Consider the following 113,192-nt stretch of genomic DNA (forward strand, 5'->3'; position numbering starts at 1 on the left):
GCCGATCTGGCTGGCGAGGCGGATGCGCTGGCTCTCGCCGCCCGAGAGCGTGCCGCTGGTGCGGTCCAGATTGAGATAATCGAGGCCGACATTGTTGAGGAAGCCGAGCCGCTCGATAATCTCCTTGAGGATGGCCTTGGCGATCTGGTTCTGCTGGTCGGTCAGCTGCTGGGGCAGGGCAGTGAACCAGGCCAGCGCATCCACCACGCTCATGCGGGTGGGGGTGGCGATGTCCTGCATCGCGACCTTCACGGCCAGCGCCTCGGGCTTTAGGCGCGCGCCGCCGCAGGTCTCGCAGGGCTGCGCGGTCTGGAACTTGCCCAGCTCCTCGCGCATCCAGGCGCTGTCCGTCTGCAGCATCCGGCGGTTCAGATTGCCGATGACGCCCTCGAACGGCTTGGAGACGCTGTAGCTCTTGCGCCCATCCTGGAAGGTGAGGGTGACCGGCTTGCCGCCCGTGCCGTGCAGGATGATGAGGCGCACCTCGCCCGGCAGCTCGCTCCACGGCGTCTCCAGGCTGAAGCCGAAGGCCTTGGCGAGGGAGGCGAGCACCTGCATGTAATAAGGGCTCGGCGGATTGGACTTGGCCCAGGGCACGATCGCGCCCTTTTTGAGCGTCAGCGCCTCATTGGGGACAACGAGCTGCTCGTCGAACTCCAGCTTCTCGCCCAGACCATCGCAGGCCGGGCAGGCGCCCTGCGGCGCGTTGAACGAGAACAGGCGCGGCTCGATCTCCTGAATGGTGAAGCCGCTGACCGGGCAGGCGAATTTTTCGCTGAAGATGATGCGGTTGGCCGGGATGCCGGCGTTTTTCATGCCTTTTTTCAGCCCCTCCCCTTCAGGGGAGGGGTTGGGGTGGGGCTGCTGCGTCGCGCCCGTGACTTCCGATGACGGCATTGAGCCGCCATCTCCAGCACCCACCCCTTGCCCCTCCCTTGAAAGGGAGGGGTTAAGGAGAGACGCCACCGTCCCCTCAGCCAGATCCACATAAGCCAGCCCCTCGGCCAGCTTGAGCGCGGTCTCGAAGCTCTCCGCCAGCCGCTGCGCCATATCTTCGCGGACCACCACGCGGTCCACCACCACCTCGATGTCGTGCTTGTACTTCTTGTCGAGCGCGGGGGCTTCCTCGATGGGGTAGAATTCGCCATCGATGCGCACGCGGGTGAAGCCGGCCCGCTGCCACTCGGCCAGCTCCTTGCGATACTCGCCCTTGCGGCCGCGCACGACCGGGGCGAGCAGATAGACCCGCGTCCCTTCCGGCAGCGCCAGCACGCGGTCGACCATCTGGCTGACCGTCTGCGCGCTGATCGGCAGGCCGGTGGCGGGGGAGTAAGGCACGCCCACGCGCGCCCACAGCAGGCGCATATAGTCGTAGATCTCGGTCACGGTCGCGACCGTGGAGCGCGGGTTGCGGCTTGTGGTCTTCTGCTCGATGGAGATGGCCGGCGAGAGGCCGTCGATATGCTCGACATCCGGCTTCTGCATCATCTCCAGGAACTGGCGCGCATAAGCAGAGAGGGACTCCACATAGCGCCGCTGGCCCTCGGCATAGATGGTGTCGAAGGCGAGGCTCGACTTGCCGCTGCCGGAGAGGCCCGTGATGACGACCAGCGCATCGCGCGGCAGATCCACGTCAATGCCCTTGAGATTGTGCTCGCGCGCGCCGCGCACCGAAATATGGGTAAGGCTCATGGGCGGTGTTCTATCTCTGTTCCTGAAGGGAATCCAGCGGCAAGGTTCAGCCAGAGGCACAGATAGGATCGCCCGAGGCCAGATGCGAGATGGCCCGACGGACATTCGAGCGATTGCACGTGCATCGAGTCTTGATCTTAATCATTGTACCAGCAGGCCGTGGCGTGGAATGCCCGGCCCGACAGACGACGGAGAACGACATGACCCTGGCACGTTACGCACGACTGGCGACCCTTGCAGGCACCATGATGGTTTCAGCCACCGTCGCGCTGGCGCAGGACACGCCGCAGGAGCAGGAAGAGCGGCGTGTGCTCCATGCCGAGCAGGCAAAGCTGGCAGCGCAGCAGATGAGCGATTTCGAAGCGCAGAAGAAGGCCATTGCCGACGAGCAGGCCGCGCGTGAACAGACCTATCGCGACGCGCTGGCGGCACGGGATGCGAAGATCGCCGCCGAACAGGCGCAGGCCGCCGAGGCGCGGGCGAAGTGGGAGGCGGATGTCGCGGCCTGTCTGGCTGGCGACAAGACCAAATGCGCGCCGCTTCCGCCGAAGACCAGAAAGTAGGAGGCCATCTCCCGCGCGACGGCTCCTGGCAAACGCTAGGGGCTGACGTCGTGGACCAGATGCTCAAGCTCGGCGGGGTCCGGATAGACGCCCGCCAGCACGTGATCGAAATGGGTGCGCACCATGTCGTTGCATGAACAGGCGCGCTGACGCAGCCGATCCGCATCCAGCACGACGAGCGAGCCGCGCCGGGTCTGGACGAGCCCGTCGGTCTTGAAGCTCTTGATCAGGCGGCTGGCATAGCTGCGCGCAATGCCGAGAAGGGACCCGAATTCCTCCTGCGTCATCATCACCTGATTGTTGCCGGTGCGATCGACAGCGGCCGTCAGCCATTTGGCCGCCCGCATCTCCAGGCTGTGGACGGCGTTACACGCGACCGACTGGAAAATCTGGGCGAGCAGACAGTCCGCATAGCGGCTGAGCAGATCGCGAATGGCGGGAGAACTCGCTTTCAGCGTCTCCAGCGTCGCAGAATCGAACCGGGCGAAATAGCCGCCATGCATCACGCATGACCGGGAGTAAGCCGCCAGCCGCCCGCTGCTGACGATGCCGCCCACAGCGCCCTCACGGCCGACCATCGCGATCTCGACCGACGAGCCGTCGTCCATCAGCACGTGGAAAGTCGCGACCGCATCGCCAAGGGGGAAATAAGCGGCCACCACGGTATCGCCGGGGTCGTAAAGGGTCGTGCCCGTGGGTAGGCGCACGACGCGCGCCACTTTGGCCATAAGGGCCAGATCGGCAGGGTTCAGCGCTGCCACCAGATTGTTATGATCGATGCCGGGCGAGACGATGTCGTGCATGCGATGCATAACGATCAGCCCCCGCCGCAGTTCCCGTCTATGTTCAAAAGTGAACAGACATCCATCAACTCACCGCGCATAGAGGCACCGCAGAGCCGCGTTCATGATAGTAAACGGGCCGCAAAGGGTCAGTAACAGGGGCAGGCCGGCGCCTCTCGTTGAATGTTCGAGGAACCGGGGATGCTGAATGTTCTTTTGCTTGAAGATGAAATGCTTATCGCGCTCGACCTTGAGTTGACGTTGCGCGAATTGGGGGCGGATGAGGTCTATCCCGTCGCCACAGTGAGCCAGGCGATTACAGCTCTGGAAAGCGGCAATATCACCGGTGCGATCGTCGATTATAATCTGGGCGGCGAAACCTCGGAGCCAGTTCTGATGGAACTGGAGGCGCGCAAAATCCCGTTCGTGGTGATGAGCGGCTATCCGGACAGCAGCTATCTGGGCGATGGCACCAGGGATTGGCCGATGCTTCCCAAGCCGGCGGGGCTGAGCGCCCTGCGCGAGGTTCTTGCCAGCATGAAAGCCTCGAAAAGCTAGGCGTAACGCGCTATCGCCGTGACGGGAGGCTGGCGAAGCAGGGCGCATTCCAAGCGTGGCGAATACTTGACCATGCTAATGATTGTGCTACTATCGGCCTCCTCAGGAGCAGGATAGACTGATGACGATCACGGCCACACCCATCACCCCTCGTTTCGGCGCCGAGATTTCTGGCGTGGACATCAGCAAGCCGCTGGATGCGGATACGGTCGCCGAGCTGATCGCTCAGCAGGATCGCTGGGGCGTGACCGTCTACCGGAACACCGGGCTGGACGATGAGGGGCAGATCGCCTTCGCCCGCAATTTCGGCCATCTGGAGAGCCTGCCGCCCCGCGAGGGCCGCCCGCGCATCTTCCTGTTCAACGCCGGCAATCTGAATGCGCAGGGCGAGATCAATTGGGATCCCGGCGCCACCACCTATCGCAAGGGTGACCAGATCTGGCACACGGACAGCAGCTTCATGGACCTGCGCACATCTTATTCCATGCTCCGCGCCGTCGAAGTGCCGCCGTCGGGCGGGCCGACCTGGTTTGCCGATGCACGCTCGGCTTATGACGACCTGCCGCAGGACGTGAAGGACAAGATCGAAAATCTGGAATGCGAGCACAGCCTCTGGTGGTCGCGCAAGCAGGGCGGCGCCGAAATCAGCCGCGAGGATATCGAGGCGCGTCACCGGCCAGTCCACAAGCTGGTGCATGTTCACAAGGGTTCGGGTCGCAAGATGATCTACGCCGGCGCGCATTGCTATCGCGTCGTCGGCTGGGGCTGGGAAGAGAGCCGCGAGCTGATCGATTATCTCAACAATTTCGCGACGCAGGACCAATATGCCATCAGCGTCGATTATGCCGTCGGCGACATGGTGATCTGGGACAATCTGGCCGTGTTCCACAAGGGCGGCCAGTTCGACTGGAACGAGCGCCGCGACATGCGCCGCGCCACCGTGCGTGAAGCGCCGGCACCGGAGGTCGAGGACGATCCGTTCGGCGAGCTGTTCCGGACTGCACCCCCGATTTCGCCGAAGGGTGCCGCAGCGGCCTGATCTCCATTTGCAAGCTTTCCCGCAGCCGTGGGCATTCGTCGCACGCATCGGTCTGCTTGCCTTGTGGCGCCAAGCGGCTACTATCGGGGGAACGAGGGCAAAGAAACACAGGCCGGTGGCTGGCGGGTGCCGCGACCGGACTCGGTATTCTTCGTGAAATGTTGCGCTGCAACATCATTTGTTCCGCTGACGCTTCGCGAAATAGATACAGAATTACAACGGCTTTCAGAATTTTTCGGTAAACTGAATGCCGCTCCGGAAAATTCCTGTTGCGTCGCACAAGATAATCTGATTCCATGTGAACGTTGCGCAACGGAGGCTTAAGCTGCCGGTAACCAGGCAGGGCATAGTCTCCAAGGCGTAAATGATGGAGGCAGCATTGGGTCAGCATTCCAAGCCGACTGACGGGGTCGTAACCCTCGCGGAACTGCGCGAGTTCGCCTCCTTCCCGGCTGCAACGCAGCGTTACATCCGCCGCTCTCTCGATGTCGCCTTCCATCGCGGTGCGCCCATGGAAACCTGGGGGCGCGACGTGGTCGAGGCGGCGAGCATCAAGGCGCAGAGCCGCCTCTATGGCCGGCTGGACGAAATCAAGGCGCGGGTGCCCGATGATAGCGGGCTGGATCAGGTCGAGCCGTTCATGGCACCGCTGGTCACCGTCTCCGCCTTTGACCTTGGCCAGAACCGGTTGAACAGCTTCTCGGCCTATCGCTTCCTCTACGAGCGTCTCATCGGCGCAGGGTCGCGCCCCTGGCTGCCCGGCGCCTTCTGCGCCGCCGCCAGCCTGCCGCACCTCCACCCCGAACGTCGGCGGGCCCTGCTCCAGTCGATCAGCGAAGCCGCCGCCACGGCTGCGGGCTGGTCGAGCCGCGAGCCGAGCTTCTACCCGGAATGGGTGGAAAAGGTGGATGTGAGCAAGGAGCCGCATTGAGGGCGAGGGTGCCCTAAGGGCGCTCACGGTTCATTACCCGTCACCCCGGACTTGATCCGGGGTCCCGCTACCTTCTGGACTTAGGGGCGCAAACGCGTTCTGACAGTCCCCAATCCAACGCATCACAAGAAGCTGGACCCCGGATCAAGTCCGGGGTGACGAAGTGGGATAGGGCGGCCCTATTCTTGTGCGGCCATCGGCGTCGCTCACTCCGCCGCCAGCAAATCCTCAGCCGCCTGCAAGTCCACCGACACCAGCCGGCTCACACCCTGCTCGATCATCGTCACCCCGAACAGCCGGTGCATCCGGCTCATGGTGACGGCGTTGTGCGTCACGATCAGATAGCGGGTCGCGGTATCCTGCACCATCCGCTCCAACAGTCCGCAGAAGCGCTCGATATTGGCGTCATCCAACGGCGCATCGACCTCGTCCAACACGCAGATCGGTGCCGGATTGGTTAGAAAGAGTCCGAAAATAAGCGCGACTGCGGTGAGAGCCTGCTCACCACCCGAAAGCAGCGTCAGCGTCGTCAGCCGCTTGCCGGGCGGCTGGGCGAGGATTTCAAGGCCGGCTTCCAGCGGGTCATCGCTCTCGATCAGTTCCAGATGCGCGCTGCCGCCCTGGAAGAGCGTGCTGAACAGGCGCTGGAAATGGCCATTCACAGCCTCGAAGGCCGCGAGCAGCCGTTGCCGCCCCTCGCGATTGAGATGGCCGATGGAGCCGCGCAGCTGGTTGATCGCGGTGGTGAGTTCCTCGCTTTCGGCGCGGCTCCTGGTCTGCGTCTCCTCCAGCTCGGACAGTTCCGAGGCGGCGACGAGATTGACCGGGCCGATCCGCTCGCGGTCCAGCACCAGCTTGTCATAGCGGGCCTGCTCTTCGGATGCGGCGACGACCTCCTCGCTCGCGAAGCCGAGCTTGCTCGGGAGCACGGGCGGCGGGCAGGAGAAGCGCTCGCCGCAGGTCTGGCCGATTTCCCGGCGGCGCGCGACGGCATGTTCGGCGCGCGCCTGCGCTCCGGCCCGTGCCTCGCGGGCGGTGGAGAGAGCCTCATTGGCATTGGCGAGCGCCTTCTCGGCGGCGGTCAATGTCGCCTCGGCGGCGGCTTCCTCGCTACGGCTGCGCTCGACAGCGGCGTGATGGTCGCGAGCGGCCTGCGTCAAGGCATCGAGTTCCGTCGCCAGCCCTGCGGGCCGATCGCGCAGCCCGTCCAGTTCGCTGGCCTGCGCTTCGGCGCGGGTCTTCATCTCGGCCACGCGACGCACGGCATCGCCGGCGCGCGCCTTCCAGCCCGCCACGTCGCTGCGGATGGCCTTCACGCGCTCCTCATCGGCAGCCAGGGCCCGCTCGGCCATGGCACGCTCAGCCTGCACCTGGCCGATCGCGGCCCGGCACCGTTCCGCGCCGGACTTGAGCAGATCGACACGCGCGGCGGTGTCGTCGCCAGCAGGGAGCGCATCATGGGCGGCCTGCGCGCTCTCCAGCTCGCGCTCGGCGGTGGTGAGATCGGCAGAGGCTTCCTGGTGGCGCCGGTCGAGGTCCGCCCGCTGTCCGGCAAGGCGTTCCAGTGCGGTCGCCACTTCGCCGAGCGTGCGCTCCGCCCCGCGCAGGGCCGTGTCGGCAGCGCTCATCGCCTCGCGGGCAGCGCGCTCGTCGGTGCCGGCCGCGCGCAGCGATGCCTCGGCGGCCCCCAAGGCCTGCTCGGCCGCGCTGACGGTTGCGGCGACGGCAGGCCGCTCCCGCTCGATCGCGGCAAGGCGGTTGATGCGGATCAGCCGCTCGGCCGCCGCGCCGCCGCCCTCCTGCGCCACGAACCCATCCCAGCGCCGCAATTGCCCGTCGCGTGTCACAAGGCGCTGCCCCACCGCAAGCGGCTGGCCGTCATCCTGCTCGACCACGGCGATCTGGGCGAGACGGCGCGCCAGCGCCTCGGGCGCGCGGACATGGGCAGCGAGCGGCGCGCATCCATCCGGCAAAGCGGGGTCGCGCGCATCGATAGCGGCGCCGCTCCAGCGGGCCAGACCTTGCGCCCCGAGCGCGGCCTGCAGATCATCGCCCAGCGCGGCGGCGAGCGCGTGCTCATAGCCGGGGTCGACGCGCAGCGCATCGATGGCGCGATCGCTGCTGCCCTGCGTCTCCAGCCCGCGGGCCAGTGCCTTGGCTTCGCTATCCAGCGCGGCGACGGTGGCGCGGGCGGCGGCGAGCGCGCGCTGTTGCTCGGCGACCGCCTGCGTATGCGTCTCGCGCGCCTGCGCGGCGGCAGCGATGCGCGCCTCGGCATCGGTGCGGGCGGTGAGAGCATCGGCCTTGGCCTGCTCGGCGGCGCGTTGGCGCTCGGCCAGTGGGGCCGCATCGGGCAGGGCGGTGAGGGTGGCGGTTATCCGCTCGGCCTCGCTGCGGGCACGGGCGAGCTTCTGCCGCGCGGCGTTGAGCCCAGCCTCGGCGACACGTCGCTCGGCCTGTTCTTCGGCAAGTCGCGCCATCGCCTGCGCCAGCGCGACTTCGGCATCGCGGCTCGCGGTTTCGGCCTCCGCGAGGCGCGTGACGAAGGCCGGGAGGGCTGCCTTGCCACCCTTGATTCGCTCGGCGAGTGTCGCATCCTCGGCCTGCAGCGCCTCGATGGCATTGGCGGCATCGGCGGCAAGCGCGCCCTCGCGCTGCTGGTCCTCGCTCACACGCGCGAGCTGGCCTTCCAGCTCGGCGATCCGGCGCAGCAGGGTATCGCGTTCGCCTGTCAGCCGCTCCAGCGCGAAACGGGCCTCGGTCGCGGCCTCCCGGGCCTCGTTGGCGGCCGTGCGCGCGCGTGCCAGTGTCTCGATGGCGGCCTGCTGATGAGCGGCGGCGCCCAGCTGCGCGTCCTGCGCCACCCGCACCAGCGCCTCGGCCTTCTCGGCATCCTGCGCGGCGCGGTCGGCTTCGGTCGCGGCCTCGCGATGGCGGGCGAAGAACACGCGTCCCTCGGCCAGCACGATCTTTTCGCTCAATTCCGTGTAGCGCTCGGCGGCTCGCGCTTGTCGACGGAGCGCATTGGCGCGCACGTCCATCTCGGCAAGGATTTCATCCAGCCGGGCGAGATTGGCCGCGCTCGCGCGCAATTTCTGCTCGGCATCCTTGCGGCGCACGTGCAGGCCGGCGATGCCCGCCGCTTCTTCCAGCATCGCGCGGCGTTCGGCTGGCTTGGCGGCGATGACCGCGGCGATCTTGCCCTGGCTGACCAGTGCCGGGCTGTGCGGACCGGTCGCAGCATCGGCGAAGAGCAATGCGACATCCTTGGCGCGCACGTCCCGCCCGTTGGCGCGATAGGCGCTGCCCGCGCCCCGCTCGATGCGCCGCATGACTTCCAGCTCGCCATCGCTGCCCATGTCGATCGCCGGCAGCACGGTGCCCGGCGGCACGCTGGCGAACAGGCCGACTTCGGCAAAATCGCGGGCCGGGCGAGTGGCGGTGCCGGCGAAGATCACATCGTCCATGCCGCCGCCGCGCATGGATTTGGGGCTGGATTCGCCCATCACCCAGCGGATCGCCTCCAGCAGATTGGATTTGCCGCAGCCATTCGGCCCGACGATGCCGGTCAGCCCCGGCTCGATCCGCAACTCGGTCGGCTCGACGAAGCTCTTGAAACCGGTCAGCTTGAGGCGGCGAATCTGCATGGTTTAGCGGGCAGGGCGGCCCAGCCGGACTGACCCAGCCTGCGAGGCGGTGCGCCGTCCGACGCCCGCTCCGATGCTATGGCCCCCCAGCCTCGCCAATCAGGCGCCTGCGTTCTTCAGCTGCTCGACGAGCTGCGGCCAGGTCGACACATTGTCAAGCTTGCTGCCGTTCATGATGAAGCTCGGCGTGCCGGTGATGGAATATTGCGCCGTGTCGCGTTCCACGTTGGCGGCGAGCGTTTCGGCCGTCTTGGGGTCGGCCAGGCACTGGCGGGCCTTCGCCTCGGGCACGCCGCGCTCCATGGCGAACTCGATCAGCCCGGCGGCCTCGGCCATGCGCTGGAAGCGCTGATCCGGCGCGGCCGACATCGCGTTCTTATACGCATCCTCGCCGGCGGACTGCAGCTTCTCGATGATCGCCTGCTGATTGGCGAAGAACTGGTGGGTCAGCGGGAAGAAGGCTTCCGGGCCGGTGCAGCGGGCCAGCATCGCCATGCTGATGTCCAGCGGGTTCATCACGAAGTTGCGAAACTCGAAGCTGACCTTGCCCGTGTTCACATAATCGCGCTCGAGCACATCCTTGGATTCCTCGGAGAAGTGCGCGCAGTGCGGGCAGGTGTTGGATGCGAACTCGATGATCTTGATCGGCGCATCCGGGTTGCCCATGCGGATGCCGCCCTCGGGCGTGGCGACGACCTGCTGCGCCCATGTCGTGCCCGCCGGGGCGGCCTTGCCTTCCACCTTGCCGATGGGCGCGCTCGAATTGCCATCTTGAGAGCCGCAGGCAGCGAGAGCCAGCAGGGCGAGGGCGAGCGGGGCGGTAGCAAGGCGTTTCATGGGACGGATGGGCCTCATCGATCGGGGGACGGAAAGTGGCTGTGCGGGCCGGTCTAGCTCACTTGCCGGACGCGGGCAATGGCGGCAGCAGGGGGCGCAGCGCGCCCCACGTATGCACATTCTCCAGCGGTTTGCCGTTGAGCAGGAAGAAGGGCGTGCCGGTGAATTCCTTGAAGGTGCCGGCGCTGGAGGTCAGCCCGAGTACGGTCTTGAGCATAGCCTCGTCGGCCAGGCACTTGCCCTGCGCCGCTGGCGTCAGGCCGCGCTTGGCGAGGAGCGGGCCAAGGCCGGTGCCCCCGGCAATGGCGGTCAGCTGCGCGGCGCGATTGGCAGCCGGCGGCTTGCCTTCCTGCGCCTGGGCAAAGCTCTGCGCGCGGGTCATCCAGGCCTGATAATCAGCGAACATTGCCTCATGATTGCCAACGAACCGCGTCGCGCCGCCGCAGCGCGCGAGCAGCGCCGCCGTCAGGTCGAAGGGATCGCGCACGAAATTGCGCAGCTCCAGCGAGACCAGACCGCGCCGGATCCACTGGGCCTTGAGCGCGGGCGTTCCGGTCGCCTGAAAATCCGCGCAATGCGAGCAGGTGTAGCTCAGATATTCGACCAGCTTGGTGGGCGCCGCCGGATTGCCGACCACGAAGGCGCCGTTCGCACCCAGCGTTACGATCTGGCTCCAGTCGCGCGCCGCGCTGCGCTGCGCACTGGCCGGGGCCGGCAGCAGCAGGGCGAGGGCAAGCGTCAGCGCCGCAAGGCACAGGGCACCCAGTGCGGCGATCTGTCGGGAGACGGACGAAGCGGACGAGATGACGGTCATGGGCATGGTCCCGTGGTGGAGATTTGGCTTAGCTGATCTTGGGTGGGCGCACAGGGTTGGAGAAGCTGCGCGCCATCGATTCGAGCACGGTGCGCAGTTCCGGGTCGCTCACTTCGCGCAGGCCCTCGCCCAGCTCCTGGGGGATCGGGCGCAGCATGGTGGGCGGCGGGCGATGCACCGGCTCGCGCGGGATGACCTGGCCCTGCTTGATGGCGACGCGGGAGACGGCCTCATAGCCGAAGAAGCGGTTCACCCGCTCGATGATCTCCGGCACGATATGTTGGACCATCGGCGCATGGCCGCTGGCGACCGTCAGCTGCAGCGTCCCGCCCGAGCGCTTGCCGGTGGGGAAGCGGATCGAGTCGGGGCTGGTCAGCTCCGCATAGCGCTTGCCGACAATCTCGGCCCAGCGCGTGACGATGCTCGACTGGATGAAGCCAAATTTGCGGAAGGCGGCCCGGCCAATGTCCGGCATGAGATCGGAAATCGCGCGGGGCGCGTTGATTCGCGGCCGTTCGTGTGGCGGCGCCTCGGCCTTGCCGGCCCCATTGGCCTTGCGCGCGGCCGGGCGTTTGGCCCGGCTGGCCTTTGTGGGCGCCTGCGCATCTGGGGTGGCTTCTGTCATGGCTGCGTCCATGCCATAGGCACGCCATGGCCGTCGATGGATTAATCGCAACGCGGGGGATGGAAGAGGCGGTCGCTCCGGCGTTGCTGGCGCATTATCGCCGCCATGCCCGCTCGCTGCCCTGGCGCAGCCCGCCCGGCGCGCCCCCGCCGGACCCCTACCGCGTCTGGCTCTCGGAAATCATGCTCCAGCAGACGACGGTGGCGGCCGTCGCGCCTTATTATGAGCGATTTCTGGCGCGCTGGCCCACGGTCGAGGCGCTGGCGGCTGCCGAGGATGGCGATCTGATGGCCGCCTGGGCAGGTCTTGGCTATTATGCCCGCGCCCGCAATCTGCTGGCCTGCGCGCGCTATGTCGCAGGCGCGCTGGGCGGGCGTTTCCCCTTCGACGAACCGGGCTTGCGCGCTCTGCCTGGTGTCGGCGCCTATACGGCGGCGGCCGTCGCCGCCATCGCCTTCGAGCAGCGCGCCGTGGTGGTGGATGGCAATGTCGAGCGGGTGGTGAGCCGGCTGTTCGCGGTGGAGACGGCTCTGCCGGCCGCAAAGCCGATCCTGCGCGCGCTGGCCGACCGCATCACGCCACAGGATCATGCCGGCGATTTCGCGCAGGGCATGATGGATCTGGGCGCGACGGTTTGCACCCCGCGCAATCCCGCCTGCCTCGCCTGTCCGCTCTCGGAGCTTTGTGCCGCGCGGGCGACGGGCGATCCGGCGCGCTATCCGCTCAAGGCCGCGAAGAAGGCGCGCCCGACGCGCAGCGGCACCGCCTGGTGGGTGGAGGCCGGCGATGCGGTGTGGCTGGTCCGGCGGCCGGACAAGGGCCTGCTCGGCGGAATGCTGGCGCTGCCGACCAGCGAGTGGAGCGAGGCGCCGGAAGCTCTGCCGCATGCGCCGCTGGCGGGCGGCTGGCGCGTGCTCAACCAGCCGGTGCGCCATGTGTTCACCCATTTCGCGCTCGATCTGCGCGTGGCCATGCTGCGGATCGAGAATGGGGCCGATCCCGCCGTGCTTGCCAGCGCCCTGGGGCCGGGCCAATTGTGGCCCATCGACACGCTGGCCGATGCGGGGCTGCCCACCGTCTTTGCCCGGGCGGCGCAAGCGGCACTGGACGCCAGAGAGCAGGAGAATGCGCATCATGACCCGGCCTGATCTGCCCGCGCGGCAGGCAATCACCTTCACCGGCGGCACGCTCGACCGCGCTGACCAGTTGCGCGTCCACCCCGACCGGCTGGCCGGCGCCTGGGCCGATCCGCGCGCGCGCATCGTGCACCTCGATGGGCTGGACCCGGTGATCGAGGCAGACGGCACGCTCGCGAGCGAGCCGGTGACGCCCGGCGCGGTGCTGGCCGACCACGCCCTGCTCGGGCTGCGCGAGGATGGCACGCCGGTCTTTGTGTCGCTGCTCGTCGAGCACAGCGTCGAGCCCCCGAGCTTTCCCGCCAAGGTGTGGGACATCATCCCGCAGCTCACCATGGCCGAAGCCGCGCATTATGCGGCCGCACGCAGCCTGGTGGACTGGCATGATCGCCACCGTTTCTGCGCACGCTGCGGCGGCGATACCCATCCGATCAAGGCCGGCTGGGCGCGCCAGTGCAGCCGGTGCAGCGCGGAGCATTTTCCGCGCACCGATCCGGTGGTCATCATGCTGGCGGAATATCGCGGCAAGGTGCTGATCGGGCGCAATCCGCGCTTTCCTGCCGGCCGCTTTTCCGCACTGGCCGGCTTTGTTGAGCCGGGCGAGACCATCGAGGAAGCCGTGCGGCGGGAGCTGTGGGAAGAATGCGGCGTGCGCACCGGGCAGGTCGACTATCTGTTCAGCCAGCCCTGGCCGTTCCCCTCCCAGCTCATGGTCGCCTGCATCGCGCAGGCCAATGATGACGCGTTGACGCTGGATGAGGAGGAAATCGCCGAAGCCATCTGGGTGAGCACTGATGATGTCCGCGCGGCGCTGGCCGGGGAAGAGGGCGCCAGGTTCCTGCCGCCATCCTCTATCGCGGTTGCCCATCACATGCTGCGCTACTGGTTGGAGAGCAAGCAGACGGACCAGCCGCCCGCCGCCTAATCGCGGTGCCGAAGCATCCAGTCGCCCGATTGCTCGCTCTGCGCCTGCCGCAAGGCCGCATCTCGGCCCAATCCGCCAAAGCGCGGCAAAATGATGCCGAGGCGGGTGCGCTCGGCATCATTGCGGTGCGGCACCGGCGCGGCGGCGTCCTTATCGGAAGGTTCGAACAATGAAAACGCCGCCGACATGCCGTTTCGTCCGGGTCAGACGGCCGAAACGCTGAGCGTGCGCGGCTCTGCCGGGGGCAGGCCTCCGCTCTTCGCCTGCGCCAGCAGCTCTTTCTTGCGCACGAGCATCCGGTCGCGCAGCTCGACGAGGTCGACGTCGGTCTTGCGGCACTGGGCAAACATGCCCTTCGAGGGCTGTTCCTCCTCCTTGACGTGATGCTCGATCTCTTCCGAGAGCACCTTCACCTTGGCATCGTAGAAATCTTCCTGCGGAGAGCCGGCCTCGATCTCGTTGATCAGCACCTTGGCGCCGTCATGCTCGACATAGGCCTCATCCATGAGATCATCTTCGATCTTGCCGCGAAAGGCCGGATAGAAGATCTCTTCTTCCAGCATGGTGTGGATCTTGAGCTCAGTGCAGATTTCCCGGGCCAGCGATTCCTTGCGGCCGGCCGCATTGGCCTTTTCGAACTTCTCGAACAGATCCTCGACCGTGCGATGATCCGCTTTGAGCAGGGCAATCGCGTCGGTGAATGTTTCAGTCGCCATGAGATGCTCCTGTGGGTTGATGTTATCAACAAAAGGATCGGCGAGGCCTGGTGGTTCCCTATAAAAAATGTTGCTGTCCTCGGTTCGTCGCAAAGCGGAGCGACTGGTCGGAAGGCACCTGACGCAGCCGCATTGCGTCGCCTCGCCGCGGGAGCTAAAGCGCGGCCTTTCATCAGACATCATTCGGACCGCGTCTTTCATGCTCAGCCTTAACGAAGCTCTCGATCGCGCCAGGTCGCTGGTCACCGCGGCCCGCAAGGCGGGCGCGGATGCGGCCGACGCCGTCTATGGCTGCGATGCCTCGTCCGGCGTGACGGTGCGGCTGGGCGCGCTGGAGGATGTCGAGCAATCCGAATCCGAGCATTTCGGCCTGCGCGTGTTTGTCGGCCAACGCTCGGCCAGCGTCTCTTCATCGGACCTGACGCCCCGCACGCTCGAAACGCTGGTCGAACGCGCCGTGGCCATGGCCCGCGAGGCGCCGGAAGATGCCTATGCGGGTCTCGCGCCCGAGCAGATGCTGATGCGGCGCCGGCTACCATCGCTCGATATCGAGGATGATGAGGAGCCGACGCCGGCCCAACTGCGCGAGAGGGCGCTGGCGGCGGAGGATTCGGCGCGCAGCGTGCTTGGCGTCACCAACAGCGAAGGCGCCGGCGCAGGCTTCTCCCGCGCGCAGGCGGCTCTGGCCACCAGCCACGGTTTTTCGGGTGCTTATGCCGGGACCAGCCATTCGCTTTACGCCAGCGTGCTGGCGGGTGAGGGCGCCGCGATGCAGCGGGACTTTGCCAGCCACAGTGCCCGGCATCTCGATGATCTGGAAGGGCCGGACAGCATCGGCCAGCGCGCCGGCGCGCGCGCGGTGTCGCGGCTCAATGCGCGCCGGGTGCCGAGCGGTACGATGCCGGTGATCTTCGATCCGCGCGTGGGCAACAGCCTGATCGGGCATCTGCTCGGCGCCATCGCCGGGCCATCGGTCACCCGCAAGGCGACCTTCCTGCTCGACAGCCTCGGCCAGCGCATTCTGCCCGAGGGGCTGAGCGTGATCGACGATCCGCTGCGCGAGCGGGGCCTGCGCTCGCGCCCGTTTGATGGCGAAGGACTGCCAACTGGGCGGCGGCGCCTCATTGATGACGGCGTGCTGACCGGCTGGATGCTCGACAGCGCCTCGGCCCGCCAACTCGGGCTCGATCCCACCGGCCATGCCACGCGGGGCGGTGGCTCGCCGGGCGTCGGCGCGAGCAATGTGCATCTGGAAGGCGGCACGGCCAGCGTGCGCGATCTATTTGCGGACGTGAAGCGCGGCGTGTTCATCACCGAACTGATCGGCCAGGGCGTCAACGGCGTCACCGGCGATTACAGCCGGGGCGCCTCCGGCTTCCTGATCGAGAATGGCACGGTGAGCCACGCCGTGTCTGAAATCACCATCGCGGGCAATCTCAAGGAGATGTTCGGGCGGATCATCGCTGCGAACGATCTCACCTTCCGCCGCGCCATCAACGTGCCCACCCTGCGCATCGACGGGATGACCGTTGCCGGGGAGTGAGCCCCCCTCTCTGGATCTTCTGGCCGATATTCTGGCCATAGCCGACGCTGCCGGCCTGCTGGCCATGCGTTTCTGGGAAGCCGGCGCGCCCATGCACGGCCATTGGGAAAAGCGGCCCGGCGAGCCGGTGAGCGAAGCCGATCTCGCGGCCGATGCGCTGCTGCGCGAACAGCTTGGCGCGCTTTTGCCTGATGCCGCCTGGCTCTCCGAGGAAAGCGCGGAGACGCCCGGACGCGCTGAGGCTCGGCGGGCGTGGATCATCGACCCCATCGACGGCACGCGCGATTTCGTGCGGGGCCGGGCGGGCTGGGCGGTCTCGGTCGCATTGGTGGAGGATGGCGTCCCGACCATCGCGGTGCTCACCGCGCCGGCGCGTAACGAGCGCTGGTGGGCGGTGCGCGGCGCTGGTGCGTGGCGGGAGCGCATGGGGGCACAGCCGGAGCGGCTCGCCGTGGGTGATCATGCCACGCTCTCGGGCGCGCGCGTGCCGCTCGATCATCTGGGCGGCATCGATATCGATTACCGAATGGTCGCCAAGCCCAACAGCATCGCGCTGCGCATGGCGATGGTGGCGGCCAATGAAGCCGATCTGGTGGCAGGCTTGCGACGCGGGGCCGAATGGGATCTGTCGGCCGCGACCCTTATCGCGCAGGAAGCCGGCGCCCGCGTCACCGATGCGCTGGGCGAACCCATCGTCTTCAACAAGCCCGACCCCTATGTGACGGGGATGCTCTGCGCCGTTCCCGCCTTGCACGATGCGGGCCTTGGGCGGCTGCGCGCGCGGGCGCTCAGGCTGCTCAAGCAGGGATGATGGGATTGTCTGGGCGCGGCTGCGCTCAGGCCTTGAGCCGCACGACCTGCCTCAGCCGCGATTCGCGCGCGAGGCTGAGATAGGCCTCGACCAGACGATCGTGCATCAGGCGTTGTGCGGGCTCCGCGGCGACTTGCGCCAGACGGCGATGTTCGTTGGCGCGATTGCGGTAATAAGCGTGACGTGACGGAATCATGCATGTCCTCCCGCCTGCCTCTTCAGCAGATCGCACCCATGCAGAAATTGATCGGGATCAAGCCTGTGAAACGGGCGCGCCTTGGCGTGGTCGGTTCCAGAGCGATGGATCACGCGGCGCGGGCGGGTAGAGGCTGGTGCGCCGACCGGCCTGCGTACCGGCGCGGAGCAGCCAACCCAGCTTCTCCGCCTTGCTGGTGAACAGGCGCCGACGCAGCGCCTCCTGCGGGTCGGCGGCGACCTTCCGGGCAATGCCGCCATAGATGCCCGCGGCAGCCAGCACCGCCCATGCCGAGCGGAACGGCAGCTTTGGGGTGCCATGCCGGGCGCTGTCTTCATAGCGCGCCGCCATCGCCGCCACGCGCCCCGTGACCGCCGCGAGGGCTGGGCGCTGCTCCGCCGCCATAGGGTCGGCCGGGTCGATGCCAGCCTCGATGAGCCAGTCCGCGGGTAGATAGCAGCGCCCGCCTGCCGCATCCTCGGCGACATCGCGGGAGATATTGGCGAGCTGGAAGGCCAGCCCCAGATCGCAGGCGCGGTCCAGCGTCGCCTCGTCATCGGGCGCGATACCCATCACAATGGCCATCATGCAGCCGACCGCACCGGCGACATGGTAGCAATAGCGCAGCAGATCGTCCTCGGTCTGCGGTCGCCAGCCCTGCGCATCGAGCGCGAAGCCTTCGATGAGATCGTCCATATAGCGGCGCGGAATGGCACATTCGGCCGCGACCAGCGCCCCGCCGGCAAAGGCAGGATCGTCCAGCCCGGCCCGCCCCGCGAGAGCGCGCTCGGTTCGCGCGCGAATGTCCGCCAGCCGGGCCATGGGGTCGCCGGTCGCCTGCATGGTCCCGCCATGATCCTGCCCGTCGGCTATGTCGTCGCAGGCGCGACACCAGCCATAGAGCAACCACGCCCGCTCGCGCGTCTCCCGGTCGAACAGCCGCGAGGCCGTGCGAAAACTCTTCGACCCGCGCGCAATGCTCTCCTGCGCAAGACCGACAAGGGCAGGGCGTTGCTCCAGCATCTAGCCCCTCCCCTTCAGGGGAGGGGATGGGGTGGGGGACGGCGCTGCCCAACGGGCTGGTGCTGAATTCAAACGCGTCAGTATTGCCTCCAGAACCTCGGTCAGATTGGTGCGTACATCTTCGTTAGTGAACCGCAGAACGCGATGACCTTCCGCGGTTAACGCAGCATCCCTGCGCGCATCTTCTTCCGGATCGTGCGTATCGCCATCCACCTCGACGATCAGCTTTTTGGCGGGGCAAAAGAAATCCACAATGAACGGCCCCAGCACATGCTGCCGACGAAATTTGTGCCCGCCAAGCTGGGACCGACTCAGATGTCGCCAGAGAATGATCTCGCATGGCGTCGCCTCGTGCCGCATCGCTTTTGCGTGGATCAGAAGGCGTGCATCTTGCGTCACGGGCGCTCCCCACCCCAACCCCTCCCCTGAAGGGGAGGGGCTCATGTTTCCCCTCAAAGCCGGTCGACCTTCATCGCGAAGATCGTTTCATGGGGCGTATAGGCGGCCATCGCGTCGAGCAGGTCGTCCAGCGTCTCGCGGGCGATGAGGATGTTGGCGTGGGGCGGGCGGATGAAGCCGGTTTCGATCATCTGGCGATTGAACCCGATCAGCTGATCGTAAAAGCCGCCGGTATTGAGCAGCCCGACCGGCTTGTCATGATAACCAAGCTGCGCCCAGCTCACGGCTTCCCACAGCTCGTCCATCGTGCCGACGCCGCCCGGCAGGGTCACGAACCCATCGGAAAGCGTGGTGAACAGCGCCTTGCGGCTGTGCATATCCGGCACGACGTGCAGTTCGGTGAGGCCGCGATGGGCGACCTCGGCATTCACCAGCGCCTCGGGGATCACGCCGATCACCTCGCCGCCGGCCGCCAGCGCGGAATCCGCGATGGCGCCCATCAGCCCGACCTTGCCGCCGCCATAGACGACGCCGATGCCACGCCGCGCCAGCCCGGCGCCGACCGCGCGCGCGGTCTCCATGTAGATCGGGTCGGGTGGGGTGGCGGAGCCGCAATAGACGGCCAGCCGGTTGAACGATGTCATGCCAGATCCTCGAGCATCAGGGCCGCCGTCGCGCGGGCCGAGCCGACGACGCCGGGAATGCCAGCGCCCGGATGTGTGCCGGCGCCGACAAAATAGAGATTGTTGATCACATCATCGCGATTGTGGGTGCGGAACCAGGCGCTCTGGGTGAGCAGCGGTTCAAGACTGAAGGCGCTGCCCAGATGCGCGTTGAGATCATGGGTGAAGTCGCTCGGCGCATAGGAGAACTGCACCTTGATGCGCGAGCGGATGTCCGGGATCAGCCGGCGCTCGATCTCGTCGAGAATGCGCCCGGTGAGGATCGGCCCCACCTCGTTCCAGTCCACTGGCAGCTTGCCCTGATGCGGCACCGGCGCCAGCGCATAGAAGGTCGAGTGGCCCGGCGGCGCCAGATCGGGGTCGGTGACGGTCGGGTGATGCAGGTAGAGCGAGAAATCCTGCGAGAGCACGCCATGGTCGAAGATGTCGGTCAGCAGTTCCTTGTAGCGCGGGCCGAACAGGATCATGTGGTGCGGGATGCCCGGCCAGGTCCCCTCAATGCCGAAGTGGACGACGAACAGGCTGGGGCTCCAGCGCTTGCGGAACAGTTTGGCGCCCTGCCGCTGGCCGCGCGGATGGTCGGCCAGCAGGTCGGCATAGCTGTGCATGATGTCGGCATTGCTCGCCACCGCATCGGCCTCGATCCGCAGGCCAGAGCGGGTCACCACGCCCGTCGCGCGGTCGCCCACCGTCTCGATCTTCGCGACCGGATCGCCGAGGATCAGCGTGCCGCCCAGTCGCTCGAAATGCGTGACCATGCCGCGCACCAGCGCATGGGTGCCGCCCTTGGCGAACCAGACGCCGCCCTGCTTCTCCAGCTTGTGAATCAGCGCGTAGATGGCGCTGGTCGTCATCGGGTTGCCGCCGACCAGCAGCGTGTGGAAGCTCAGCGCCTGCCGCAGCTTCTCGTTCTTCACGAAGCTCGAAACCATGGAATAGACCGAGCGCCACGCCTGATGCTGGGCGAGGTCCGGCGCGGCCTTGAGCATCGACTTGAAGTCGAGGAAGGCGACATGCCCCAGCTTCTCATAGCCCTCGCGATAGACCTCGGCGCTATAGGCGAGGAAGCGCTGGTAGCCGGCGATGTCGGCGGGATCGAGCTTGGCGATCTCGCGGTTGAGCGCGGCATCGTCATTGCCATAATCGAAGGTCGTGCCGTCCTGCCAGTGCAGGCGGTAGAAGGGGCTGACCGGCAGCAGCGTCACGTCTTGCGCCATGTCGTGGCCGGTCAGGCGCCACAGCTGGGCGAGGCAATCCGGGTCGGTGATGACGGTCGGCCCGGCATCGAAGGTGAAGCCCTCCTTCTGCCACATATAGGCGCGGCCGCCGGGCAGTTCGCGCCCTTCGACGATGGTGGTGGCGATGCCCGCCGATTGCAGGCGCAGGCCGAGGGCAAGGCCCGCAAAACCGGCGCCGATGACGATGGCTGTCTTCATCCGCGTGTCGCTCCAAGGGCTGAAATGGCTCGGCTGACGGGTACAGGAGGCTTCCCGGTCAGAACGCGCAGCTTGTCGAAAAGGGTGCTCTGCCCGGCATAAAAGCGGGCGATGAGGGATGGGTCAAGCCGGTAGAAGCGCGCCAGCACCCGCCAGCGCTCCTGCGGCTCGGCGGCGCGGAAGAGCAGCCGTGAGAGCATCCGGTAATAAGCCTGCCCGCGCCAGTGCGCTGCGCCGCGCGCGCGCATCGCCTGATGCAGGGCCGGCCCGGAGAGATCGTCCATCGCCGCGATGGCGAGCGCGTTGCGCACTGCATCCGGCAGCGAATAGCCGGTGAGCGCGTGGAAAAAGCCGCCGCGCAGTCCGGCCTTGGCGACGCCGGGGGACTCGGCCTCCCACAGCCGCGCGAAATCGCCGCCCATGCACACCGGGAGCACGCCGGTCTCGCTATGGCCGCGCGCCGCGCCCTCCCAGCCCTGCGTCTGGGCATAGGCCGCAATTCTCGCCGCGAGCAGGGGCTCATCCAGTGCCGGACCATCGGCATAATAAGTGTCTTCGATGAACAGCTCGGTCGGGGAGAGGGGCAGGGTGTAGACGAAGCGATAGCCGTCCTGCTGATCGACGGTCGCGTCCATGATGATCGGTTCGGCAAGGCCGTGGGGGGTATGACACAGCCAGCTCGCCCCGACGAATTTCTGATAGCCCAGCTCCAGCGCGCTCATGTCGCCCGGCCCGCGCGCATCGATGACGCCGCGCGCCTCGATTACGCGGCCATCGGCCAAAGTGACGCTGTTCGGCGTGAGTGCGGTCGCTGCCCGATCGAACAGCAGGTCGCCCTCCGGCATAGCGCGGTGCAGGCGCATCCCCAGTCGCTCGCTGGTCAGCGTCGCATAGCTGCTCGGCAGGCGCCTCACCTGACCCGGAAAGCGCACGTCATAGCCGCCCCAGCCATGCACGATCAGCGGCTCGATCAGCCAGCGATCGGCGGGCGCGACATCCTCGGCGAAACAGGACCAGAGCTGATTGCCGCCAGCGCGCGCGGCTTCCTCGATCACCACGACGCGCAGCTCAGGTCGCCGCGCACGCAGGGCCAGCGCGATCAGGCTGCCGGCAAGGCCGCCGCCGACAATGGCCAGATCGATAGGTCGTGCGCCTGTCATCCGCGCAGCCCTAGCCGAGGGGGAGGCGCTTGGCTATCGGCCAGTGATGGGTGAACGATGCCCGAAGGGGCGGGGGAACTTATCTCTGCGCTTGGCGAGCGACCGGCGTAAACGCTTTACCGATTATCGTTTCCCTCTCAGGCGGGGCTCCCTATAGCATCGCCATGCAGCCCGCGATGCTGATCCTTGCGTCCATTCTGGCGATGTCCGGCATCATCGCGGTGCGTTACCTGCTTTCCAGCGGCGGGTTCGCGCTGGCGACCCGGATGACGCGCCCCGGCCATTATGCCGGGCTGCGCCGGCAGATCGGCGCGGAAATCCGCTGGTCGCTCCTTTCGGCGCTGATCTTTGGCCTGCCCGCGGGGATCGTCGCCTGGGGCTGGCAGAGCCACGGCTGGACGCTGATCTACACCGATGTCGATGCCTACCCGCTCTGGTATCTGCCGATCTCCGTGCTGCTCTATCTCGCCGCGCACGATACGTGGTTCTACTGGACGCACCGGCTGCTCCACCGCCCGGCCTGGTTTCGCGTCGCCCATGCGGTGCATCACGCCAGCCGGCCGCCCACGGCCTGGGCGGCGATGAGCTTCCACCCGTGGGAAGCGGTAACCGGCGCGGTCGTCATTCCGTTCCTCGTCTTCGTCATTCCCATTCATGTTGCGGCACTGGGGGTGGTGCTAACGGTGATGACTGTCATGGGCGTCACCAATCATATGGGCTGGGAGATGTTCCCGCGCTGGCTGGTGAACGGCCCCGCCGGGCGCTGGCTGATCACCGCGTCTCACCATGAGAAGCATCATGAGCAATATCGCTGCAATTACGGCCTCTATTTCCGCGTGTGGGACCGGCTGTGCGGCACGGATCGCGGCCTGTCTCCCCGGTTCGCGCCGGCGCCGGCGGGAGGCTCCGCCGCCATGCCGCACAATGATGACCCCGCGCCGGCAAGGGATAATGCTGCATGATGTTCTTTGACGGTGCCGACCATCTGGCGCGTCGTGTCGCACGGCCGCTGATGCTGACCGGCCTGCTGCTCTCGCTCGGCGCGCCGACCCTGGCGCTGGGCGAGGAGGGCGCGGCTACTGTCCGCACCGCCGATGCGGTCGTTCCGGCAGCGGCGGGCCTTGCACCGGCCACGGGCCAGATCGACGTGCGGTTCGAGGGCTTGCGCTCCACTCGCGGCATGTTGCGCGCCTGCCTGACCAAGGACCGCTCCCATTTCCCCAAATGCGAGAAAGACCCGCTCGCCCTCACGGCCAGCGTTGCGGCGGGCGACCATGCCGAACTTCTCTTCGCGCGCGTGCCGCCCGGCGACTATGCGCTGCTCGTCTTTCACGATGAGAACAGCAACAGCCGGCTGGACACGATGCTGGGCATCCCGCGAGAGGGGGTCGGCTTTTCGCGCAACCCCCGCCTGCGCTTCGGCGCGCCGGGCTTTGAGTCCGTCGTCCTCACCGTCACCCCTGGCGCGGCGAAGAAGACGGCGGTGAAGCTGCAATATTTCCTGTAGCGCGTCGCGCGATCAGGGCGTGACGGTCGGACCCTGCTGCTGGGCCTCGCGCTGCGCCTTGAGGCGCGCGGCTTCCTCATCGGCCTTGGCCTGCGCTTCGATCTGTGCGGATTCCGCATCGAGATTGCCGAGCCGCTCCTCGCGCGCCTTGGCGACGGCATCGGCCCAGGTGCCGGACCCGAGCATCTTCTGGCGCTCCTCGCGCGCCGCGCGCGCGATCTGTGTGAAGCAGCCGGTGAAGCCAGCCGAGCCGGTGGGCGAGCAACTGTCGGTCCCGGACGCGCCGACATATTCAATCGAGCGGGCGCGGTTCGCCCAGCTTTGCACGGCCGGGCTGTTGGGATCGGTGCGCAGTTCCTTGGGGATGCGATAGCGATCATTGTCTGGCATCCGCGCACAGACGACGATCTCGTCGCCCTCGCTCGCCGGGCAAGGGTCTTCGCCATAGACGAACACCTGCTTCACCTTCGCGACATCCTCCGGCCCGGCGGCGGCAGCTGGAGCGGCCGGGGCCGCCTGCGCCAAAGCAGGGACCGCAAGAGCGAGGCTGAGGGGGAGTGCAAGGACGAGGGCACGCATCGACAGGTTCCTTCTTAAATCCGCTTCGAGAGGGCAATGGCAGCGCGGCAGCCAAGCCGGATCGCCCCGAAAAGCAAGGGATAGGCAGGCGCGGATTCTGCGCCATGGGCAATCGCGGCATCGCGATGCTCGACTTCTTCGGCCTGGAAGTCCGTGATCGCTTCGGTCAGCGCCGGGTCGTCCTCGCCGATCTCCTTGAGCTGATGCCCGTAATGATCGTCGATCTCGGTCTCGATGGCGGCGGTGCAGGCCATGGCAGCGCGCGGGCCGATGAGCGCGGTCGCGGCGCCGAGCGCAAAGCCGGCGACATGCCAGAAGGGCTGCATCAGCGTGGGGCGCACGCCGCGCTCTACCATCATCGCGTCGAAATGCGCGCGGTGCCGCTCTTCCTGCGCCGCCATGCCGGCAATCTCGCGGCTGATCGGGTGACGGTCGCCCAGCACGGCGAGCTGGCCGGCATAAATCCGCACCGCGCCATATTCGCCGGCCTGATCGACCCGCAACATCGAGGCGCGGTCCGCACGGCGCTGGCCGGGACGGGGCGAGACGCGCGCGATGTCGGTCATGACCGGCTCCATTTGAGGACCAGAACAAGGATCAGCAGTGCGCCGCCGAGCGAGAGGATCGCATTGTAGCCAGCGAGCGAAATGCCAAACATCGACCAAGGCGCGACATCGCAGCGCACCAGCGTGGCCGACATGATCGAATCCAGCATCGACTGCCCCGAGGATGTGTCCATGGTCGCGGTGCAGCTGGTCAGGCCCTGCCACCAGCCATATTCGACACCGGCGTGAAATGCGCCGATGGCGCCGCTGGTCGCGATGGCCAGCGCCGCGAGCATGGTGAACATCGCGCTCATCGGCGCGGTACGGCGCAGGGCAATCGCGGCAAGGGCAGCGATAATCGCGCCCAGATGCGGCCAGCGCTGCCACATGCACATTTCGCATGGGAACAGCCCGCCGACATGCTGTGAGAGCAGCGCGCCGCCCAGCAACAGGGTCGGCAGCATCACCGCTATGAACCGGGCGAGCGACAGGGAGGCGTCACGCGACATCGGTCTGCTTACCGCCGTGCCTTCGTCGCCGGGGCTGCCGCCATTTGCGGCGTCCCGTTCAGGCGGCCGAGAGTCTGCAGCGCGTAATGGAGCTGGAAGTCCTCAACGCCCTGCTTCTTGAGATCCTCCGCCGTCGCGGTGAAGCGCGGATCGGGGTTGCTGTCCGCCTCCAGCTCCGAGCGATCCAGCTTCGCCTCGTTGATGAGGTGACGGCGAAGGTCGCTTTCGCGATATTTCGGCCGCTTGGCATAATCGGGGTCGGAGAGCTGCGGCACCAGAATATCCGGCTCGATGCCGCCTTCCTGCACCGAGCGGCCCGATGGCGTGTAATAGCGCGCCGTGGTGAGGCGCAGCGCGGTATCCTGCGAGAGCGGCAGCAGCGTCTGCACGCTGCCCTTGCCGAAGCTGCGCTCGCCCATGATGAGCGCGCGCTTCTGGTCCTGCAGGGCGCCGGCCACGATCTCGGAGGCGGAAGCCGAACCCGCATCGATCAGCACGACGACGGGCAGGCCCTGCGCATCATCGCCGGGCCGGGCATAATAAGGCCGGGTGTCGCCGCGCTGGCGGCCGCGCTGCGAGACGATCTCGCCGCGCTCGAGGAAGGCGTCGGAGACGCGCACCGCTTCATCCAGCAGGCCGCCGGGGTTGGAGCGCAGGTCCAGCACATAGCCGATCGGCTTGTGGCCGAGCGACTTGTCGATGCCGCGAATGGCGCTCTGCACGTCAGCGCCGGTGTCGGCGGAGAAGCTGACGATCTTGATGACGCCGACATCGCCCTTCACCTGCCATTTGACCGGCTTGATATCGATGATCGCGCGCGTCAACTCCACGTCGAACGGCTCGGTGCGGCCCTCGCGGGCGATGGTGAGCTTCACCTTGGTATTCGGCGCGCCGCGCATCTTCTCGACTGCTTCATCGAGCGTGCCGCCATAAATCAGCTTGCCGTCGATGTGCGTGATATAGTCGCCCGCCTTGATGCCCGCGCGCGCGGCGGGGGTGTCGTCGGTCGGCGCGATCACCTTCACCACGCCTTCGTCCATCGTGACGGAGAGGCCGAGGCCGCCATAGCTGCCCTCGGTCTGGGTGCGCAAATTCTCGAAGGAGCGGACGTCCAGATAGGCGCTATGCGGATCGAGACTGGAGAGCATCCCCTCGATGGCGCCCTTGATCAGCGTCGCATCATCGACCTGCTCGACATAATTGGCGCGCACCCGCTGGAACACGTCCATGAACAGATCGAGCTGTTTGTAAGTCTCGCCCTCGGTCTCCGTGACGGCAGAGGTCGACGCGGGAATGAGCGCGATGGCGCCCAGGATCGCGGCGGAACGGAGAAACAGGGTGCGGCGGGCATTGGCCATGGAGACGCTTTCGACAAAAATGCTGTCCTGACCTATAGCAGGAACAACGGTTCTGCCTAGGTCGCACGCCAGCGTAGCGAAGATAGCGTTACGCGCTGCTGAACGGCGCTAGCGGACAAGGGAAGCAATATCGACAGCGCGGTCCTGCTGGCGCAGCTCGATGATGAGGCGGGCCGGGTCGCTGCCGGTCGCGCCGACCGGATCGCCCTGACGCAATGAGTCTCCCGGCGCCACGCTCAGCCGGTCGAGCCCGGCCAGCAGGCTCGTCCAGCCGCCGCGATGCTCCAGGATGACGATCTTGCCATAGCCGCGAAACGGCCCGGCAAAGGCGACTCGCCCTGCCGCCGGCGCGATGACCGCGGCCCCGGCTGCGGTCGCCATGGTGATGCCCCGCGCGCGCACGCCGCCTGCGCTCAATTCCCCGAAGCCGGTGACGATGTCGCCGATGGCGGGCAGGCGGTAGGGTGGCGCCGGGGTCTGGCCTGCGGCGACGCTCGGCCGCTCGGGTGCCGGAGCGGCGCTGTTTTGCGGACGGGCCGGCCGGGGCATCGGGCCGGGCAGGCGCAGCAACGCCTCCTGCACCTGCGCCGCATCGCCGATCCGGTCCATCAGATCGCTGATATCGCGGGCCTGCTCGCCCATGGCGAGGGCGCGCTCGGTCTGCAGGCTGGCCTCCGCGCGCAATTGCCGGGAAGTGCCGCGCTGGCGCTGTTCAAGCGTGCTGAGCGCGGCCTGCTGCGTCTTCAGCCCGGCGCGGGTGCGGACGAGGGATTGCGCCGCCGCCTGCGCGCTGCGCTGCAGATCGGCACTGCGCGCAATGGCACCCCGCAGATCCTGCGTGGAGGCGGTGATGGTCGGCAATATCTGCGCGAGCGCGATGCGCCGATGCACCGCCTCGCTGATCGTGCCGGGCGCGACCAGTGCGAGCACAGGCGAGCGCCGGGCCAGTTGCTGCAGGGCGGCGGTCAGTCGCACGATCGGCTGCTGGCGGGTGGCGAGTTGGCGCCGCTGCTCGCGCTGGCGCGTGATGATGATCGCCATGCGCGCCTCGCCCGCGCGCAGATCGGCCTCGCTCTGCTGGATGCGGGCGGCGAGCGCGGCGATCTCGTTGCGGGTCTTGTCGGCTGCGGCGGAGGAGGCGCGGGCACGGGCTTCCAGGGCTTCGCCACGCTTGCGCGCTTCCTCGCCCTGCGCGCGGGCACGGGCGAGGGCAGCCTGCTGCCGGGCGATCTCCGCCTGCGCGGCCTGCGGTGCCGGATTGCGCTGGGCAGAGAGAGCCAGCGGTGCCGCGATGGCGGTGATGAGCAGGGTAGCGGTGGCCAGCATGACGGGCAGGGACGGTCGCAGTGCCAGTGGCCGGGGCAGTCGTGTCCAGCTCGCCGCCACCACGCCTCATCCCTCCCGGTGATAGGGGTGGTTGGCGAGGATGCTGGTGGCGCGCCAGAGCTGTTCGGCCAGCATCGCCCGCGCCATCATGTGCGGCCAGGTCATTGCCCCGAAGGCGATCAGAAGGTCAGCGCTGGCCCGGTCTGCGGTCTCAAACCCGTCCGCCGCGCCGATCATGAAGCGGCATTCGCGCACGCCGTCGTCCCGCCAGCGGCCGATTTGCTCTGCAAAGGCCATCGACGTCAGCTGCTTGCCGGTTTCATCGAGCATCACCATGACCGACTGCGCGGGCAGCGGTGGCGGCGCCTTGCCGCCGCGATCCGGAAGTTCGGTAACCTTGGTGGGCAGCGTCACACGCTTGAGATAGCGCTCGACCAGATCGGCCTCTGGCGAGCGGCCGATGCGTCCCCGCGCGACGATGTGCAGCAGCATTCGGCCCCCGGGGTACGCTTGAAGGAGATCAGGCCTCGCCGGCGGCCAGCGGTGCGTCCGAGAAGCCCCACATGCGCTCGAGATTGTAGAAGCTGCGGACCTCCGGGCGGAAGACATGGACGACCACGTCGCCCGCGTCGATCAGCACCCAGTCGGCGACGGGCAGGCCTTCGATGCGGACATTGCGGCCCATCGTCTGCTTGATCCGCTCGGCCAGCTTCTGGGCAATGGCTGCCACCTGCCGGGACGAACGACCCGACGCGATCACGATGTGATCGGCAATGCTGCTCTTGCCGGCAAGCGGAATGCTCACGACTTCCTGCGCCTGATCATCGTCCAGCGATTCCAGCACGATCGCCAGGAGGCGATCCGAGGATGCATCGATGCCGGGTTGGGACAGTCCTCCAGCGGGGGCAGGACGGGCGGGCATGGGTAACGGGTCGGGCAATGTCACTCCTGTGGGATGCGGCGACCGGTCACGCCGTCGATCGGCGCAACATCAGCAAAGCTACGGTGCCAAAGAGGCGCCTTCTGCCGAAGCAGCGTGGCTGATCTGGGATCGGGGCGAAAGCGCAAAAGCACGAGCGCCGGCAGTCTCCATGTCGTCCAGCTTTTGCTCTGACTGGCGGGTCGGACGAAACGCCGCAACCAGGCCATGGCCGGTGAGCCTACAGCCGCCCGACTATAGCCGGGTCGGGCGATAACAGCAATGGCCGTTGTTCGCGCAATATCGCGCCAGCCTTTCCACTGGTGGAACTGGGCCAGATTGTCCTCGCCCATCAGCCAAATGAACCGGCGATGCGGGTAGCGGCGCGTCAGCCGGCGCAGCGTGTCGAGCGTGTAGCGGGTGTGCATCTCCCGCTCGATGGCGGTGACGCGGATGGGCGCGCGGCGGGCGGCCGCTTTGCCGCTGGCGACGCGCGCGTTCAGCGGTGCCATGCCGGCGCGCGGCTTGAGCGGATTGCCCGGCGAGACCAGCCACCAGACCTCATCCAGCCCCAGCGCGCCTTGCGCGAACAAGGAGATGGCGCGATGGCCCCCATGGGCGGGGTTGAACGATCCGCCGAGCAAGCCGACCGGCATGCGCTTGCCCCGCGTCACGCGGCCTGGCTCCCGCAAATCTGGGGCTGGTCGGGTGCGGGCGCGCAACAGCTCATGGCCTGTCGCTAGAGGCCGGGTGCGATCAGGTCAAACCGGCAATGGTCAGGATGCACCTCGGAAACGTTAACGCCGCGAAAAGCATCATTGCTCCAGGTTCCTCATTATGCTCAATAAATCGCTCGGCAGCGCAGGGGGAACGCGGTGTCGACTCGGGGGGGAAGATGGGTGGGACACTCGCTTTGAGCGAGCTGCTGTGCAGCGAGCTTCTCTTGTTTGCCGCTTTGGGGCTTATCATCGGTGGGCTGGATGATCTGGCCATCGACCTCATCTATCTGGCGCGGCGCGGCTGGCGGTCACTGACCGTCTACAGCCGGGTGGCGCGGATGACGTCACGCGATTTGCCGCCGGCTGGCTCTGCCGGGCCGATCGCGGTGTTCATTCCCGCGTGGGACGAGTCGGACGTGATCCGTCCCATGCTCACCGGCTGCCTCGACAAATGGGCCGGCGAGGATGTGCAGATTTTCGTCGGCGCCTATCCCAATGATCCGGCGACCTTGTGGGCAGTCTGCACGCTGATCACCGAGCGGGGCGGCGGGCGCGTGACCTTGGTGGTCAATGATCGGCCCGGTCCGACCACCAAGGCGGATTGCCTGAACCAGCTGTGGGTCGCCATGCAGCGCTGGGAAGCCGAGCAGGGGCGTCGGGTGCTCACCGTCGTGCTGCACGATGCCGAGGATGTCGTGCATCCCGATGCGCTGCGGGTGATCGGCTATCTCGCGCCACGCTTCGCGCTCGTCCAGCTCCCGGTCCTGCCGCTCAAATCGGCGCGCTCGCAATGGGTTGCGGGGCATTATCTCGATGAGTTCGCGGTCGCGCACGGCGCCTCGCTGACCGTGCGGGAAGCGCTGGGTGCAGCCATGCCATCGGCCGGCGTCGGCTGCGGCTTCAGCCGCGAGGCGCTCGCCGCCGTGGCGGTGGAGCGGGGCGGGCGCCCATTCGACGAAGCCAGTCTCACCGAGGATTATGAGCTCGGCCTGCGCATCGGCGATGCCGGCGGGCGCGGCATCTTGGTGCGGATGCGCGACGCCAGGGGCGAGCTCATCGCCACGCGCGAATATTTCCCGGATAGCTGGGGCGCCGCCGTTCGGCAAAAGGCGCGCTGGACGGTGGGTATCGCCTTGGCCGGCTGGGATCGGCTCGGCTGGTCCGGCCCCTGGCGCGAGCGCTGGATGCGTCTGCGCGATCGACGCGCGGCGCTGGCAGCGATCGTCCTGGTCGCGGCTTATGCCGGGCTGGGGTTGGCCCTGTTCATCCACATCACGCGCAGCCTGATGGGCTTGCCGCCGATGACCTGGCCCGAGCCCTTGCCCTGGCTGATGCGCGCGACAGCCGTGCTGCTCGCCTGGCGGCTTATCATGCGCATGATATTCGTCTGGCGAGCCTATGGCTGGGGGCAAGCGCTCCTCTCCGTGCCGCGCACGATCACTGGCAATATCGTTGCCATTCTTGCCGCAGGGCGCGCCATTTCGATCTATGTGCGGCATCTGCGCGGGCGGGCGCTGGTGTGGGACAAGACGCGCCATCGCTTCCCTGACGCGGCCACGGGAGCCTCGGCATGAGCGCCGGTGGCGGGCGGCCGCTGCGGTTCCTGGGCGCGGTCCTGGGCTGCTGGGTCTGCGTGCGCGGCGTGATGCTGGGCTGGCCCGTGATGGCGGGAGGCGAGCGCGGGGCGACGGACGTTGCGGCCTTGCCTGCGGCGGAGGCGCCGAGTGGCGGGGTGCGGGCTGACGATAGCGACGGGCAGCGCAGCGCGGGATTGTCGGGCGATACCCTCGCTGTCGCCGGCCGACCGGCAGGCAGTGCGGCGCGGCCTCACCATGCCGTGCCCTCATACCGGACGCCCGTCGCGCTTTGGGCGCAGGCCCCTCAAACGGACATGCCACAGCCAAGGTCGGATGCTCCGCGCAATGCGCCGGCTTCGGCAGCGGCGCTTTCGCAAGGGACCGTGTTCGGCGAGCCGTCGATGAGCACGCTGCGGGAAGCGCGCAAGAGCGGCCGCTTTTCCGGCCAGGCATGGCTATTCTGGCGCCCCGATGCCGGCGGCTCGCGCGCCTTTGCGCCGCTGCTCGGCGGATCGCAAATGGGCGTCCGGCTCGATTATCGCGTCAGCAGCAGCGAGATGGGCGTGTTCAGCCTCTACGGACGGGCCAGCCGCGCAATTGAACGGCCATTCGCGGAGGAAGGGGCCTTCGGCCTCGCCTGGCGCCCGGCCGGGCTGCCCGCTGCCTTGCCAGTCTCGCTGATGGTGGAGCGCCGCCAGCGTCTCGGGACAGGCGGTCGCAACGGGTTCGCCCTGCTGGCGGCCGGCGGCCTCAACACCACCGAGATCCTGCCGCGCGTCGAGGCGGACGGCTATGCGCAGGCCGGATTTGTCGGCTTGCCCGGCAGCGATGGCTTTGCGGACGGCAAGGCCGCCCTCTCTTACCGGCTGTTTCCGCCCGGACGGGGGCTCGCGCTGGCGGTCGGCGGCGCGCTCTCCGGCAGCGTCCAGCCCGGTGCGCGGCGTCTGGACATCGGGCCGCAACTCCGCGCTCGGCTGCCATGGGCCCGGCCGGGGCTGAGCCTCTCGGCGGAATGGCGCTTCCGCATCGCCGGCAATGCGCGCCCGGCAAGCGGCCCTGCGATCACCCTCGCGACGGATTTTTGAGCATCGGGCGGCAAGCCCCTTTTTGATCGGGCGCTTTGCGACTACCGAGGGCGACATGGACATCTATCTGCCGATCGCCAACCTGTCGGTGAACGCCCTGGTCATCATCGGCCTGGGCGGCCTTGTCGGCCTGCTCTCGGGCATGTTCGGCGTGGGCGGCGGATTTCTCACCACGCCCTTGCTGATCTTCTACGGCATTCCGCCGACCGTTTCCGCCGCATCCTCGGCCACGCAGGTGATGGGCGCGAGCGTCTCCAGCGTGTTCAGCCATCTCGGCCGCAAGACGGTCGATCTCAAGATGAGCGCCGTGCTCGTCGTTGGCGGTGCCATCGGCGCGGCGCTGGGCGCGGTGATCTATCGCGTGCTGGAGCGCATGGGCCAGATCGATACGACCATCGCCGTGCTCTACGTGCTGATGCTCGGCTCGATCGGCATGCTGATGGCGCGGGAATCGATCCACGCGCTGGTGATGGCGCGGCGCGGGCAGCGGCAAGCTGCGCGCAAGCGGCGGCACCACCCGCTGGTGGCCGCACTGCCGCTGCGCTGGCGCTTCTATGCCTCGGGCCTTTACATTTCGCCGCTGGCGCCGCTGCTGCTTGGCATCTTCTCCGGCATCATGACCATGTTGATGGGCGTGGGCGGCGGATTCATCCTCGTCCCTGCCATGCTCTACATTCTCGGCATGTCGACGCAGATCGTCATCGGCACGTCGCTGTTCCAGATCCTGTTCGTGACGATGTTCACGACGATGGTCCACGCCACCACCACCCATGCGGTGGACCTCGTCCTCGCTTTCCTGTTGCTCATCGGCAGCGTAACCGGCGCGCAGATCGGCAGCCGCATCTCGATGCGGGCTCGGCCGGAATATCTGCGCGTCGCGCTGGCCTTCATCGCTTTGGTCATCGCCATCCGCATGGCGCTGGGCCTCGGCTGGCGGCCGGACGAGATTTACTCGGTGGTCGTCCAGTGATCGCCCGCATCGCCCCGTGGCTGGCGGCGGTGGCGCTGCTCGCCCCCGCCCCGGCGAGCGCGCAGCGTGCTGCGCCGCAACTGGTGCCGGACGTCTCGCAACGCACGGTCGAGATCCAATTCAGCTTCACCGGCGCGGAACTGCTGCTGTTCGGCGCGATCCTCTATCCCGGCGGGCGCGTACCGGAGGAGCCGGTCGACATCATCGTTGTGCTCAAGGGACCAAGCCAGGCGATCACCGTGCGCGAGAAGCGCAAGCTCGCCGGCATGTGGGTAAATGCCGACAGCATCGCCTTCCGCTCGGCGCCGAGCTTCTACGCCGTGGCGTCCTCGCGCCCCATCGACCAGATCGTCGATGAACGCACCGCCGCGATCTACGAGCTGGGGCTGAGCAAGCTCCAGCTTTCGCCCGCGTCCTTCAGCGATACCGAGGAGATCGGCCGGTTCGCCAGCGGCCTCAATGATCTGCGCGCGCGCAGCGGGCTGTATCTGGAGGCGCCCAAGGCCGTCGAGATCACCGATGGCGTGCTGTACCGCGCGCGCCTGCCGCTCTCCGCACGGGTGGTCACCGGCACCTACACCGCCGAGACGTTTCTAGTGCAGAATGGCCGCGTGCTCGCCGCCGCAGTGCGCGAGATCGAGGTGCACAAGACCGGCTTTGAGCGCGACATCGGCGTCTTCGCGCAGGAACATGGCGTGGCTTATGGCCTTGTCGCCGTCTTCTCGGCGCTCGCCATGGGCATGTTCGCCGGCTTCGTCGCAGGTCGCGTGAAGATGCGCTGAGCCCAAGCCGCGCCCACGGCGCAGGCATTTGTTTACGCATATTCGATACGCCCTGCATCCTGGCCACAGGTGGGAGCGACGCGGTGAACTATTTTTCTGGCAGGGATCTGGATGGCCAGCCGGTGCCGGTCGATGCCGTGGCGCCGGCCGGCGTGCGGCCGCATTTCTCGGATATCGAGATCGGCGTCGTCTCCGCGATATCCGGCGGCTCGGCCAAAATCCTGCTCGACATTGCCGCCATGGAACAGCTGGCGGGGGAGAGCGACCCCAGCATCGCCATGGGCGGGCAGGTCGGCAGCCAGCTCAAGATGCGGGTCGGCGCCTGCTGGATCGTCGCAACCGTGCGCACGCTGGCGCTCGATTCCCGCTCCGCGACGCACATCCTCGCGGATATCGACTTTGTGGGGGAGGGCGATCAAGAGCAGCTGACCGGGCGCATCTTCCGTTTCCGCCGTGGCGTCACCCGCTTCCCGGTGCCCGGGACGCCCATCTATCCCGTCTCCAGCCCGGATATGCTGGAGATCTATTCCGCCCATGATCAGGCGCGCATCGAGATCGGCACGGTGTACCCCACCGCCAATACCCGCGCCTCGTTGCTGGTCGATGCGCTGCTCGGCAAGCATTTCGCGCTGCTCGGCTCCACCGGCACGGGCAAGTCCACCTCCGCCGCGCTCATCCTGCACCGCATCTGCGACATGGCGCCGCAGGGCCATATCGTGATGATCGATCCGCACGGCGAATATGGCGCCGCCTTTGCCGGCAATGGTGCGGTGTACGATACCAGCAATCTCGAGCTGCCCTACTGGCTGATGAACTTCGAGGAGCATTGCGAAGTGCTCGTCACCTCAAAGGGCCCTGAGCGCGCGCAGGATTGCGACATTCTCGCCAAGTGCCTGCTCGCCGCGCGCGGCCGCAGCCGGTTGGCGGAGGGCATCGGGCGCCTGACGGTCGATTCGCCCGTGCCCTATCTGCTCTCCGATCTCGCGGCGATCCTCGCCAATGAGATGGGCAAGCTCGACAAGAGCACCAATTCGCTGCCCTATCTGCGTCTGCGCACCCGGCTGGACGAGATCAAGGCGGACCCGCGCTTCAGCTTCATGTTCTCAGGCATGCTGGTGGCGGATTCCATGCAGAATTTCCTCGCCAAGCTGTTCCGTCTGCCGGCGATGGGCAAGCCGATCTCGATTGTCGATACCTCGGCCATGCCGTCCGAGATCACCCATGTCGTCGTCTCGGTGCTGGCGCGGCTGATCTTCGATTTCGCCATCTGGGCGCGCGACGAGGAGCAGAAGCCGATCCTGCTCGTCTGCGAGGAAGCGCATCGCTACATCCCCTCCAGCAACATCGAGGCCGGGCAGAGCGTCCGCAAGATCCTCGAACGGATCGCCAAGGAAGGGCGCAAATATGGCGTGTCGCTGGGGCTGATCACACAGCGACCGTCCGATCTTGCCGAGGGCGTGCTCTCGCAATGCGGCACGCTGATCGCCATGCGCCTCAACAACGAGCGCGATCAGCAATTCGTAAAGGCAGCGATGCCGGAGGGCTCGCGCGGCTTTCTCGATTCGATCCCGGCCCTTCGCAACCGCGAGTGCATCGTCTGCGGCGAGGGCGTCACCGTGCCGATCCGCGTCGCCTTCGATGATCTCGAAGCCGCCCGCCGTCCCGCTTCGGCGGACCCGGTCTTCTCCGACCTGTGGCGCCAGACCGGCGGCGAGGAAGAAATCCTCGAACGGACGATCAACCGCTGGCGCAATCAGGGCCGCTGAGCGGGCGGCTGCTAACCCCAAAGCAAACCAGTGCTCCTGCGAAGGCAGGAGCCCAGGGCGGCGATGGCCGTCCGTTGGGCCCTGGGTTCCTGCCTTCGCAGGAACACAAAAGGGGGTGTCTTAGCTCCCCAACCCCTCCTCAATCGCGTGCATATCCTCGTCGGAAAAGCCGAAATGGTGGCCCACCTCATGGACGATGACATGGGCGATCAGCGCATCCAGCGCGACGCCGCTATCCACCCATTCCTCCAGCAGCGGGCGGCGGTAGAGGCGGATGATCGGCGGCAGATCGCCGGATGACCAGATGCTCTGCTCGGTCAGGGCATGGCCCTGATAAAGCCCGGTCAGCTCCCAGGGGTCTTCGATGCCCAGCTCATCGAGCACCTCCTGCTCGGCGAACTCCTCGATCTGGATCGCAATGCCATCGAGATGCTGCCGGAACAGCGCCGGCATTGCCGCAATGGCCTGACGTGCCAGGCGCTCCAGCACGGCGGCGTCCGGCGCATGGCGCAGGGGTTCAGTCACGCGCGAGCGGGTCCAGCGCCGAGCGCCCGCGACGGACGGCTGCCGGGCGCGGACTGCTGCCCGGCCCCATGGCCTGCAGCGCGGCGATGCGCTTCTCGGTCTTGGGGTGGGTCGAGAACAGCTCCGAGACGCTGGTCGGCACGATGTAGAGCTGCGCGGCCGCAGGGTTCTGCGCCACCGCCTGTGTCGGGCGGCGCTGCGCAGCGCCGGCGATCTTGGCGAGGGCAGACGCCAGCGCATGGGGGTTGCCGCTGATCTCCGCACCGGCCTTGTCCGCGCCATATTCGCGCGTGCGGCTGATCGCCATCTGCACGATCATCGCCGCAAAGGGCGCGACCAGCACGGCGAGGATCGCCGCGAGCGGATTGCCGCCATTGCCATTGCCGCCCCGGAAGAACAGCGCGAAATTGGCGATCATCGAAATGGCGCCGGCAATGGTCGCGACCATGGTCATGACGAGCGTGTCGCGGTTACGGACGTGGCCGAGCTCATGGGCCATCACCGCCGCGACTTCATCGCGGTCCAGCATGTGCAGCAGGCCGGTGGTGGCGGCAACGGCGGCATTCTGCGGGTTGCGGCCGGTCGCGAAGGCATTGGGGCTGGCGTCTTCCACGATGTAAACGCGGGGCATGGGCAAGCCGGCATTGCGGGCGAGATCGCGCACCATGCCGTAGAAATCCGGCGCGGAGGCCATGTCGACCTCGCGCGCATTGTGCATCCGCAGGACGATCTTGTCGGCATTCCAGTATGTGAACAGGTTCATGCCCGCCGCGACCAGCAGCGCGATCATCGCGCCGCCCGCGCCGCCAAACATATACCCCAGAGCCATGAACAGCGCGGTGAGCGCTGCCAGCAGCATGGCCGTCTTCATCATATTCAACGTCTTCAACTCCCTGAGGACAAACCCGGAAAAGACCTTGCCAATATGTAGGTGGACCGGTGTTTGCCCGCAATGGGAGCCGAGGTGGATTTGGCGCTCAGCCGTGCTGGAGATCGCAGTCGATCGGCAGCGCCGCGCCGGAAATGGAGCGCCCGGCCGGTGTCGTGAGGAACAGCGCCAGATCGGCGACATGTTCGGGCGGCACGATGCGCTTGAGCGATTGCGAGGCAAGGCCGAGCGCGGTTTCCTCCGCCACGCTGCGCCCGCTCACGGTCGCGCGACCCGCAATCACCCGGTCGAACCGCTCGCCGCCGACCGCGCCGGGCAGGATCGCGTTGGCGGTCACGTCGAACGGTCCGAGCTCCATCGCGAGTGTCTTGGTGAAGCCGATGAGGCCCCATTTGCTCGTCGCATAGGCAATGCGGTTGGGATAGCCATAGCGCCCGGCGGCGGACGACAGGGTGATGATCGTCCCGGCGCTGGCCTTGAGCAACGGGATCGCCCGCTGGGTGGCCTCGAACGTGCCGGTGAGGTTGATGTCCATCACCGCGCGCCAGTGAGCGCTGGGCAACTCGTCCGCTGGTGCGGTCGGTCCGCCGATGCCGACATTGTTCACCAGCACGTCCAGCCCGCCCAGATGTGCGGAGACGAATTCAAACAGAGCGTCGATCTCGGCGACCTGTGACACATCGCACCGCGCGCCGGCCATGCCGGGGTGCGCGGCAAGGGCCTTGTCGATGGCGTCCCGGTCCACATCGCCGATCAGCACGCGATGCCCCTCGGCATGGAAGCGCCGGGCGATGGCGAGGCCGATGCCGCCTGCGCCGCCGGTGACCAGAACGCGCATCATATCCTTGCCCTCACCCTGCGCTATGAACCGGCGCGCTGCCGGGCATCCCCAGGGTCGCCTCCCGCCAACGCGCCCAGCGATAATAGGCCCAGCCAAGCATCAAGGAGACGGCCGCGGAGGCGTTGAAGCTCCACCACAGCCCATCCGCGCCCAGATAGGGATAGCTGGCAAAGTAGAAGCCGATCCGCACCAGAAACAGCGAGAAGGTGAGGATGAACAGCGGCGCCAGCACCACGCCATTGGCGCGCATCGTGCCGAACATGACCGTGGTCACGCTGAACAGCAGGAAGCTCCAGTTGACGATGTTCATCATGTGGCGGCCGATCTCGATGGCGTCGCCGCCGCCTTCGAGGAACAGGGCGAGGATGGGCCGCGTGAACAGCATGACGAGCATGATGAGGCTGCCGGTCATCGCCAGATTGACGCCGACGGCAACCAGCGTGGTGCGCTCCACCCGGTCCCACTTGCCCGCACCGATATTCTGGGCGGCAATGGCGGAAACCGCGCCACCGACCGCCATGGCCGGCATCTGGATGTAGTTCCACAATTGCTGGGCGGCGGCGAAGGCGGCCACGGTGGTGGTGCCCTCGCGGTTGACGAAGCCGATGACGACCAGCGTGGAGAGCGAGAAGATCACCATCTGCAGCCCCATCGGCACGCCGCGCCCGGCGACGATGCGCAGCAGCGCCCAATCGGGCTTGAGATAACCCCACTCAGCCCCGCGCAACCGCAGCGGCAGGTCGCGCCAATAGATATAGGCGACCATTGCCGACAGGCCGGCATAATTGGCGACGGCGGTGGCGAAGGCCGAGCCGGCGATCCCCATTTCCGGCGCCGGACCAAGGCCGAGGATGAACACCGGGTTGAGCAGGATATCCAGAAAGACCGTGAGGATCATGAACCACAAGGGCGTCATGGAATCGCCGCTGCCGCGCAGGCCCATCATCAGCATCACGAACATCATCGCGCCGGGCAGGCCGAGGAAGACGAAGTGCAGATAGGCGCGGGCGAGGCGGAAGACCTCCGGCGGCGTGGAGAGCAAGGCGAGGATGCGGTCCGACCAAAGGAAGCCGCCAATGGCGATGACGAACGCCATGCCGAGGCAGAAGCCGATCGCCGAGCCGAAAGCGTGGCGTGCGGCCCGCAGGTCGCCGCGCCCGAAGGCCTGCCCGACGACCACATTGGCCGCCATGCCGAAGCCGAAAATCAGCGAGAACATCAGGAACATGATGATGTTCGCATTGGCGGTGGCGGCGAGCGCCGCTTCGCCCAGGAAATGCGCAACCCAGATCGAGTTGATCGAGCCGTTGAGCGTGTGGAGGATGTTGGAAGCGAGCGTCGGCAGGGTGAAGAGCACCAGCGTGCCGAAAATCGGCCCGCTCGTCAGATCCCGCCCGCCACGGATGTGCCGCGGACCGGGCACGAGGCCACTATCCTCGACCAGCGCCTCCGTCTCGGGGTCTGCGGCTGGGCGCCGCTCCCCCGAATCGTCCCATGATGGAGTCTCGCTCATCGCTTCGTGCCCACGTCCTTATCCAAGACGCGTCAGAGCAGCCTCCAGACGCTGGAATTCCGCGACTTTCTCGGCATGGTCGGCACGCGCCTTATCGACCGCTTCGGGCTTGGCCTTCTCGACAAATGCCGGGTTGGCGAGGCGCCCCTCGAGCGACTTGGCCTCCTTCTGCGCGGCATGAAGGGACTTTGTCAACCGAGCGCGTTCGGCCTCGATGTCGATGACGCCTTCGAGCGGGAGGACGACGGTCGCTTCGTCCACGACCACCTGTGCCGCGCCGCCGGTCGCCTCACCGTCGAACTGCCAGGTCTCGATGCGCGCGAGGCGGGAGAGGGCAGGGGTGAGCCGTTCGACCCGGCCCCGCGTCTGCGGATTGGCCTCGTTCACGATGGCCGTGAGCTTGGCGCCCGGCGGCACGCCCAGTTCGGCGCGGGCGGTGCGAATTTCGCTCACCATGCGGATCAGCCAGTCGATCTCCGCGCTGGCCTGCGCATCCACCTGCGCGGCAGGCGCCGGCCATTGCGCCACGATCAGATCATAGGGCCGCGTGCCCTGCGCGTGCCACAGCTCCTCGGTGATGAACGGCATGAACGGGTGGAGCATGACGAGGATCTGGTCGATCACCCAGCCGGCGACGGCCTTGGTTTCCGCGTCGATATTGCCTTTGATCAGCTCCAGATACCAATCGCAGAACTGATCCCACACGAAATGGTAGATGGCATTGGCGGCGGCATCGAAACGCAGGTCGGCCAGCGCCTTGTCCAGCTCGGCGACGGTGCTGACGACTTCGCCGATGATCCACTTGTTCACTGCCAGCGTGGCGGCGGGCGCGGCAACGCTCTCGCTCGCACCGATGCCGTTCGACTGGGCGAAGCGCACCGCGTTCCACAGCTTGGTGGCGAAGTTGCGATAGCCCTCGACGCGCTTCTCATCCATCTTCACGTCGCGGCCCTGGCTCTCCATGGCCGCCATGAAGAAGCGCAGCGCGTCGGCGCCATATTGGTCGATGAGCCCGAGCGGATCGACCACATTGCCCTTGGACTTGGACATTTTCTGCCCATCCGCCGCGCGCACCAGACCATGGAGGTACAGCCGCTTCCACGGCACCTCCTTCATGAAATGAATGCCCTGCATCGCCATCCGCGCATCCCAGAAGAACAGGATGTCGAAGCCGGAGATGAGGAGGTCGTTGGGGTAGTGGCGCTCTACCAGTGACCGCGCGTCGCTCGCACCAAACCCACCGTTCGTGTCGAGCGAAGTCGAGACACCGCCAGCGCTGTCCTTCGGGTTCTCGACTTCGCTCGAACCGAACGGAGAGGGGGATGCGTCGTCCGGCCAACCCAGCGTCGCGAACGGCCACAGTGCGGAGGAGAACCACGTGTCGAGCACATCTTCATCGCGGGTAAGCTTGCGATTGCCCGCCTTGGTCTGCGCCTCTTCCTCGGTCTCGGCGACGAAGACATTGCCATCCTGGTCAAACCAAGCCGGAATCCGGTGCCCCCACCACAACTGCCGGCTCACACACCAGGGCTGGATGTTCTCCATCCAGTTAAAGTACGTCTTCTCCCAGCTCTTCGGGACGATCTCGATGGCGCCCGAGCGCACCGCCTCGATGGCGGGCTTGGCCAGCGTCGCGGCGTCGACATACCATTGGTCGGTGAGCCAAGGCTCGATGACCACGCCGGAGCGGTCGCCATAGGGCGTCTGGATCGTGCGCGGTTCGGCGTCGTGTTCGGTCTCGTTGCCCTCTTTGTCGCGGGTGACATGGGGGATGAGGAGGTCCAGCGCCTTCAGCTGCTCCACCACCAGCTTGCGCGCCTCGAAGCGCTCCAGCCCGATGAAGTCGGCGGGGACGAGGCCATCGGCCGTCTGGACGACATTCGCGTGTGCATCGAGCATGTTGAGCATCTGCGCGGCCGCAATCCCGGCGCGCTTGCCAACCTCGAAGTCGTTGAAATCATGGCCCGGCGTGATCTTCACCGCGCCCGAGCCCAGCTCAGGGTCGGCATGCTCGTCAGCCACGATGGGGATGCGGCGTCCGGTGATCGGCAGGATGACATGCTTGCCGATGACTGACTGGTAGCGCGCGTCCTGCGGGTTCACGGCCACGGCCATATCCGCCAGCATCGTCTCGGGGCGGGTGGTCGCCACCTCGATAAAGTCCTGGCCCTCAACGCCCGGCCCATCGAGGCGCACGCCATCGGCCAGCGGATATTTGAAGTGCCAGAATCCGCCCTTGACCTCGCGCGTCTCCACCTCAAGGTCGCTGATCGCGGTCTTGAGGCCCGGGTCCCAGTTCACCAGCCTTTTGTCGCGATAGAGCAGGCCCTGATTGTAGAGATCGACGAACACCTTTACCACGGCGCGAGTGAAATGCGGGTCCATGGTGAACTGCTCGCGGGACCAGTCCATCGAGCAGCCCAGCCGCCGGAGCTGGCCGGTGATCGTCCCGCCGCTCTCATGCTTCCAGTCCCACACCTTCTCGATGAAGCCCTCGCGGGTATAATCGGTCCGCTTCTCGCCCTTCGCGTTCATCTGCCGCTCGACGACCATCTGCGTGGCGATGCCGGCATGGTCCGTGCCGACCACCCACAGCGCATCCTTGCCGCGCAGCCGCTCGTAGCGGATCACGATGTCCTGCAGCGTGTTGTCGAGCGCATGGCCGATGTGCAGGCTGCCGGTGACGTTTGGCGGCGGATTGACGATGGTGAAGGGCTGCGCATCCGGGCGGGCCGGGCGAAACTGGCCGGTCTGCTCCCAATGCGGATACCATTTCGCCTCGATCGCGGCGGGATCGAAGGTCTTTGCAAGCTCGGTGATGGGCGTGTTCGTCATGGCTGGGGCCTTAATCAGTCTTGCCGCGCCGCGCCAGTGGGTGCGGCAGCGGGCGAGCAGGGGAGAGCTATGGAAGGGTGCAGCGCGACCTTTCCTTCATGGTTCTCCCGCGAAAGCGGGAGTCCAGGGCGGGGAAGGGCGGCGCCATGCGCCCTGGACTCCTGCCTGCGCAGGAGCACTGCTTGTTCCATCGGAAAGGGAATGCAGTCGTCCCGTGACGCTCAGACGCTTATCTGATGTCGTGCGCCGGAACTGTCGCTCTCAAATCTGCCGAACCGCTGCGATGGAGGGCCGCGGCCCGGCCATCATACTCGGCCGGTGATCCGGTCGATCTCGCGCTTCACCATGGTTTCGACCATGCCGGGCAGGTTCTCGTCCAGCCATTCCTTGAGCATGGGGCGCAGCATCTCGCGCACCAGGCCTTCAACCGTGTTGGGCTGGCTATCTTCCGGGCTGATCAGCAGGCGGGACAGATTGACCAGCGAATCGCGGGCGGCGCGGGCCTTCTCGTCCGACACGAGCGTGGAGGCCGTCGTGGAAACAGCGGGCGCGCCATCGGCGGACGCTGCAGCGGCGCGCGGCTTGGCGGTGGCTTTGCTTTTAGACTCGGCGCTCTTCGGTTCGCCTTTCTGCTCCACAGCGGCCGGGGCGGGCTTGGCGGGGGCGCTCATCATCGGCTCCTCATGCGAGTCGTCGCTCTCGGCCCCGTCGGCATTGTCACCGGGCAGCGCGTCCGTCAGCTCCAGAATCTGGTCATCCAGGCTGGCGCTCACGTTCGCCATGGCGGCCCGGCGCGGCACGCGCGGTGTCGCGGAAAGGCCGTCCTCCTCGGCGATGATCCGTTTGATGGAAGAGAGAATTTCCTCCATCGACGGCTCGTTCTGCATCGCCCCCATCATGGTTCCTGCGCTCAGTTGGTGTCTGAAGCGTTTACTGTCGCGTTTTGGGCGGCAGAGTCAACCGTGCGGGACGAAATGGGCGCCGGCTTGGCGTCATCGTCCCAGTCGAACCACTTGCCCTTCACGCGATGGAAGTTGTCGGCGGGGTTGATCACCTGCTCGGGCGCGATGCCGAAGTCCGTCGGGTTGATCCGGCCCATCGCGGCCAGCAGCGAGAACGCCGCGACATAGGCATTGCGCTCTGCCGTCACGAGCTGGACGCTGGCGATGAAGCTTTCCTGCTCGGCGTTCAGGATATCGAGGATGGTGCGGGTGCCCACGCTGTTTTCGGCGCGCACGCCGCGCAGCGAGAGGCCGCTCGCATCCACCGCCACGCGATTGGAGGCGATCACTTCGTTGCTCGCCTGCCAGCTCGAATAGAGCGAGCGGGTCTGCGCGATCACGCTGCGCTCGACGGCGGTCTCGGTTTCCATCGCCTGCTGCTGATAGGCTTGGCTCTGGCGGACCTGCGCGCCGGGCCGGCCGCCCTGATAGAGCGGCATGGAAAGGCGCGCGCCGACGATCACCTGGCCGCTGTCCTGCGCCTCGTTGGCGCCGCCGCGGGAGGCGAGATCGGTATAATGCTGGCCGCTGGCGAAGGCGGAGACCGTCGGCAGCCGCTGGCCCTTGGCGACGCGCACGTCATAGGCCGCGGCTTCGCGGATGTTGCGGGCCGCCAGCAGATCGGGATTCTGGGCCATGGCGACATCGACGGCTTCGTCGGGCGTCGCGGGCAGGCCGGGCAATTGCGGCGGGGTCTGCAGGTCGACCGGCTCGTGGCCGACCAGCTGGATATAGCGCTCGCGCGCCTCGATCAGCGAGGCTTCGGCCGTCTGCATGTCCGCGCGGGCCAGCGAAAGGCGCGACTCGGACTGGGCGACGTCCGTGCGGGTGAGATCGCCCACCTGGAAGCGATTGTTGGTCGCCCGCAGATTGACCTCGAGCACCTGCACATTGTTGCGGCTGAGGCCGACGACGGACTCCGCGCGGATCACGTCCATATAGGCCGCCACCACCTGCGAGAAGATGGAGAGCTCCGTGGCGCGCAGATCATATTGCCCGGCCTCGATCCGCTCGCGGGCGCCGGCCAGCGCATTGCGCACCCGGCCGCCGGAATAGACCGGCACGCTCACGCTCAGCAGCGTGGTGAGCGAGCGGGAGGGCGCCAGCGGATTGAGCGGGCGCTCATGAGCGAACTCGTTATAGGTGGAGGAGACGCCCACATCCGGCAAGCCATTGGCCTTCTGGATGTTGAAATTCTCGTCCGTCGCCCGCTGGCCGGCCCGCGCCGCGGTCAGCGTCGGATTGTCCCGATAGGCCGCGGCCAGCGCTTCCTGCAGCGTCTCGGCCTGGGCGGGGAGGGTGCTGGTGCTCAGCAGAGCGGCGAGCATCGCGAGGGGCTTGGTCCGGCGGATGAGCATAAGCGGTCGAGGCTTCCGGGTCAGAATGTGAAGGTCTTGGGCCGGGCGAAACCGGGCAGGGGCACGGCCTCCCAATCCACGAAGGCACGGGCGCCAAAGCCGCCGGTGGTGCGCGTGCCGATGCACAGGCGCGTCACGCCGCGCTCCAGCCGGGCGAACACCGCGCGGCCACCGATGCGCACTTGCGCGACGAGCGCCTCGTCCAGCTCCTCGATGGCGCCATCGACGAACAGCAGATCATAAGGCGCGCCCTGTGCGAAGCCGGCGGCCAGAGGTCCCTGCTGCAGCGTAACGCCGGCATGACCGGCCAGCGCGGCCTTGGCGTGGGCGAACAGCGCGTCATCGTCCTCGATCGCGACCACAGTGCAGCCAAGCCGCGCGAGCAGCGCCGCCGCATAGCCGGTCGCCGCGCCGACCAGCAGCACCTTCTCGCCCGCGCGCGGGGCGGCTTCGACCAGCAGGCGCGCGGTGGCGAGCGGCGGGTTGAGCGCCCGGCCATTGGCCAGCGGCACGGCCCGATCGATATAGGCCGCGCTGCGCCGCTCCTGCGGCAAGTAAAGTTCGCGCGGTTCGGCGAGGATCGCTTCGAGGATCACAGGATCGTTGACGTCGCTGGTGCGCAACTGGCTTTCCACCATCGCACGGCGCATCGCCTTGAAAGTCTGCTCGGTCATAAGCTCCCTGATGACATGGCTGTATTGTATGAGCAATACAGTAATTGGCTTTGCCAGCCTCTCTAGCTTTTTTGCACCGCACAGTGAAAAGTTTTTTAATGCCCCTACGCAGTCTGCGCACCTGTCCCGTCCGTCACGGCGCAAAGCAAGTTGCGTTGCCGAATGAATTGAGCTAGCCGCGCTCCCTCGACCACCCCCGAGGCCCGATGGCGGAGTGGTGACGCAGCGGACTGCAAATCCGTATACGCCGGTTCGATTCCGGCTCGGGCCTCCAGCACTTCACACACACATGCCCCAAACGGGCCTCAGTGGAAGTCGCGCGACTTTGGTAGAATTCTGACATTGCGGGGATGGCCATTGAGGCGGGGGCGCTGGGGATTGCGGATCTCGTCGCCGCGCGCGGTTTGCGGGGCCATGGGGGGATGATCGGCAAGGTCATCGAGCATCGCCGTGCGGTCGATCACCCGCCGGACCATCAGGTGGACCACGCCTTCCTTGCTCTTCTGGATTTCACCCTCGATCAGCATCAGGCGCGCGGCCATCACGGCGCGGCGCTGCTTGTCGAGATCGCGTGCCCACAGCAGCGCGTTGACGATCCCCGTTTCATCCTCGATCGTGATGAACACGGCATTGCCCTTCCCGGGCCGCTGCCGGGTCAGGACCACGCCTGCGACGCGCGTCCTGCGGCCATCGGGCAGCGCATTGGCGGCCGCGCAGGATCGCACGCCTTCGCGGGTCAGCGCAGCGCGCAGAAACTGCATCGGATGCCCCTTCAATGACAGGCGCGCGGTCTGGTAATCGGCCACCACTTCCTCGGAGAGCGGCATGGCGGGCAGGCGCGGATCGGCTTCGCGGCCGAGTTCCGGCGCATCGGCAAAGGCGAACAGCGGCAGCTGAGTGGGCGGCGTGCGACGCACCTCCCACAAGGCATCGCGGCGCGACTCCGCCAGCGCGCCAAAAGCATCGGCATCGGCCAGCTTGCGCAAGGCTTGGGGAGGCAGGCTGGCCCGCCGGGCGAGATCTTCGATAGAAACGAACGCGCCGTCCTGCCGGGCCTGTGCGATCGTGTCGGCCCATCCCTGCCGGAAGCCGTCGATGCGTGAAAATCCCAGCCGCAGCGCCAGCGCACTGCCGGCCGGTCCTTCCAGCGTGCTATCCCACTCGCTGGCATTCACGTCGATCGCACGGACCTCCACGCCATGCTCCTGCGCATCGCGCACCAGCTGCGCGGGCGCATAAAAGCCCATTGGCTGGCTGTTGAGCAGGGCGCAGGTGAACGCGGCCGGATGGCGGCATTTGAGCCAAGATGAGACATAAGCCAGCCATCCAAAGGCCTGGGCATGGCTTTCGGGAAAGCCATATTCGCCAAAACCCTCGATCTGTTGATAGCAGCGTTCGGCAAAGTCCCGCTCATAGCCGCGCGCCACCATGCCTTCGACCAGCAGGCTCTGGTAATTATGCACCGTCCCGTGATGGCGGAAGGTGGCCATGGCGCGCCGCAACCCATCGGCCTGGGGCGGCGTGAACTTGGCCGCCACGATGGCCAGCTTCATCGCCTGTTCCTGGAATAGCGGCACGCCCAATGTCTTGCCCAGCACCTCGCGCAGCTCGTTTGGATCGTTCGGCGGGGCAGGGCTGGGGAAGACCACGGCCTCCTCCTTGTTACGACGGCGCAGATAGGGATGGACCATGCCGCCCTGGATCGGGCCGGGACGGACGATCGCCACCTGAATGACCAGATCGTACAGCTCCTTGGGCCTCATCCTTGGCAGCATGGCGATCTGCGCGCGACTTTCGACCTGAAAGGTGCCGATGCTGTCACCGCGCTGGAGCATGGCGTAGGTTGCCTTGTCCTCGCGCGGCACCGTGGCCAGGGTCAGGTCCGCGAGGCCATGCGTGCGCAGCAGGTCGAAGCTCTTGCGGATGCAGGTCAGCATCCCGAGTGCCAGCACATCCACCTTCATCAGGCCCAGCGCGTCGATATCGTCCTTGTCCCATTCGATGAAGGTGCGATCGGGCATGGCGCCATTGTGAATGGGCACCAGTTCGTCGAGCCGGCTCTCGGTCAGCACGAATCCGCCGACATGCTGCGAGAGATGGCGGGGATATTCGAGCAGGCGCTCAACCAGCGTGCGCAGCCGGCCGACTTCGGGATTGTCAGGATCAAATCCGGCCTCCTCGATCCGCGGGGAGGGCACCCGGCTGCCGCCGGGCGAGCCCCAGATGGTCGAGGCGATCCGCGCGGTCACGTCCTCGGTGAGGCCCAGCGCCTTGCCCACTTCGCGGATCGCGCTGCGCGGACGGTAATGGATCACCGTGGCGGCAATGCCGGCCCGCTCGCGGCCATAGCGGGCATAGATATACTGCATGATTTCCTCGCGGCGCTCATGCTCGAAATCCACGTCGATATCGGGTGGTTCATGGCGCTCTTCCGAGAGGAAGCGCGAGAACAGCAGCTTCTCCCGCACCGGATCAATCGGGGTGATGCCGAGGAAATAGCAGACCAGCGAATTGGCCGCGCTGCCCCGGCCCTGGCACAGGATCGGCTGCTCGAGGCTGCGGGCGTGGCGCACGATATCGTGCACGGTGAGGAAGTAATAAGCGTAGTTCCGCTTGCGGATCAGCGCATATTCCTCATCCAGCACCTTTTGGTATTTTTCGGGCAGGCCATCGGGAAAATATTCGCGGCCACCCTCCTGCACCAGATGTTCCAGCCAGGCCTGCGGTTGCCAGCCTTCGGGCACCGGTTCGTGCGGATATTCATAGCGCAGGTCATCGAGCGTGAAGGCGATGCGCGAGAGGATGTCCGTGCTGGCCGTCACCGCTTCGGGGCACGTGCGGAACAGGCGGGCGATTTCGGCAGGGGGTTTGAGATGCCGTTCGGCATTGGCCAGCAGGCGGCGGCCCGCCGCAGCGATGGTCGTGCCTTCGCGAATGCAGGTCAGGATATCGTGCAGCGGTCGCGCATCGGGATGATCGTAGAGCGCATCGCACGTGGCGAGCAGAGGCACGCCGCAAGCCGCGCCCAGCGCCTGGGCTTGCGCCAGCCGCCGCGCATCCGCGCCGCTGCGCTGCATGGTCGCCGCCAGCCACACCGCGCCGGGACGCGCCTCCGTCAGTCGCTCCAACAGGCTCCGGTCACGCCCGGTGGCGATCAGCAGCAGGTCGTCGGCATGATCGAGCAGATCCGGCAGATTGAGCGTGCAATCACCTTTTTCCGCGCGGCGGTTGCCCAGCGTCAACAGCCGCGTCAGCCGTCCCCAGCCCTGGCGGGTGGCGGGATAGGCGACGATATCCGGCGTTCCATCCGCAAAGACCAGCCGCGCGCCGACGGCGAGGCGAAAACCGGTGGCAGGCCCCCCGATCTCCCGCCAGGCCACGTGCGCGCGCACCACGCCGGCCACCGTGTTGCGATCCGCAATGCCCAGCCCGGCCATGCCCAGATGATGGGCCTGCGCCACCATATGTGCGGGATGCGAGGCGCCGCGCAGGAAGCTGTAATTGGTGGCCGCGACCAGCTCTGCGAAAGGGGGCGGGTCGCTCATGCGAACAGCCCGTGGAGATACCAGTTCGGATCGGGCTTTTCATCATAAAGCCCGTGGCGGAAGATCCAGTAGCGTCGCCCGCGCACGTCCTCGATCCGGTAATAGTCCCGCGTCAGCCCTGCCTTGCCAGGGGCTTCGCCGCCCTTGCGCCGCCACCATTCGGAGGCGATCCGCTCGGGCCCTTCGTAGAGCCGCACCTCGTGCAGCCTGCGTTTCCAGCGGAAACGATGCGGCGGGCCGTCCGGCACTTGCGCGATCACCTCCACCGGCTGCGGCGGATCGAACAGGAACAGCGGCCGCAAGGGCGGCTCGCCCGCCGGGGGCCTGGGCCATGGAAGGGGCGCACGGGCGTGGATCGCCGGCAAGGCCAGCTGCGCCTGTTCGGGAATATGGCTGTCCTGCGGCTCAAGGCGACACAGGCTGGCCGGCCCCAGGCGGGTGCTCAACCGGTCGATCAGATCGGCCAGCGCGCCGGCATCCTGCTCGCTGCCATCCAGAGCCGGCTGGCTGGTGCCGAGCGGCTCGGTGACGGGTAGGAACAAGGTGATGCGGTCATAGCCAAAGCCGGGGTCGAGCGGGTCGGCCAGCGTGCCGATGCGCTCGTCGAACAGGCGCAGCACCGGCGCCGGATCGCGCGTGGGCAGACCGGTCTCGATTGCCAGCCGATGGCGCGCCCCATCGCTGCGGAACAATGTCAGGACAAAGCGCCGGCCACCCAGTCCGCGCTCATCGAGTGTCCGGGCCGCCTCGCGCAGCAGGTCGAGAAAACAGGCGGCAATGCTGGCCTGCAAGGCAACCGGCTCGGCAAAACGGCGCTCGAAATGGAGCGGCTCGGGCTGTGCGAGCGGATCGATCGGCGCCTGTTCCTCGCCCAGCAGGCGGCGCAAGGCAGTCACCGCGTCCGCCCCGAATCGCGCGGCGATGCTGGCGGCGGCCCGCGACGCCAGATCGCCGATGGTCTTTAGCCCGGCGCGGCGCAATGCGAGCGTCGCCTCTTCGTCCAGCCCCAGCGCCAGCACGGGCAGCGCCCGCAGCGCCTCCCGCTCGCTGGTGACGGGCAGGCGGGCATGACGGGCCAGCGCCTGCGCGCCCTGCGCGGTAGAGGCTGTGGCCATGCGCACGCTCATGCCAATCGCGGCGAAGGCATCCTCGGCCTGCGCGGCCAGGCCTGCCTCGCCGCCGAACAGATGGTCGCTTCCCGCAATATCCAGCGTTATCCCATCGGGCGGGGCGAGGGTGACATGCGGCGACCAGGCGATGCAATGCCGGGCCAGCCGCTGCAGCCAGTGACGGTCGGCCTCTTCGTCCATGTCGGCCACGATGAGGTCGGGCTGCAGCGCGCGGGCATCGGCCAGCGTCTGGCCCGGCGAGATGCCGAGCGCGCGGGCCTGCGCATCGACGGCGCACAGCCGCAATGCGCCCTTGATCTTGGCGACGAGAACCAGCGGCCCGTCAGGCTGCCCGCCGGTCCCCGCGCTGTCGATCCCCTGCTGAATCCGCAGCCTTTCTGTGGGCAGGAGCGGAAACCACAGCGCCAGATAGCGCCGCTTCACGGAACAAGCGTCGGTCACGGTCCCACTCCAGCCGCCAGGAAAGGCCGCAAGGGCCGGAACGTTGGCGCAGCAAGGTCACATCGAAGGTCGGCAGTCCGGGCGCATTGCCCGGCAGCGCGAGCGAAGGTGCGGCGGCCACCTGCCAGCGGGTCTGTGCCGCGCTGGGCACGGGCGGCGCGTCCGGGCGCAGCAGCAACAATGTCACGCCGGATTTCTCTGCCGCCAAAGTCAGGCGGCGGCTGGCGGTCAGGTCCAGCGCGGGCATCGGCCCCCAGCCTTCCACCACGACTGCGCTCAGGCCAGAGCAGCGCAAGGCATCCACGGCCGCACGCAGCAGGTCCATGCCGTCCCTGACGGTGCCGATCAGCCCCAGGCCGGGGGCGCCGCCCAGTTCGGCCCAGCCATGGCCCTGCGCCACGCCGCCTTTTCGGCTCGCCTGTCGCTCGCGGAGCCACAGCACCTTGCCCTCGGCCTCGCTCAGACCTGTCGCCAGCGAGACGACGAAACCCGCCGCTGCCGCGACATCGTCCACCTCTGCGGCATAGACTTCATGCACCCGCCCGCGCGCCAGCCCGCCGCCCAGCAGCGTATCGATCGCAGCGATGCCGAACGCCTTTCGGGAGGGGGCATCCGGCATCGCGTGATCGCATGAAAGGGCAGGGGCGAGTCTCATATGTTCCTATTATGTTCTTATTCTGAGCAGGGTCAAGGGATCGTTCCGGCAGTTTGTCCGATCGCGGCCCAAGCCACTGGAGTCGAACGATCATTGGACGCCTGCGACAGAGTGTCGCAAAGGCGGTTCCTCGCCGGGCATTTCGCTTGACAAGGCAGCCCTGCAGAACGGAATAAACTACAACGACGTATCACGATTTATCCGCTGCCCATGCGGATGCTGCGCGTCATGAGGGGGAGGTTACAGGGGATGCGGTTCAGGTCAGCCGTCGGCAAAGCGCTTATGCTTGCTCTGTTCGGATCGCTCGCCCAAACGGCTGTGGCGGCCGAGAATTGCCCGTCGCCGGGCATGACCAAGGCCGATTTCGAGCGCTATTTCCTCTGTTTCAATGCGCGCGATTATGCCTGCTTCACCAGCTATTACGACCCCGATGTCGTACTGGTGAAAGGCGGCAAATGGCCCGATCTCAAGGGGCGCGATGCCATCATCGCCTTCTATCGCGATGTCGATGCCCGTGGGCTGCAGGAGCAAGTCACCCCGCACGCCATCGAGGTGCAGCCGCAGGGCGCGACGGTCGATCTGGAAGCGCATTTCCAGGCCACCAGCGACTGGCCGGACTTTGGCTCACGGCCCCTGAAGGCGGGCGATGACTGGCGGTTGCGCGGCGTGCTGCTCTACGAGATTCCATGCGGCAAGATCACCCGCATCCGGCCCCGCCCGCGTCCCGTGCAGCCATGATCGCGCGTCCCATTCGTGCGCTGGCCATGATGGCCGCGCTCCTGCTCGCCGCCCCGGCGATGGCTGCCGGACCTGCTGCACCGGCGGCCTGTGACCGCACCTGCCTCACCGAGATTATGGACCAATATCTGGCCGCCATGGTCGCGCGCGCACCCGCTCGGGCGCCGATGGCAGTGCAATATCGCGCGACCGAAGATGCGCAGGAGGTCCGTCTCGGCGCAGGCCTGTGGCAGACGGCGACCGGCCTCGGCACCTATCGCATCGACCTCGCCGATCCGGTGAGTGGCACCGTCGGCTATATCGGCGAGGTGCTTGAAGGGGAGGCCAAGGTCACCATCGCGCTGCGTCTCAAGGTGGCGGATCGCAAGATCACCGAGGTGGAGACGATTCTCGGGCGCGGGCGGGTGCCCGGCTCGTCGATCGTGCCGGCGCCGCGCGCGTCGTTCGGCAATATCGTTCCGCCCGCCGAGCGGCTGACCCGCCAGCAGATGATCCAAACGGCCAATGCCAATTTCGACGCGCTGCTCGCGGCCGACGGCTCCCCCTATGCGGAGGATTGCCAGCGCATCGAGAACCGCATGGCGATGAGCGGCAATGCGGAGCTCAACTATCCCATCGGCACGATCCCCGGCGTGCCCAAGCCGCATTTCGGCAGCATGGGCTGCGGCCAGCAGATCAGCCTGCACCTGTTCGACCAGCTCGACGCGGTCGAGCCGCGCCGCTTCCTCCTGCTCGATGAAGAGAAGCAGCTCGTCTTCGGCGTCTATGTCATGCGCTGGTACAAGAAGGGTCGGTGCAACGAGATCCCCGGCTATGGCACCATCTGCCATGACAAGCCGCGCCAGCCGGTCTCGCTGCTCAATGCGGAAATCCTCGGCGTGCGCGGCGGCAAGATTCACGAGGTCGAGGCGATCTTCAAATTCGCGCCTTATGAGGCCGACAGCGGCTGGCAGGGCGATCTGCGCGACGGAAAGGACTGACGGATGATCCGCTTTGCACGGCGTGCTACCGCCCTCGCGCTGCTGCTTTTCCCCGGCTTGCCGACGCTGGCACGGGAGGCCGCGCCGCCATGCGACCGCGCCTGCCTCTATGCGCATGTGGACCGCTATCTCGCCGCCGTCGAGCAGGGGACGTCCGCCGGTCTCGATCTCGCACCGGACTTTCGCGCCACCGAGAATGGCGTGCCGGTGGCGCCGGGCGAGGGGCTCTGGCAGACGACGGATGGCTATAGCAGCTACCAGGCACGCGCCGCCGATGTGGCCGCCGGGCAAGTCGCGGTGCTGGGGGAGGTGAAGGAGGGCGACAAGACCGTCGGCTATGCCACGCGCCTCAAGATCGTCGCCGGGCGGATCGCGGAAGCCGAGACGGTGATCGGCCGGTCATTCGCGCCGCAGCATCCCTCCATGCCGACCGAGGTCAGAGCAGGCCTGCGCACCATCGTGCCCAAGCGCGAGCGCCTGTCCCGCGCCGAAATGATCGCACTGGCCGACCGGAACTTCGACAATATGCTGCGTAACAAGGGCGATCATTTCGCGCCGGATTGCCAGCGGATCGAAAACCGGATGCCGATGAGCGGCAACCCGCAACTGGCCTATCCCATCACACCCATTCCCGGCAAACCCCTGCCGCATTTCGGCAGCATGAGCTGTCAGGCGCAGGTGGAGGCGCATCTGTTCGACACGCTCGATAAGGTCGAGCCGCGCCGCACTCTGGTGGTGGATGAGGAACAGCAGGTGCTGTTCGGCGTGTTTTCCCTGCGCTTTTATGGGCGGACCGAATGCAACGACATTCCGGGCTATGGTCGCACCTGCCCCGCCAAGCCGAGGGGGCCGATGTCGCTGCTCAGCGGCGAGATGCTGGGGATGCGGGGCGGCAAGGTGCGCGAGGTCGAGCTGATCTTCACGCGCCTGCCTTATGAGGCCGGGCAGGGCTGGGCACCCTGAGCGGACGGGGCCGCAGGACACCCGAGCCTGCCTACCCCGCCACGCCCGTCAGCGCGGCTTGACGCTATTCTCCATCTTGGCGCCGAAGTGATCGGCCAGATCCTTGCCGGTGAAGCCATGGGTTGATGAATCCGGGTCGAGCGGCAGCATCTGGCTGTCCCATGCATCATAGGCCGCCTTCACCTGCGCCATTTTCTCCGGCATCCGGTCCTTCAGGTTCGCCCGCTCCATCGGATCGTCGACCACGTTGAACAGGAAGCTGTTCTGGAGAATCTTCAGATACTTCCAATCGCCCATGCGGCAGGCCTGCTGGTCCAGATTCTTGTAGCGCCAGCACAAGGTCCGCTCGCTCTTGCTGGAGGGGTCGGCGAGATAAGGCAGCAGATTGATGCCGTCGCTGGGATAGGCCGGGTCCGGCGCGCCGCCCGCCGCCGCGAGCAGGGTCGGCAGCCAGTCCATGGACATCATCACCTGATCGCTGGTCACCCCGGCAGGCACATAGGCCGGCCAGCGCACGATCGCGGGGATGCGAAGGCCACCTTCCAGCAACTCGGTCTTGCGACCCGTGAACGGCCAGGTGTCCGCAAAGCGCTCGCCGCCATTGTCGCTGGTGAAGATGACGATGGTATCGTCCGCGATACCAAGGTCGTCCAGCCGCTGCAGAATGCGCCCGACCTGCATGTCCAGCCGCATCACCATCTGCGCATAGATGCGCTGCGAGCCGCCGTCATAATGCATCAGCGCCGTCGGCTTGCCATCGGCATCCAGCCTGATGGCCTCGGCCTCGTCGCCCGGCCCCTCCCAGGGCCAGTGCGGCGCGTTGACGTGCAGCGAGATGAAGAAGGGCTGGTCGCCCTGCGCGGCGGTGCTGATCGTCTCCAGCGCGCGCTCGGCCAGAAGATCTGTGAGATAGCCTTTCTCGAACACCTCGCGGTCATCGTCCCACAGGTCGTGGCGCCCGGCATATTTGTGCGTGAAATAGTCCACGCCGCCGCCCCGGAAGCCCCAGAAATGGTCATAGCCGCTTTTGAGCGGGCCATATTTGGGCAGGGCGCCCAGATGCCATTTGCCGATCAGGGTTGTCCCATAACCAACCGCCCGCAGCAGCGACGGGAGAGTAGGATGCTCGGGCGGCAGGCCGACAGGGCGCTGAGCGAGCGGCTCCTCAAGGCCGATGGGCAGGCGGTTCTGATAGCGCCCGGTGATAAGGCCCGTGCGCGTCGCCGAACAGACGGCGGAATTGGCATAGCCTTGCAGGAAGCGCATCCCGTCGGCCGCGAGGCTGTCGATCGCCGGGGTTTCATAGTCCCGCCGGCCGTAGCAGGAGAGGTCGGCATAGCCCATGTCGTCGGCCATGATGAACAGGATGTTCGGCTGCTTGCCCCGATTGCCCGATGTCTTTTTGGGCCGCGCGGCCCGCGCCGTGGAACTGGCGCCCACCATGCCGGCGCCGATAACGCCCAAAGATTGGCCGAGCACGCTGCGGCGAGTCACATCAAGGTCGGTCAACTTGGGTCTCCGTCTGATTTTCGCTCATGTGGCAGCGATTGAACGGGCGAGGCAACAGATGTACGGGCAATGGCATTTATAACGCACAGGTTATGGCTGAATGATGAGTGCCCTGCAAAGCCTGCCATTTACCCTGCGCCAGCTGGTGATCTTCGAGACGCTTGCCGAGACACGCAGTTTTGCCGGCAGCGCCGACTTGCTGGGCATTTCCCAGGCGTCGGTGAGCAGCCAGTTCAAGGCGCTGGAAGCGCAGCTCGGGGTCGCGCTGATGGCCCGCAGCGCGGGGCGGCGGCCAGAACTCACGCCCGAGGGCGAGCGCTTCCTCGCCGACTTGAGGATATTTTCCAGCGCGGCCGATCAACTGGCGGCACACCGTCTGCGCAGGCCCGGCCCCCGCGAGATCGTGCGCTTTCGCATCCTGCTGGGGCAGGGCCTCGCCGATCATTATGTGCGGCCAAGACTGGACAGGTTTCTGGCGGCCCACCCCCACATCGTTCTGGAGTTCGATACCCGCATTCCCAGCCACGAATCGACGCTCGCGGCGAGCAGTGGCACCTATGACTTCGTGCTGATCCACCAGCCAGCCGATGAGTCCGTGGCGGAAGCGATGCGGTCGCTGGGGCGGGTGTCGGGCGGCATCTTCGGCAACCGCAAACTGGCCTCAGGCCGCGAGGTGCCGCTTTCACCGGAAGAGGTGGCGCGCTTGCCCTTTGCCTTGCCGTCCGGGCGGGATGACGGGGCGGAGCAGCGCCTGCGCCGCAAGCTGGCATCCTTTGGCGTGCAGCCCACCAACATCGTGGCGCGGGTGCAGTTTTTCGATGTGATCATCGCCATGGTGGCGCGCGGTCAGGCGGTCGCCAACCTTCCTGCCGCGATGATTCCACCGGATATGCGGGGTAGGATCGTGCGGCTCTTCCCACTGCATGACTGGCGGCTCGTCTTCCATCGGCGGGATGGCGAGGCGCAGGCGGACCGGGATGCGGTCGAGCGGCTGTTGCTGGAGAGCGTCGTCAAGAACCGCGCTTATGGCCTGATGCCCGATTGAGGCGCAGCGTCGCGGACAAGCGAACGCCGCGCTGCCGGTGGGTTCGGCAGCGCGGCGTTCCTGCGGTCAGATCACGTCCACGAGAACGATTTCGCTGTCCTCGATGGCCGTGATGCGCAGCACGTCCACATCGCTGATCGCGGCGCCGTCACGTGCATTCACTCGCACGTCCTCGATCTGCACGGCGCCGGTGGCCGGCACCAGATAGGCCTTGCGGTCCTTGCCGAGCGGATAGTCCGCCGTCTCGCCGGCACGCAGGGTCGCGCCCAGCACGCGGCCATCGGTGCGGATCGGCAGGGCGTCCTCATCCTCGGTATGGCCCGAGGCCAGGGTGACGAACTTGCCCGAGCGCTCGCCCTTGGGGAAAGGCTTGGCGCCCCATTGCGGCGGCTCGCCCTCGCGGGTGGGGATGATCCAGATCTGGAAGATCCGCGTGGTCACATCCTCGAGATTATATTCCGAGTGGCGGATGCCGGTACCGGCGCTCATCACCTGCACGTCGCCCGCTTCCGTGCGGCCGACATTGCCCAAGCTGTCCTGATGGGTGATCGCGCCCTCGCGGACATAGGTGATGATCTCCATGTCGCGGTGCGGATGGGGCGGGAAGCCCGTCTGCGGCGCGATGGCATCGTCGTTCCACACCCGCAGGCTGCCGAAGTGGACCCGCGCAGGATCATGATAGCCGGCGAAGGAGAAGTGGTGATGGGCATCCAGCCAGCCATGGTTGGCGGCGCCGAGGCTGTCGAAGGGGCGAAGGTCGATCATCATATGTCTCCTTGTCAGAGGGAAGGTCGCGGACGTTCTGTCCGGCGTTGGAGACTGATTTAGGGCTTGTGAGCTTTGTTGTTCAGTGGGATAAAATAGACCATTATGTTCGAGAAAGTTGAATAGTGAGCGCCCCCGGCACGCCAACGCTCGACCAGTTGCGCATCTTCCTGGCGGTGGTGGACAGCGGCAGCTTCGCGGCGGCGGGGCGGCGGCTTAATCGCGCGGTTTCGGTGATCAGTTATGGCATCGCCAATCTGGAGGCGCAGCTTGGCCTGACGCTGTTCGAGCGGGAGGGGACGCGCAAGCCGGAGCTGACCGTTGCCGGCCGGGCGCTGCTCGCCGATGCCCGTGCCGTCGCCCATGGCGTGGACGGGCTGCGCGCCCGCGTCAAAGGCCTGCTCGATGGGCTGGAGGCGGAAGTGGATCTGGCCGTCGACGTCATGCTGCCGGCCGAGCGGCTGGGCGCGGTGCTGCGCGCCTTCGCGCGCGAATATCCCACCGTCCAGCTCCGCCTGCATGTCGAGGCGCTGGGCGCGGTCCTCGCCATGGTGCGGGAGGGGCGGGCGATGATCGGCATTTCCGGCCCGCTCGCCATCGGCGCCGATGGTGTGGAGTGCGTCGCGGCGGGCTCGGTCCCGCTGGTGCCGGTCGCCGCGCCCGATCATCCGCTAGGCCAGATGGCGCAGATCGCACCGGGTGCCGGGCGCGATTATACCCAGCTCGTGCTCACCGACCGCTCCCGCGCCACCGATGGGCAGGATTATTCGGTGCTGAGCCCCAAGACCTGGCGGCTGGCCGATCTGGGCGCCAAGCACGCCCTGCTGTGCGAGGGCGTCGGCTGGGGCAATATGCCGCTGCCGATGGTGGAGAGCGATCTCGTCGCCGGCACGCTGGTGCGCCTCGCCATGCCCGATCATCCGGGCGGAACCTACCGCTTCGCCGGCATCTGGCGCCGGGATACGCCGCCCGGCCCGGCGGCTGAATGGCTGATCGCGCAGTTCGTCGAACAGGGGCGGGCCGATGCGGCGCTTGCCGGGATGATCGATCTCTGAACCCTGCCGCATCGGGGTGCGCGCACCGGCAAGTTCCTGCGCAAACAATCGGCTAAGGGCGGCGAGCGTCACCGGACGAGCGGTATGGAAGCCCGACCGGCGTTACAGGAGAGGATGTCTGCGCATGGACAGAGCCGCTTTGCTGGCATTGCTGGATGAGACCGTCGCGTCTCTGGGCGCCAATGATCCCCAGCGCTTAGCCCTCGCGCCCCGTTTGCGCTATACCGAGAACAGCGTCGAATTCCCCTTTGGCGATGGCGCCTGGAAGACCGTGACCGGCATCGGCGAGTATCGCTGGGATGTGGTGGACGTGCGCACCAGCAATGCCGCGCGCTTCGGCGTGCTGGAGGAGAGCGGCGACAAGGCGCTGTTCGTGCTGCGGATCGCGGCGCTGGAAACCGGCGCGCTCGCCGAGATCGAGCTGCTGGTGGCGCGCGCGACGGACAGCGGCGTTCCCTTCCTCAACACCGATCCCGCGCCGCGTCCGGAACTGACCGAGCCGGTCCCGCCCGCCTCCCGCACCGAGCGGGCACGGATGCTCTCGCTGGCCGATGGCTATTTCTCCACGCTCGAGCAGAATGACGGCACGCTGCACACCCGCTTCACGGCCGATTGCGAACGGCGCGAAAATGGCGTGCAGACCACGCACAATCCCCAGCCCGATCTGGCGCCGGTCGCCAAGATGGGCTGCGAGGAGCAGTTCCTGCTCGGCTATTACCGGTTCGACAACTGGATCCGCGCGCGGCGCTATCCGCTGGTGGACGAGGAGCAGGGCGTGGTCCTCTGCGGCGGCTTCATCGACCATGACGGGCAGACGCGCGACTATCAACTCACCAATGGCGAGACGCGCACCGGCTTTTTCCTGCGGCCGCACAGCTTTGCCTATCTGGAAGCCTTCAAGATCCGCGACGATGCCATTTCCGCCGTCGAAGCGGTGTTCCACTTCGTGCCCTACCGGATGCGCTCGCCCTGGGCCCAGGACGAGCGCGATCCGCGGCTGGCGAAGGCCTAAGCGGATGCCACCTGATCCAAATACACTCGTCACCCCGGGCTTGACCCGGGGTCCCGCTTTACTGCTGGCCGAAGCCCGAAGGCAGCGGGACCCCGGGTCAAGCCCGGGGTGACGACGGCGAATATCTGAGTCCAGCAACCTCCAAGGAGCACCCCCATGTCCGATGATGTCTCAGCCCTGCGCGAGGAACTGGCGCGTTTGCGGTCCGATCTGACGGCGCTCGCCGCCCGCGCCGACAAGGCCGATCATTATGTCGAGATCTGCAATCTCCAGTGCGCTTATGGCTATTATGTCGACAAGGGCCGCTGGGACGATGCGGCCAGGCTGTTCGCCGAGGATGGCACGCTCGAACTGGCCGGGCGCGGCGTCTATGTCGGGCGGGAGCGGGTGCGGGAATATCTCCACCATCTGCCGCCTTATGGTCCTGGCGTGCTGTACAATCACATGCAGCTCCAGCCGGTCGTTCACATCGATTGCGCGGCCGGCACCGCCAAGGCGCGCTGGCGAACCTTCATGATGGTCGGCGGCGTCGGACGCGAGGCGCGCTGGGGCGAGGCAACCTATGAGAACAGCTACAAGATCGAGAACGGCAAGTGGCGGATCGCGCAGCTGCACGGCTATATGAACATCTATACCGAATATGATGAAGGCTGGCATCGCGGCGGCGTGCAACTGCTGCGCTCGATCGACGGGCTGCAGCCCGATCTGCCGCCGACGATGCAGTATGAATCCTACCCCGAGCCGGTGATCGCGCCTTACCATTATAAGGAGGTGTAGGGCGACCCAGGCCACCCGCGCGCTGCCGCTCGCCGCTCAGTCGGTGGGCGGCGTGCGCTTGCTGTTGGGATCGAATTTGAGCATCTCCACGCTCTTGAGCGCCGGGTCCCAATGCTCGGCGATCATGCCATTTTCGATCCGGAACAGGTCGAACCAGCTCGTCACATAAGGCTGCCCCTCGGCATCCTTCTCGGGCCGCTCGAACACGCACATCACCATGTCCCGCTCCGCGATCATGTTGACCAGCGGCAGCATGATCCGCTCCTCGATTTCGCGGACCGGGCGCGAGCCCTTGATGAAGTCGACCAGCGGCTGGCGGCCGGAAGCGACATTGGGGTTATGCTGGATATAGCCCTCGGCGATGAACTCGGCGGCCCGGTCGGCGTGGCCTGCCTGCAGCACGGTGCGGTACATGTCCCAGACGAGGCGCTTGTTGGCCGCGAGTTGGGGATCGGCGCTCTGCAGCAAGGCCAGCTGGGCGTCGCGATCGGTAATGGCCTGACTCATGCGGGTCTCCGTTGCAAAATGAGGGCGCGGTCAATGCGCCGTGGCGGTCGCCTGCGCCGCGCGGTGGTTGGTGCGCGCCGCAAGATACAGCATCAGCCCGCCGAGCAGGAAGAAGATGGCGAACAGGCCGATGGCATAGCGCAGGCCCAGGGCCGAGGCCGCCGCGCAGGCCGATCCCTGAACCTGTCCGGCGGCCCCGGCGCACTGGGTGGCGAACTGGCTCCCGCCATAGATGAAGCTGGAGGCCATGTCGCTAACCACGCCGACCGAGGGCGGTCCCAGTCCCTGACCGAACAGATGGACCATCAGCAGGAAGACCGCCGATCCGGTTGCCCGGCTGAAGCTGTCCAGCGAGCCGTGCAGGGTCGCGATCGCCGGTCCCATCGCGGTGTAGAAGGAGAAGGAGCCAACGAGCATCAGCGGAATGGCGATGAACAGCATGTTGCTGCTCAGCCCTGCCAGGAAGATCGGCACGCCGATCACGGTGCCGAGCGCCGGGAAGCCAAGCAGCCAGCGGGCATCGCGCCGGGCCATATGCTCGCTGCCATAGCCGCCGAGCAGCGTGCCGAAAAAGGCGGCAATGCCCGAGACGATGCCGAAGACCAGCCCCGCCTGCGCCGCATCCAGCCCGAAATTGCGGGAGAAGAAAGCGGGCAGGAAGGTGTTCACGCCGAAGGCCCCGAGGCTGATGAAGGCAAGCCCGGCGAGCACATAGCGGATGCTCTTGTTGCCCAGCAGAAGCCGCACCACCTGCCAGGTGCCGAGCTTGCCCGATCCGGCAGCAGCAGGCGGCACGCTGCGCTCTGGCTCATGCAGGCAGAAGAAGCAGAGCAGGGCGATCAGTCCGCCCATCACGCCGAAGAACATGAATGTGTCGCGCCAGCCGAAATGCTCGGCAATGGCGCCGCCCGCGAACGATCCGACCAGAGCCGCCACCGGCACGCCGAGCATGTAGAGCGACAGGGCCGAGGCGCGCTTTTCCGGCGGCACCATGTCGGAGATCATCGAGTGCGGCGGCGCCTCGGTCGCTGCATTGCCCGCCGCCATGCCGCAGCGGCACAGGAAGAGCTGGAAGAAGCTGACCGTCGCGCCCGCCAGTGCCGTGAACACCGAGGCGAGCATCAGGAAGCTCGCGGTCACCCGCGCGCGATTGTAACGTTCCGCCAGGCGCGCGATGGGCACGCTCGCAAAGGCGTTCACCACCGCGAAGGCCGTGCCGCCGAGCAGGCCGATCTGCAGATCGCTGAGCAGGAACTCGGCTTTGATCTTCTCGGCGATCAGCGCGATCATCACGCGGTCGAGGAAGCCGAAGGCGTTGATCGAGGCGAGCAGGATCAGGGCGACGGTGAGCTGTCTTCTGGTCACGTTTATCTGTTCCCGGGTGGCAGGCCTGCGATCGGCAGGCATCGAGCGGCAGGCCTATCGGGATAGACCCTCAGCGCGACATGCCGATTGGATGGGAGCGCATGGACCTGACTGGTCGTGCTCGCGATCGCGATCCCCCTTCCGGGCCGTTCAGTGCAGCGAGAAGAGATTGCGATAATCGCGCGGCGTGAGGCCGAAGCGCTGTTTGAAAGCCCGGCTGAAATGCTGGGAATCGCTAAAGCCCCAAAGGTGGGCGATCTCGGTGATGGAGCGGCGGGCGAGGGCCGGGTCGACCATCTCCTCGCGGCAGCGCTCCAGCCGCCGGTCCCAGATGGCGCGGGCAATGGTATAGGCCTCACCCTCGAACAGCTTGTGGATCGAGCGGCTCGACATGCTGAAATCCCGCGCGATGCGGGCGATGCTGAGGTCCGCATCGGCCAGATGCCGGTCGACATATTCCAGGATCGCCCGCCGCCGGCTTTCGCGCGGGTCGGGCATGGTCAGCACGTCATCGGCATGGATGGTCATGTTGACCAGATGGGCGATCTGGTCGCCGAGCAGCTCGCGGTCCTGCATCCGCAGCGTGTTGCCGGTCATGACTGAGGCGCTCACGCTGGCATGGAGAATCTGGGCGGGCCCGCGCAGGAAGCTGCGGGGCTTGCGCCAGCGGTCCAGGCTCCAGCGGGGCGCAGCGAGCAGGCTGCACGGCACCGTCACTGCCAACTGGCGGCACTGGTCCGGCGCGTCGATGGTGTAGGGCACGTCCTTGCGCAGCGCGCACCACTGGCCGGCCTGCACATCATTGTAGAGTCCGCCCTGGCTGATCCGGGCGGCGCCTTCTTCCTGGAATAGCAGCTTCATGGTCGGTGGCGATCGCCGGTCGGCCATGTCGGGCAGAACAAGCCGGTGACTGCCCAGCGAAACGATGCAGAAGCGGAGCGCGCCAAAATCGCCGCCGCGCAGCGACGCCTCGCGATCGTCCGCAAATTCGATGTGGGGCGCCTGCGTGACGGCACACCATTGCCGGCTGCGCTCGACGCGGCTCGATGCCTTTGTGGTGAAGATGTGCATCCCCGTGGCTCCTCTCGCATCCTGGCCGGGGTCTTGCGCCCTCGGTCCGGCTTCTGCGCACGCTAGACCCCATATCGGGGCCTGTCCAGCAGACCGCCGCACTGTTGATTTTGTCTCCAGTGCGGCGCTGGTCAGAAAGATGCGTCGCGAGACAAGTTTGCTCGAAGGCGCGCTGATAGCAGGGGCCTCAGCCGCATCATGGACATGTATTTGAGATGACGTTGAAAGTGCCATTGCCCCTTGCCGCCGAGGCGCGTCATTTCATTGGCGGCGCATGGACGCCCCCTGCTGCCGGCGACCGGCTGCCGGTGGAAAACCCCGCGACCGGCGCGGTCTTTGCCGAGGTCGGAGCGGGGACTGCGGCGGATATCGATCAGGCCGTGCAGGCCGCCGAATCGGCGATGATTTCAGCGCGCCGCACGCGCTGGACACCCGCCCAGCGGCAGGATGCCCTGCTGGCCTTGGCGCAGGCGGTGGAGCGCCATGCCGAGGAGTTCGCGCTGCTCGAAACGCTCGATACCGGCAAGCCGATCAGCAACAGCCGGCGCGTCGACGTGCCCGGCACGGCCGCGACCTTGCGCTATTTCGCCGGCTGGGCGACCAAGCTCACCGGGGAGAGCATGGAGCTTTCCCAGCCCGGCGAGACGACGGCGTATACGCTGCGCGAACCGGTCGGCGTGGTCGGCCACATCATTCCCTGGAATTATCCGTTGATGGGCGCGGCGTTCAAGCTCGGCCCCGCCATTGCGGCGGGCTGCGCGGTGGTGCTCAAGCCGGCGGAGCAATCCTCGCTCTCCGCGCTCAAGCTGGCTGAACTGGCTGTGGCTTGCGGCGTTCCGCCGGGCTTCTTCAATGTCGTGACCGGCCTTGGTCCGGTCGTGGGCGCGGCGCTGGTCGATCATCCCGGCGTCGCTAAGATCAGCTTCACCGGATCGACGGCGACCGGCACGCAGATCGCGGCCGACTGCGCGCGGCAGATGAAGCGGGTGACGGTGGAACTGGGCGGCAAATCGCCGGTCATCGTCTTTGCCGACGCCGATCTCGATGCCGCCGCGCGCGCCATCGCCATGAACATCTTCTTCAACAGCGGGCAGACCTGCTCGGCCGGCTCGCGCCTGTTCGTGCATCGATCCGTCGCCGATGCGCTGGTGGAGAAGATCGCCCGCATCGGCGCGGCGATGACGATCGGCGATCCGCTCGATCCCGCGACCCAGCTCGGGCCGGTGATCACGCAGGCGCAGCGGGCGCGGATCATGGGCTTTGTCGAGGGCGCCCTTACACAGGGCGCCAGCCGCGCGGGCGGCGACATCGCCTTGCCGGCGCAGGGTTACTATGTCGCGCCGACGGTGCTCGGCTCCGTTCAGGCCGGCATGGCGGCGGTGGATGAGGAGATTTTCGGTCCCGTGCTGTGCGCGATCCCCTTCGACACCGACGATCTGGACGAGATTGCCGCGCTGGCCAATGACAGCCGTTATGGCCTCTCCGCCTATGTCTGGACGCGCAGCCTCTCGCGGGCGCATGGCATGGTCAGTCGCCTCCGGTCCGGGACCGTGCGAGTGAACAGCAGCGCTGGCGACATCGCGATGCCCGCGGGCGGCGTCAGGCAATCCGGCTTCGGCCGCGAAAATGGGAGAGCCGGGGTGGAAGCCTATACCGAACTCAAATCCGTGACGATAGCGCACGATCATCAGGCCCGCGATCATGGCTGAGGCAAGCAGCGCGCCCGTGCCCGGCTTCGCGCCGGCCTTCCGCATGACACCGATGCGCGCCTTCCCGGTGACGGTCGGCGAGATCGCGACCGGTGGCCAGCGCAGCTATGTGTCCATCGGGGGCGGCACCTTCGTAGGCGAGGGGCTTGAGGGCCGGCTGGTCGGTGGCAGCGAGATGCATCTACTGCGCGCCGATGGCGTCACGGTGGTTGAAGCCTCTTATTATGTCGCCTTCAGCGATGGCAGTTTCGCCCGCTGCTTCGGCAATGGCTATCGCACCCGCGCGCCGGATTTCGAGGGGCTGCGGCTCGCTTTGCTGTTCGAGGCTGCCGAGGATGGTGGCGTCGCCCATCTGGCGCGGCTGGCGTTCGTTGCCGAGCAGGCCGAGGGCAGCCCTGTCCTCAACATCGAGAGGATCGTCTGACCATGCGGCTGGAATTCGCTCTGGAAATGCGCATCGGCCTTGGTCCGCGCATGCATATCGAGGTGGCGCAGGGCTACACGCGCGGTGCGGTGCTGATCGGCGAGGGCAGCTTCTCCGGCCCCGGACTCTCGGGCCGGATCGTCAAGGGCAGCGGCGGCGACTTTCCGCTCGTGCGCCCCGATGGCGGCGGGCGGTTCGAATCGCAATATCTGCTGGAGACGGACGACGGCGCCCATATCCTCAAGCGCAGCACCGGCGTGCGCAGCGCCCCGCCGGAGGTCGTCAAGGCCCTGCTGGCGGGCGAGCAGGTCGATCCGCAAAGCTATTATATGCGCATGACGCCGCGCTTCGAGGCGCCCGCCGGCCCCTATGACTGGCTGAACCGCACGATTTTCGTCGGCGTCGGCCAGCGCAATCCGGAAGGCTCCATATTCCGGTTCTGGAAAGTCGTCTGAGCGTGGACCGGTTCGATTACATCGTCGTCGGCGCCGGCTCGGCGGGCTGCGTGCTCGCCGCCCGCCTGTCCGAAGATCCCCGCAACCGCGTGCTGCTGCTGGAAGCCGGCGGCAGCGACCGGCGGCTGGACGTGCGCCTGCCGCTGGCAGTCTCCAAGCTGTGGCCCAATCCGGCGCTCACCTGGGGCTTCATGTCGGAGCCGGAGGCGGAGCTGGACGGCCGCCGCCTGCCGGTCGCGCGCGGACGGATGCTCGGCGGCACCTCCTCGCTCAACGGCATGATGGCGATCCGGGGGCACAAGGCCGATTATGATGGCTGGCGCGATACCGGCCTCACTGACTGGGGCTGGGATGATGTGCTGCCCTGGTTCCGCAAGCTGGAGCGACACTGGCGCGGCGATACGCCCGAACATGGCGGCAGCGGGCCACTGAGCGTCGAGCCGCATCCGGCGCCCAGCCCGCTGATGGCCAATGTGCTGGAGGCGGCCCGATCGCTCGGCTACCCGATCACGGAGGATTTCAACGGCCCGCGAACCGATGGCTTCGGCATGCCGGATTTCACGACGCGCAACGGTCGCCGCGCCAACACGTCGGAGGCCTATCTGCGCCCTGCGCTCGGCCGACCCAATCTGGAGGTGCGCACCGGCGCCGTGGCGACGCGCGTGCAGCTGCGTGATGGCCGGGCAATCGGCATCGAGGTTTCACGCGACGGGCGACTGGAAGAGATCCTGGCCGAGCGCGAAGTGCTGCTGGCCGGCGGCGCGATCAACGCGCCGCAATTGCTGCTGCTCTCGGGCATTGGGCCGGGCGACCATCTGCAGGAGATGGGCCTGGATGTCGCCGTGGAAAGCGGCGAGGTCGGCGCCAATCTGCAGGATCATCCCGGCGCCGGCATGGAGTTCGATCTCGATCCTGCGCTGGCCTTCGATCGGGAATTGCGCTTCGACCGGCTGACCGGCTCGTTCCTGCGCTGGGTGGCAGGGCGCAAGAGCATCATGGGCGCGCCGCCGCTCGCCGCCTCCGCCAATGTTGCGACCGGTGCCGACCCGGATGTGATCGACATGCATTTCCTGCTGATCCCGCTCTCCATGTTCTCGCGGGTCTGGTTCCCCGGCGTGGCCCGGCCGTTCGGGCCGCGCATGGGGGCGATGTGGTCGCTCAATTATCCCAAGAGCCGTGGCTGGCTGAAGCTCGGCTCGCCCGATCCGCTGGCCCATCCGCGCATCGCCTTCAACCTGATGAGCGATCCCGAAGACCAGCGCGCCATGCTCGGCGGCTATCGCGGCCTCGAGGCGCTCATCCGTCAGCCGGCGCTCGCCAAGGTGGTGGGGCAGATGCGGCGGCCGGAGCGGCCTTTGCTGTCGGACGAGGAGGTCATGGCCTATATCCGCGAGACAGCGGCGACGGCCTATCACCCGAGCGGCACCTGCCGCATGGGCAGCGATGCGCAGGCTGTGGTCGACGGGCGCCTGCGGGTGAATGGCGTGGACGGGCTGCGGGTGGTCGATGCCTCCATCTTCCCGCGCCTGCCCGGCGGCAACACCAACCTTCCGGTCATCATGGTCGCCGAGCGCGCTGCGGACTTCATCAGACGCGGAGAGTAGCCGCATCCTGCCGGATCACTCGGCCGGTTCCCTCTCCAGCGGCTGCTCATCGCCAATGTAAAGCAGCGCGCCCTGATCGAGCAGGCGCTGCTGCACGGCACGCACGTCCACCTCTCGCGGCGTAACGCCCGCGCGCACCGCAAGGCTGGCCGCCGCACCCGCCGCCTCGCCCATGGACATGCAGGTCGCCTGATCGCGCACCGCGCCGAGCGCCGCGAAGGTAGCAGACACGCAGCGCCCCGCCACCAGCAGGCCCTCAACGCCCTTGGGCAGCAGGATGCGATAGGGAATGTCGTACGGCGCCTTGAACGGTGAGGCCACGCCGTCGCCCCACAGGCCCGTCACCGAATGCAGGTCCGGCCCGCGCGGCCCGCCCTTGGCGATCACGTCGGGGAAGCGCCGCCCTGCCAGCACATCATCCTCGGTGAGAATATAGTCGCCGACGATCCGCCGGCCTTCGCGCGCGCCGCCGGTGGGGGATTCCATGACGATATAGGCCTCCTCGAAGCCGGGGATGCGCTCGCGCAGGAAGTTGAGATACACCCGGTTGAGCTTGCGCCGATAAATCAGCGACTTGCTCACCTCTTCCTCATTGGTGTGGTCGTACCAGACCTCGTACACGCCGGACATCATCTGCCCGTCGCGCATCTTGCCGTGGCGGAAGATGCCAATGCTGCCAAAGCGCGGCGGCGGATAGACCGGCTCGGTCGCGCCATAGAGCAACGGCACCTTGCCGGCCTTGATATACTCCACCCATTCGCGGTCCAGCCCGGCCGGGAGGGGGACATATTTGCCATCCACCTTGGGTGCCGTCGCCTTGCCCGGGATCGGGCCGCCCGCTGCGGGAGAGAGGCGCAACTTGGGAATGCCGCCGGCCGCGCGAATGCGGTCCACCTCCTCCCAATCGGTCGGCTGGGCCATGGGCTCGGCGTAGAGCGTCTCGCCCTTGAGCGACTTGTAGGTGTTCACCGGCCGCCCGCCGCCCATCAGCGCGGAGCGCTCGCGGTCCAGCTCGGCGCGCTCTTCTTCGCTCAGCAGCGGCTGGTTGCGCAGATAGTCGATCAGCCGGTCGACATCGATGCCGCCGATCTGCATGTCCATCGATCCGCCATGATGGCGCCCGTCTTCCTCGCGGCCATGGTGGAAGGGCGCGCCGGCCCAGGCGGCCACGTCGGCATCGGCGGAGGCGTCGATCACCACATCGGCCAGCACCACCTGACCGCCGGACTTGTTGCCGATGGCGACGCCCGTCACGCGCCCGTCCTCCACCAGCGTGTCGAACACCACGGTGTTGAAGAGAAGCTCGACGCCGGCCTCCTCCATCATTTCATCGAGCAGGCTGGTCATCATCACGGAGTCGGTGGGGTGCCGCGCAATCGGGCTACCCTCCGGCGCGCCGCCCATGGCCTGGATGCGGTGCAGGATCTCCAGCGAGATGCCCTTCACCACCGGCGTGCCGATGCCCTTCTCGATGATATAGCCATTGATCCCGATACCGCCGATGCCGCCCCCGGTCATCATCCCGCCCAGATAGCCGACCCGCTCGATGAGCATCACTCGCGCACCATTGCGCGCCGCGCTGAGCGCCGCGACACAGCCGGCAGGCCCGCCGCCGACGACAACGACATCCATCGCCTTCGCCGGTGCCAGCGCGGCCATAAACCGCTCGTTCTTCCTCTCGACGGCCATGCGCTCTCCTCCGCTCCTATTATGAAGCGCGAGCATATCCTGAGAAAGATCATATAGAAAGACAGTATTATCAATCGTGGAGGGGCAGAGGCGTCAGTAGCGCGCGCTCAGGCTGAGGAACAGCGAGCGGCCCGGTTCGGGGAAGCCATCGGTCAGCACATAATCCCGGTCGAAGAGATTGCGGCCTCCGACGCTGAGCGTGGCCTGCGGCGTCAGCGCATAATCGATGCTCAGTCCGGCCAGCGCATAGCCGCCCGTCTTGTAATAGATGGGCGCGAGGCCGTTGGCGGAGGCCGGGGTGACAGTCGTCCGGCGCGAGGCAAAATCGAGATTGGGCGTGACGCGCAGGGTAGGGACGGGTCGCCAGCCCAGATAGGCAAAGCCTTTGTGGCCCGGCACATCGGTGAGCTGAAACGGGCGGATCAGGCTGCCCGCCGGCGCCGTGCCGACCGTGAAGTCCCGCTGGATGTAGGAATAATTGCCGCCCAGCTCGATCTGGTCGTTCAGCTTCACATCCACCGCGACCTCGCCGCCATAATAATGCGCCGATCCATAATTCTCCCGGCGATTGAGGTTGGCCGGCGTGCGGACCGAAACCAGCGCGTCGCTCACCCAGCTGTGGAAGAGCGCTGCGCTGACATGGAGCGGCCCCAGCTGACGCGCCCCGCCGACCTCCAGCGTGGTCGCCCGTTCCGGGTTCAGGCCGGGATTGGGCTCGGCGGTGCCGAACTGGCTGCTGAACCGCTCGAACAGGGTCGGAAAGCGGGCACGGGACGAGAGCGAGAGATGCGCCGCGCTGCCATTCTCGCCGCGCCAATCCAGCCGCCCTTGCGCGTTCAGCGCATCGACGTTGCGCAGCGGAAAGCTGTAGAGCCGGTTGGCGCCGGTCTGCCCCTGCGGCACGCCATATTCCTCCGCGCGGTCGAGATCGCGCCAGTCATAGGAGGCGCCCAGCGTCAGCGTGAGCGTCGGCAGCAAGGCGAAGCGGTTCTCCACCGCGATGCTCCAGTTGCGCTCGGCACTGATCTGGACCGGCTCGGCGATGCTGCCGGGCAGGCCCGGGCGGCTGGTCTGGGATTCGCTGTGCTCGTCATGCCGGTAATGGAAGGCAAGGGTCAGCCGGTTGACGGGCAGCAGCTCCATGCCGAGCTCCGCTGATCCGCCATAAGCCGTGTCCGCATAAGGGCTGTCGAAGGACCGACCCAGCGTCTGGTTGGTCTGGCTGCGATTGTCCCAGGAGCGCAGCAGATTGTCGAAGCGGCTGTAATAAGCCCGCGTCTTGAGCGTCGCCTGATTGCTGAGCGCGGTGGTGGAGAGGGCGGACAGCGTGTCGATGGTCCAATAGGGCCAGCTCCAGTTGCGCAGCGAAACGTTGCTCGTGTCGCTCACATGCAGCGGCGCGTTCTTGCTGCCCTCTTGCCGTGTGTAGCTCAGCACATATTCGTCGGTGGCGTTGGGGGTGACGCCCAGCTTGGCATTCACGCGCCAATCTGATGTGCGCGAGAAGTCGCGCGCGCCGCCGTCCTCGTTCGCGCTGACCGGGTGGAAACCACCGGCAAGCGTCCAGTGATCGGTGAAATTGCGGGCATAGCTCGCCTGCGCGTACCAATGGTCCTGCCGCGTGCCGAGCAAGGCGAAGACGCTGTAGCCACCATAGTCCGCATCGCGGTCGAGATTGAGCGTGGCGCGCGCCTCGGCCTCCACAGCCTTGGTGGGCTTGCGCGTGACGAGATTGATCGCACCGCCCATGGCACCGGGACCATCCAGCACGGAGGTATAGGCTTTCGCCACCTGCACCTCGGCAATGTCCGGCGTGAGGAAGCGGCCGAAGTCTAGCCGGTTGTCGGCCGGCAGATAGACGCGGATCCCGTCAATCGAGAGCGGCACCTGAAAGCGGTCGAACCCGCGCACGAACACCAGCCGCTCGTTGCGCGAGCCGCCGCTATTGCCCGCCGAGACGCCCGGCAGGAGGTTGATCGCATCGTCGAGCTGCACGCGGTTAAAGCGGACCATGGCCTGCTGGCCGAGCGTCTCCGTGCCAATCAGACGGTCAGGCCCGGCGGGCGCCGTCACGATGATCTGGCCGAGGCCGAAACTGCCGGCCTCGCTCTCCGGCGCCTGCGCGCGGGCCATGCCGGACGTCACCAGAATTGCGGCGCCCAGCACCAGTGTCGCTCTCATCAATGGATCCCCTTTTCCTGTTCGTGATTCGATGTATATGGGCAAATACATCGAAAGAACCGACCGTCCAGAGGAGAAGCGGACAATGCGTGTGATGATGGCTCTCGCAATGGCGCTGGCACCGGTGCCCGTCGCCGCTCAGATGCCCGCTGCGGATGCGCCCGCCTGCGCGGACGATGCGGCGCTGCCGCCTGAATTTGCTGCCTGGCGCAACGCCGAGCAGGTTGCCGGCCTGACGGAAGCCATCGTCCAGCTCAAACCCGGACGGGCCGTCGACCTTACCTTGTCGCCTGCCTCATCCGTCGCGTTCGCTGCCGCGCCCGAGCGCGCGGCCAAGCCCGGCACCCACGCCGGGATGCTGGCGTTCGACGCCCCGCGCGAGGGCGTCTATCGCGTCGCCCTGGGCGCAGCGGCCTGGCTGGACATGGTGACCAACGGCGCCCGCGTGACCTCCCTCGCGCATGGCCATGGGCCGGCTTGCTCGGGCATCCGCAAGATCGTCGATTTCCGCCTCAAGGCGGGGCGCCACATCCTGCAGATCAGCGGCAGCGAGGCGCCGGTCATCAGGGCGATGATCGTGCCGGCCACCGAATAAGATTGCGCCAGCCCTCCGGCCAAGAGCAGATTTCCCCAATCGCCGCGCAGGCCCCGTTCTGATAAAGTCGCGCTGAATATGAGGGGGATCATCCATGAGGCCGCATCGGGAATATCATCTTGTCTCGCGCATCGGCTGGCTGCGCGCGGCGGTGCTGGGCGCCAATGACGGCATTGTGTCCACGGCCAGCCTCATCCTCGGCGTGGCGGCCTCGGGTGCGGATCGGTCGGCGCTGATCGTCGCGGGTGCTGCCGGTCTGGTGGCCGGGGCGATGTCCATGGCGGCCGGCGAATATGTCTCGGTCAGCTCCCAGTCCGACACCGAGCGCTCCGACCTCGCGCGCGAAACGCAGGAGCTGGCCACCGCGCCCGAGGCCGAGCTGCAGGAACTCACCGACATCTACGTCGCGCGCGGCGTCGACCCGGCGACGGCGCGGCGCGCGGCCGAGCAGATGATGGCCCATGATGCGCTCGGCGCTCATGCGCGCGACGAGCTGCACATTACCGAGACGACAGCGGCCCGCCCGGTGGTGGCCGCCTTCACCTCCGCCGCCACCTTCACGGCCGGCGCGGCGCTGCCGCTGGTGCTTGCCGCCGTGCTGCCGATGGACCGCATGGTGGTGGGCGAGGCAGCAGGATCGATCCTGTTCCTCGGCCTGCTCGGCGCCATTGGCGCGCGCGCCGGCGGGGCCAAGCCCTGGCGGCCGGTGGCGCGGGTGGTCTTCTGGGGCGCGCTTGCCATGGCCCTGACAGCCGGGATCGGGCGGCTGGTCGGGACGAGTGTCTGACCGGACGGCGTCGGCCGCCTAGCTGGCGGGCGTCGCAATCCCCGCCTGATCGCTCAACTCCTTGAGCCGGTAGAGCATCGACTTGCGGCGATCGAGCAGATGGAGGCGCATCGCCGTGAAGGCGCCCTCACTGTCGCGCGCGGCGATCCGGTCGAAAATGCCCTGCAGCGACTTGTAGCCGATGCGGCTGTTGCGCGGTGAGGCTTCCAGCGCCGTGAACAGGTTGAGCAGCGCATGCTCCAGCGCATGCATGAGCGTCACCAGCGTGCGCGCGCCCGAGGCCTCCACGATGAAGCGGTGGAAGGCGAGGATGCGATCGACGGACTCCCGCCGCGGCAGGTCCGGCTCCATGATCCGCTCCAGCAGCAGCCGCAGCGCCTCGATCTGGTCGTCGGTGATCTTCTCGGCGGCAAGCTCTGCCGCGCGGCATTCGATGCCGATGCGGGCATCGAAAATCTCCTCGGCCGTCACCTGCACGAGCATGAACTGCACGGCCAGGGCGGTGGCGAACTGGTCCGGCTTGCCCTCGGCAATCGTCGCGCCGCCGCCCGCGCCGGTCTTGATCGTCACGACCCCCAGCGCTTCGAGCCGGCCCAGCGCCTCGCGGATCGGCACGCGGCTGGTCTGGAAGGTCTCGGTCAGCTGCGCCTCGGTACCCAGGAACTGGCCGGGTTTGAACTGGCCGGCAAACAGCGCGTCGATCACCTGCGAGACGATGCGCGAGGCGAGCGACTGGCTGCGCACGGAACTGAAAACGGTGTCGGATTCGGCCAAGGGAACAGGCTTTCTCATGTTGGCATCGCCCGCGCGGGGCGGGCGATCGGTCATTCCATATGATGATTTCAATCCTGCCCCGCCCGGCATTGCTTGACAAGCCACGCCGCATCGGATGAAAAAGAATAACTATATTATAGTTTGATTCATTCAAACGTGGGGGAGGGCGGAATGTCGCCGGAAGACAATGCCTTGCTGACGCAGACTGGCCCCGGCACCCCCATGGGCGCGTTGATGCGGGAATATTGGATCCCCGCGTTCATGCCGGACGAAGTCAAGGCTGGCGGCGCGCCGCTGCGGCTCCGGCTGCTCGGGGAGAACTTCCTCGCCTTCCGCTCGCCCGATGGATCGCTTGGCGTGGTCGATCATCGCTGCGCCCATCGCTGCGCGTCGCTGTTCTACGGGCGCAATGAGGAGGGCGGCATCCGCTGCGTCTATCATGGCTGGAAGTTCGATCGGAACGGCCAGTGCATCGAGATGCCGAGCGAGCCGCCGGAGACCGACTATAAGGACAAGGTGAAGATCCGCGCGCTCCCCGTGGTCGAGCGCTACGGTGTCGCCTGGGTCTATATGGGCAATCGCGCCGAGCCACCCGCGCTGCCGCATTTCGACTGGGACGAGGTGGAGGCGGGGCAGCCGCTCACCGTCACCTTCATGATGCGCGAGTGCAACTGGCTGCAGGCGTTGGAGGGGGATATCGACACCTGCCATGTCGGCTTCCTGCATCTGGGTGCGGCGACGCCGGATCAGTTCGAGGAAGGCTCGATCAATTATTACAGGCAGATGCGCGAGAATCTTGCGCCGAAATATGAGGCGCTGGAGACCGATTACGGGACCATGTATTGCGCCTATCGCCCGGCCGGGGACAATCTCTATCACCGCATCGGCCAGTTCGCTTTGCCCTTCTGGACCATGGCGCCCTCCGAGCCGCTCGACCATATCCGCGCCCGCGCCTGGGTGCCGCTGGATGATCATCATGCCATGCTCGTCACCATCGGCGGCCCGCGCACCGCCGCGACGACGCTCACCAAGGCGGGCAAGCCGATTCCCGGCACCACCTCGCCGATCAATTTCCTGCCCAACACCACCGACTGGCTCGGCCGCTTCCGCATCGATGCCAATCCGCGCAACGATCATCTGATCTCGCGTGAGGCGCAGTCGACGCAGAGCTATAGCGGCATCGAGGCGATCCCGGTGCAGGATCAGGCGGTCACCGAGAGCATGGGGCCGGTGGTGGACCGCACCATGGAGCATCTGGGCACCAGCGACCGGATGATCGTGCTCACCCGCCGGCGGCTCAAATGGGCCGCGACGGCGTTGCGGGACGACGGGGTGGTGCCGCCGGGCGTCGATAATCCGGCCTGCTACCATAATGTCCGCGCCGGCTATGCGCTGCTCCCACCCGAGCAGGACTGGCTCGATTTCTACAATGCGCGTCGCGCGGTCTGGAGCAAGGAGACCGCCGAGCCGGTGGATCGCAAGCGCCGCCTCGCGCCCGCGCCAGCCTGAGGACCGTTCATGCCTGCCACCTCTTCCCATCGCCCCGGCGCGCACTTCCTGCAACTGCCCGGTCCCACGACCACGCCGCAACGGGTGATGGAGGCAATTGCACGCCCGACCATCAACCATCGCGGGCCTGACTTCCGCGATCTCACGGTCGAGGTGCTGGACGGGATAAAGGGCATCTTCAAGACCGCCGGCCCGGTCATCATCTACCCCTCGTCGGGCACCGGCGCGTGGGAAGCGGCGCTGGTCAATGCGCTCTCGCCGGGCGACGCGGTGCTGATGTACGAGACCGGCTGGTTCGCGACGCTCTGGTGCCGCCTCGCCCGCAAGATCGGCCTGGAGCCCGAGCTGATCCCCGGCGACTGGCGCACCCCGGTCGATGCCGCAGCCATTGGCGAGCGGCTGCGCGGGGACAAGGCGCATCGCATCAAGGCGGTCTGCGTGGTCCACAACGAGACCTCCACCGGCGTGACCTCAGACATCGCCGCCGTGCGCCGCGCCATCAATGAAGCCGGGCACCCCGCGCTGCTGATGGCCGATCTCGTCTCGTCGCTGGCGTCGGTGGATTATCAGCATGATGCCTGGGGCGTGGATGTCGCAGTCGGCGGCTCGCAAAAGGGGCTGATGCTGCCGCCGGGCCTCTCCTTCAATGCCCTGTCGCAAAAGGCCATCGCGGCGTCGAAATCGGCCGGGATGAGGCGCTCCTATTGGGATTGGGGCGAGATGCTGGAGGCCAATGCCCGGGGCTTTTTCCCCTACACCCCGGCCATCAATCTGCTGCAGGGGCTGCGCGAGGCCATTGCCATGATGCAGGAGGAGGGGCTGGACGCCGTCTTCGCGCGTCACCAGCGGGCGGCGCAGGCGACGCGCGCGGCGGTCGCCCAATGGGGCTTCGAGACGCAATGCCGCGATGCCGCCGCCCATTCGCCGGTGCTCACCGCCGTGCGGATGCCGGACGGCATCTCCGCCGATGCGGTGCGCGAGGCGGCGCTGGAGCGCTGCAACATGAGCCTCGGCAATGGCCTCGGCCAGCTCGATGACCGGGTGTTCCGGATCGGCCATCTCGGCGACTTCAGCGACACGCTGGTACTCGGCGCCATCGCCGCAACGGAAGCTGCGCTGGCCTTCGCGGGTGTCCCTTGTCGGGCCGGCGGTACGGAAGCGGCCATCGCCGTGCTGACCGGGCAGGCGCAGCGCGGCGCGCCCGGCCTGGCCGCCTGATCGGGCGAGGGCGGCAAGAGACCGGACGGGAGCGAGAGCATGGCAGGTCGAGCGAGTCTCACAGACAAGATCGCCATCATCCGCGCGACCTGGCGCTATCCGGGCTGGGGCGTGGTCGCCAAGGCGTTCTTCATCTTCCTCATCGCCTTCGGCGCGCCGCTGACCATGCCGTTCGTCTATCCCGAGGTCATGAAGGAGTTCGGCTGGACGCTGACCCAGGCCACGCTCATCTACACCTATAAGAGCCTCACCGGCGCGATCATGGCGATCTTCATCATCGGCCCGCTGGTGGAGCGGATCGGCCTCAAGCTGGTGCTGGTCGGCGCCATGGCGGCCGAAGCCATCGGGCTGGCGGGCTTCCTGTTCGTCCACTCGCTATGGAGCTATTATGTCGTCGGCTTCATGATCGGCATTGGCCAGGGCGCCGTGATCATTTCGCTGCGGCTCCTCGTCTCGCGCTGGTTCATGCGCAATGTCGGGCTGGCGACGGGCGTGGCGGTGATCGGCACCAGCTTCGGCGGCGTGCTGTTCCCGCTGATGACCAGTCAGCTCATTCCGCTTTATGGCTGGCGCGTCGCCTTTGCCTGTCTGAGCATCGGCATCTTCTGCATTTCCATTCCGCTCGCGCTGTCGGTGCGGTTCAACCCCAGCGAGGCGGACGTGCTGCCCGAGGCGGTGCGGACGAGCGAGCAGGTCAGCAGCGCCCGGCTGCGCGCGGCCGATCTCGGCATCAGCTTCCGCACGATGCTGCGCCAGCACGCCTTCTGGCTGATCGCGCTGGCGACGTTCCTCTCGGCGCTGATCGATCAGGCACTTTTCCAGCACAGCATCTATTATCTCACCAACGAGATCGGCCTCTCGCGCACGGTCGCGGCCTCGGCCTGGTCGCTCACCTTCCTCATCGGCATCGGCGCCAAGTTCGTCGCGGGCATGACGTTCGATCGCTTTTCGGTGAAGGGCGTCGCCGGCTGGAACCTGCTGCTCGGCCTCGCCATCCTGCTGGCGCTGCCGGTGCAGGGGCTGTTCACCGCGCTTGTCTTCACCACCGTGCTGGGCGTGGCGCATGGCGGCCTGACCGTGGACGGCCCGGTCGTTGCCAAGCATGTCTATGGCCCCGGCCTCATGAACCGGCTGCTGCCAGTGCTCGCCGGCTTCAACACCATGGGCTCGGCCTTCGGGCCGGTCGTGCTGGCGAACCTGTACGATCGCAACGGCACCTATCTGGTCGGCTTTGGCGTGTTCATCGGCCTGACGATCGTCGCCGCACTTCTGATGGCGCGCGTCACCCCGGCCTATCTGCTGCGGATCAGGGCACTGCAGGATAATGCCGCTTAATCAGCAGTGTGCCCAAGCAGATCGTCAGAAAAGCGTCCGTATCCCGGTTCGAGCGTCATAAGCGTTATAATTTCGATGCTTACCCAGGATGAGGACCTCATGATCACGGCTTTTGCAACATTGCTCCTGGCCGCGGCAGCGCCTCCTCCTGCTCAGCCGCGCTGCTCCTCGTTCGCAACCCTGTCAGCAGCAGACCAAAAGCAATATGGCTCGCGCTATCGTTTCCGGGTGCGCACAAAAGGCAAAGCAGTGGCGGAGCAGTGGGTCCGGACGTCAGTGTGCCCGGAGGCACGGGCTGCCTTACGAGAAAAGCGACGCGAGCCACTGCTCAACAAGCACGGTCGGCCTTGCACCAAGACGCGGACTGAGATGCGCCCGATCACGAGTGACGGGAGCATGACGATGATACCGCGCCAAGTCTGCATCGATTAGGCAGGCGGAGCGACTGAGGGGTGCACCTCATGCCAGCGGAATCGTGACCGCCTGCATTTCCATATAGGATTGCATCCCCGCGACGCCCTGCTCGCGCCCATAGCCTGAATGCTTGGCGCCACCGAAGGGCACGTCGCGGCCATTGCCGCCGTGCCGGTTGACCCAGACCATCCCGGCCTCGAGCTGCCGGGCAATCGCGCCGCCGCCGTCTGTGTCCGCCGTCCACACCGATGCGCCGAGGCCGAATTCGGTGGCGTTGGCGCGGCGGATGACATCCTCGATCTCGTCGAAAGCCAGCACCGGCAGCACCGGGCCGAACTGCTCTTCGCGCACCAGCGGCGCCGCGTGATCCAGCCCTGCGACCACTGTCGGCATGACGAAATAGCCCGGGCCGGGCAGCCGCTCGCCACCGGTGAGGATCTGTGCGCCCGGGGTTGCCCGCACGCCCTCGAGCAGCGCCAGCACCTTCTCGAACTGCATCCGGTTCTGGATCGGCCCCATCTGGCTTTGCGGATCGGTGCCCGGTCCCACGCGGATGGCGGCGGCGCGGCGGGCCAGCGCCTCGACCATCGCCGGGTAGAGCGCGCGATGCACGAACACCCGCTTGATCGCCATGCAGACCTGCCCGCAATTGGCAAAGGCGCTGCGGGCAATGCCCTCGGCGGTGGCTTCCACATCCGCATCGGGCAGCACAATGGCTGGATCGTTGCCGCCCAATTCCAGCGTGATGCGCTTGAAGGTGCCTGCCGCGCTGGCCATCACATGGCGGCCAGTCGCCACCGATCCGGTGAAGCTGATCTTGTCCACATCCGGATGCGTTGTCAGCCAAACGCCCAGATCATTGCCGCCGCTCAGGATGTTCACCGTGCCCGGGGGCACGATGTCCGCAATGGCCTGCCCGATGGCGAGCGTGGAGAGCGGCGTGAGCGGGGAGGGCTTCAGCACGATGCAATTGCCGGTGTAGAGCGCCTGCGCGATCTTCACGGTGGCCAGCATCACCGGCACGTTCCACGGCGTGATGCCGCCCACCACGCCGAGCGGCCGGTAGCGGATTTCCACCCGCTCGCGCGCATCTTCGCGCAGCACGCCGCCGGCGACATCGAAGGCGCTCAACGCCTCGATATGATCGGCCGCACGGCGCACCTCGCCAATGGCGTCGTGCAACGGCTTGCCCTGTTCGGCGGTGAGCAGTGCGCCCAGCGGGTCGGCGACTTCGCGCAGCCGCGCCGCGATCTCGTGGATGACGGCGCGCCGCTCGGTCACATCGCGGGCGGACCAACCGGGGAAGGCGCGGCGCGCGGCGGCGACCGCCCGGTCGAGATCGTGCCGCTGCGCGTCCGGTGACTGCGCAAAGGCGGCACCGGTCGCGGGATCGATCACCGGCATGAACGCCTCTCCCGCCACGATCTCCCCGTCGATCAGCATGCCAGCGGCAAGCTCGGGTGGGGCAAGCAAGGGCTTTTGCGCGGTCAGGCTATCGTTCATGTTGCTTTTGGTCTCCGCTTGGCTCACATCCGGCGATACGCCATAAAGATAATATAGTAGTATAGTTTGAGCAATCGGGAAGGGGTGGAATGTTTGACGATTTCGTGACCTTGGGACGGTCCGGCCTGCGGGTGAGCCGTTACGCGCTCGGCACCTTCAACTTCGGCGGCGCGCAGCCCTGGAGTCTGGACGCCACCGCTGCCGGGCGCCTCATTGCGCAGTATCGCGACCTCGGCGGCAACTTCCTCGATTGCGCGAACAGCTATGGCGGCGGCGACGCCGAGACGATCCTCGGTGAGTATCTCGCCGGCGAGTCCGGCCTGCGCGACCGGCTGGTGATCGCCACCAAATTCGGCTCGAATGTCCGCGATGGCGATCCCAATGCCGGCGGGGGCGGGCGCAAGTCCATCCTGCAAAGCGTCGAAGCCTCGCTGTGCAAGCTCAGGACCGACCGGGTCGATCTGCTCTGGATGCACATTGTCGATCCGCTGACGCCGATGGACGAGACGATGCGCGCGCTCGATGATCTGGTGCGGGCGGGCAAGGTGCTGCATGTCGGCCTTTCCAACATTCCGGCGTGGAAAGTGGCCGAGGCGCACTGGCTGGCGCAGTGGCGCAATCTGGCGCCGGTGATCGGCCTGCAGCTGCAATATTCGCTGATGGAGCGGAATATCGAGATCGAGCATGTACCGCTCGCCCAGGCCTATGGCATGGGCATCGCGGCATGGTCGCCGCTCAAGAGCGGCGCGCTGAGCGGCCGCTACCGGCGCGGCGATGCCAGCAATCATGATGCCGAAGGGCGCGGTTCGTTCCTTGCCCGCATTCTGGATGAGAAGGCCGAGCGCGTGCTGGACGTGGTGCTGCAGGTCGCGGAGCGCCACGGCGCCAGCCCCGCGCAGATCGCACTGGCCTGGCTGCAGGCGCAGCCCTGGGTGATGACGATCCTGCTGGGCGCCAACGATGCCGATCAGCTTGTCGAGAATGCCGCAGCGAGCCGCATCACCCTGTCGGCCGAGGATCTGGCGGCGCTCGATGCCGCCGGGCCTCCCGCGCTGACCTATCCCGCCGACTTTGCGCGGCGTGCCACGGGCTCGATTAGTGGCGGCACCCGCATCAACGGTATCGCGCCACCCACCGGCGGCGGCTCGCCGAGCCAGAGCCGGCGCTAAGGGTTTAAGCTGAGCGCTTAAAGGGCCAGCGCCGCGTAGCGCTCGAGATGGGCGTCGCGGTCTCCATGCGAAAGCTCGAACAGCCCTAGTCGGGCGAACAAATGCGCGGCCGGATATTCCTGCACCAGCCCCATGCCGCCATGGAGTTGCACGCACTGCTCGCCGATGAAGCGGGCCGACTCGCCGACCTTCACTTTCGCCGCCGAGACCGCGCGAGCGCGTGCCGCCGGGTCGTCCGCCTCGCAGGCGGCGATGGCGGCGGCCGCGATCGGCGCGGCAAGCTCCTGCGCCATGGCCATGTCGACCAGCCGATGCTGGAGCACCTGAAAGGCATCCAGCGGGCGACCAAATTGCCGGCGGGTGTGGGTATGCTCGCGAGCAAGAGCATTCGCCGCCCGCAAGGCGCCAACGGCGTCGGCGCAGGCGAGGGCGGTGGCTTCATCGAGCGCGCGGGCCAGTGCCGTCTCGCCGCCGGTCAGCCGCGCGGCGGTGGGGACGATAACATCGTCCAGCAAGAGGTCGGCGGCACCGGTCCAGTCGAAGCAGCGGGTCGGGCGAACGGCCAGATCCGCCGCCGGGACGAGAAACAGGGCCACACCCCCGGCCGTGTTCGCCGAGACGATGAACAGGTCTGCGGTATCCCCGCCCGCCACGGCAACCTTGTGGCCCGAGAGGCGCCAGCCATGCGGATCGGGCGTGGCGTGGGCAGTGATCGGCCGGCCATAGCCGGCATCGGCTTCCTCATGCGCCAGCACGACGCGGACTGCGCCGCTGCAGATGGCGGGCAGCCATGCCGCCTGCTGGTCCTCGCTGCCGGCCGCCGCCAGCAGTCGCGCACCGATCATCACCGCCGCATAGGGCTCCAGCACCATCGCGCCGCCCATCGTCTCGACGGCCATGGCCAAGTCACCGAGCGAACCGGGGAAGCCGCCATGCCCCTCCGGCAGGGTGAGGGCGAGCAGGCCAAGCTCGGCATAAGCCGCCCAGGCCGCCCGCGATTCCCGCGCGGCGCTCTCATGCGCATCGCGGCGTTGCTCGAAGCTGTAGTGGCGAGCGAGCACGGTTTCGAGCGAGTTGCGCAACAGGTCGCGAATGTTCGTCTCTTCGGCACCGCCTGCCGGCGCGGCGTCCATCACGGTCGTGTTCATCGGGCTGCCCCCAGGCCAAGCGTTTTGGCGATGATGTTGCGCTGGATTTCGTTCGAGCCGCCATAGATGCTGACGACGCGCGTATCGAAATGGCTCTTGAACAGGCGGCCGAGCCAAGGCTGGCGCGGATCGCCAGCATCCATGGCGGCGTCGGGGGCGAATGGCGCGGCGCTGCGGCCCGCCACCTCGACCAGCAGGCGCGTCAGTCGCTGCTGAAGCTCCGATCCCTTGATCTTCAACATATTGGCCTCGATTCCAGGGGCGAGCCCGGCCCGGGCGCGGTCCAGCATGGCGGTGGCCATGGCCTCCAGCGCATCCAGCTCGATCGCCGCCTCGGCGATGCGCGCGCGGACATGCGGCACGCCGGCCAGCCCCTGTTCCGCCGCGATCTGCCTCAATCGCGCCAACTGGCGGCGATTGAGGCCGATCCGCGCGATCGACAGGCGCTCGTTGCCGAGCACCACGCGCGAATAGGTCCAGCCTTTATGCGGCTCGCCCACCAGATTTTCGGCGGGCACCCGCACAGTGTCGAAGAACACCTCGTTGGTGGTGTGGGCGCCGTTGAGCAGGATGATCGGGCGAATGTCGATGCCCGGCGTCTTGAGGTCGATGAGCAGCATGGAGATGCCCATTTGCGGCTTGGGCGCATCGGGATCGGTGCGGACAAGCGCGAACATCATGGTCGATTCATGCGCCATGGTCGTCCACATCTTCTGCCCGTTGACCACCCAATGGTCGCCGTCCCGCACGGCGCGAGTCTTGAGCGAGGCGAGGTCGGACCCGGCACCCGGCTCGGAAAAGCCCTGGCACCAGATGTCCTCGCCGGAGAGGATGCGCGGCAGATAATGGGCCTTCTGCTCTGGCGTGCCGTAATGCATCAGCGTCGGGCCGAGCATCTTGAGGCCGAAGGAGCCAAGGTCCGGCGCGCCTTCCTCGGCCAGCGTCTCCGAGAAAATATAGGTCTGGACCGGGCTCCAGCCGGTGCCGCCATGCTCCACCGGCCAGTGCGGCGCCGCCCAGCCGCGCGCGTGCAGCGCCTTGTGCCACGCGAGCCGCTCCGCCGCAGTGATGCCGACCGCGTTGGTCACTTTCTCGCGCACATCCGCCGGGCACTCCGCCCGCACGAATGCGCGGACCTCTTCGGCAAAAGCCTGCTCGCTTTGCGTGTACATGCCTGTCCTCTCCTTCTCCTTCCCATCATCGCGCGCTTGCAGATAATATCAAGTAGCTTTATATAAAGCGGCTGGAGAATGTTGTTGTCATTAGCATCGATTTGCGCAACAATTGAGTCGTCACCGGATCGGGGCAGAAGGCTGCGCGGTTTGCATCGAGGGCGCCGCCGGCAAGCCTCGGTTTCCGGGGCATTGGGCCGTCATCCAAGCACCTGTTAAAACCCGGCGACCCCAAAAGATAATATAGTATCATTGTTGTTGACACAGCCTTTATGACGCTTAGTCTCGGGCACAATGAAAGGCCGGCAGGCGCAAACCTGCGGCAACAAATAGGAGGGGATATGTCTCGTCGAACATGGTTGCTCGCGTCTGCTGCCGCTTGCACATTTGTCGCCCTGGGGTCTGCCCCGGCGCTCGCGCAGGATGGGCCGGCGCCCCAGGCGCAGGATAACGATGCGCAGGTGCGCGATATCATCATCACCGGCTCGCGCGTGAAGCGCGATGGCTTCCAGGCGCCCACGCCGCTGGTCGTCGTCACCTCCGAGGCGATTGCAGAGCGCGGCGCGGCCAATGTGGGCGACTATCTCAATGAGGTGCCGTCCTTCCGCCCGAGCGTCAGCAACCAGACCAACACCCAGTCGTCCAACCTTTCCGGCGCGACCTTCGCGGACCTGCGCGCGCTGGGGAACATCCGCACGCTGGTGCTGGTCGATGGCCGCCGCCATGTGCCGACTGTGCCGACCGGGCAGGTCGACCTCAACCTGATGCCGACGGTGCTGATCGACCGGATCGACGTCGTCACCGGTGGCGCGTCCGCCGCTTATGGGTCGGATGCCATTTCCGGTGTCGTCAACGTCATCATGAACAATCGCCTGACCGGCCTGAAGGGCGATCTTTCCCTGGGTCTTTCCGAAGAAGGCGATAATTTCGAGCGCCGCGTGGGCCTCGCATTCGGCAGCCCCTTCGCGGACGGGCGCGGGCATTTCACCATCGGCGGCGAATATGTGAAGTCCGATGGAATCGGCAGCTTCGATGATCGCGCCTGGGGCCGTCGCTACGAGGAATCCGTCTCCTTCGCGGCCAACCGTCCGGCCGGCGTGCCTTCCCGCTCATTCGAGAGCGGCGTGCGCTTCGTCAACTCGCTCATCGGCGGCGTCATTCTCGGCAACAATGCCGATACGAACCCGGCCAATGGCGTCGATGCCCTGCGCGGCATCTGGTTCCCGGCGCCCGGTCAGGTCGGCACGTTCACTTATGGCAATGAGAGCGGCGGCTCATCCTACAACATGTCCAGCTCGCAGGGCACGCCGCCCCGTCTCGGACATACGCTGGTGCTGCCGATCGACCGTTATGTCGTGCGTGCGAACCTCAATTATGAGCTGAGCGACTCCGTCGGCATGTTCGTCGAAGGGAGCTATGGCCGGTCCGGGTCCGATTATTCCGGCCCGATGCCGCGTGACACCGCGGTCAGCGGTCCGCGTGCGGTGGTGATCCAGCGGGATAACTATTTCCTGCCGGCGCAGGTCGCGACGATCATGGACGCGAACAATATCACGTCCTTCGTCATGGGTCGGTCCAACCCCGACTTCTCGTCCACCCAGATCGTCAACTTCAACAGCACCTATCGCATCGTCGGCGGGCTGAACGGCAACATCAGCGGATGGAACTGGGACGCTTACGTCCAATATGGCCAGAACAAGCTGGAATCGCAGATCCGCAACATGCGCATCCAGCAGAACTTCATCTGGGCGCTGGATGCGATCCAGCTTCCCAATGGTCAGATTGTCTGCCGCAACACCGTCGCGCGGGCGCAGGGCTGCCAGCCACTCAACCTGTTCGGCGCCGGCGCGATGTCGCAAGAGGCGATCAACTATGTGAACGGCACGCAGTTCCAGTCGATCACGACCAGCCAGTTCGTGGGCGCCGCCAATATCAGCGGCGAGCCCTTCTCGACCTGGGCGGGGCCAGTCTCGCTCGCGGTCGGCGGTGAATATCGGCGGGACAGCGCCGAAAGCGTCGTGGATTCGCTCGCGGCCGCCGGGGCGTACAACTTCTCGAACCCCAAGCCCTATGAAGGCGCGTTCACGACCAAGGAAGCCTATGCCGAGGTCGTGGTGCCGCTGGCCCGCGACGTGCCCTTCTTCAAGTCGTTCGATCTCAACGGCGCGATCCGGCACACCAATTATGAGGTGTCGGGCGGCGTCACGACGTGGAAGATCGGCGCGACCTGGGATGTGGTCGATGGCGTCCGCCTTCGCACGACACGCTCGCGGGATATCCGTGCACCCAATGCGGCGGAGCTGTTCTCGGTAACGTCCACCCAGTCGACCCTGCGCAATCCGTTCAACGGTGTGTCGCGGTCCTACACGGTGGTCTTCGCGCCCAGCGAGACGCTGGCGCCGGAGAAGGCGAACACCTTCACGGTCGGTGCGGTGTTCACGCCCACCTTCCTGCCCGGCTTCTCGGCCTCGGTCGATTTCTACAATATCAAGATCGACGGGGCGATCGCGAGCTTCCCGGCGCAGCAGATCATCGACAATTGCTATGCCGAGATCCAGGGCGGCACGCCGGGGGCCTTCTGCGCCACCACCTCGCTATCCGGCACCGGCACGAGCACGGAAATCAACTCCGTGACCGTCCAGTTGCTCAACCTTGCCTCGCTGGAAACGCGCGGCGTGGACTTCGAGATGGTCTATCGCTTCAATGCCGGGCCGGGCCGGGTCACGACGCGCCTGTTCGGCACCTATGTCGCTGACCTGATTTCCGACGACGGGCTGGGCGTTGCACCGACCTATAATGCCGCCGGGATCATCCAGACGCGCGGCAGCCGCATCGACCGCGCGGGGCAGTTGGGCGGGTTCACCTCCGGCCTCAACACCGGCGCGACCAGCGTGCCGCATTGGCAGCTCAATGCCAGCCTGGGCTACGAGACGGAGAAGTGGGGCACCACGCTCAACGCGCGCTGGATCGACAAGGGCATTGTGGACGCGACGCTCGTCCAGCCGGGCGACCCGGACTATAATGCGGCCTCGCCGATTTCGGTGGGCAACATGAACGTCGCCTCGCGGCTGTATCTGAACTGGACCGGCAACGTCACGCTCATGCAGCGGGGCGACAAGAAGGTGCAGCTCTACGCCGTGGTCAACAATCTGCTGAACAAGGAACCGCCGTTCCCCAGCACGCAGGTGGCCGGCTTCTACGACCGCATCGGCCGCGCCTACAAGGTTGGCGTCCGCTTCGCCTTCTGACCGTTCGGTCCGTGGCCGGGAGCAGCATCCCGGCCATGGTCCGGCTTTTCGATAATGGGGGCCGCGCTCGCGCGCCCTTTTTCATGGCCCCCTCAGCATGAATGGTGATCCTATGTCTGCGACCGATCTTTCCCCCCGGATCAAACCTGTGCGGGGAGCCGATGCGGTCGCCTTGTTCATGCGCCCCCGCTCGATCGCGGTCATCGGCGTGTCGGCCAAGCCCAAGACGGCGGGGCGGACGGTGCTCGCCAATCTCCAGCTCAACGCCTTTGATGGCGATGTCCATGTCGTCGGCCGGGCGGAGGGGGAGATTGACGGCTATCCCGTGACGCAGAGCATCGACGATCTGCCCGAGGGCATCGATCTGGCGGTGTTCACGCTCCCGGCGGCGGGTGTGAAGGATGCGCTGGAGGCCTGCGTGCGGCGCGGCGTCAAGGCGGTGACGGTCTTTTCCTCGGGCTTTGCCGAGGCGGGTAACCGGGCGGGGCAGGATGAACTGGTCCGCATCGCCTATGAGGGCAATGTCGCGCTGCTCGGGCCGAACTGCCTCGGTTACACCAATCTTGTGAAGGGCTTGCCCATCGGCTTTGCCAACGCCCGCAAGGTCGCCATGCTGGCACCGGACGATCCCAATCCCGCCATTGCCATGGTCTCGCAGAGCGGCGGGCTGATGGCCTATGCCAGCACCAATCTCGCCGCACGGCATCTGCCGATGGCCTATACCGTGTCCACCGGGAACGAGGCCGGCATCGGCATTCCCGATTTCATCGATTTCTTCGCGCAGGATGAGGCGACGAAGGTCATCGCCCTGTATCTCGAGGAAGTGCGCGATCCGCAGGCCTTCCTCGCCGCCGCCCGGCGCGCGCAAGCGGCCGGCAAGGCGCTGGTCGCCATTCATCCGGGCCGGGGCGAGAAGGGCAAGGCCGCGATCCAGTCGCACACCGGCGCGCTGGCGGGCGATTATGCCACCATGCAGCTCCATCTCGATCGGGCCGGCGTGGTGCTGGTCGAGACGCTGGAGGAGTGGGTCGATGTGATCGAGCTGCTGGCGCGCTATCCGGTCGCGCCGACCAAAGGCCCCGGCGTGCTCACCTTCTCCGGCGGCTTCTGCGCCATCGCGCATGACTATTTCGAGGCGCTGGATATGGAGATGCCCGCGCTCACCGAGCAGACCCGCAGCGAACTGGCGCCGCAACTCCCTGTCTTCATCCCGCCGCGCAACCCGCTCGATCTCGGCACGCAGGCGATTTTCCAGCCGGAGCTGATCCCGCTCGGCACCAACGCGCTGATGGCGGATGGCAATGTCGGCAGCGTGCTCATTGCCATCAACAGCGGCACGGCGGCCTCGCAGCGCGGCTATGGGCCGATGTTCATCGACAGCCTCAAGGGCAAGGATCGCCCGGCGATCATGGCCTTCCCGGCGCCGGAGATGGACCCTGACTTCGAAGCCTCGGTGCGCGCCAACCGCCTGATCCTCAGCCGCTCCATCGAGCGGTCGATGACGGCGCTGTCCCGCGTCACGCGCCATGGCCGCTCGCTGGAGCGCTCGGCGCGCTCGGTCACCCACACGCCCTTTGCCGATTTGCCGACGCTGGGCAGCGGCCCGCAGCCCGAATGGCTCGGCAAGCAGCTTCTCTCCGCCATGGGCATCCGCGTGCCCGCCGGCGGCCTCGCCACCTCGCTGGAGGAGGCCGAGGCGACCGCCGCTAAGGTCGGCTACCCGCTCGCCATCAAGGCGCAGGCCGGCGCGCTGGCGCACAAGACTGAGGCGGGCGGCGTCATCCTCGGCATAAGCGACGCCGACGAATTGCGCCGCGCCTGGGACGATCTCCACGCCAATGTCGCCCGCGCCCAGCCCGGTCTGGTGCTGGATGGCGTGCTGGTCGAGAAAATGGCGCCCAAGGGCCTGGAACTGATGATCGGCGCCAAGCGCGATGCCAAATGGGGGCCGGTCGTGCTGGTGGGCCTGGGCGGCATCTGGGTCGAGGCGCTGGGCGATGTGCGCCTGCTCCCGGTCGACATGGCGCAGGAGGATATCGTCGCCGAGCTGATGAAGCTGCGCAGCGCCAAGCTGCTCAAGGGCTTCCGGGGTTCGCCCCCGGTTGACGTGCAGGCGGTCGCCCACACCGCCGCGCTGATCGGCCGCCTGATGGAAACCATGCCGCAGATTGAGGAGATCGACCTCAACCCCGTCTTCGTGCATCCCCAAGGGGAAGGGCTGACCGCCGTCGATGCCCTCATCATCACCGCTGCGGAGGGGAACTGAACCATGAGCGAGACGCTGGCGACCTATGAGCTGGATGGCGAGATCGCCATCGTCGGCATCAACCGCGCGGCTAAGCGCAACGCGGTCAATACGGAAGTGATGGCAAGCCTGCACGCGGCGTTCGAGCGCGCCGCGTCGGAAGCGCGCGTCGGCATCCTCTTTGGCCATGGCGGCAATTTCTCGGCCGGGCTGGATCTGGCGGAAGCCGCCTCGCGCATGAGTGGCGCCAATCCGCCCAAGCCTTGGGAGCGCGGCCGCTGGACGGTCCCGCTCGATCTCGTCGCGCGCGGGCCGATCCCGTGGATCGCCGCGCTGGAGGGCGCCTGCATCGGCGGCGGGCTGGAGATCGCCTCGGCCTGTCAGGTCCGCGTTGCCGACGAGAGCACCTTCTTCGCCCTGCCGGAGGGCAAGCGCGGCATCTTCGTGGGCGGCGGCGGCGCCGTGCGCATTCAGGGCCTGATGGGTTACGCCCGCATGGCCGACATGATGCTCACCGGCCGCGTTCTCAGCGCCGCCGAGGGCGAGCGCGCCAATCTCTGTCAATATGTCGTGCCCAAGGGCGAGGCGATGGCCAAGGCGAAGGAACTGGCGGCCAGCATCGCCAGCAATGCGCCCAACACCAATTGGGCCGTGTGCGCCGCGCTCCCCCGCATCGGCGACATGAGCCATAGCGACGGGCTGTTCTTCGAGGGGCTGATCGGCGGATCGGCCCGCAGCAGCGAGGGCACCGACCGCATCCGCGCCTTTGTCGAGCGCGGCGAGAACAAGGTCGCCGCGCCCCCTTCCGACCCGACGAAAGGCTGAACCATGGCGCTGCGGGACAATGCCATTGTCGGCTATGCGGAGACCAAGATCGTCCTGCGCAGCGAGGTCGATGTCTGGGAGCTGGGCGCCGAAATCCTCGACGGCATTCTCGAGCAGACCGGCTTCGAGAAGGGCGAGATCGACGGGCTGATCCTCTCATCCTCGTCCACCGGCGCCGGCAACATCTTCTGGTCGCAGACCACGGCCGATCAACTCGCGCTGGAGCTGGATTTCTGCCAGACGGTGGACATTGGCGGCTCCTCACCGGTCGGCGCGGTGGCGCGCGCCGCCGCCGCCGTCGATGCCGGGCTCTGCACCACCGTCCTCTGCCTCTTCGCCGATACCGCCGTGGCCGAGAATAACGGCCGCCCGCGCTCCTATGGCGCGGAGTGGACCACGCCTTATGGCTATCTCGGCGCGCCCGCCGCCTTCGGCATGTTGAGCCGCTATTATCATGACAAGTTCGGCCTGGACGAGCGCGCTCTCGGGAGGCTGGCGGTGGCCCAGCGCGAGCACGCCCTGCGCAATGACAAGGCCTGCGAGAAGCTGCGCAAGCCGATCACGGTCGATGATTATGTGCAATCGCGCATGATTAACGATCCGATCCGCCTGCTCGATTGCGTGATGCCCTGCGATGGCGCCAGCGGGGTGCTGGTGACCAGCCGCAAGCGCGCGGAGCAGCGGGGCCTCACGCGCTGTGCGGTGCTGCGCGGCTATGGCGAGCGCACCAATCTCGGTGCCGCCTTGGCAATTGTCGATCCCACCGTCACCGGCCATCGGCAGGCAGGGGAACGGGCCTTCGCGCAGGCCGGGCTCACCCCCCGCGATATCGGCTCTTTCCATCCTTATGACGACTTCATCATTGCGATCATGATGCAGTTGGAAATGCTCGGCTTTTGCGCGCACGGGCAGGGCGCGGCGTTCATCCACGAGACCGATTTCCTGTTCTCCGGCGATCTGCCGCTCAACACCGGCGGCGGCCAGATTTCCGCCGGGCAATGCGGTCTGGCAGGTGGCGGCACCAATCTTGTCGAAGCCGTGCGCCAATTGTTCGGCGATGGCGGCGCGCGGCAGGTGAAGGACCGCCGCCATGCGCTCGTCACCGGCATCGGCGGCATTCCCTATGGGCGGAACTGGAACACCAGCACCGCCCTCATCCTCACGTCGGAGGGCTGAGGCGCATGGCCGATCTCAACGATCTCCTCGATATCGATCGCCCGCTGCCCCCCGAGCGCAGCTTCTCGCGCCCCTATTGGGAAGCGACGCGCGAGAAGAAGCTGCTCATCCAATATGATCGCGTGGCCGGCGCCTATCAGTTCTACCCGCGCCCCACGAGCATCTACACCGGCCGCCGCGACACTCTGGAATGGCGCGAGGTCTCCGGACGCGGCACCATCTTCAGCTACACGATTGTCCGCCGCGCCCGCCCGCCGTTCCGCGACAAGGAGCCCTATGTCGTCGCCATGGTCACGCTGGAGGAAGGCGTGAATGTGATGAGCAACATCATCCATTGCAGCGAAGCCGATCTGAAGACCGGGATGGCGGTGAAGCCCTATTGGCATCCGCTGCCCGACGGTCGCCACCTGTTGCTGTTCGAACCGGCCTGAGACTTCGCCGTCCGATCCTCTTTTGAATGGCCAGAGCGATGACGCCTGCTTAGGCTAGGCGGCGTAGGCAGAACGTGACGGCAATCGGAGGCCCCCTTCGTCATTCCCGCGAACGCGGGAATCCAGCTTGGACCTTGCGTCTCGGCGCAGGCGTGGACCTGGATTCCCGCGTTCGCGGGAATGACGAGGGGAGATGGCAGGCCGGTGCATCCGCCGCGCACAAGGGAGAAGGACGCATCATGAGTTACATCAAGGGCAAGGTCGCGCTTGTTACCGGCGCCAGCTCGGGTCTCGGCGCGGCCATCGCAACCGAATTTGCCGCAGCCGGGGCATCGCTGATCGTCGGCGCGCGCCGCAAGGCACCGCTGGATGCGTTCGCGGCGGAGGTCGAAGCGCAGGGCGGGCAGGCGCTCGCCGTGCAGTGCGACGTCTCGCAGGAGGCGGATGTGCAGGCGATGTTCGCCGCCGGCCTCGCGCGCTTCGGCCGCATCGATATCCTCATCAACAATGCCGGCATTGCCGATCATACCCCGACCGATGAACTCACCTTCGCGCGCTGGTCGGAAGTGATCGACACCAATCTCAACGGCGCTTTCCTGTGCGCGCGGGAGGCGCTGCGGATCATGAAAGGGCAGGGGGCAGGCCGTATGATCCACATCGGCAGCCTGTCCGCGCAGGTGCCTCGGCCGAACACGATTGCCTATGCCGCGAGCAAGTTCGCGCTGGCGGGCATGAACCATTCGCTCGCCATTGACGGGCGCGATCATGGCGTCGCCTCGTCCATCTTCCACCCCGGCATTGTCGGCACCAATCTGGTGCAGAACATGCACGAGGGCGATCCGCGCGACCGGATCAGCGCCGATGTCGCGGCGCGTGCCGTGCTGGCCATGGCGGATCTCCCCGATCATGTGAACTTCGTCGATGGCACCATATTGCCGCTCAATATGCCCTTTCTGGGCCGCGGCTGATCGCGCCCGATATTGTTGTTTGAAGCAACGGAGTTGTTGACAGGTCGATAGGATGCATGGGAAGCTGAGCCGATAAAAAAAGCATGAATCGGCAAGGCTGGCTACGGAGAGGACAGGCGATGGCCACGACACCCGCGACAGGCAAATACTATCCCGGTTGGTGGGTGGTGGCTGCCGGATTCATCATCTTCTTCTTTTCCTTCGGCGGCCCGACCTACTCCATGTCGCTCCTCTATAATGAGGTGATCGCGGAGTTCGGCTGGACCCGTGCCGAGGCCACCGGCATCTATGCGTGGAAAGGCCTCACCGGCGCGCTGGTCGCCATTCTCGTCATCGGGCCGGCGGTGCAGCGCTTCGGGTTGAAACCGGTCTTTCTCACCGTGCTGATCATCCAGGCGCTGGGCTTCTTCACCTTCCTCAACGTCAGCTCCATCGCCACTTACTTTTTGGCCGGCTTCCTCATTGGCCTCGGTCAGGGCGCCGTGCTGCTCTGCATCAAGCTGATGGTGGCGCGCTGGTTCATGCGCAATGTCGGCTTTGCCGGGGCGCTGGCGCTGGTCGGGTCGAGTGCCGGCGGCGTGGTCTTTCCCATCATCATTGCCGCGCTCATTCCCGAGATCGGCTGGCGCACGACCTATGCGCTGATTGGCGTGTCGATCCTCGCCGTCTCGGTGCCGCTCGTCCTGTTCGTCAAGCAGAACCCCACGGAAGAGGATCTGCTGCCGGAGACTGCCAATGCCAAGGGCGTGTTGCCCAGCGCCGAGGTGGCGGCGGCCACGCGCGCGGCGGACATTCCGATGAGCTATGCCGAACTGGTGCGCAAGCCGATGTTCTGGGGCATCATGGTCGGCGTGCTGATCATCGCCGGCGTGGATCAGGGCCTGTTCCAGAACATGCAGCTCTATTTCGTGCAGGAAGTCGGTCTGACCCGCGAGACGGCGGCGTGGCTGCTCTCGCTCACCTCGGCCATCGGCCTCGCCTCCAAGTTCATCGCCGGCAAGTTCTTCGATGTCTATTCGGTGAAGGGCATCGCCGCCTGGTATCTGCTCATCGCCGCGATGGTGCTGCTGGCCTTCCAGGTCTCCAGCCTCTCCACCGCGATCATCTTCATCTGCGCGCTGGGTCTCGCCCATGGCGGACTGGTCTGCGAGGGGCCGGTGCTGGCCAAGCATGTCTTCGGCCCGCGCAACATGGACAAGGTCCTGCCCATCGTCACCGGCTGCTTCGCGCTTGGCTCGTCCATCGGCCCGGTGACGCTCGCCTATATCTACGATGTGAATGGCCATTATGTCTGGGGCTTCGCGCTGTTCGCCGCCATGGCGTTCTTCGCGGCGTTCCTGCTCACCTTCGTGCGGCCGCTCTATCGGGACAGGCTGCGGGCCGCGACGCAGACCGGCGTGGGCGAGGGGGCGGGGGTGGCAACGCCGCCGGCCACCGCCAAGCCCTCCGCCGCGCTATGAGTGCGCCGGATCTGCACAACCTCCATGCGCAGGCCGATGCGCTGGAGGAGGAGATGAGCGAGGCGCTGGACGCGATCATCATCAAGTCCACCCTCTACCAGTCCGGCGACGTCGATCCGCGCCTGCCGCGCCCGCCCATCGACAATCCGCGCAGGCTGCCGTTCCTGATGGGCCCGGACCCGCGCCTGCCACCGATGCCGGAGAAGCCGACTTTGGTCGATTTCTTCCGTCATCGCTTCGGCCCGTCCGCGCACGTCCTGCAAAGCGCGAAGCTGGCGCGCGATGCCGGGCATGACGAGAAGATCGTACTCGCCTGCCTGCTGCATGACATCGCCGTCACCGGCTTCATCCGCGCCGATCATGGCTATTGGGCGGCGCAGTTGATCGAGCCTTATGTCGATCCCGAGGTCAGCTGGGCGGTGCGCGAGCATCAGGTGGTGCGCTTCTACCCCGATGAATCGGTCGGCTATGATTATCCCGAGGCTTATATCCGCTTCTTCGGCGCCGATTACCGGCCCGATCCCCATATCGACCGCGCCTATCAGCGCGCCCGCAACCACAAATGGTATATGAGCGCCCGGCTCGTCACGCTCAATGATTTCTACGCCTTCGACCCCAATGTCGTCGTGGAGATCGAAGAGTTTACGGACATCATCGGCCGCCATTTCCGCCAGCCGGAGGAAGGGCTTGGCTTCGATGACAGCCCCTCCGCGCACATGTGGCGCACCATCATGATGCCGACGCGCTTTCTCTGAACAGCCTTGTCGAAAGCGCCCGCCATCGGTTGCTAACCGCATCGATATTGTTTACTGAGTCTACAATTATATGCCCGAGCGGCAACAATCTGGGAGCGGAGCGGAATCATGGCGGAGATCGTGCTGGGAATGTGGACATCGCACGGGCCGACCCTCTCGACCACGCCCGAGCAATGGACCCTGCGCGTCGCGGCCGATCTCAAGCGCCAGCATCCCTTCCGCGGCGCCGAATACAGCTTCGATGAGCTGGTCACGTTGCGCGCGGGCGAAAACCTCGCCGAGGCCTGCACCCTGCCGGAGCGCGAGCGCCGCTCGGCCGCCTGCCAGAGCGCGATCAGCGACATGGCCGACCGTTTCGCCGCCGCGAAGATCGATGTCGCCGTCATCATGGGCAATGACCAGCGCGAGCTGTTCCTGGAGGATGTGACGCCTGCCATCACCGTCTATCTCGGCGAGACGATCTGGGATCAGCCCGCCACCCCCGAGCAGGCCGCCCGCATGCCGCCGGGCATTCACGAGGCCGAGTGGGGCCACAGCCCGCCCGAGCGCCGGGACTATCCCTGCCAGCCCGAGCTCGGCATGCACGTCTGCAAATCGCTGGTGCCGCAGGGCTTCGATCTTGCCGTCTCCAAGAAGCTGCCCGAGCCCGCCGGCCATTGGTCGAGCGGCGCGCCGCACTCGCTCGGCTTCATCTATCGCCAGATCATGCGCGACGCGGTCGTGCCCAACCTGCCGATCCTCATCAACACCTTCTTCCCGCCCAACCAGCCCACCGCCCGCCGCTGCTTCGAGCTGGGACGCGAGGTCGGCAAAGCGATCCGCAGCTGGAAGCAGGATCTGCGTGTCGCCGTGTTCGGCTCGGGCGGCATGAGCCACTTCGTCATCGACGAGGATTTCGACCGCATGTTCTTCGAGGCGCTGCGCACCCGCGATGCCGAGACGCTCTGCGCCATCGAGGACAAGCACCTCCAGTCCGGCACCTCCGAGCTCAAGACCTGGATCGCCGCCGCCGGCGCGCTGTTCGACACTGATCTCACCGGCGACGTGGTCGGCTATGAGCCCTGCTACCGCTCGGAGGCCGGCACCGGCACCGCCAATGGCTTCGTCGCCTGGCAATAAGCCAAGATTTTTCTGAGGACGGATGATGACAGCAACAGACCCCCATGTCGCGCGGCTGCGCCAGCTGGATGCCTGCGCCGTGTCGGACACGCTGGACAAGCTGGGCCTGGCCGGCTGTGTGACCGGGCTGCGCTCGGCCTCGCCGGGCAAGCGGATCGCCGGGCGCGTCCACACCGTGAAGCTCAAGGCCGGCAACGCGCCCGCCGACCGCCCGCCGGTGCATCTGGGCGCTGCCGCCATCGACGCCAGCGGCCCGGACGATGTGATCGTGGTCGAGCAGCGCACCGGCATCGATGCCGGCTGCTGGGGCGGCATCCTGTCGCGCGGCGCGCAGCACAAGGGCGTGGCGGGCGTGATCTGCGAGGGGCTGGCCCGCGATGTCGATGAAGCCCGCGAGATCGGCTTTCCGGTCTTCTGTCGCGGTTATACCGCCCGCACCGCGCGCAACCGCGTCTATGAGGATGCCACCGACGTGCCCGTCACCGTAGGCGATTTCACCGTCGAACCCGGTTTCTATGTCATCTGCGATTCCAGTGCGGCGGTGTTCATCGCGCCAGCCGACATCGCCCGCGTGCTCGATGCCGCCGAGGATATCGTCCGCCGCGAGGGCGAGATGACCCGCCGCCTCGCCACCGGCGAGAGTGCCAGCTTTGTGCTCGGCGCCAATTACGAATATATGCTCAAGGGCGACCAACAATGACCGACGACCGCAACGTCACCCGCGCCGCCGCGCTCGATACCGCCACGCTGAGCGACGCGCTCGACCGGCTCGGCATCGTCGGCCAGTGCTACCAGATCGCCGGGCGCGATCCTGATTTCCGCATGGCCGGCCGCGCCTACACCATGCTCTGCGGTCCCGCCTCGACCCCGCCCGGCACGGTGGGCGATTATATCGATGATGTCCCCCCCGGCCATGTCGTCGTCATCGACAATGGCGGCCGCGAGGATGCCACCATCTGGGGCGATATCCTCACCGAGATCGCGCATCGCCGCGGCCTCGCCGGCACCGTGATCGACGGGATCAGCCGCGACGTCTCGCTCTGCCGCGCGCTCGGCTATCCGGTCTTCAGCAAGGGCCACTGGATGCGCACCGGCAAGGATCGGGTGCAGGTGGAAGTCACCAACTGCCCCGTCAACATCGGCGGCGCCCGCGTGGCGCCGGGCGATATCCTGCGCGGCGATCCCGATGGCGTGATCGTCATCCCGCAAGCGCATGAGGAGGCCGTCCTCGCCGCCGCCGAGGAGATCCACGCCGCCGAGGAGAGCATCCGCGCCGCCTGCCGCACCGGCATGCGCCTCGATGAGGCCCGCGCGCAGTTCAAATATCACAGCCTTCAGACACGTCAGAAATAAGGGGATCACCCGATGATCATCGACTGCCATGGTCACGTCAGCGCTCCGGTGGAGCTTTGGGCCTATAAGGCGAGCCTGCTCGCGCATCGCGGCTCGCACGGGCGCGGGAGCGTCAAGGTGACGGACGAGCAGATCATTGCCGCCGCCCACCACAAGGAGACCTGGCCGGACGGGCACATCGAGCTGCTGCACAATCACGGCACGGACATGCAGCTCATCTCGCCGCGCCCGTTCCAGATGATGAACTCGGCCAAGCCCGCGCGCGTCGTCCACTGGTTCTGCGAGGAGGTGAACACCCTCATCCACCGCCAGTGCACGCTCATCCCGGAGATGTTCATCCCGGTCGCCGGCCTGCCGCAAGTGGCGGGCGAGCCCATCGAGAATGTCTTTGCGGAGATGGACCGCTGCGTCGCCATGGGCTTCAAGGGCTTCCTGCTCAACCCGGACCCCTATGAGAATGGCGCCGAGGAAGCCCCGCCGCTGGGCGACCGCTACTGGTATCCGCTCTACGAGAAGCTGTGCGAGCTGGATCTGCCCGCGCACATCCACGCCACCGGCTCCCAGTCCGAGCGCTCGCCTTATTCGCTGCACTTCATCAATGAAGAGACGATCGCCACCTATAACCTCTGCACCTCATCGGTGTTCGATGATTTTCCGCAGCTCAAGGTGGTGGTGAGCCACGGCGGCGGCGCCATCCCCTATCAGCTCGGCCGCTTCGAATCCCAGTCGCGCCGCACCAAGCACCTCTTCTCTGAGCGCATGGCCAAGCTCTATTTCGATACCGTGCTCTACACCGAGGGCGCCCTGCGCCTGCTCATCGAAACCGTCGGCCCCGAGCGCTGCCTGTTCGGCTCCGAATGCCCCGGCGTCGGCTCCACCATCGATCCCGCCACCGGCAAGCAAATGGACCACATCGCGCCGTTCATCCAGAAGTTCGACTTTTTGAGCGACGCCGACAAGAAGCTGATCTTCGAGGATAATGCGCGGAAGGTGTTTAATTTGGAGGTTTGAGGGGGCGACGCATCATTTAAAGACCGCGTACGCCCGCGCAGCCGACGTTGAGCGGGCGAACCTCGTTGCCGATAACGGTTATTCGTTCATTACACTTTCCGAGACCGCAAATGCTTATTTGGGGACGGTTGTGGGTAGATATTTTCACAGTTGGCCCTCCGGATACGCGGCATCCATTGGGAACGATGGCTGGCGCACCAAGAGAACCGTTGAATTCGTTTTGAAAATCCTGCGCGTGGGAATTGCGCTGGCAGCACCCTCTCAATTCGCTTTGTTGAACCGAAACGCCCAAGAATCGAGCCGCCCCGCAGGTGCGTTCCCGGCAATCAAATTGACGCGCTCGATGGTAAAAATCGGCCTCGCACACCAGACCTCTGTTGCAATCCGAGACAACTGCCGCAACGCATAATCATCTAAAAGACTTTTAACCTGTGAATCATCAAGGGTCTTGCGTCCGCGCTCTACAATTTCGCGTCGGTCTTCCTCGCTAAGGAGGTCGGAGGAAGTAGATTTAGATACTACCGCTACAGTTGCATGAAGTACCGACGTGAAATACGGCGTAGTAAGTTTGTTGATATCCCGGAAATTTAGGCTGTTGCGATAATCCGTGTGATTTATCGGAATATCCACGACAGTGCTTTCGCCGATTGCCTGACGAAATTGCTCAACCGTTGCGAATCGCCCGCCGAGAAAGCCAAACGGCAGCCTAGATGATTCCGCACCTAACCTAAGGAGAGCGTGGCAGATTTCGACTTGATGCGCCGGAGTGAAACGATCAATGTTGATCAGATCATCCTGCTCTTTTGCCCAGCGCGCGATCGCGTCGCGCGAGGCAGTGACTGACGCGCGGACACGAGCCGCATCTTGGGTATCTCCGATAACGACGCCGACTACGGAACTGCTGCCGATGAAACCGACGAGCCGTTGCGCTTCTTCGTCGTAAACAAGCGGATGGCGCTCAAACGTGTGGCGCTGTGCGGAAAAGCCGCCGACTGAGACGATGCAAGATCCCTCATTCCCTAAAGTAGAAACTAGCAAGGCGCCGCGACCAACAACAGTGCCGTCTGATTCGACAATCTGTCGCACACGGTCGGCATGGGTCGAGACGATATGCCGTGCAAACCGAGGCTCCTGGAGCGAGCAGACTTCCTCTAGAAAAGTAGCGGCGGGGCTAACAAGCCACTGTCCAGAATGTTTGCGCGTTTCGCCATGGACGCGATCAATGATCTCAATATCCACATCGACTGCAGCAATCAGGTGCACGACCTGCGCCACAAAACTGACGAGATGTTCGGCGCGATATCGCCCTATCTTATTCGGTGCTAGCTGAGCACGCGCCTTGTCGTTGAGTTTGACGCTTACGCGAGTGGTGTAGTCTAGCGGAAGCTCCCCGGTAGCTGCTCGGCGCAGCAGAGGTCTGCGGGTCAGTTCATCGAAGCTCAAGACGGCAGCGGAATTCTCGCTGGCGTCGAATCTTCGCGTTATGACACGTACGGCTTCCCCCAGCAGGAAAATGGAAAAGAAGCCGATTCCAAATTTGCCGACTAGCTTAGGAGCGTGACTGCGTAGTCCCGGGAATTCCTCGTCCATTAGGGTCGATGACCAGAACGATTTGCCGAAATCGATCAGCGGTCCGGTCACTACGCGCTCGGACATACCCGTGCCTTGGTCATCAACGTGGAGCCATACCTCCGACGGGTCACTGTCCGGTGACTCGATGATCAATCGGATCTTGCCCCAATCGCTTTCGCGATTTTGATGGGCACGCCGCGCGCGCACGGCATCGACCGCGTTTTGAAGGAGCTCGCGGACCGGTGCAATCGCCCCTGAGCCATAGAGGTTACGACCACCGAGGGTCCGTGCAAGATGAACCGGATCAGAAACCTTGACCTCGGCACTTATAGGCGTCCAGCCTTCCACCCTCACGGTTTTGCTTAAGAGACGCGGTGCCTCGATGCCATAGACGCCAGTCGCAGCAAATTGCGGTGATCCGGATTCCTCAAGGATCGCGTTGCTCGATTTGAGTTCACCGTCGACCATCTGCATGGTGTCATATGCGAGCCACCAACTTGATGCCTCGTCCACCCGAAACGGCTGGCCAGCGTAGAAGACCAGCTTGTCCTTGGCTCGCGTGACTGAGTTGAGCTTGTTTTGGAAGGTCCAGTGCTCTGCTGACACGCCCGCGACGTCGGAGATCGCGAACAGCATTGTTGGTGCACGCAACGCGTCAATGTGCGCAGCATCCGCACAGCGCAAAAGGCAGGCCACCTTCAGTTCGTTCAGGGTCCATTCCGGAGGGAAGCCTGGAATAGTGCCGGCGTGCGTAACAAGTTTGCTCGTCAGATCGTTGCTGTTCCAATGGTGGCTGTGCGCAATGCGTCCAATCGCAGCGCCCAGCGCATCGTGGAGGCCCACATCTTGGAGAAGCGGTATCGCCTCCTCGCGGTTAGGACGCTTAAAGGTGAAGCTGATCAGTCTTTCCGCCTGCTCAGCGTGAAGCTTACGCAATGTCGCGAATAGGACCGTCTGCTGTTCCTCGCGTGATAAAGGATCAGTTGAGGCCGGCACGCGACGTGCGCGAGCGCCCGCTTCAGCATCACGCCACGCTGCAGTTTCGGCAAGGTCTGCAAGCCCGCCGGGATAGGCGGCCACGGCGAGGCCGGTGTCGTGGAGCAGGATCGAAGCTCCGAAAACGAAAGCCTCGATCGGGGTCAGCTCGAAGTCGTCGCCGGCTATGCACGTGGCCGTCTGCCACAAGGCGTCAAGGTGGGATTCCTCGTGCACAGTTAGGCCAAGTACATCCCGATGAATATTTCGTACGAACGGAATCACGTTTTCGCGCATCGTAAGTAGCGCGCTCCGGAGCCGATCGCGATATTTCGACGCAGAGTCATTCTCGCGCGTCGCCAGACTGCGCTGCCACAAAGCAGTCGCTTCAACATGTTCGATAGCCATTCCCACCCCATTCGATAATGCTATGGAGCATTGCTCAAGTTTGACGTGATGTCGATGCCGGAGACGCCCCGGCAAAAAACGCCCAAGAGGCTCATCAACGCGAAGCGCCGTTCCGCAATTGAGCGGCCCCACCAAAAAGCCCGGCCAGATCACGCCAGCCGGGCCAGTCTGATGCCGAGAGAGGTCGGCTGATCGCGCGGGCGTCGTCCGCCGCCCTCAGGCGTCCACATAGCCCTTATTGTCCTGGCTGATGCGCATCGCCTCCTGCGGTTGGCGGTGGGGTTAGCGGTGAGGTGCTATCAGCCACCCGCTGCACATCACGCCGCCAATCCTGCAACGCGATCCCGCCCCTCCGCCTTGGCGTGATACAGCGCCTTGTCGGCCCGGACGACGGCAGGCTCGAACGCTGTTTCGGCCGCTGTCACCTGCGAGAAGCCTATGCTGACACTCCATGATCCCGGTGCGGCGCCAGCGGCGCGGCATCGGTTCATTAGCGCCTCGACGATCAGGCGTTGCCCTTCGCAACTCGCCGGCAGCAGCAGGATGAATTCGTCGCCACCAATGCGTGCGAGAGCGCCGTCTTGTGCCTGTGCGATCCGGCCAGCCTCCTGAGCGATACCGCGCAAGACGGCGTCGCCTGCCTCATGCCCGTGCAGATCGTTGACGGCCTTGAAATGATCGACATCGATCGCGACGACGGCCGCGCCAGGCGCGAGCAGGCGCTGCTTCTGCACCTCCAGGCCCGCCCTGTTCCACACGCCGGTCAGCGGATCGCGAAGCGCTGCGGCGCGCAGCGCGTCCTGCGCCTGATCGATTGGCAGCACCAGCAAACCAAGATTGATGATGCCGAGCAACGCCTGATCTGCGAGCAGCGGCAGGCTGCCCAGCGAGTGGTCGCCCGAGAGCACGCCCAGATGGCCCACCAGCGAAATCAGGAATATGGGGATGTAGGCGAGCAGGCCTGCGCCTGCGATCCGCTGCCCGCGCAATGGGCCCGAGATCATGGCTGTCCCATTGATCGCCATGGCTGCGGTCAGGCCAAGGACATCGGCGATCCGCGGGATTTGGGAGTCTGCCGGGAGCCAGCCTTGGGCCATCAGCAACAGCGGCCCAAGATGGGCAACGCCGATGACCAGCGCCGGCAGCGCCATCCACGGCGCGAGCACGGGCCGGCCTTCGAACCGGCGAACGCCCATGACGGAGACCGTGTTGCTGAAGGCGAGCATCATCAACAGCGCCGTCGCAGCGCCCATGCCGCGCTCACCCCACAGGGCAAAGCCGATCATCACACCGCCGTAGAGAAGCGCGCTTGCCGACCAGAACAGCAGATAATCATCCGCTTTTCGACCACGCCAAAGCAGCAGAAATACGATGCCGAAGGCGCTCGTATTCACGAGGCTGCAGAGCTGCAGCGTGTCGATGTCCAGCAAATTCATGATTCATCCGATCTTAAAGCTCTCCTGTCCGAGATCGGGTTAACAATGCGTGATGCCCGCGCATTTCATCGCAGCGGAACACCGCGTTTTGAGATCAGCCGTTCAACGGCGCAAGAGGCGCGGACGTGGCACGACGGGGAGGGCGCGATTGGGAGATCGGGCGGACGGAGCGCTCGGCTTACTCCGCTTATCGCCGCCCTGGGCTCCTCCCTGCGCAGAAGCATGGAGGATGAGAGCCAAGCTTCACGCCCGCCCAATACCCCCAGTGCTCCTGCGCAGGCAGGAGCCCAGGGCGCACCGGACGAACCTCGCAGCCATGCGGCATCCCCCAACAAAAAGCCCGGCCAGATCACGCCAGCCGGGCCAGTCTGATGCCGAGAGAGGTCGGCTGATCGTGCGCGTGTCGCCCGCCGCCCTCAGGCGTCGACATAGCCCTTATTGTCCTGGCTGATGCGCATCGCCTCCTGCTGCAGCTTCAGCACATGCGCGGGCTGGCCATATTGGAAGATGAAGCGCTTGAGGTGCATCGCACCGCCGGCTTCGATTTCCTCGGCGGTCATGCCTTCCATCACGGCGTCGCGGTGGATGGTGGGCAGGGGGATCGCCTTGTTGATCGCGGGGTCGCGGATGATCGCCTTGGGGTCTTCGCCGCGGCCGATCTTCTCCATGTCGCGCAGGAACTGGCGGCGCATCATGCCGATGCCCTTGTCGCTCAGGCCGAGATTTTCCTGCGTCCGGTCCGAGATGGTGCCCTGGCCGATCCAGGCGACGAAATCCTGGTTCATCACATGGCTGGTGATCCACTCGCCGCGCTCGTCCTTGATCGGGCCGAACCAGACCGGGATGGATTGCTGCACATAGGGCTCGGCATCGCGCGGCACGCGGGTGAAGAACCAGCCGACGCTCATCATCGTCTCATCGTCGATGGGCACGCGGAACTCGAAATGGTCGCCGGTGAACATCGCATTGGGCCACAGGCACGCGCGGCCGATGGTCCACAGCGGGTTGGTCTCGTCCGTGTCCTCGCGGATGCGATTATAGGTGTAGCCATACTCATATTCGCGGAAGTCGATCTTGAGGTGCTTGGGGCCATAGGGGCCGGTCTCGCCGCGCAGTCGCTTGCTCCAATTGGCGTGCATCCACTCGAAGTGGATCGGGTCCATCGAGTTTTCCTGCCCCTGCAGCCAGTTGCACGGCAGCTCGGAGATCACGATCTGGCGGAAGCCGTTCTTCCACGAGAAGGGTTCCCAGTCCGGCAGCTCGGGTGCGGGGAGGGGGCCCATATAGGCCCAGAGCAGCCCGGCATGGGCGCGGACCGGATAGGCCTTGATCCGCACCTTGTCCTTGTAGCGCCCCTGCGGATTGGCGGTATCCTCGAAGGGTTGCTCGGTGCAGGCGCCCTGCGCGTCGAACATCCAGCCATGATAGCTGCAGCGCAGCCCGTCGGGCTCGACCATGCCGCAGGCCATGTCGGCGCGGCGGTGGGGGCAGTGGCGGTCCATCAGGCCGAACTGGCCGGAGAGATCCTTGTAGAGCACCAGAGTCTCGCCCATGATCCGCACCGGCTTGGTGGCGCGCGTCTCGAACTCGCTTTCGCCGGCGATGGGGTGCCAGTAGCGGCGCAGCAGCTCGCCCATCGGCGTGCCGGGGCCGACGCGGGCCAACTTTTCATTCTGTTCTGCAGACAGCATGGCGCATCCCTCCTTGGTCATCTGCCGGGAATCCGTGGGCGCACCCGCGGACTCATGTCGTCTTTGCCAAATCGTTGTCATAGACAACAAAGTGCGTCAAGCCCGTGTTTGCCGCGCGGGCCTTTTTGTTGTGCGCGGGCGGCGGCATCCCTTATACCGGTCCGTTCGAAACCAAGGGGGACCTGTTCTGTGGCCAGAAAGAAGGCCGGCGCATCGGTGGATCGGCCGAGCTTCCGCAACCTGATGACCTTTCGCCTCCATATGGTGGCGCGCTTTTCCGAAGGGATTTCCGAGGAATATTATCGCCGGCACCTGGGGCTCTCGCTGCCGGAATGCCGCGTGATCGGCATCACCGCCAGCTATGGTTCCGTCTCGTTCAAGCAGGTCGCGGCGGATGCGCATCTGGAGAAGAGCTATGCCAGCCGCGTCGTCTCCTCGCTGGTCGAGCGCGGGATCATCGAGAAGCAGGCCAATCCGTCGGACAGCCGCTCGGTGCTGCTCCAGCTCACCGATCATGGCAAGACCGTGCATGAGCAGACCTATGCCCTCGCGCTGCGCCTCAACGAGGTGCTGCAGATGCCCTTCACCCGCAAGCAAGGCGATGATTTTCTGGCGTTTCTCGGCCAGCTCGATCAGCAGCTCAAGCGCGTGAGCGGGGTGGTGGAGGATGTCGATGCGCTGGGCAAGGTGCCGCGCATCGAGAGTGCCCCCGCGCCGGAGACCCGCAGCGATGGCGCCATGATGCTGGACCGCGCCTTCGCCCAGAAGCTGCACGACATGCTCGGCCGCTACCTCGCCGAAAATCCCTGAGCGATCCCCGCCCGATTTCGGCCAGCACGATTTCGGGGTTGTAGATTCAAACAACAATATCCATGCTCCTGCGCAAACGAGTCAGGAGATGATGGATGGGCGAGGGAACAGTGCTGGAGCGGCCGGCGAGCGTGGCGGGCGCGGACGCGCATCTCATTGGCGGCAGGCTCGTGCAGGGCGCTTTCGAGGACGGGGGGCGCAGCTTCGCGGTGATCGATCCCGCCACCGGCCGCCCCTTCGCGCTCTGCCCGGAGGCGTCGCAGGCCGATCTCGATGCCGCCGTCGCCGCTGCCCGCGCGGCCTTCCCGGCCTGGGCCGCGCGCACGCCGGAGGATCGCCGCGCGTTCATCCACGCCCTCGCCGACAGCATCGCCGCCGCCGCCGATCGCCTCGCCCCCTTGCTCACCCGCGAGCATGGCAAGCCCATCGAGCAGGCGCGCATGGAGCTGACCGTCGCCGCGCATCACATGAAGCAGCTCGCCGCGCTGGCGATCAGCGATGAGGTGCTGCGCGATGATGCGCGCGGCAAGGTGGAGCTGCGCTACCATCCCCTGGGCGTCGTCGGCGCCATCGCGCCGTGGAACTTCCCCATCGCGCTCGCCATGCACAAGGTCGCGCAGGCGCTCTACACCGGCAACACGCTGATCCTGAAGCCCTCGCCCTACACGCCGCTCACCACGCTGGCCGTGGGCGCGCTCGCGGCGGATGTGCTGCCCGCCGGCGTGATGAACGTCCTCGCCGGCGGCAATGATCTGGGCGCCTGGATGACCGCGCATGAGGGGATCGACAAGATCAGCTTCACCGGCTCGGTCGCCACCGGCAAGAAGGTGATGGCCAGCGCCGCCGCCACGCTCAAGCGCATCACGCTGGAGCTGGGCGGCAATGATGCGACGCTGGTGCTGGCCGATGCGGATCTGGACAAGGCCGCCGCCGGCATCGCGCGCAGCGGCTTCTACAATTGCGGGCAGATCTGCATGGCCATCAAGCGCGTCTATGTGGCCGAGCCCGTGTGCGATGCCTTTCTGGAAAAGCTGGTCGAGAAGGTGCGCGCGCTCAAGGTCGGCCCCGGCAGCACCCCCGGCATGGACATGGGCCCCATCCAGAACCTGCCGCAATATGAGAAGGTGAAGGCCTATCTGGAAGACGCCGTCGCCCGCCCCGGCGCGCAGCTGTTGACGGGCGGGAGCGCTAGCAGAGGGGCGCAGGGCGGCGCGCACGGCGAGGGGGGCTATTTCATCGAGCCGACCATCATCGCCGGGCTGGATGAGAGCGTGCCCCTGGTCTGCGAGGAGCAGTTCGGCCCGGTCATGCCCGTGCTCAGCTTCGCCAGCGAAGACGAAGCCGTGCAGCGCGCCAACGCTACCCGCTTCGGCCTCGGCGCCTCCGTCTGGAGCACGGACGAAACCCGCGCCCGCGCCGTCGCCGGGCAGCTGATGGCCGGCACCGTCTGGATCAACCGCCACGGCCTCAACGAGTCAGACGTGCCCTTCGGCGGCATGAAGGACTCCGGCTACGGCCGCGAGCATGGCGTGCTGGGAATACGGGCCTATCAGGAACTGCAGGTGGTGAGCCGGCCGGTGGGGTGAGGGGGCTGCGAAATCCAAATGACAGTGTGAAAGCCGATTAAATTGCTTTCTCTGATCAAGTTTCACACTGTCGAGATACTGGTGTTCAAAACATATATATCATAAGGAAGAAGTGAGACGGAGTAGGTATCCAGTCCAGAAACTTCTCGGGGGAGTAGTGTATGGCAATGCATCATCGAATATTCATCGCCTTCGCTATTGAAGACAGATGGGCACGCGACCGCTTGGTGGGGCAAGCACGTAATCAACGAACTCCATTCGAGTGGACCGATATGTCGGTGAAAGAGCCGTGGTCATCGGATTGGAAGAACCGTTGTCGCACGCGTATTCGTGGCTGTGACGGAATGATCGCGTTCGTGACTCAAAACACAGCTAACGCTAGCGGTCAGCTATTTGAGATTAGAACCGCAAGGGAGGAGGATGTCCCTCTGATGGGTATGTATGCTACCCAAGACAATCGACCCTTCGTGTTGCCTCCCGAACTATATGGTTTATCCATTGTAGAATGGACGTGGGATAATATTTCAAATTTCCTTAACAGGCTCTAGTTATGCGTATTCCTGTATTCGTTAGCTGTCCCAAGCCGTTTCTTGAACGGCAAGAGCAATTTTTGAGTGGTATTGAGGAGCATCTTCGCAGGGCTGACTTTCGGCCCGTAACGTTAGGTCGGAACGAGTATAGCATGGACGCCCCGCTCGTGGCGATCCGAAAGCTGATGGCTGCGAGCTATGGGTTGATCACATTGGCCTTCCGCAAGACATATATTGCTCAAGGCATGGACCGCCCTGACTCGGATGTGGGGGAGAAGTCGAGCCCGCGTTCTGGGGTTTGGCTCAGCAGCCCATACTGTCAAATTGAGCCTGCGATGGGCTATCAACGTGGATTGCCAATCCTCGTTTGGCGTGAAGCTGGGGTTCTAGACGATGGTCTTCTGGACCGAGGTGCGACGGAGCTTTCGATGCCCGAATTCGACTTGGACGACCCTCCTCAACTTCATTCTGATCGGTGGAAACAACCGTTGGCAGAGTGGACAGACAGAGTGCGCTCGGCCTACAATAGGAGCCGCGAGGTTCCTCAGCCTTGGTGAAATCGACGATGCCAAGTGCGGCGGCTCAGAGCGAGCGCTTGGAGATATATAAGTTGCTCGTTGAAATGGCTGATCGCGTCAGCCAACGGCGACAAGCTGCAAATAACTTCTATCTCTCCGTGAACACCTTTCTAGTGGGCGGATCGGCTTTTCTCAAAACGCTCGCGCCTAGTTCGGTCACACTCGTTATTGTAACGGTGGCCGGTTTAGCTATCTGTGCCTTGTGGTATCAGAATATCCAAAGTTATAAGACACTAAATCAAGCGAAATTTAATGTCATAAATGACATCGAGCTACGACTCGTAGAACAACCTTTCGGGTTGGAGTGGAAAAATCTTGATCCAGACGGAGATGGCAAACGGCATAAACCATTTCACCGGGTCGAAAGCGTTGTGCCGTGGATATTTGTAGTGGTTTATTTGGCTCAATCTTTGGCATTTATCCCATGGCATAAATTGTGCATTTGGCTCTGATTAAGATTTATTCCATCAGATTTGACACGCGGATAAATTAACGCCCTGATCAGAATTGATGTCCGCACTTTGCGCTGCCGAGATTTGGCGAAGTTATACTTCCCCCCTATCGCCCCACCTTCACCTCCACCAACACCTGCCGCTTCTCCTCCCGGATCACCCGCGCCGCCTCGCGCAGCGTGTCGGCCAGCGCGGCCGGGTCGGCCACGCGCGCGGTCCAGGCGCGTGAGGCCTGCGCGATCTTGCAGAAGTCGGGTAGCGGCTCGAGCGATGTGATCGGCATCACATTGGCGCGCGCCGCGTGGCCCTGGGGGTAGATGCCCAGGGTCGATCCGCGCACCGCGCCCCAGATGCCGTTATTATAGACGATGGTGAGCAGCTGCAGGCCGTGCGCCTCGGCGATCTGGTGGCAGGCGACCGGATTGGCGAACATGTAGCTGCCATCGCCCACCGTCGCGACGACGAGCCGGTCGCGGTCCGCCAGCTGCACGCCCAGCGCGGCGGGGAGCCCCCAGCCGAGCCCGCCTGAGATCGGGTTCTGGAAGAACTGGTCGCCGCGCAGGCCGGTCACGAATTCCGGCTTGGCGCCCAGCTCGCTGACGATGCACCCCTCCGCGCCGATCAGCTCCACGATGGCGCGGGTGACGAAGGCGGCGGACATCGGCGGCCCGGCGCGCACCGCGCTGTCCAGCTGCGCGCGCCGTGCGGCGTGGCGATCGGCCAGCCGGGCGAAGCGGGCGGATCGGTCCCGCTCTGGGGTCAGCGCGCGCATCGCCTCGTCCAGCGCGGCAATGATGTGGGCGGATTCGCCGGTCAGCGCCAGATCGGTGGCAAAGCCGCGCAGGGGCACTTCCAGCTGGTGCGGATCGGCCCCGGCCTGGATCACCGTCGCCTGCTCGGCAAAGCCGTGGCGGTGCGGCAGCCAGGGCACGATGGCATCGAGCACCAGCACCACGTCCGCCGCCGCCAGGTCCTCGCCGGGGTCGAACCCGCCATGCATGGGCGATGCGCCGTCGATGGAGAGCTGCGAGGGCCAGAACTCGACCACGGGGATCGCGTGGCGCTCCGCAAAGGCGGTGAGCGCGTCGAACCCGCCGCCCCGCGCACCCGTCCGGAAGGCGACGATCAGCGGGCGCTCCGCGGCATCGAGCAGCCGCGCGGCTTCCGCCAGATCCTCCGGATGCGGCGCGGCGCGGGCGGCGGCATTGCGCGGCTTGCTGTCGCGATAGGTTGTCACCTCGCACAGCGCCTCGCGCGGCAGGCCCAGATACACCGGGCCGCGCGGGCTGGAGGTGGCGATGGCCACCGCGCGGTCGACCAGCGGGGCGATCTGCTCGGGGAGGGAGAGGGTGGCGTCCCACTTCACCGGCTCGCGCACCATCGCGGTCTGGTCGCGCATGTTCTGGCCCCAGTTGATCGGCGAGTTGCGGTGGCCGAGCGGCCCGTGCTCCGTATGCGGGGTGATGCCGCTGGCGAGGAGCATCGGCACCTGGTCGGAGGCCGCGTTGAGCACGCCCATCACGCAATTGGCCAGGCCCACATTGGTGTGGACCATCACCGCCTGCGGGCGTCCGGTCGCCAGATAATAGCCATGCGCCATGCCGAGCGCGGCGGTCTCATGCGGGATGAGGATGGGCGTGGGCACCTTGAAGTCCGCCACCTGCGCATGGGCAAAGCCCTCGATCACCGGCGCAAAGTCCGTGCCGCCATTGGCGAACAGATACTCGATGCCGTTGGCCGCCAGCCGCCGCAGGAAGATCTCGCCCGCCGAAGCCTCGATGATGGGGGCGTCGATATCCGCCGTCTCCGCAAGGGGAGAAACAGGTTGCGCCGGACTGACCATGAAATCTCCTATCTGTGGCAGCTTATTTTGTTGTCATTGATAACGAAAATTGTGGCTGCTGCAAGGAATCGTGCTATTGGCGAGGGGCAGGGATTGTCTCAAATGACGATCATCAAAACCGCATTCTGTTGTTGCCCAAGGGAGAGTTTTGCATGAAGCCAGCGCCGTTCCGAGCCGACCATGTGGGCAGCCTCATCCGCCCGGAGTATCTCATCGAAGCCCGGAACAAGAAGGCCGCCGGCGAGCTCAGCGCGGAGGAACTGCTGACCATCCAGCAGGACGCCATCCGCGAGGTCGTGGCGCTGCAGGAAGGCGTCGGCCTCAAGTCGATCACCGACGGCGAGTATAATCGCGGCAGCTGGCACACCGATTTCTTGCTCCGCTTCGCCAATGTCGAACCCTGGCAGTCCAGCCACCGCACCACCTTCCGCAACGAGCAGGGCACGGTCGAGAGCAAGCCGCATACGGTGCGCATCACCGGCAAGCTCAGCCGCCCCAAGCCGATCTTCGTCGAGGACTTCAAGTTCCTCAAGACGGTGACGAAGGAAACCCCCAAGATCACCATTCCCTCGCCCTCGATCATGCACTTCCGCGGCGGGCGCGATGCGATCGACGCTGAGGCTTATCCGACGATGGAGGAATTCTACGCGGACCTCGCGGCGGTCTACGCCGAGGAGATCGGCGATCTGATCGACGCCGGCTGCCGCTATCTACAGATCGACGAGACCAACTTCGCCTATCTCTGCGACCCCACCCTGCGCGCGCAGGTGCCGACCAGTATCGGCGAAGATCCGGAAGAACTGCCGCACGTCTACGCCAAACTCATCAACGCGGCGATTGCGGCCAAGCCCGATGATATGGCGGTGTGCATGCATGTCTGCCGGGGCAATTTCGCCGGCCGCTGGGTCGCCGAGGGTGGCTATGATCCGGTTGCGGAGGTCATGTTCAACGAGATGAACATCGACGGCTATTTCCTGGAATATGATTCCGATCGCGCCGGTGGCTTCGAGCCGCTGCGCTTCCTGCCGAAGGGGAAGACGGTGGTGCTGGGCCTGGTCACCACCAAGCGCGGCACGATGGAAAGCCCCGATGACCTCAAGCGGCGGATCGAGGATGCGGCGAAATATGCCGATATCGATCAACTCGCGCTCTCACCGCAATGCGGCTTCTCCAGCGGCATCGGCGGCAACATGATGGATATCGAGCACGAGAAGGCCAAGCTGGAGCTGGTTGTGCGCGTGGCGGAGGAGGTCTGGGGCTGAGCCGCCGCGCGCCACGCATTACATGATCTTGTGCAGGGCGGCATCGGTAGGTGCCGCCCTTTTGCATGCGGTGTGGCGAAGGCAAAGCCGGTTGACAGTCAGCGGGATAATTATCAAGAAGCTTTATATAAAGTAGATTGTCAATTTGAACGGCCGGAGGTCGGCGGGAGAGGGGGAGCATGAGCGCGCAGTCGCGATCCGATGAAGGAAGGCCGCGGCGGCTGCTCTATCTGCTCAAGCGCGGCTACACCGCCGGCAAACTGGAGCTGGACGAGGTAGTGCGCGCGCACGGGCTGACGACCAGCGATTTCACGATCCTCTCTTTCCTCAAACGCCTCGCCCCCTGTTCCGCGGCGGAGCTGGCGCGGGTGCAGCGGGTCACGCCGCAGGCCGCCACCCAGCAACTCGCCCAATTGCGCGAGAAGAACCTCATCACCAGCGAGACCAGCGAACTCAACCGCCGGATCTCGCTCATCAGTCTGACGCCCGAGGGGCAGGCGCGGTTCGAAGCGGTCAATGCCGATGCGCGGCGGCTGGAAGAGCAACTCACGGCCGGGCTGGCGGAGCAAGAGTGCAAGACATTGCTCGATCTGCTCACCCGCCTGGTCGTGTCCATGGAAGCGAAAGGACAATCCATCGATGACAAGTGAACACACCTATGAGGCCGTGAAGGTCACGCTGGATGACGGCATCGCATGGGTGTCCCTCAACCGCCCGGCCAAGCGCAATGCGATGAATCCCACGATCAATCGTGAGATGTGGCAGGTGCTCGATGAGCTGGAGGTGCGCGACGAGGTCGGCGTCGTCGTGCTGACCGGTGAGGGGGAGGCCTTCTCGGCCGGCATGGACCTCAAGGAATATTTCCGGGAGACCGAGGGCGAATCCGCCATTGTACAGGCCCGCTTTCGCCGCGCCGCGACGGATTGGATGTGGCGGCGCCTGACGCACTATCCCAAGGCCACCATTGCGATGGTCAACGGCTGGTGCTTCGGCGGGGCATTCACGCCGCTGGTCGCCTGCGATCTGGCGATTGCCGCCGATGAGGCCACTTTTGGCCTTTCGGAGATCAATTGGGGGATCATCCCGGCGGGCAACGTCACGCGCGCCGTGGCGCAGGTGATGAACCACCGCGACAGCCTTTATTATATCATGACCGGCGATCCGTTCGACGGGCGCAAGGCGGCGGAAATGGGGCTGGTCAACCGCTCGGTGCCGTTGGCCGATCTGCGTGCCGAAACCGAGGCGTTGGCGCGCAAGCTACTCTCCAAGAACCCGACCATCCTGCGCCACGCCAAGTCCGCGTTCAAATATGTCGAGCGGCTGGATTGGGACACGTCCGAGGCGATGCTCGGCGCGATGGCGGCGACGGCGGCGGGTCAGGATACCGAGCGTGGGCGCCGCAAGGGGATGACGCAGTTTCTGGACGAAAAGTCCTTCAAGCCCGGCCTGGGCGGGTATCGCCGCGAGGATTGATCGCTCCTCGCGTGTAAGCGCCGAACCTCACCTGCTCCGCGTCCCCGCCTTGGGCAAGGGGCGCGGGGAGGGCGCCGGTCTCAATCCATCAGGACATTCAAGCCCCGGCTAGCGAGGGTTTCCCGCACTTGCTGCACCCGGACCTTGCTCCGGTCCAGATTCATGCCGCCTTCGCTCAGCAGGGCGCGCACCGCATCCGTATCGACCTGGCGGGGCGGAACGCCGTCGCGCACTGCCACGGCGGCGGCGACGCCAGCAGCCTCGCCCATGGCGATGCATTCGGGCATCAACCGCACGCGCTGATGGGCCTCATTGTCGAATGAAACGGTCTTGCCCGCCACCAGCAGATTCTCGATGCCCTGCGGGAGCAGGCAGCGATAAGGCAGGCCCAGCACGACCACCGAGATCGGCATTTCGGTGAGGTCATGGCCCTTGCCGCCCTCGCTGCCATCGGGCTTGTGACGGACCCAGCCTTTCACATTCGGGCCGCGATAGACCTTGAGGGCGATCTCGTCCGCAAAGGCGGCGCCATCGAAGATGTCATCGCGGGTGAGCGTGTAATCGCCGACGATCCGGCGGCTGTCCCGCACACCGATCTGCGGCGCCATGTCGATGAGGAAGGCGTCTTCCATGCCGGGAATGCGCTTGACGAACGGCAGGAAATCGCGCGCCCGGCGGCGACCTTCGACCTCCGCACCAGTAAGATCGGCGGCATCGGTGGGATCCCGATTGAGCACCTGCACGGCATAGAGATAGCCGATGCCATGGCGCAGATTGGCGGGCGTGGCACCGAAGATGGAGATATGATGGCCGAATGTGCCGGGCAGGGCGCCTTCTTCCTTGCCCTGGGCCACCAGCGACTTCCAGCCAGTCAGGTGGACATATTGGGCACCATCGAGCGGATTGGCGGGCGTACCCCACAGCTTGGAGAAATCGTCCGGGTTCGCGCGGGCGTGAGCCTGCATCCGTTCCCAGTCGACGCCGCCCATGCGGCACAACATCATCATGGGTTGCGGGTCTTCGCGCGGATGCATGGCGACGCCGGCCCGCGAAGCAACGTCCGCATCGCCGCTGGCATCGATGATGACGTCCGCGAGAATGGCCTGCCGGCCTGACTTGTTCTCGATGATGACGCCCTTGAGCGCGTCCCCCTCGCGGATCACATCGACGACATTGGTATTGAGCAGCAGATCGACGCCGGCTTCCACCAGCATGTCGAGCACCACCAGCTTGAGCATCTCAGGGTCGTAAGCGAGATTGAAATATTCCGGCAGGAAGGTCTCGGCTGCGGCATCATGCGCGGCGAGGCGCTGCTGCATCTCGCGCAAAATGCCGCTCATATTCTCGCAACTGAGGAATTCAGTCACGAACGACATGGGCCCGGTGCCGCCGACAACGGCGTTGCGCTCGATCAGCAGCACTTCAGCGCCATTGCGTGCGGCACGGATGGCAGCGGGGTAGCCCCCTGCGCCGGCACCGACGACCAGAACCTGCGTGCGCCGCGCCACCGGGATCTCCCGTGCGGCCTCGGTGATGGTTTCCCGTGCGGTGGGAGCCCCGAATCTCTTCTCCATGCAAAAAATAATATAGTCATATGGTTTGAGCCGCAAGCCGCGATGCTGCTTGCAAAGAATATTATAGTTAGATAGTTCCGTTCGGCGACAGCAAGGGGTGACGCATGATAGCCGTGGACGAGCAGGAGTGGATCGAGGAGCAGCCGCAGGCGGTTTCGGTGGTTGACCGGGCCGCAGTGTTGGTCTGCGGCGGCGGCGCCGGCGGCGTCGCTGCGGCTGTCGCCGCCGCGCGCAACGGCGCGGACGTGCTGATGATCGAGCGGGATACGACCTTGGGCGGCACCGGGCCGCGCTCGTTCGTCACGGAATATCACCAAGCCTTCTTCACCGGCGGGATCATGAAGGAAGTGATCGAGCGGCTGCGCGCCAATGG

Annotated in this window: 101 protein-coding genes and 1 tRNA gene (2 of these 102 running past the window's edge); 53 read left to right on the forward strand and 49 right to left on the reverse strand. The window is 66.1% G+C overall.

Features of this window, described 5'->3' with window-relative positions:
• Nucleotides 1-1,692, reverse strand: partial view of an excinuclease ABC subunit UvrA gene (gene uvrA, locus M2332_RS14475; protein WP_181558887.1) — the 5' portion only. Its footprint begins 1,341 nt before the window's first position; 1,692 of the gene's 3,033 nt are visible here — the first part of the coding sequence; its start codon is at nt 1,690-1,692; its stop codon lies beyond the left edge, outside the window.
• Nucleotides 1,693-1,892: 200 nt separating this feature from the next.
• On the opposite strand from uvrA, the gene M2332_RS14480 reads away from it, so the two are divergent.
• Nucleotides 1,893-2,255 carry a hypothetical protein gene (locus M2332_RS14480; protein WP_264569613.1) on the forward strand — a complete coding sequence of 121 codons (363 nt, stop codon included), beginning with the start codon at nt 1,893-1,895 and terminating at the stop codon, nt 2,253-2,255.
• Between the two features lie 35 nt (nt 2,256-2,290).
• Here M2332_RS14480 and M2332_RS14485 read toward each other — a convergent pair whose 3' ends face one another.
• Entirely contained in the window at nt 2,291-3,058 is a 768-nt protein-coding gene (locus tag M2332_RS14485; RefSeq protein ID WP_264574598.1) for a Crp/Fnr family transcriptional regulator, read from the reverse strand.
• Nucleotides 3,059-3,220: 162 nt separating this feature from the next.
• Between M2332_RS14485 and M2332_RS14490 the strand changes: the two genes are divergently transcribed.
• The 3 genes from M2332_RS14490 (at nt 3,221) to M2332_RS14500 (ending at nt 5,565) form a co-directional block, all read left to right on the forward strand.
• A complete protein-coding gene (locus M2332_RS14490; protein ID WP_264569615.1) occupies nt 3,221-3,595 on the forward strand; it encodes a hypothetical protein in 375 nt (124 codons plus the stop codon).
• 121 nt (nt 3,596-3,716) lie between these two features.
• Nucleotides 3,717-4,634, forward strand: a complete 918-nt coding sequence (locus tag M2332_RS14495; protein WP_264569616.1) for a TauD/TfdA dioxygenase family protein — start codon at nt 3,717-3,719, stop codon at nt 4,632-4,634.
• A 367-nt stretch (nt 4,635-5,001) separates the two neighbouring features.
• Complete coding sequence (locus tag M2332_RS14500; protein WP_413715962.1) at nt 5,002-5,565, forward strand: hypothetical protein; 564 nt, start codon at nt 5,002-5,004, stop codon at nt 5,563-5,565.
• Nucleotides 5,566-5,771: 206 nt separating this feature from the next.
• Here M2332_RS14500 and smc read toward each other — a convergent pair whose 3' ends face one another.
• The 4 genes from smc to M2332_RS14520 form a co-directional block, all read right to left on the reverse strand.
• On the reverse strand, nt 5,772-9,212 hold the full coding sequence (gene smc, locus M2332_RS14505; protein ID WP_264574600.1) for a chromosome segregation protein SMC: 3,441 nt from the start codon (nt 9,210-9,212) through the stop codon (nt 5,772-5,774).
• Between the two features lie 99 nt (nt 9,213-9,311).
• Nucleotides 9,312-10,049: a DsbA family protein gene (locus M2332_RS14510; RefSeq protein WP_264574601.1), complete on the reverse strand. Its 738-nt coding sequence runs from the start codon at nt 10,047-10,049 to the stop codon at nt 9,312-9,314.
• 58 nt (nt 10,050-10,107) lie between these two features.
• Nucleotides 10,108-10,863 carry a DsbA family protein gene (locus M2332_RS14515; RefSeq protein WP_264574602.1) on the reverse strand — a complete coding sequence of 252 codons (756 nt, stop codon included), beginning with the start codon at nt 10,861-10,863 and terminating at the stop codon, nt 10,108-10,110.
• A gap of 28 nt (nt 10,864-10,891) precedes the next feature.
• Entirely contained in the window at nt 10,892-11,488 is a 597-nt protein-coding gene (locus M2332_RS14520) for a DUF721 domain-containing protein (protein ID WP_413715963.1), read from the reverse strand.
• A 26-nt stretch (nt 11,489-11,514) separates the two neighbouring features.
• Here M2332_RS14520 and mutY point away from each other — a divergent pair, with 26 nt between their 5' ends.
• Both mutY and nudC read left to right on the forward strand, forming a co-directional pair.
• Nucleotides 11,515-12,636, forward strand: coding sequence for an A/G-specific adenine glycosylase (gene mutY, locus M2332_RS14525; RefSeq protein WP_413715964.1), 1,122 nt, complete (start codon nt 11,515-11,517; stop codon nt 12,634-12,636).
• Nucleotides 12,623-13,549 carry an NAD(+) diphosphatase gene (nudC, locus tag M2332_RS14530; protein ID WP_264574605.1) on the forward strand — a complete coding sequence of 309 codons (927 nt, stop codon included), beginning with the start codon at nt 12,623-12,625 and terminating at the stop codon, nt 13,547-13,549. The genes mutY and nudC overlap by 14 nt, the downstream gene beginning before the upstream one ends.
• On the opposite strand, the gene M2332_RS14535 is transcribed toward nudC, so the two are convergent.
• Both M2332_RS14535 and M2332_RS14540 read right to left on the reverse strand, forming a co-directional pair.
• Nucleotides 13,546-13,719, reverse strand: a complete 174-nt coding sequence (locus tag M2332_RS14535; protein WP_264574606.1) for a hypothetical protein — start codon at nt 13,717-13,719, stop codon at nt 13,546-13,548. The two genes, nudC and M2332_RS14535, sit on opposite strands and share 4 nt — an antisense overlap.
• Before the next feature lie 33 nt (nt 13,720-13,752).
• The gene (locus M2332_RS14540) at nt 13,753-14,265 is read right to left on the reverse strand and encodes a hemerythrin domain-containing protein (RefSeq protein ID WP_264574607.1); all 513 of its coding nucleotides are present in this window, start codon (nt 14,263-14,265) and stop codon (nt 13,753-13,755) included.
• Nucleotides 14,266-14,464: 199 nt separating this feature from the next.
• On the opposite strand from M2332_RS14540, the gene M2332_RS14545 reads away from it, so the two are divergent.
• Entirely contained in the window at nt 14,465-15,808 is a 1,344-nt protein-coding gene (locus tag M2332_RS14545; RefSeq protein WP_264569624.1) for a TldD/PmbA family protein, read from the forward strand.
• Nucleotides 15,795-16,619 carry a 3'(2'),5'-bisphosphate nucleotidase CysQ gene (locus tag M2332_RS14550; protein WP_264574608.1) on the forward strand — a complete coding sequence of 275 codons (825 nt, stop codon included), beginning with the start codon at nt 15,795-15,797 and terminating at the stop codon, nt 16,617-16,619. Before M2332_RS14545 ends, M2332_RS14550 begins: the two co-directional genes overlap by 14 nt.
• Nucleotides 16,620-16,644: 25 nt before the next feature.
• Here M2332_RS14550 and M2332_RS14555 read toward each other — a convergent pair whose 3' ends face one another.
• Genes M2332_RS14555 through crtY form a run of 6 tightly spaced genes read right to left on the reverse strand, consistent with a single transcriptional unit; the run spans nt 16,645 to nt 21,516 of the window.
• Nucleotides 16,645-16,815 (reverse strand): hypothetical protein, encoded by a 171-nt coding sequence (locus M2332_RS14555; RefSeq protein WP_264569626.1) that lies wholly within the window; start codon nt 16,813-16,815, stop codon nt 16,645-16,647.
• Nucleotides 16,816-16,872: 57 nt separating this feature from the next.
• Nucleotides 16,873-17,838 (reverse strand): phytoene/squalene synthase family protein, encoded by a 966-nt coding sequence (locus tag M2332_RS14560; protein ID WP_264574609.1) that lies wholly within the window; start codon nt 17,836-17,838, stop codon nt 16,873-16,875.
• Nucleotides 17,839-18,237 carry an endonuclease domain-containing protein gene (locus M2332_RS14565; RefSeq protein ID WP_264574610.1) on the reverse strand — a complete coding sequence of 133 codons (399 nt, stop codon included), beginning with the start codon at nt 18,235-18,237 and terminating at the stop codon, nt 17,839-17,841.
• A 53-nt stretch (nt 18,238-18,290) separates the two neighbouring features.
• Entirely contained in the window at nt 18,291-18,881 is a 591-nt protein-coding gene (locus M2332_RS14570) for a TIGR00730 family Rossman fold protein (RefSeq protein ID WP_181558905.1), read from the reverse strand.
• Nucleotides 18,878-20,356: a phytoene desaturase gene (locus M2332_RS14575; protein ID WP_264574611.1), complete on the reverse strand. Its 1,479-nt coding sequence runs from the start codon at nt 20,354-20,356 to the stop codon at nt 18,878-18,880. Before M2332_RS14575 ends, M2332_RS14570 begins: the two co-directional genes overlap by 4 nt.
• Nucleotides 20,353-21,516 carry a lycopene beta-cyclase CrtY gene (crtY, locus tag M2332_RS14580; RefSeq protein ID WP_264574612.1) on the reverse strand — a complete coding sequence of 388 codons (1,164 nt, stop codon included), beginning with the start codon at nt 21,514-21,516 and terminating at the stop codon, nt 20,353-20,355. The genes M2332_RS14575 and crtY overlap by 4 nt, the downstream gene beginning before the upstream one ends.
• Before the next feature lie 176 nt (nt 21,517-21,692).
• Here crtY and M2332_RS14585 point away from each other — a divergent pair, with 176 nt between their 5' ends.
• Together M2332_RS14585 and M2332_RS14590 are read left to right on the forward strand one after the other, a co-directional pair.
• Nucleotides 21,693-22,478 (forward strand): sterol desaturase family protein, encoded by a 786-nt coding sequence (locus M2332_RS14585; protein ID WP_264574613.1) that lies wholly within the window; start codon nt 21,693-21,695, stop codon nt 22,476-22,478.
• Entirely contained in the window at nt 22,475-23,023 is a 549-nt protein-coding gene (locus tag M2332_RS14590) for a DUF2141 domain-containing protein (protein WP_264574614.1), read from the forward strand. Before M2332_RS14585 ends, M2332_RS14590 begins: the two co-directional genes overlap by 4 nt.
• Nucleotides 23,024-23,035: 12 nt before the next feature.
• Here the strand turns inward: M2332_RS14590 and M2332_RS14595 are convergent, their stop codons facing one another.
• The 8 genes from M2332_RS14595 to M2332_RS14630 form a co-directional block, all read right to left on the reverse strand.
• Complete coding sequence (locus M2332_RS14595; RefSeq protein WP_264574615.1) at nt 23,036-23,602, reverse strand: hypothetical protein; 567 nt, start codon at nt 23,600-23,602, stop codon at nt 23,036-23,038.
• 14 nt (nt 23,603-23,616) lie between these two features.
• Entirely contained in the window at nt 23,617-24,168 is a 552-nt protein-coding gene (locus tag M2332_RS14600) for a demethoxyubiquinone hydroxylase family protein (RefSeq protein ID WP_264574616.1), read from the reverse strand.
• Nucleotides 24,165-24,656 carry a disulfide bond formation protein B gene (locus M2332_RS14605; protein ID WP_264574617.1) on the reverse strand — a complete coding sequence of 164 codons (492 nt, stop codon included), beginning with the start codon at nt 24,654-24,656 and terminating at the stop codon, nt 24,165-24,167. The genes M2332_RS14600 and M2332_RS14605 overlap by 4 nt, the downstream gene beginning before the upstream one ends.
• 8 nt (nt 24,657-24,664) lie before the next feature.
• Entirely contained in the window at nt 24,665-26,014 is a 1,350-nt protein-coding gene (locus M2332_RS14610) for a S41 family peptidase (RefSeq protein WP_264569636.1), read from the reverse strand.
• A gap of 108 nt (nt 26,015-26,122) precedes the next feature.
• The gene (locus M2332_RS14615; RefSeq protein WP_264574618.1) at nt 26,123-27,340 is read right to left on the reverse strand and encodes a murein hydrolase activator EnvC family protein; all 1,218 of its coding nucleotides are present in this window, start codon (nt 27,338-27,340) and stop codon (nt 26,123-26,125) included.
• 66 nt (nt 27,341-27,406) lie between these two features.
• The gene (locus M2332_RS14620; protein WP_264569638.1) at nt 27,407-27,832 is read right to left on the reverse strand and encodes a 23S rRNA (pseudouridine(1915)-N(3))-methyltransferase RlmH; all 426 of its coding nucleotides are present in this window, start codon (nt 27,830-27,832) and stop codon (nt 27,407-27,409) included.
• A gap of 28 nt (nt 27,833-27,860) precedes the next feature.
• Nucleotides 27,861-28,262, reverse strand: a complete 402-nt coding sequence (rsfS, locus tag M2332_RS14625; RefSeq protein ID WP_181561330.1) for a ribosome silencing factor — start codon at nt 28,260-28,262, stop codon at nt 27,861-27,863.
• Between the two features lie 20 nt (nt 28,263-28,282).
• Nucleotides 28,283-28,915, reverse strand: coding sequence for a nicotinate-nucleotide adenylyltransferase (locus M2332_RS14630; protein ID WP_264574978.1), 633 nt, complete (start codon nt 28,913-28,915; stop codon nt 28,283-28,285).
• Nucleotides 28,916-29,154: 239 nt separating this feature from the next.
• Here M2332_RS14630 and M2332_RS14635 point away from each other — a divergent pair, with 239 nt between their 5' ends.
• From M2332_RS14635 to M2332_RS14655, 5 genes are all read left to right on the forward strand, one after another.
• Nucleotides 29,155-30,552, forward strand: a complete 1,398-nt coding sequence (locus M2332_RS14635) for a glycosyl transferase family protein (protein WP_264574619.1) — start codon at nt 29,155-29,157, stop codon at nt 30,550-30,552.
• Entirely contained in the window at nt 30,549-31,640 is a 1,092-nt protein-coding gene (locus tag M2332_RS14640; protein WP_264574620.1) for a hypothetical protein, read from the forward strand. The genes M2332_RS14635 and M2332_RS14640 overlap by 4 nt, the downstream gene beginning before the upstream one ends.
• 55 nt (nt 31,641-31,695) lie before the next feature.
• Nucleotides 31,696-32,610: a sulfite exporter TauE/SafE family protein gene (locus M2332_RS14645; RefSeq protein WP_181558917.1), complete on the forward strand. Its 915-nt coding sequence runs from the start codon at nt 31,696-31,698 to the stop codon at nt 32,608-32,610.
• On the forward strand, nt 32,607-33,392 hold the full coding sequence (locus tag M2332_RS14650; RefSeq protein WP_413715965.1) for a TIGR02186 family protein: 786 nt from the start codon (nt 32,607-32,609) through the stop codon (nt 33,390-33,392). The genes M2332_RS14645 and M2332_RS14650 overlap by 4 nt, the downstream gene beginning before the upstream one ends.
• A gap of 239 nt (nt 33,393-33,631) precedes the next feature.
• Nucleotides 33,632-35,158, forward strand: a complete 1,527-nt coding sequence (locus tag M2332_RS14655) for an ATP-binding protein (protein ID WP_264574980.1) — start codon at nt 33,632-33,634, stop codon at nt 35,156-35,158.
• A 120-nt stretch (nt 35,159-35,278) separates the two neighbouring features.
• Here the strand turns inward: M2332_RS14655 and M2332_RS14660 are convergent, their stop codons facing one another.
• From M2332_RS14660 to M2332_RS14695, 8 genes are all read right to left on the reverse strand, one after another.
• On the reverse strand, nt 35,279-35,683 hold the full coding sequence (locus M2332_RS14660; protein ID WP_413715966.1) for a metallopeptidase family protein: 405 nt from the start codon (nt 35,681-35,683) through the stop codon (nt 35,279-35,281).
• Complete coding sequence (htpX, locus tag M2332_RS14665; RefSeq protein ID WP_413715987.1) at nt 35,676-36,554, reverse strand: zinc metalloprotease HtpX; 879 nt, start codon at nt 36,552-36,554, stop codon at nt 35,676-35,678. Before htpX ends, M2332_RS14660 begins: the two co-directional genes overlap by 8 nt.
• 106 nt (nt 36,555-36,660) lie before the next feature.
• Nucleotides 36,661-37,413 (reverse strand): SDR family oxidoreductase, encoded by a 753-nt coding sequence (locus M2332_RS14670; RefSeq protein WP_264574622.1) that lies wholly within the window; start codon nt 37,411-37,413, stop codon nt 36,661-36,663.
• Between the two features lie 10 nt (nt 37,414-37,423).
• Nucleotides 37,424-38,926, reverse strand: a complete 1,503-nt coding sequence (locus tag M2332_RS14675; protein WP_264574623.1) for an MATE family efflux transporter — start codon at nt 38,924-38,926, stop codon at nt 37,424-37,426.
• 18 nt (nt 38,927-38,944) lie between these two features.
• The gene (locus M2332_RS14680) at nt 38,945-41,761 is read right to left on the reverse strand and encodes a valine--tRNA ligase (RefSeq protein ID WP_264574624.1); all 2,817 of its coding nucleotides are present in this window, start codon (nt 41,759-41,761) and stop codon (nt 38,945-38,947) included.
• Nucleotides 41,762-42,066: 305 nt separating this feature from the next.
• A complete protein-coding gene (locus tag M2332_RS14685) occupies nt 42,067-42,648 on the reverse strand; it encodes a DUF2497 domain-containing protein (RefSeq protein ID WP_264574625.1) in 582 nt (193 codons plus the stop codon).
• Nucleotides 42,649-42,671: 23 nt separating this feature from the next.
• Complete coding sequence (locus tag M2332_RS14690) at nt 42,672-44,120, reverse strand: TolC family outer membrane protein (protein WP_264574626.1); 1,449 nt, start codon at nt 44,118-44,120, stop codon at nt 42,672-42,674.
• Nucleotides 44,121-44,140: 20 nt separating this feature from the next.
• The gene (locus M2332_RS14695; RefSeq protein WP_264574627.1) at nt 44,141-44,794 is read right to left on the reverse strand and encodes a protein-L-isoaspartate O-methyltransferase family protein; all 654 of its coding nucleotides are present in this window, start codon (nt 44,792-44,794) and stop codon (nt 44,141-44,143) included.
• A 200-nt stretch (nt 44,795-44,994) separates the two neighbouring features.
• On the opposite strand from M2332_RS14695, the gene M2332_RS14700 reads away from it, so the two are divergent.
• Nucleotides 44,995-45,068: transfer RNA gene (locus tag M2332_RS14700), tRNA-Cys, on the forward strand.
• Between the two features lie 31 nt (nt 45,069-45,099).
• Here the strand turns inward: M2332_RS14700 and M2332_RS14705 are convergent.
• The 3 genes from M2332_RS14705 to M2332_RS14715 are packed head-to-tail and all read right to left on the reverse strand — an operon-like array spanning nt 45,100 to nt 50,529.
• Nucleotides 45,100-48,339 carry an error-prone DNA polymerase gene (locus M2332_RS14705; RefSeq protein WP_264574628.1) on the reverse strand — a complete coding sequence of 1,080 codons (3,240 nt, stop codon included), beginning with the start codon at nt 48,337-48,339 and terminating at the stop codon, nt 45,100-45,102.
• Nucleotides 48,336-49,910 carry a Y-family DNA polymerase gene (locus M2332_RS14710; RefSeq protein ID WP_264574629.1) on the reverse strand — a complete coding sequence of 525 codons (1,575 nt, stop codon included), beginning with the start codon at nt 49,908-49,910 and terminating at the stop codon, nt 48,336-48,338. Before M2332_RS14710 ends, M2332_RS14705 begins: the two co-directional genes overlap by 4 nt.
• On the reverse strand, nt 49,792-50,529 hold the full coding sequence (locus tag M2332_RS14715) for an ImuA family protein (protein ID WP_264574630.1): 738 nt from the start codon (nt 50,527-50,529) through the stop codon (nt 49,792-49,794). Before M2332_RS14715 ends, M2332_RS14710 begins: the two co-directional genes overlap by 119 nt.
• A gap of 384 nt (nt 50,530-50,913) precedes the next feature.
• Between M2332_RS14715 and M2332_RS14720 the strand changes: the two genes are divergently transcribed.
• Genes M2332_RS14720 through M2332_RS14730 form a run of 3 tightly spaced genes read left to right on the forward strand, consistent with a single transcriptional unit; the run spans nt 50,914 to nt 53,246 of the window.
• A complete protein-coding gene (locus tag M2332_RS14720) occupies nt 50,914-51,303 on the forward strand; it encodes a nuclear transport factor 2 family protein (RefSeq protein WP_264574631.1) in 390 nt (129 codons plus the stop codon).
• A complete protein-coding gene (locus tag M2332_RS14725) occupies nt 51,300-52,283 on the forward strand; it encodes a hypothetical protein (protein ID WP_264574632.1) in 984 nt (327 codons plus the stop codon). The genes M2332_RS14720 and M2332_RS14725 overlap by 4 nt, the downstream gene beginning before the upstream one ends.
• A 3-nt stretch (nt 52,284-52,286) precedes the next feature.
• Nucleotides 52,287-53,246 (forward strand): hypothetical protein, encoded by a 960-nt coding sequence (locus M2332_RS14730; RefSeq protein WP_264574633.1) that lies wholly within the window; start codon nt 52,287-52,289, stop codon nt 53,244-53,246.
• Nucleotides 53,247-53,294: 48 nt separating this feature from the next.
• Here M2332_RS14730 and M2332_RS14735 read toward each other — a convergent pair whose 3' ends face one another.
• Nucleotides 53,295-54,755 carry a sulfatase gene (locus M2332_RS14735; RefSeq protein WP_264574634.1) on the reverse strand — a complete coding sequence of 487 codons (1,461 nt, stop codon included), beginning with the start codon at nt 54,753-54,755 and terminating at the stop codon, nt 53,295-53,297.
• Nucleotides 54,756-54,858: 103 nt separating this feature from the next.
• Between M2332_RS14735 and M2332_RS14740 the strand changes: the two genes are divergently transcribed.
• Nucleotides 54,859-55,800: a LysR family transcriptional regulator gene (locus tag M2332_RS14740; protein ID WP_264574635.1), complete on the forward strand. Its 942-nt coding sequence runs from the start codon at nt 54,859-54,861 to the stop codon at nt 55,798-55,800.
• Between the two features lie 66 nt (nt 55,801-55,866).
• Here M2332_RS14740 and M2332_RS14745 read toward each other — a convergent pair whose 3' ends face one another.
• Complete coding sequence (locus M2332_RS14745) at nt 55,867-56,565, reverse strand: pirin family protein (protein ID WP_264574636.1); 699 nt, start codon at nt 56,563-56,565, stop codon at nt 55,867-55,869.
• Nucleotides 56,566-56,690: 125 nt separating this feature from the next.
• Here M2332_RS14745 and M2332_RS14750 point away from each other — a divergent pair, with 125 nt between their 5' ends.
• The 3 genes from M2332_RS14750 to M2332_RS14760 all read left to right on the forward strand — a co-directional run bounded on the left by M2332_RS14750 (nt 56,691) and on the right by M2332_RS14760 (nt 59,409).
• Complete coding sequence (locus M2332_RS14750; protein ID WP_264574637.1) at nt 56,691-57,620, forward strand: LysR family transcriptional regulator; 930 nt, start codon at nt 56,691-56,693, stop codon at nt 57,618-57,620.
• A 124-nt stretch (nt 57,621-57,744) separates the two neighbouring features.
• Nucleotides 57,745-58,632 (forward strand): hypothetical protein, encoded by an 888-nt coding sequence (locus M2332_RS14755; protein ID WP_264574638.1) that lies wholly within the window; start codon nt 57,745-57,747, stop codon nt 58,630-58,632.
• Nucleotides 58,633-58,788: 156 nt separating this feature from the next.
• Nucleotides 58,789-59,409 (forward strand): nuclear transport factor 2 family protein, encoded by a 621-nt coding sequence (locus M2332_RS14760; RefSeq protein ID WP_264574639.1) that lies wholly within the window; start codon nt 58,789-58,791, stop codon nt 59,407-59,409.
• A 36-nt stretch (nt 59,410-59,445) separates the two neighbouring features.
• On the opposite strand, the gene M2332_RS14765 is transcribed toward M2332_RS14760, so the two are convergent.
• The 3 genes from M2332_RS14765 to M2332_RS14775 form a co-directional block, all read right to left on the reverse strand.
• On the reverse strand, nt 59,446-59,916 hold the full coding sequence (locus M2332_RS14765) for a nuclear transport factor 2 family protein (protein ID WP_264574640.1): 471 nt from the start codon (nt 59,914-59,916) through the stop codon (nt 59,446-59,448).
• Between the two features lie 30 nt (nt 59,917-59,946).
• A complete protein-coding gene (locus M2332_RS14770; RefSeq protein ID WP_264574641.1) occupies nt 59,947-61,281 on the reverse strand; it encodes an MFS transporter in 1,335 nt (444 codons plus the stop codon).
• 150 nt (nt 61,282-61,431) lie between these two features.
• Nucleotides 61,432-62,352, reverse strand: a complete 921-nt coding sequence (locus M2332_RS14775) for a helix-turn-helix domain-containing protein (RefSeq protein WP_181558936.1) — start codon at nt 62,350-62,352, stop codon at nt 61,432-61,434.
• Between the two features lie 215 nt (nt 62,353-62,567).
• Here M2332_RS14775 and M2332_RS14780 point away from each other — a divergent pair, with 215 nt between their 5' ends.
• From M2332_RS14780 to M2332_RS14795, 4 genes are read left to right on the forward strand one after another with little or no spacing between them, the layout of a single operon-like run.
• A complete protein-coding gene (locus M2332_RS14780; protein ID WP_264574642.1) occupies nt 62,568-64,061 on the forward strand; it encodes an aldehyde dehydrogenase family protein in 1,494 nt (497 codons plus the stop codon).
• Nucleotides 64,054-64,485: a DUF3237 family protein gene (locus M2332_RS14785; protein WP_181558938.1), complete on the forward strand. Its 432-nt coding sequence runs from the start codon at nt 64,054-64,056 to the stop codon at nt 64,483-64,485. Before M2332_RS14780 ends, M2332_RS14785 begins: the two co-directional genes overlap by 8 nt.
• Nucleotides 64,486-64,487: 2 nt before the next feature.
• Nucleotides 64,488-64,940 carry a DUF3237 domain-containing protein gene (locus tag M2332_RS14790; protein WP_264569668.1) on the forward strand — a complete coding sequence of 151 codons (453 nt, stop codon included), beginning with the start codon at nt 64,488-64,490 and terminating at the stop codon, nt 64,938-64,940.
• A gap of 2 nt (nt 64,941-64,942) precedes the next feature.
• Nucleotides 64,943-66,544 carry a GMC family oxidoreductase gene (locus tag M2332_RS14795; RefSeq protein WP_264574643.1) on the forward strand — a complete coding sequence of 534 codons (1,602 nt, stop codon included), beginning with the start codon at nt 64,943-64,945 and terminating at the stop codon, nt 66,542-66,544.
• Nucleotides 66,545-66,559: 15 nt separating this feature from the next.
• Here the strand turns inward: M2332_RS14795 and M2332_RS14800 are convergent, their stop codons facing one another.
• Together M2332_RS14800 and M2332_RS14805 are read right to left on the reverse strand one after the other, a co-directional pair.
• Nucleotides 66,560-68,233 (reverse strand): FAD-dependent oxidoreductase, encoded by a 1,674-nt coding sequence (locus M2332_RS14800; RefSeq protein ID WP_264574644.1) that lies wholly within the window; start codon nt 68,231-68,233, stop codon nt 66,560-66,562.
• A 93-nt stretch (nt 68,234-68,326) separates the two neighbouring features.
• Nucleotides 68,327-70,414, reverse strand: a complete 2,088-nt coding sequence (locus tag M2332_RS14805; RefSeq protein ID WP_264574645.1) for a TonB-dependent receptor plug domain-containing protein — start codon at nt 70,412-70,414, stop codon at nt 68,327-68,329.
• A gap of 94 nt (nt 70,415-70,508) precedes the next feature.
• Here M2332_RS14805 and M2332_RS14810 point away from each other — a divergent pair, with 94 nt between their 5' ends.
• Complete coding sequence (locus M2332_RS14810; protein ID WP_264574646.1) at nt 70,509-71,009, forward strand: homogentisate 1,2-dioxygenase; 501 nt, start codon at nt 70,509-70,511, stop codon at nt 71,007-71,009.
• 94 nt (nt 71,010-71,103) lie between these two features.
• A complete protein-coding gene (locus tag M2332_RS14815; protein WP_181558943.1) occupies nt 71,104-71,796 on the forward strand; it encodes a VIT family protein in 693 nt (230 codons plus the stop codon).
• A gap of 18 nt (nt 71,797-71,814) precedes the next feature.
• Here the strand turns inward: M2332_RS14815 and M2332_RS14820 are convergent, their stop codons facing one another.
• Nucleotides 71,815-72,588: a FadR/GntR family transcriptional regulator gene (locus tag M2332_RS14820; protein ID WP_264574647.1), complete on the reverse strand. Its 774-nt coding sequence runs from the start codon at nt 72,586-72,588 to the stop codon at nt 71,815-71,817.
• Nucleotides 72,589-72,741: 153 nt separating this feature from the next.
• Between M2332_RS14820 and M2332_RS14825 the strand changes: the two genes are divergently transcribed.
• Genes M2332_RS14825 through M2332_RS14835 form a run of 3 tightly spaced genes read left to right on the forward strand, consistent with a single transcriptional unit; the run spans nt 72,742 to nt 76,632 of the window.
• Entirely contained in the window at nt 72,742-74,079 is a 1,338-nt protein-coding gene (locus M2332_RS14825) for a Rieske 2Fe-2S domain-containing protein (RefSeq protein WP_264574648.1), read from the forward strand.
• Between the two features lie 9 nt (nt 74,080-74,088).
• Complete coding sequence (locus tag M2332_RS14830) at nt 74,089-75,297, forward strand: pyridoxal-phosphate-dependent aminotransferase family protein (RefSeq protein ID WP_264574649.1); 1,209 nt, start codon at nt 74,089-74,091, stop codon at nt 75,295-75,297.
• A gap of 39 nt (nt 75,298-75,336) precedes the next feature.
• Nucleotides 75,337-76,632 (forward strand): MFS transporter, encoded by a 1,296-nt coding sequence (locus tag M2332_RS14835; protein ID WP_264574650.1) that lies wholly within the window; start codon nt 75,337-75,339, stop codon nt 76,630-76,632.
• A gap of 459 nt (nt 76,633-77,091) precedes the next feature.
• Here M2332_RS14835 and M2332_RS14840 read toward each other — a convergent pair whose 3' ends face one another.
• Nucleotides 77,092-78,549 (reverse strand): aldehyde dehydrogenase family protein, encoded by a 1,458-nt coding sequence (locus M2332_RS14840; protein WP_264574651.1) that lies wholly within the window; start codon nt 78,547-78,549, stop codon nt 77,092-77,094.
• 89 nt (nt 78,550-78,638) lie between these two features.
• Between M2332_RS14840 and M2332_RS14845 the strand changes: the two genes are divergently transcribed.
• The gene (locus tag M2332_RS14845) at nt 78,639-79,718 is read left to right on the forward strand and encodes an aldo/keto reductase (protein WP_264574652.1); all 1,080 of its coding nucleotides are present in this window, start codon (nt 78,639-78,641) and stop codon (nt 79,716-79,718) included.
• A gap of 17 nt (nt 79,719-79,735) precedes the next feature.
• Here the strand turns inward: M2332_RS14845 and M2332_RS14850 are convergent, their stop codons facing one another.
• Both M2332_RS14850 and M2332_RS14855 read right to left on the reverse strand, forming a co-directional pair.
• Nucleotides 79,736-80,866, reverse strand: coding sequence for an acyl-CoA dehydrogenase family protein (locus tag M2332_RS14850; RefSeq protein WP_264574653.1), 1,131 nt, complete (start codon nt 80,864-80,866; stop codon nt 79,736-79,738).
• Entirely contained in the window at nt 80,863-82,038 is a 1,176-nt protein-coding gene (locus M2332_RS14855) for an acyl-CoA dehydrogenase family protein (RefSeq protein ID WP_264574654.1), read from the reverse strand. The genes M2332_RS14850 and M2332_RS14855 overlap by 4 nt, the downstream gene beginning before the upstream one ends.
• 341 nt (nt 82,039-82,379) lie before the next feature.
• Here M2332_RS14855 and M2332_RS14860 point away from each other — a divergent pair, with 341 nt between their 5' ends.
• The 12 genes from M2332_RS14860 (at nt 82,380) to M2332_RS14915 (ending at nt 96,629) form a co-directional block, all read left to right on the forward strand.
• Nucleotides 82,380-85,286 carry a TonB-dependent receptor domain-containing protein gene (locus M2332_RS14860; RefSeq protein WP_264574655.1) on the forward strand — a complete coding sequence of 969 codons (2,907 nt, stop codon included), beginning with the start codon at nt 82,380-82,382 and terminating at the stop codon, nt 85,284-85,286.
• Between the two features lie 112 nt (nt 85,287-85,398).
• Nucleotides 85,399-87,552, forward strand: a complete 2,154-nt coding sequence (locus M2332_RS14865) for an acetate--CoA ligase family protein (RefSeq protein ID WP_264574656.1) — start codon at nt 85,399-85,401, stop codon at nt 87,550-87,552.
• A gap of 3 nt (nt 87,553-87,555) precedes the next feature.
• Nucleotides 87,556-88,356 carry a crotonase/enoyl-CoA hydratase family protein gene (locus M2332_RS14870; protein ID WP_264574657.1) on the forward strand — a complete coding sequence of 267 codons (801 nt, stop codon included), beginning with the start codon at nt 87,556-87,558 and terminating at the stop codon, nt 88,354-88,356.
• A 3-nt stretch (nt 88,357-88,359) separates the two neighbouring features.
• On the forward strand, nt 88,360-89,532 hold the full coding sequence (locus M2332_RS14875; RefSeq protein WP_264574658.1) for a thiolase family protein: 1,173 nt from the start codon (nt 88,360-88,362) through the stop codon (nt 89,530-89,532).
• A 5-nt stretch (nt 89,533-89,537) separates the two neighbouring features.
• Complete coding sequence (locus M2332_RS14880) at nt 89,538-89,963, forward strand: Zn-ribbon domain-containing OB-fold protein (protein WP_264574659.1); 426 nt, start codon at nt 89,538-89,540, stop codon at nt 89,961-89,963.
• Between the two features lie 239 nt (nt 89,964-90,202).
• The gene (locus M2332_RS14885) at nt 90,203-90,931 is read left to right on the forward strand and encodes an SDR family oxidoreductase (RefSeq protein WP_264574660.1); all 729 of its coding nucleotides are present in this window, start codon (nt 90,203-90,205) and stop codon (nt 90,929-90,931) included.
• A 119-nt stretch (nt 90,932-91,050) separates the two neighbouring features.
• Nucleotides 91,051-92,391: an MFS transporter gene (locus M2332_RS14890; protein ID WP_264574661.1), complete on the forward strand. Its 1,341-nt coding sequence runs from the start codon at nt 91,051-91,053 to the stop codon at nt 92,389-92,391.
• The gene (locus M2332_RS14895) at nt 92,388-93,146 is read left to right on the forward strand and encodes an HD domain-containing protein (RefSeq protein WP_264574662.1); all 759 of its coding nucleotides are present in this window, start codon (nt 92,388-92,390) and stop codon (nt 93,144-93,146) included. The genes M2332_RS14890 and M2332_RS14895 overlap by 4 nt, the downstream gene beginning before the upstream one ends.
• Nucleotides 93,147-93,254: 108 nt before the next feature.
• Nucleotides 93,255-94,265, forward strand: a complete 1,011-nt coding sequence (locus M2332_RS14900; RefSeq protein WP_264574663.1) for a protocatechuate 3,4-dioxygenase — start codon at nt 93,255-93,257, stop codon at nt 94,263-94,265.
• Nucleotides 94,266-94,290: 25 nt separating this feature from the next.
• Nucleotides 94,291-94,965, forward strand: coding sequence for an RraA family protein (locus M2332_RS14905; protein ID WP_264574664.1), 675 nt, complete (start codon nt 94,291-94,293; stop codon nt 94,963-94,965).
• Complete coding sequence (locus M2332_RS14910) at nt 94,962-95,618, forward strand: RraA family protein (protein ID WP_264569692.1); 657 nt, start codon at nt 94,962-94,964, stop codon at nt 95,616-95,618. The genes M2332_RS14905 and M2332_RS14910 overlap by 4 nt, the downstream gene beginning before the upstream one ends.
• A 12-nt stretch (nt 95,619-95,630) precedes the next feature.
• Nucleotides 95,631-96,629, forward strand: coding sequence for an amidohydrolase family protein (locus M2332_RS14915; protein WP_181558959.1), 999 nt, complete (start codon nt 95,631-95,633; stop codon nt 96,627-96,629).
• A 261-nt stretch (nt 96,630-96,890) separates the two neighbouring features.
• Here the strand turns inward: M2332_RS14915 and M2332_RS14920 are convergent, their stop codons facing one another.
• From M2332_RS14920 to M2332_RS14930, 3 genes are all read right to left on the reverse strand, one after another.
• A complete protein-coding gene (locus M2332_RS14920; RefSeq protein WP_264574665.1) occupies nt 96,891-99,584 on the reverse strand; it encodes a hypothetical protein in 2,694 nt (897 codons plus the stop codon).
• A gap of 317 nt (nt 99,585-99,901) precedes the next feature.
• The gene (locus tag M2332_RS14925; RefSeq protein ID WP_264574666.1) at nt 99,902-101,020 is read right to left on the reverse strand and encodes a sensor domain-containing diguanylate cyclase; all 1,119 of its coding nucleotides are present in this window, start codon (nt 101,018-101,020) and stop codon (nt 99,902-99,904) included.
• A gap of 416 nt (nt 101,021-101,436) precedes the next feature.
• On the reverse strand, nt 101,437-102,711 hold the full coding sequence (locus M2332_RS14930; RefSeq protein ID WP_264574667.1) for an aromatic ring-hydroxylating dioxygenase subunit alpha: 1,275 nt from the start codon (nt 102,709-102,711) through the stop codon (nt 101,437-101,439).
• A gap of 189 nt (nt 102,712-102,900) precedes the next feature.
• Here M2332_RS14930 and M2332_RS14935 point away from each other — a divergent pair, with 189 nt between their 5' ends.
• From M2332_RS14935 to M2332_RS14945, 4 genes are all read left to right on the forward strand, one after another.
• Nucleotides 102,901-103,521, forward strand: a complete 621-nt coding sequence (locus M2332_RS14935; protein ID WP_264574668.1) for a MarR family winged helix-turn-helix transcriptional regulator — start codon at nt 102,901-102,903, stop codon at nt 103,519-103,521.
• Between the two features lie 95 nt (nt 103,522-103,616).
• Nucleotides 103,617-105,107 (forward strand): aldehyde dehydrogenase family protein, encoded by a 1,491-nt coding sequence (locus tag M2332_RS14940; protein ID WP_264574669.1) that lies wholly within the window; start codon nt 103,617-103,619, stop codon nt 105,105-105,107.
• A gap of 167 nt (nt 105,108-105,274) precedes the next feature.
• A complete protein-coding gene (locus tag M2332_RS16670) occupies nt 105,275-105,655 on the forward strand; it encodes a TIR domain-containing protein (protein WP_413715988.1) in 381 nt (126 codons plus the stop codon).
• A gap of 532 nt (nt 105,656-106,187) precedes the next feature.
• Nucleotides 106,188-106,667 carry a hypothetical protein gene (locus tag M2332_RS14945; protein WP_264574670.1) on the forward strand — a complete coding sequence of 160 codons (480 nt, stop codon included), beginning with the start codon at nt 106,188-106,190 and terminating at the stop codon, nt 106,665-106,667.
• Between the two features lie 106 nt (nt 106,668-106,773).
• Here the strand turns inward: M2332_RS14945 and M2332_RS14950 are convergent, their stop codons facing one another.
• Complete coding sequence (locus M2332_RS14950) at nt 106,774-108,510, reverse strand: thiamine pyrophosphate-requiring protein (protein WP_264574671.1); 1,737 nt, start codon at nt 108,508-108,510, stop codon at nt 106,774-106,776.
• Nucleotides 108,511-108,662: 152 nt separating this feature from the next.
• On the opposite strand from M2332_RS14950, the gene M2332_RS14955 reads away from it, so the two are divergent.
• The 3 genes from M2332_RS14955 to M2332_RS14965 all read left to right on the forward strand — a co-directional run bounded on the left by M2332_RS14955 (nt 108,663) and on the right by M2332_RS14965 (nt 111,245).
• Nucleotides 108,663-109,772: a 5-methyltetrahydropteroyltriglutamate--homocysteine S-methyltransferase gene (locus M2332_RS14955; RefSeq protein WP_264574672.1), complete on the forward strand. Its 1,110-nt coding sequence runs from the start codon at nt 108,663-108,665 to the stop codon at nt 109,770-109,772.
• Between the two features lie 179 nt (nt 109,773-109,951).
• A complete protein-coding gene (locus tag M2332_RS14960; RefSeq protein WP_264574673.1) occupies nt 109,952-110,422 on the forward strand; it encodes a MarR family winged helix-turn-helix transcriptional regulator in 471 nt (156 codons plus the stop codon).
• The gene (locus tag M2332_RS14965; protein WP_264574674.1) at nt 110,412-111,245 is read left to right on the forward strand and encodes a p-hydroxycinnamoyl CoA hydratase/lyase; all 834 of its coding nucleotides are present in this window, start codon (nt 110,412-110,414) and stop codon (nt 111,243-111,245) included. The genes M2332_RS14960 and M2332_RS14965 overlap by 11 nt, the downstream gene beginning before the upstream one ends.
• An 80-nt stretch (nt 111,246-111,325) precedes the next feature.
• Here the strand turns inward: M2332_RS14965 and M2332_RS14970 are convergent, their stop codons facing one another.
• On the reverse strand, nt 111,326-112,819 hold the full coding sequence (locus tag M2332_RS14970) for an FAD-dependent oxidoreductase (RefSeq protein ID WP_264574675.1): 1,494 nt from the start codon (nt 112,817-112,819) through the stop codon (nt 111,326-111,328).
• A 104-nt stretch (nt 112,820-112,923) separates the two neighbouring features.
• Here M2332_RS14970 and M2332_RS14975 point away from each other — a divergent pair, with 104 nt between their 5' ends.
• Nucleotides 112,924-113,192, forward strand: the start of a protein-coding gene (locus tag M2332_RS14975) for an FAD-dependent oxidoreductase (protein WP_264574676.1). The gene runs 1,123 nt beyond the window's last position; 269 of the gene's 1,392 nt are visible here — the first part of the coding sequence; the start codon lies at nt 112,924-112,926; the stop codon falls past the right edge of the window.

Origin of the sequence: Sphingobium sp. B11D3A (genome assembly GCF_025961695.1) — a bacterium.
GTDB lineage: Bacteria > Pseudomonadota > Alphaproteobacteria > Sphingomonadales > Sphingomonadaceae > Sphingobium.

What these genes read in the sequence shown, in the direction of transcription:
- M2332_RS14480 (WP_264569613.1), top strand. Translation starts at nt 1,893, where the DNA reads ATGACCCTGGCACGTTACGCACGACTGGCGACCCTTGCAGGCACCATG.
- M2332_RS14485 (WP_264574598.1), bottom strand. Translation starts at nt 3,058, where the DNA reads ATGCACGACATCGTCTCGCCCGGCATCGATCATAACAATCTGGTGGCA.
- M2332_RS14490 (WP_264569615.1), top strand. Translation starts at nt 3,221, where the DNA reads ATGTTCGAGGAACCGGGGATGCTGAATGTTCTTTTGCTTGAAGATGAA.
- M2332_RS14495 (WP_264569616.1), top strand. Translation starts at nt 3,717, where the DNA reads ATGACGATCACGGCCACACCCATCACCCCTCGTTTCGGCGCCGAGATT.
- M2332_RS14500 (WP_413715962.1), top strand. Translation starts at nt 5,002, where the DNA reads ATGGAGGCAGCATTGGGTCAGCATTCCAAGCCGACTGACGGGGTCGTA.
- smc (WP_264574600.1), bottom strand. Translation starts at nt 9,212, where the DNA reads ATGCAGATTCGCCGCCTCAAGCTGACCGGTTTCAAGAGCTTCGTCGAG.
- M2332_RS14510 (WP_264574601.1), bottom strand. Translation starts at nt 10,049, where the DNA reads ATGAAACGCCTTGCTACCGCCCCGCTCGCCCTCGCCCTGCTGGCTCTC.
- M2332_RS14515 (WP_264574602.1), bottom strand. Translation starts at nt 10,863, where the DNA reads ATGACCGTCATCTCGTCCGCTTCGTCCGTCTCCCGACAGATCGCCGCA.
- M2332_RS14520 (WP_413715963.1), bottom strand. Translation starts at nt 11,488, where the DNA reads ATGACAGAAGCCACCCCAGATGCGCAGGCGCCCACAAAGGCCAGCCGG.
- mutY (WP_413715964.1), top strand. Translation starts at nt 11,515, where the DNA reads ATGGCCGTCGATGGATTAATCGCAACGCGGGGGATGGAAGAGGCGGTC.
- nudC (WP_264574605.1), top strand. Translation starts at nt 12,623, where the DNA reads ATGACCCGGCCTGATCTGCCCGCGCGGCAGGCAATCACCTTCACCGGC.
- M2332_RS14540 (WP_264574607.1), bottom strand. Translation starts at nt 14,265, where the DNA reads ATGGCGACTGAAACATTCACCGACGCGATTGCCCTGCTCAAAGCGGAT.
- M2332_RS14545 (WP_264569624.1), top strand. Translation starts at nt 14,465, where the DNA reads ATGCTCAGCCTTAACGAAGCTCTCGATCGCGCCAGGTCGCTGGTCACC.
- M2332_RS14555 (WP_264569626.1), bottom strand. Translation starts at nt 16,815, where the DNA reads ATGATTCCGTCACGTCACGCTTATTACCGCAATCGCGCCAACGAACAT.
- M2332_RS14560 (WP_264574609.1), bottom strand. Translation starts at nt 17,838, where the DNA reads ATGCTGGAGCAACGCCCTGCCCTTGTCGGTCTTGCGCAGGAGAGCATT.
- M2332_RS14570 (WP_181558905.1), bottom strand. Translation starts at nt 18,881, where the DNA reads ATGACATCGTTCAACCGGCTGGCCGTCTATTGCGGCTCCGCCACCCCA.
- M2332_RS14575 (WP_264574611.1), bottom strand. Translation starts at nt 20,356, where the DNA reads ATGAAGACAGCCATCGTCATCGGCGCCGGTTTTGCGGGCCTTGCCCTC.
- crtY (WP_264574612.1), bottom strand. Translation starts at nt 21,516, where the DNA reads ATGACAGGCGCACGACCTATCGATCTGGCCATTGTCGGCGGCGGCCTT.
- M2332_RS14585 (WP_264574613.1), top strand. Translation starts at nt 21,693, where the DNA reads ATGCTGATCCTTGCGTCCATTCTGGCGATGTCCGGCATCATCGCGGTG.
- M2332_RS14590 (WP_264574614.1), top strand. Translation starts at nt 22,475, where the DNA reads ATGATGTTCTTTGACGGTGCCGACCATCTGGCGCGTCGTGTCGCACGG.
- M2332_RS14595 (WP_264574615.1), bottom strand. Translation starts at nt 23,602, where the DNA reads ATGCGTGCCCTCGTCCTTGCACTCCCCCTCAGCCTCGCTCTTGCGGTC.
- M2332_RS14600 (WP_264574616.1), bottom strand. Translation starts at nt 24,168, where the DNA reads ATGACCGACATCGCGCGCGTCTCGCCCCGTCCCGGCCAGCGCCGTGCG.
- M2332_RS14605 (WP_264574617.1), bottom strand. Translation starts at nt 24,656, where the DNA reads ATGTCGCGTGACGCCTCCCTGTCGCTCGCCCGGTTCATAGCGGTGATG.
- M2332_RS14610 (WP_264569636.1), bottom strand. Translation starts at nt 26,014, where the DNA reads ATGGCCAATGCCCGCCGCACCCTGTTTCTCCGTTCCGCCGCGATCCTG.
- M2332_RS14615 (WP_264574618.1), bottom strand. Translation starts at nt 27,340, where the DNA reads ATGCTGGCCACCGCTACCCTGCTCATCACCGCCATCGCGGCACCGCTG.
- M2332_RS14620 (WP_264569638.1), bottom strand. Translation starts at nt 27,832, where the DNA reads ATGCTGCTGCACATCGTCGCGCGGGGACGCATCGGCCGCTCGCCAGAG.
- rsfS (WP_181561330.1), bottom strand. Translation starts at nt 28,262, where the DNA reads ATGCCCGCCCGTCCTGCCCCCGCTGGAGGACTGTCCCAACCCGGCATC.
- M2332_RS14630 (WP_264574978.1), bottom strand. Translation starts at nt 28,915, where the DNA reads ATGCCGGTCGGCTTGCTCGGCGGATCGTTCAACCCCGCCCATGGGGGC.
- M2332_RS14635 (WP_264574619.1), top strand. Translation starts at nt 29,155, where the DNA reads ATGGGTGGGACACTCGCTTTGAGCGAGCTGCTGTGCAGCGAGCTTCTC.
- M2332_RS14640 (WP_264574620.1), top strand. Translation starts at nt 30,549, where the DNA reads ATGAGCGCCGGTGGCGGGCGGCCGCTGCGGTTCCTGGGCGCGGTCCTG.
- M2332_RS14645 (WP_181558917.1), top strand. Translation starts at nt 31,696, where the DNA reads ATGGACATCTATCTGCCGATCGCCAACCTGTCGGTGAACGCCCTGGTC.
- M2332_RS14655 (WP_264574980.1), top strand. Translation starts at nt 33,632, where the DNA reads ATGGAACAGCTGGCGGGGGAGAGCGACCCCAGCATCGCCATGGGCGGG.
- htpX (WP_413715987.1), bottom strand. Translation starts at nt 36,554, where the DNA reads ATGAAGACGGCCATGCTGCTGGCAGCGCTCACCGCGCTGTTCATGGCT.
- M2332_RS14670 (WP_264574622.1), bottom strand. Translation starts at nt 37,413, where the DNA reads ATGATGCGCGTTCTGGTCACCGGCGGCGCAGGCGGCATCGGCCTCGCC.
- M2332_RS14675 (WP_264574623.1), bottom strand. Translation starts at nt 38,926, where the DNA reads ATGAGCGAGACTCCATCATGGGACGATTCGGGGGAGCGGCGCCCAGCC.
- M2332_RS14680 (WP_264574624.1), bottom strand. Translation starts at nt 41,761, where the DNA reads ATGACGAACACGCCCATCACCGAGCTTGCAAAGACCTTCGATCCCGCC.
- M2332_RS14685 (WP_264574625.1), bottom strand. Translation starts at nt 42,648, where the DNA reads ATGCAGAACGAGCCGTCGATGGAGGAAATTCTCTCTTCCATCAAACGG.
- M2332_RS14690 (WP_264574626.1), bottom strand. Translation starts at nt 44,120, where the DNA reads ATGCTCATCCGCCGGACCAAGCCCCTCGCGATGCTCGCCGCTCTGCTG.
- M2332_RS14695 (WP_264574627.1), bottom strand. Translation starts at nt 44,794, where the DNA reads ATGACCGAGCAGACTTTCAAGGCGATGCGCCGTGCGATGGTGGAAAGC.
- M2332_RS14705 (WP_264574628.1), bottom strand. Translation starts at nt 48,339, where the DNA reads ATGAGCGACCCGCCCCCTTTCGCAGAGCTGGTCGCGGCCACCAATTAC.
- M2332_RS14715 (WP_264574630.1), bottom strand. Translation starts at nt 50,529, where the DNA reads ATGCCGGATGCCCCCTCCCGAAAGGCGTTCGGCATCGCTGCGATCGAT.
- M2332_RS14720 (WP_264574631.1), top strand. Translation starts at nt 50,914, where the DNA reads ATGACCAAGGCCGATTTCGAGCGCTATTTCCTCTGTTTCAATGCGCGC.
- M2332_RS14725 (WP_264574632.1), top strand. Translation starts at nt 51,300, where the DNA reads ATGATCGCGCGTCCCATTCGTGCGCTGGCCATGATGGCCGCGCTCCTG.
- M2332_RS14730 (WP_264574633.1), top strand. Translation starts at nt 52,287, where the DNA reads ATGATCCGCTTTGCACGGCGTGCTACCGCCCTCGCGCTGCTGCTTTTC.
- M2332_RS14740 (WP_264574635.1), top strand. Translation starts at nt 54,859, where the DNA reads ATGAGTGCCCTGCAAAGCCTGCCATTTACCCTGCGCCAGCTGGTGATC.
- M2332_RS14745 (WP_264574636.1), bottom strand. Translation starts at nt 56,565, where the DNA reads ATGATCGACCTTCGCCCCTTCGACAGCCTCGGCGCCGCCAACCATGGC.
- M2332_RS14755 (WP_264574638.1), top strand. Translation starts at nt 57,745, where the DNA reads ATGGACAGAGCCGCTTTGCTGGCATTGCTGGATGAGACCGTCGCGTCT.
- M2332_RS14760 (WP_264574639.1), top strand. Translation starts at nt 58,789, where the DNA reads ATGTCCGATGATGTCTCAGCCCTGCGCGAGGAACTGGCGCGTTTGCGG.
- M2332_RS14765 (WP_264574640.1), bottom strand. Translation starts at nt 59,916, where the DNA reads ATGAGTCAGGCCATTACCGATCGCGACGCCCAGCTGGCCTTGCTGCAG.
- M2332_RS14775 (WP_181558936.1), bottom strand. Translation starts at nt 62,352, where the DNA reads ATGCACATCTTCACCACAAAGGCATCGAGCCGCGTCGAGCGCAGCCGG.
- M2332_RS14780 (WP_264574642.1), top strand. Translation starts at nt 62,568, where the DNA reads ATGACGTTGAAAGTGCCATTGCCCCTTGCCGCCGAGGCGCGTCATTTC.
- M2332_RS14785 (WP_181558938.1), top strand. Translation starts at nt 64,054, where the DNA reads ATGGCTGAGGCAAGCAGCGCGCCCGTGCCCGGCTTCGCGCCGGCCTTC.
- M2332_RS14790 (WP_264569668.1), top strand. Translation starts at nt 64,488, where the DNA reads ATGCGGCTGGAATTCGCTCTGGAAATGCGCATCGGCCTTGGTCCGCGC.
- M2332_RS14800 (WP_264574644.1), bottom strand. Translation starts at nt 68,233, where the DNA reads ATGGCCGTCGAGAGGAAGAACGAGCGGTTTATGGCCGCGCTGGCACCG.
- M2332_RS14805 (WP_264574645.1), bottom strand. Translation starts at nt 70,414, where the DNA reads ATGAGAGCGACACTGGTGCTGGGCGCCGCAATTCTGGTGACGTCCGGC.
- M2332_RS14810 (WP_264574646.1), top strand. Translation starts at nt 70,509, where the DNA reads ATGATGGCTCTCGCAATGGCGCTGGCACCGGTGCCCGTCGCCGCTCAG.
- M2332_RS14815 (WP_181558943.1), top strand. Translation starts at nt 71,104, where the DNA reads ATGAGGCCGCATCGGGAATATCATCTTGTCTCGCGCATCGGCTGGCTG.
- M2332_RS14820 (WP_264574647.1), bottom strand. Translation starts at nt 72,588, where the DNA reads ATGAGAAAGCCTGTTCCCTTGGCCGAATCCGACACCGTTTTCAGTTCC.
- M2332_RS14825 (WP_264574648.1), top strand. Translation starts at nt 72,742, where the DNA reads ATGTCGCCGGAAGACAATGCCTTGCTGACGCAGACTGGCCCCGGCACC.
- M2332_RS14830 (WP_264574649.1), top strand. Translation starts at nt 74,089, where the DNA reads ATGCCTGCCACCTCTTCCCATCGCCCCGGCGCGCACTTCCTGCAACTG.
- M2332_RS14835 (WP_264574650.1), top strand. Translation starts at nt 75,337, where the DNA reads ATGGCAGGTCGAGCGAGTCTCACAGACAAGATCGCCATCATCCGCGCG.
- M2332_RS14840 (WP_264574651.1), bottom strand. Translation starts at nt 78,549, where the DNA reads ATGAACGATAGCCTGACCGCGCAAAAGCCCTTGCTTGCCCCACCCGAG.
- M2332_RS14845 (WP_264574652.1), top strand. Translation starts at nt 78,639, where the DNA reads ATGTTTGACGATTTCGTGACCTTGGGACGGTCCGGCCTGCGGGTGAGC.
- M2332_RS14850 (WP_264574653.1), bottom strand. Translation starts at nt 80,866, where the DNA reads ATGAACACGACCGTGATGGACGCCGCGCCGGCAGGCGGTGCCGAAGAG.
- M2332_RS14855 (WP_264574654.1), bottom strand. Translation starts at nt 82,038, where the DNA reads ATGTACACGCAAAGCGAGCAGGCTTTTGCCGAAGAGGTCCGCGCATTC.
- M2332_RS14860 (WP_264574655.1), top strand. Translation starts at nt 82,380, where the DNA reads ATGTCTCGTCGAACATGGTTGCTCGCGTCTGCTGCCGCTTGCACATTT.
- M2332_RS14865 (WP_264574656.1), top strand. Translation starts at nt 85,399, where the DNA reads ATGTCTGCGACCGATCTTTCCCCCCGGATCAAACCTGTGCGGGGAGCC.
- M2332_RS14870 (WP_264574657.1), top strand. Translation starts at nt 87,556, where the DNA reads ATGAGCGAGACGCTGGCGACCTATGAGCTGGATGGCGAGATCGCCATC.
- M2332_RS14875 (WP_264574658.1), top strand. Translation starts at nt 88,360, where the DNA reads ATGGCGCTGCGGGACAATGCCATTGTCGGCTATGCGGAGACCAAGATC.
- M2332_RS14880 (WP_264574659.1), top strand. Translation starts at nt 89,538, where the DNA reads ATGGCCGATCTCAACGATCTCCTCGATATCGATCGCCCGCTGCCCCCC.
- M2332_RS14885 (WP_264574660.1), top strand. Translation starts at nt 90,203, where the DNA reads ATGAGTTACATCAAGGGCAAGGTCGCGCTTGTTACCGGCGCCAGCTCG.
- M2332_RS14890 (WP_264574661.1), top strand. Translation starts at nt 91,051, where the DNA reads ATGGCCACGACACCCGCGACAGGCAAATACTATCCCGGTTGGTGGGTG.
- M2332_RS14895 (WP_264574662.1), top strand. Translation starts at nt 92,388, where the DNA reads ATGAGTGCGCCGGATCTGCACAACCTCCATGCGCAGGCCGATGCGCTG.
- M2332_RS14900 (WP_264574663.1), top strand. Translation starts at nt 93,255, where the DNA reads ATGGCGGAGATCGTGCTGGGAATGTGGACATCGCACGGGCCGACCCTC.
- M2332_RS14905 (WP_264574664.1), top strand. Translation starts at nt 94,291, where the DNA reads ATGACAGCAACAGACCCCCATGTCGCGCGGCTGCGCCAGCTGGATGCC.
- M2332_RS14910 (WP_264569692.1), top strand. Translation starts at nt 94,962, where the DNA reads ATGACCGACGACCGCAACGTCACCCGCGCCGCCGCGCTCGATACCGCC.
- M2332_RS14915 (WP_181558959.1), top strand. Translation starts at nt 95,631, where the DNA reads ATGATCATCGACTGCCATGGTCACGTCAGCGCTCCGGTGGAGCTTTGG.
- M2332_RS14920 (WP_264574665.1), bottom strand. Translation starts at nt 99,584, where the DNA reads ATGGCTATCGAACATGTTGAAGCGACTGCTTTGTGGCAGCGCAGTCTG.
- M2332_RS14925 (WP_264574666.1), bottom strand. Translation starts at nt 101,020, where the DNA reads ATGAATTTGCTGGACATCGACACGCTGCAGCTCTGCAGCCTCGTGAAT.
- M2332_RS14930 (WP_264574667.1), bottom strand. Translation starts at nt 102,711, where the DNA reads ATGCTGTCTGCAGAACAGAATGAAAAGTTGGCCCGCGTCGGCCCCGGC.
- M2332_RS14940 (WP_264574669.1), top strand. Translation starts at nt 103,617, where the DNA reads ATGGGCGAGGGAACAGTGCTGGAGCGGCCGGCGAGCGTGGCGGGCGCG.
- M2332_RS16670 (WP_413715988.1), top strand. Translation starts at nt 105,275, where the DNA reads ATGCATCATCGAATATTCATCGCCTTCGCTATTGAAGACAGATGGGCA.
- M2332_RS14950 (WP_264574671.1), bottom strand. Translation starts at nt 108,510, where the DNA reads ATGGTCAGTCCGGCGCAACCTGTTTCTCCCCTTGCGGAGACGGCGGAT.
- M2332_RS14955 (WP_264574672.1), top strand. Translation starts at nt 108,663, where the DNA reads ATGAAGCCAGCGCCGTTCCGAGCCGACCATGTGGGCAGCCTCATCCGC.
- M2332_RS14960 (WP_264574673.1), top strand. Translation starts at nt 109,952, where the DNA reads ATGAGCGCGCAGTCGCGATCCGATGAAGGAAGGCCGCGGCGGCTGCTC.
- M2332_RS14965 (WP_264574674.1), top strand. Translation starts at nt 110,412, where the DNA reads ATGACAAGTGAACACACCTATGAGGCCGTGAAGGTCACGCTGGATGAC.
- M2332_RS14970 (WP_264574675.1), bottom strand. Translation starts at nt 112,819, where the DNA reads ATGGAGAAGAGATTCGGGGCTCCCACCGCACGGGAAACCATCACCGAG.